Source organism: Ruegeria sp. R14_0 (genome assembly GCF_017743975.1).
GTDB lineage: Bacteria > Pseudomonadota > Alphaproteobacteria > Rhodobacterales > Rhodobacteraceae > Ruegeria.
The window spans coordinates 172,728-273,961 of record NZ_JAGHRC010000006.1; the positions used below are offsets into that span (position 1 = coordinate 172,728).

The following is a 101,234-nucleotide window of genomic DNA, read 5'->3' on the forward strand; positions in this document are numbered from 1 at the left end:
CGTTCAACGCCTCGGTCCCATCCGCATCCAGTGCCGAGTTTGGTTCATCCAGGATCAACAGGACCGGGCTTCCATACAAGGCGCGCGCCAGGGCGATCCGTTGTTTCTGCCCACCAGATAGTTGACTGTCATTGCCTTCAAGAATGGTGTCATACCCTTTTTCCAGCGTCAGGATCAGATCATGTGCGTTGGCTTTCTTAGCAGCTGCAACAACCGCGTTGGGATCGGGGTCTTCGGACATACGCGCGATGTTTTCCGTGACAGTTCCGTTGAACAGGGTGACCTCTTGCGGCAGGTATCCTATATGCTGACCCAGATCGGTCGCGTCATATTGATCCAGAGTTGCGCCGCCTAGGCGGATCTCACCCGCGGCTGGCTTCCAAATGCCCAACAGCGCCTTTGCCAGCGTGGATTTTCCCGACCCGCTTTTGCCGATAACACCAAGCGCGCGTCCTGGCGTAAGCTCGAGCGAGACATTGCGCAAAGTCGGAGCCTCAGCGCCGGGTGGGATCACCGTCACACCCTTGGCGGTCAGTTGGGCCGCGGGCGCAGGTAGTTTGGTTCGGGGCATCTCGGGCGGGGTGGCATCAAGGAACCGGTTCAGTGACGTCCACGCGGTTCGCGCGCGTTCAACGACGCCCCATTGTCCTACGACCTGCTCAACCGGTGCCAACGCCCGCCCCAGCAGGATCGAGCCTGCAATCATCGCGCCGGGGGTCAGCTCGTTGCGCAAGACAAGCAAGGCACCAAGCGCCAACATCGCAGATTGCAGGAACAGTCGAAGTGACTTGGTCACAGACGTGAAGCTGCCAGTCCAGTCACTCGCGGCGATTGTTTGTTGCAAAGCGTTTGTGCGCTGCCTTTGCCACCGCCGGGTAATATCTTCTTGCATCCCTTGTGCCCGGACGACCTCGGCAGCTTGTCTTGCATGTTCCGAGAAGTTGTTGGCCTTGGCGGACGCGGATTGTGCCAAAGCGACTTTACGGCGTGTCAGCACCTGGTTGAGCAGGGCTATGACCACCAAAAGCGAACCACCCGCGACGGCCAGCCAACCCAGAAGAGGATGAAAGAGAAAGATGGCGGCAACAAAAACCGGCGTCCAGGGGATATCCATGACTGCCAGCAGCACCGGAGACGAACATAGGTTCTGAATCGACTCGAGATCTCGCAGCGCCGTTGCGGGGGCGGCACGAGCGCGCGGGTGCAGCGACCGACGCAAGGTTGCGTCGAATACGCGTTCGTCCAGCTGTGTTTGAAACCGCGCGCCAAACCGCGCGACAATCCGGCCGCGCGCAAAATCGAGCATTGCCATCAGGCCGTACAGCAGCGCCACCAACAGGAACAGCGCCGCCAGAGTTTCTACAGCCCGTGACCCCAGAACGCGATCATAGACCTGCAGCATGAACAGCGGACCGGTCAGCATGAGCAAATTGACAAAGATACTGAACAGAAATGCCAGCGCCAGGAATGTGATCCCCTGATTGCGCGCGGATTGCATTTCACGTCGAGGCTGCGCGGCCATGCGGTTCTCAGTGTTCACGAACAAGGGCTTTCGTATTTGTTGTTCCGGCATTGAATGCGTGCATTCGGCGGCATCCTAAACGGATGCTCCAGTGGTGGAAATGCACCTTTTTCCGGATTGTCCATATGTCGCCGACGCGGTTTCACGTTTGGCACCCAACTTGCGCGAACAGGACAAAAGTTATTTTGTTGACCCGGACTATCTTCGGACAAGGCCCATGCCAAATGGAACGTGACGCAGACCCCGTTACCCGAGTGCTTGTGGTCGTCGCGCCCAGCTTCAACATGGCGGCGACGATGGGGTTCATCGATCCTTTTCGCGCGGCCAACTATTTGGACGGAAAGCCGTATTTCAAATGGGATTTCGCATCAGAAACGGGTGGCCCCTGTGTCGCCAGCAACGGGGCCGAGATTGCCACCGTTGCTCTGAGTGACGTTCCTTCGGCGGATATCGTGATCGTATCCACAAGCTGGACACCGGAAAAGCACGTGACCCAAAAAACCGAAAACGCTTTGCGGCACTGGGCCCGAAGCGGTGCGACTTTGGGGGCTCTGGATACCGGAGCGTTTATTCTGGCTCAGGCCGGATTGTTGAAGGGGCACAGAGCGACGGTTCATTACGAGCATATCGATGCTTTTCAGGAACTATATCCGGATGTCGAAGTGGTCGAGAATCTGTTCGTGCTGGACGGCAATCGCATCTCGTGTTGTGGCGGAAGTGCTGCGGTGGACTTCGGCTTGCAGATTGTTCAGGGCATCTATGGAAGTGCTTTGGCGAATGCGGCAGCCAGATATGTCTTTCATGACCGCCTCAGAGGACCATCCGAGATGCAGCAACCACAAGGCAGCGAGCCTTTGGGCACGACGGTTCCCGCCAAGTTGAGGGCCGCTATCCAGGCGATGGAGGCCAATCTGGAAGAGCCTGTGCCCGTCCCGGAGATTTGCAGGAAGGTCGGCATATCGCATCGGCAGTTGGATCGTTTGTTTTCAACATTCATCAAGAAAACGCCTGCGCTCTATTATCGCGATATCCGGTTGGACAGGGCGCGGGGGTTGGTGACGCAGACCGAGTTACCAATAGCTGAGGTCGCAATGGCATCTGGATTCGCCAGCCAGGTGCATTTCAGCCGCGCTTACAAACAACGGTTTGGCCTTCCGCCAAGTCGTGACCGGATTGAAGGTCGCGTTCCGTTTGAATTCCGGGCATGGCCGATGCACCGCAAGCCTGCGAGTTGAAGTCCTGACTTCGCTAATTGGCGAAAAAAATCAAATCCGAGGCGAAAATAGTTCTGAAATCCCGCCCGATTGCTAGGATTATTTCGTCCACTAGCCAGCAATGGGTCATTGCCTGACCCCGAGTTGTGGAGTTTCCAATGAGCGAGCTGCCGTCCAAAGAACAATTCAAGCGGATATCCGATGGTTTCAGCCCGGATCCTTTCAACACGAGCTCACTAAAGGCCGAAGCCTATGTCGATCCAGCTTGGCATCAGGTGGATTTGAATGAAATCATTGCAAAAACGTGGCAATGGGTCTGCCACGTTGAAAAGCTGCGCACGCCTGGTTCCTATTTCACGGTTGAGATTGCGGGCCGCCCTATCGCCGTAGTGCGCGATCGTGAAGGCGAGTTGCGCGCCTTTTACAACGTCTGCAAACACCGTGCGCATCACTTGCTGACCGGTGAGGGCGAGACAACGCGCATCATGTGCCCCTACCACGCTTGGGTATACAAGCTGGACGGCCAGTTGGTTCGTGCGCCGGAAACTGAGAACTTATCAGACTTTGACACCAGGGATATCTGCCTGGATCAGGTTCAGGTGGAAGAGTTTGCAGGCTTTGTCTTCGTCAACCTCGACCCATCGGCGCGCCCATTGCGAGAGATGTCTGGTGATCTCGAAACCGAGATTCGCCACTGGGCCCCGGACATCGAAAATCTGACCTTCGGCCATCGACTGGCCTATGACATCAAGTCCAACTGGAAGAACGTCGTCGACAATTTTCTGGAATGCTATCACTGCCCAACCGCGCATAAGGATTTCTGTGATCTGGTCGATATGGACACCTATAAGGTGACCACATACGGCATTTACTCCAGCCATATGGCCGAGGCGGGCAAGGGTGCGAACACCGCCTATGATGTGTCAAATGCGACCGTGCGCACCCATGCGGTCTGGTGGCTGTGGCCCACGACCTGCCTTATGCGTTATCCGGGCCGGTCCTCGATGATCGTTCTGAACATCATCCCCGTTGGCCCCGACCGGACGCTTGAGACCTACGATTTCTTCCTCGAGACCCCCGAGCCGGACGAAGCCGAGCTTGAGGCCATCCGGTATCTGGATGAGGTTCTGCAGCGCGAAGACATCGACATCGTCGAAAGCGTTCAGCGCGGGATGAGCACGCCAGCCTTCACCCAGGGCCGGATTGTGCATGATCCGAACGGCTCGGGCAAATCCGAACATGCGGTGCATCACTTCCACGGGCTGGTTCTGGATGCTTACGCAAAGGCTGCTCCGTGACACGGCCTAACATTGTTGTGGTCATGGCTGACCAACTGGCGCCGCATTTCTGCGGAGCTTATGGGCACCCAACGGCGAGAACGCCCCACATAGATGCACTGGCGGCTCGCGGAATGCGATTTGACGCGGCCTATTGTAACTCGCCGCTCTGCGCCCCGTCGCGTTTTGCCTTCATGTCCGGGCAACTGATCAGCCGGATTGCGGCCTATGACAACGCCAGTGAGTTCCGGGCCTCGGTCCCGACTTTCGCACATTACCTCAAAGCGTTGGGGTATCGCACATGCTTGTCCGGCAAAATGCACTTTATCGGTCCTGATCAGAAGCATGGGTTCCAGGATCGCGTCACCACCGATATCTACCCGGCCGATTTCGCCTGGACCCCGGATTGGGAGGCGTCGGACGAACGCATCGACAAGTGGTATCACAACATGCAGACGGTCAAGGAAAGCGGCGAGGCCGTCGCGACCTATCAGACCGATTATGATGACGAGGTCGAGTTTGCGGCACGTCGCTGGCTGATCGACCGGGGTAGGGATCGGGCAGCAGGGGATGCCGCGCCGTTCTGTCTGGTGGCCAGTTTCATCCATCCGCATGATCCATACGTGGCCAAGCCCGATTGGTGGAACCTTTATTCGGACGCGGATGTGCCGATGCCCGAATTTACCCTGACGCCCGATGAACAAGACCCGTTCTCGCGTCGGGTGATGGATGGGATCGAGGCGAGTTATGTGCCTTTAACAGACGAAGAGGTTCTGCGCGCCCGCCGCGCCTATCTGGCCAATGTTAGCTATTTCGACAGCAAGGTCGGTGCGATGGTCAAGGCGCTGGAAGAGATTGATGAGCTTGAAAACACCATCGTCATCGTCACAGCTGATCATGGGGACATGCTGGGTGAACGTGGCCTCTGGTACAAGATGAACTTCTTCGAACACTCGGCTCGGGTACCACTTATCATGGCCGGTCCGGGCGTGGTGCCGGGAAATGCGTCAAATGCCTGCTCCTTGCTGGATCTTTTGCCGACTTTTGTGGACATCGCGGGAGGCTCGGACGACCTTTACGGTGAACCAGTCGATGGGCGGTCTCTGATGCCGTTGGCACGCGGAGAGGCTGATCCGGTCGACGAAGCCATCGGTGAATACTGCGCCGAGATGACACCCTATCCGGTCTTTATGATCCGGCGCGGGACGCTGAAATACATCCATTGCGATCCCGATCCCCCACAGCTTTATGATCTGACCGCTGATCCGCTGGAAAAGGTGAACGTCGCAGACGATCCGGCATACGCAGATCAGACTGCTGCGTTCGCTGCTGAGGTTGCCCGACGATGGGACAGCGAAAAACTGCGCGCCGACGTGATGGCCACCCAGAAATCCCGCCGGGCACTGCATGCGGCGATGGAAGCCGGCGCGGGTGAGGTCTGGGATTACAACCCGCCGCGCAACGCCACACAGGAATATGTACGCAATCATATGGATTGGACGGTGGCCGCAGCGCGCTACCGATACCCGCCGTTGAAGGAGAACCACGAATGATGCTGGAGGGCAAAACCGCCTTGGTGACCGGAGGGCGTGGCGGGATCGGGCGCGCCATCGTCTCGCGATTTCTGCGCGAAGGCGCGCGGGTTTATGCAGCCGACCTTACCCCTCAGGGGTCGTTGGCCGCGCATGACGACGACGGCAGCGTTTTTGTAAAACTGGATGTCACGCAAGAAGCAGATGCAATAGCCGCGATGGAGCAGGTTGGGGCCGCAGAGGGCAAGCTGGACATTCTGGTCAACGCTGCAGGGATCGAGATCGAGAAGACGATCGAAGAGACCACTCTGGACGAATGGAACCTGTCCTTTGCGGTCAATGTAACGGGGACTTTCCTGACCTCGAAACACGCCCTGCCGCTGATGCGGAAGGTGACCAAGGGCAGCACCGCCTCGATCATCAATTTCGGCAGCTATGACGGGTTCATCGCCGACCCGGGTCTTGCCGCCTATTGCGCGACAAAAGGCGCTGTGCATGCGCTGACCAAGGCCATGGCCTGCGATCACGGCCCCGAAGGTATTCGCGTCAATGCGATTTGCCCGGGATACGTCGACACGCCGATGTTGCAGAGCTTTTTCACAGGCGATGGCTCGGGCGGCGGTGGCAAGACCATCGACCAGTTGCAACAGGCTGTGCGCGACGTGCACCCGATGCGTACCTACGGCACGCCCGAGGACATTGCCAATCTGGTCAATTGGCTGGCCTCGGACGAGGCGCGCTATGCCAGCGGGCAACTCTGGGTTCTGGACGGAGGGCTGAGTGCGCAGGTTCAGCAGATGAAGCTATGAGCAAACCTGTCATCATCACATGCGCTCCGACTGGCGGTATCCACACGCCAACCATGTCGGAACACCTGCCGATCACACCGAACGAAATCACCGAAGCCAGCATAGGCGCGGTTGAGGCCGGGGCGTCGATCATCCACCTGCATGCAAGAAACCCGGAAGACGGCCGCCCGGATGCGGACCCTGATTTGTTCATGCAATTCCTGCCGCGCATCAAACAGGCGACCGGTGCGGTGATGAACGTCTCGACCGGCGGCGGGCTGGGTATGACGCGCGAGGAACGCCTGCGCGCCGCCCTGCGGGCCAGTCCGGAAATGGCCAGCATGAATATGGGGTCAATGAACTTCGGCATCTTCCCGATGATGCAGAAATATTCGGAGTGGAAACACGAGTGGGAGCCCGAGTTTCTGGGCATGACCCGCGATTTCATATTTCGCAACACCTTCGCCGATATCGAATACGCGATGAAGGAGCTGGGCGATGGCCACGGAACCAAGTTCGAGTTCGAATGCTACGACCTTGGCCACCTCTATAACTTGGCATGGGTGGTCGATCAGGGCTGGGTCAAGCCGCCGTTCTTTGTCCAGATGGTGTTTGGCATTTTGGGTGGGGTCGGGGCGGATCTGGACAACCTGATGCACATGCACACGATTGCCGAAAAGCTGTTCGGCGGCAGTTATGAGTGGTCGGTTTTGGCCGCGGGCCGTCACCAGATGGCCTTTACCACACAAGCAGCGCTGTTGGGTGGCAACGTGCGGGTGGGGTTGGAGGACAGCCTGTATATCGGCGCCGGAGAAAAGGCGAAATCCAACGCTGATCAGGTGCATAAAATCCGTTCAATAATCGAAAACCTTGGCCTGTCGGTCGCCACTCCGGACGAGGCGCGCCAGCGGCTCGGCCTGAAGGGCAATGACCAGACGGCATTCTGATGGGGGAACGCATGCAGACAAAGATGTTGATCAATGGCGAGATGGTCGAGGGGGGCGGGGACGCTCTGCCTGTGTTGGACCCGGCGACCGGAGAGGCCGTTGCCCAAGTGCCAGAGGCTTCAGCCGATCAGATCGAAGCGGCAACCCGCGCGGCCGAGGAAGCCTTTGATACCTATCGCCTCACACCGCCTGCTGAACGGTCAGCGCTGCTTTTGGCCGTTGCGGATGTCATTGAAGAGAACATCGAGGAACTGGCCGAGCTGGAGACGCTCGACGTCGGAAAGCCCTGGCCGATGGCGTGTGATGAAGAGATGCCGCTGACAATCGACACCTTTCGGTTCATGGCAGGGGCGGCGCGCACCATGACAGGATCGGTCGCGGGGGAGTATGCGGCAGGCCATACCTCGATGATCCGCAAGGATCCTATCGGGCCCGTAGCCTCGATCGCGCCGTGGAATTATCCCCTGATGATGGCGGCTTGGAAAATTGCTGCGCCACTAGCAGCAGGCTGCACCATCGTGATGAAGCCGTCCGAGATTACGCCGCTGGCCACGCTGCGGCTGGCCGAGATGCTGGCGGATGTGTTGCCCAAAGGCGTTCTGAACGTTGTCCACGGTCGAGGAGGGTCGGTTGGCGATACACTGATCAATGACCCAAGAATCGAAGGGATTTCGGTTACCGGCTCGCCCGCGACCGGAATGGCGGCTATGCGGGCGGCGTCGAACCAGATCCGCCACGTCCATCTGGAACTTGGTGGCAAGGCTCCGGTCATTGTCTTTGATGACGCGGATATCGACGCGGTGACCGAAACGATCCGTTACGGTTCGTTTTTCAACGCCGGGCAGGATTGCGCACAGCCGTGCCGTGTCATGGTTCAAGACGGGGTTTACGACCGGTTGGTTGCCGCAGTGGCTGAACAGGTGAGCCAAATTCAGATCGGCGCACCCAAGGCTGATGGCACCGAAATGGGGCCCATCGTGTCCGCAGTTCAACGCGACCGCGTTGCCGGTTTCGTCGACCGCGCCCGCAGCAGCGCCGAGATCGCCGTCGGCGGTAAAGCGGGCGACGGAGCAGGGTTCTTCTATCATCCGACAGTAGTGGCGAACGTGGACAATGATGCTGAGATTGCCTGCAACGAGGTGTTTGGCCCCGTCGTTACACTGTCACGATTTACGGATGCTGAGGACGCTCTGCGCGTCGCCAATGCCGGGCGTTACGGCTTGGCTTCGTCGGTCTGGACCAAGGATGTGTCGACCGCGATGCAGATGACCTCGCGTCTGCGCTATGGCATGACCTGGGTAAACACGCATGGGATGCCCGCCGCCGAAATGCCATGGGCGGCGATGAAGGGATCAGGGACCGGCTGCGATATGTCAGTCTATGCGCTGGATGCATACACCTCGGTGCGTCATGTGATGGTGGCGCACTGATGCGGCTGGTCGGGAAAAAAGCGCTGGTCACCGGTGGCCGCCAGGGGATCGGGCGTGGAATCGTCGAGGCCTTCGTTCGCGAAGGCGCGGTTGTCACCACCTGCGGCCGAGGGCCGAGGCCCGAGGGGCTGTCAGACAACATTATCTGGTATCCGCTGGACGTTACGGACGCTATCGCCGTCGGTGAACTCGCTGAAACGACCGGTGCCACCGATATCCTGGTCAACAATGCGGGGGTTCAGGTCGAAAAGACTGTGGCCGACAGCACGGATGCGGATTGGGAGGCGGTGATCGGGACCAATTGCCGGGGCGTATTCAACCTCTGCCGTGCCTACATCCCACGGATGCCTGAGGGCGGGTCGATCATCAATATCGGTTCGATCTCGGGCAAAGTCGCGGACCCGTCGATGGCGCTGTACAATGCATCCAAGGCATTTGTGCATGGCCTGACCCGGTCGATTGCTGTTGACCACGGTCCCGGAATTCGTTGCAACGCCATCTGTCCCGGTTGGATTGAAACCGGCATGTTGGATGCAGGCTTTGATCTGGCATCAGACCCGGACGCGGCGCGGAAGGATGCGCTGGCGCGGCACGCCGTGCGGAGGTTTGGCAAGCCCGAGGATATTGCAAGCATGGCGGTTTGGCTCGCCTCGGACGAGGCGGGCTTTGCAACCGGTCAGTTGTTCACGGTGGATGGCGGTATGACGGCTGCTTCGCCCCTTAATCCGGGATTGTTTTGATGGACACACAACATACAGCTTGTCTGGGTGGCGGTGTGATCGGTGCCAGCTGGGCCGCGCTGTTTCTGGCGTCGGGCCGTTCGGTTGCGATGTACGACCCGGACCCTGACGTTGAAAAAAAGGTGCGTGCCTATATCGAAGCGGCATGGCCTGCGCTTGTCGATTTGGGGCTGGCGGAGCGTGGCACGCCCGAGGCGCTCTCATTTAGCCCGAGCGCGGCCCGCGCTGTCGAAGGTGCCGCATTCGTCCAGGAAAACGTGCCCGAGCGGCTAGAAATCAAGCACGCCATTTTCGCTCAGATAGAATCCAGCCTGGACCCCGATGCAATCGTCGCCAGTTCTGCTTCGGGACTCACTCTTGGACAGATGCAGCCGGGGTGGAGAGATCCTGCGCGTTTTGTTCTGGGCCACCCGTTTAACCCTCCGCATCTGATCCCGCTGGTCGAGGTGCTGGGCAATGACAAAACCGCCGATGGCGTGGTCGAGGCAGCACAACGTTTCTACGAAAGCCTCGGCAAGACTACGATCCGCGTCAACAAAGAGGTGCCCGGTCACGTGGCCAACCGTCTCCAGGCTGCGATCTGGCGCGAAGCTATTCATCTGGTGACGTCTGGTGTCGCCTCGGTCGAAGATGTCGACAAAGCTGTTTGGGCAGGCCCCGGGCTGCGGTGGGCGGCAATGGGGCCAACGATGCTGTTCAACCTGGGTGCCGGTGAGGGCGGCCTGCGGGCCTTTTGCGATCACTTCACCCAAACGTTCAATGGTTGGTGGGATGACATGGGTGAGGTTTATCTGTCGGAAGGTGTGACCCGGCAACTGGTCGACGGCGTTCAGGCCGAGGCGCAAGGGAAAACGCCTGCTGAACTTTCGCAGCAACGCGATGCCCTGATCGTGGCCCTGCAAAAGTCGATATCGGGAATGCGATGACAAAGGCATTGGCGGCCGTCTTCTGGCGAATGTCAAAGCCCAGACCGGTGCGGGTACTGGTAAAGCGCAAATGCCGGAATCGGTCGGAATGACGCGGTCGGCAGATTCCAGTTGTGAATCCCTCCTTTATCTATAAAAGATCGGGTAGCCATGAGAGTTTGCGAAAAGTATCGATAAAATGAAAAACACCACACCGCTATGGTCCCGTGAAGATGCGCAAGCACTGTACGACCTTCCGCTGATGGATCTGTTGTTTCGCGCCCAGTCGGTGCATCGCGAAAACTTTGATCCCAACAAGGTTCAGACGTCCAAGCTGTTGTCGATCAAAACCGGCGGATGCGCCGAAGACTGTGCCTATTGCTCGCAATCGGCGCGCAATGGATCGAAACTGTCGGCCTCCAAGCTGATCGAGGTTCAGCGCGTTTTGACCGAAGCGCGCAAGGCGCGTGATGGCGGCGCAACCCGGTTCTGCATGGGCGCTGCCTGGCGTGAGCCGAAAGACCGGGACATGGATGCGCTGGTTGCCATGGTCGAAGGTGTGCGCGAGCTGGGCATGGAAACCTGCATGACCCTAGGCATGCTGGACGACAACCAGGTGATCCGCCTGCGCGACGCTGGTCTGGATTACTACAATCACAACATCGATACGTCCGAACGGTACTACTCCGAGGTCATCACAACGCGTACTTTTGCAGACCGGATCGACACGATGAACCGGGTGCAGGAAGCCGGAATCAAGGTCTGCTCTGGCGGTATCCTTGGTATGGGCGAAGAGGTTCAGGACCGCGTGGATATGCTGGTGACACTAGCCAATATGAATCCGGCACCGGACTCGGTTCCGATCAATATGCTGATGCCGCAGGAAGACACTCCGTTGGCCGATGCAAAGCCTATTGACCCGATCGATTTTGTCCGAGTTATCGCTGTTGCGCGCATCATGATGCCGAAATCCTATGTGCGCTTGTCGGCAGGTCGCAGCGACATGAGCGATGAGTTGCAAGCTATGTGCTTCTTCGCAGGTGCGAACTCGATGTTTGTTGGCGAAACGCTTTTGACGGCAGAGAACCCCGAAGAAGATACTGATGCCATCCTGTTTGCCAAGCTGGGACTGCAGGCTGAAACCGCATCGGATCAAACGTGTCTGGACGCTGCTGAATGAAAGCATTGAGTCGTCTGCGCTCGATGCTTGAACTGCTGGACACCCGGCACCGCCGTCGGGTGCTTGCCCCACGACGCGGTTTGGATTTTGCGTCCAACGACTACCTTGGGTTGGCGCAGTCTCCTGTTTTGCAGGACGCTGCGCAACAAGCCCTGGCACATGGCGTTCCGCTCGGATCGGGCGGATCGCGGTTGTTGCGCGGCAATCACCCGGAACATGAAGCGCTGGAGCGCGAGGCGGCCGCGTTCTTTGAGGCCGAAGCCGCCCTGTTCATGGGCGGCGGGTTTCAGGCGAACCAGGCGATTTTCTCGACCCTTCCGGCGGCCGAAGACCTGATCCTCTACGATGATTTGGTTCACGCAAGCGCGCATGAAGGTATGCGGATGGGGCGCGGCCAAACGCGGGCCTTTGCACATAATGACGTAGGTGCCGCGCGCCTGGCGATCGAGGATTGGCTGGCCGAGGGGGGGACGGGTCAAATCTGGATTGCCGTTGAAAGCGTTTATTCGATGGAAGGTGATCTGGCGCCTCTGGAGGCTCTATCTGATCTTGCCTGCGAATACGGTGCTATTCTGGTTGTGGACGAGGCCCATGCCACAGGTGTGTTCGGCCCGAACGGTCAGGGCCTTGCTCATGGTCTTAAGGCGGAACTGTTGACCTTGCACACATGCGGCAAAGGTCTTGGCGTTGCAGGAGGATTGATCTGTGGCCCTCGGGTCATGATTGATGCCCTTATCAACCGCGCCCGACCGTTTATCTTTGCGACGGCTCCTTCACCATTTAACGCAGCACTCGTCAGGGCCGTATTGCAGCACTTGCAGCAGGACACCACCCTGATCCGGGCTGCAATGTCCCGCATCCGGCATGCGCATGCCGTTGCGCAAAAGACCGGGATCGGCCGGGAGGCTCTGAACAGCCAGATCATTCCGGTTGTTCTGGGCGATGATGCCAAAACCATGGAAATGGCCGCAACGTTACAGGCCAAAGGCTTTGACGTTCGTGGTATCCGGCCGCCGACCGTTCCGCGCGGCACGTCGCGCCTGCGGGTTTCGATCACCGGGAATGTGGACGAGCAAGACATCAACGCTCTGTTCGAAACACTGGCACAACAACAGACGGAGGCGGCATGAGCGCTGTAATCGTCACAGGCACCGACACGGGTGTCGGCAAAACCGTATTTGCTGCGGGCCTGACCGCCGCGCTGGGTGCAACCTATTGGAAACCGGTTCAATCCGGGCTCGAAGATGCGACAGATACGGAAACGGTCGCATCTTTGTCCGGAGCCACGGTTCTCCCAGAGTCTTATCGGTTGAACATGCCAGCCTCACCGCACTTGTCGGCCGAGGATATGGGGCTCGAGATCGAGTCAGACCGCCTCGCTCTGCCGCAGGTCGATGGACCATTGGTGGTCGAAGGGGCTGGTGGCCTCATGGTGCCGCTGAATCGGAAGGTCTTTTTCCTCGATGTGATTTCGCAGTGGCAGGCCCCGGTGGTTCTGGTGGCGCGCACTGCGCTGGGGACGATCAACCACACCAGCCTGTCTCTGATGGCCCTGCGTCGCGCGGGCTGCAACGTCGCCGGCGTGGCTTTTGTCGGCGAGGCTGAACCCGATGTGGAGGAAACCATCGCTCAGATGTGTCAGGTCACCCATCTGGGACGCTTGCCACATATTGACCCACTGTCGCGAGCAACTCTGTCAGACGCCTTCGACACCATCGACGTGAATACGATTCGGGGGATGTTGTGACCGCGCTGGAATTTGACGCCCAAAATCTGTGGCACCCTTACACAAACGTTCTGAACCCCGGCCCGATGCACCTGATCACCGAGGCGGACGGGGTCTGGCTGACCCGTGAGGATGGCACCCGGATGATCGACGCCATGTCGTCATGGTGGTGCGCGGTGCACGGGCATCGTCATCCTGCGATCACAGCGGCGATGCAGGCGCAGTTGCAACAGATGCCACATGTGATGTTCGGGGGCCTGACTCATAACCCGGCGATTGAGCTCGGGCGCACCTTGGTGGATCTGCTGCCCGATGGCCTTGACCGGATTTTCTATAGCGACAGCGGATCGGTCGCGATCGAGGTCGCGTTGAAAATGGCCGTTCAGTATCAGATGGCGCTGGGGAACACCGGACGCACGCAATTCGCCACGATCCGGGGCGGCTATCATGGCGATACGTGGAAGGCGATGAGTGTCTGTGACCCCGTAAACGGCATGCACGGGCTGTTTAGCGGGGCGCTCTCGATCCAGCATTTCCTGCCGCGTCCGCCCATCTCGTTCGATGAGGACTGGACGGATGATTCCAGTTTGAACGGGCTGGACGCATTGGAGGAACTGCTGGAGGACAAGGCGGATCAGATCGCGGCGCTGATCCTCGAACCCGTGGTACAAGGCGCGGGTGGTATGTACTTCTATCACCCCAAGTGGCTGATGCGCGCGCAAGAGCTGTGCAAGGCTCATGATGTGCTCGTGATTTTTGATGAAATCGCCACTGGTTTCGGTCGTACAGGCGAGTTGTTTGCGATGCAGCACGCGGGCGTTGTTCCTGACATCGTCTGCCTCGGCAAGGCGCTGACCGGCGGGCACATCACTTTGTCCGCGACCGTTGCCACCGAGATGGTCGCCCGCAGGATCGGTGAAAGCGAGGCCGGTGTTCTGATGCATGGTCCGACCTATATGGCGAACCCGCTGGCTTGCGCGGCCGCTCTGGCAAGCCTGAACCAGTTGTCCGTTCGGGATTGGCGCGCCGAGGTTGATGGCATTGCCGAACAAATGAAGCAAGAGCTTGCCCCTGCGCGCGACTTGCCCGGTGTCGCTGATGTGCGTGTTCTTGGCGCTATCGGGGTCATTGAGATGGAGCAATGGGTTGACCCGTCGGTTGCCCATTCTTTGGCACCGGAAACAGGCGTTTGGCTACGGCCATTTGCACGCAACATCTACTGCATGCCACCCTTCATTATCTCAGCTGATGAACTCAGCCGTGTGACCGCGGCAATGGTTTCGCTGGTTCGGGGCATGTCATGAATCAGAGATGGTTGTCGCGCAATGGTACGAATGATCTGATCCTGATCTTTGGCGGGTGGGCGCTGGGAGCCGCGCCATTTGCAGGCCTTATCGGGGGTGCAGATGTGCTGTTCGTTGATGACTATGCCCAGTTGGACGATCCGCTGCCGGATCTTGAACAATATGACCAGGTTGATCTGATCGCCTTTTCCTTTGGCGTTGCCTCAGCGGGCCATTGGTTGGCACAAACTGGATTCCGCCCTAATCGCATGGTTGCGGTCAGCGGCACCTTGCGTCCAGCAGACCCTGAGCACGGTATTGCCCCGGATATGATCCGCGCCACGGCAGACAATCTGACCGAAAGCAGCTTTGCCAAGTTCTGTCGTCGCGCGGGTTTGGATGGGCCCGCACCTGAGATTGACATAGCCGCTGCGCAGGCCGAACTTCTCGCCGTGATTGACCGTGGCGATGCCCCACACGCGGCGTTCGACCGGATCTGGATTCCTGAACGGGACCGGGTCATTCCGACGCTCGCTCAAGAGGCCGCTTGGGCCGATCAACTTGACGCCGTGCGCAGAATTGCTGCCCCGCATGTTCCATTTCGTGGTGGCCAAAGCTGGCAGGAGTGGTTGTCATGAACGCTCAGATCAGTGACCGGGTACAACGCAGCTTCAGCCGCAGTTTTCGCAGCTACCATGCCTCGGCGAGCCAACAGGCCGAAATCGCGGATCGCTTGGTGCATGAAATGCGCATTGGCGATGCACCCGTGCACTTTGCGACCGCTTTGGAATTTGGGTGTGGTACAGGGCATCTGACACATAGACTGTGTACCGCATTCGATTTTGAAAACCTGACGGTCAATGACTTGTCACCCGAAGCGGCGGAGACAGCTGCAGCTGTCGGCGCGGCGTTCATGTGCGGGGATGCCGAAACGGTTGAATGGCCCCATCGGCCCGATCTGATCACTTCGGCGTCGATGATCCAATGGCTGCACGACCCCCTACGCTTTTTGCAACGCGCGGCGCAATCTCTTGCCCCGGGGGGATGGTTGGCTGTGTCCGGCTTTGGGCCCGAGCAATACCGGGAACTTGTACGTGTCGGGTCAAATGCCAAAGCACCGGGCCTATGCGGCTCGAACGATCTGGTTGCGGCAGTCGAAGGGCAGTTGGACATCGTATCCAGTGGCGAGAGCCTCTCATCACTGTATTTCCCATCCCCGAGAAAGGTACTCGAGCACTTGCGCAAAACCGGGGTCAACGGGCGGGCGCAGAAGGTTTGGACAAAAACCAGCCTTGCGCAATTCACGGATCACTACGTCCGGGATTTTGGCACCGATGCCGGTGTTTCGCTGACCTATCATCCAACCTGGATCATTGCGCGCAAACCTTGGTAAACCCGTAAGGGCGTCGCTGGGTCATGCAATGCCTACCAGTCGATACGCTCATAGGCTTCGGTCTGGATGCACGAGATTTCGGGGCCTGATTGGGTCAAGACGGCTTCGGCCATGACATCTGCATCCTGATCCCCATCTTGGCCAGTCTGTTCCATATGCCAAGGGGCGGGGGTGCCGGTGTTGGAGGATGCTGCGAATGTGTCGGCCAGTTCCGCTTCCTCACCTTTGGCACCGATGTGGGCAAGACCTACATCCAACTCGAACGGGGTTTCAGATGTCACTTTGGCTCCGTTGAATCTTGTGTCGGTAACGATGATTTCACCTTCGATGGTGCCTTCGAAACCGGGCGGTGGAGAAATTTCAAGATAGCCTAGGTCCCAACCCGACAGATCAGCTGGGCTTCCATCGGCGATCACTGAATCCTCGCCACTTATCAACAAGGTGCCGGGCGGTAGCCCGTCCAGAGATACAACGGCCTGATCGGTTTCCTGGTCCAGTTCTACCGCAACCTCAAATGTGCCGGTATCGCTGAGTGACGGTTGAGGGTCTGCCTGCAAAATCTCGCGGCCGTCGGTCCCCGGACCTTCCCATTCCAATTTCAGACCCGCGCGGCCATAATTTTCGAAATACCGGACTTCGATGTCATATGTCCCCGGTTCAAGGTCAATTTCGCAGGAACGCGTTCGAAACCCGTGCAAGCCGTCATTGGTGATGACCCGTTCTCCGTTGATGAATACGGCGACACCGTCGTCTGCTCCGGCGAAGAAACTGTAGGATCCGCCTTCTTCAACGGTGACCTGCCCCTCGAGTTTGGCGCCGAACGTATCTTTCGACCCACCGTCCCAGAACGAATCCCTGCTGTTTTCATAGTTGATTTCCGGGACAAATTCCTGGTGTGTTGGCTCAGCGGTCCAGTCAATATCGTCCAACTTGGTCAACCGGGTATCCGTGTCAAAGTAGCTGGCATGGAATCCACCGACCATTTTCGCCGTGGGCGGGGTCACGGTCGCCGCGTTCACTTCGAAAGTTAGGGTCTGAACACCATTATGGCTGCTGTTCTCTCCGGTCGGTGTTGAATGGCGCAAAGAGGCTTCAACCGTGCCACAAAACTCGGGCGGGGGCGTCAATGCCAGCATACCACCCTGCCATCCTTCGAGTTCCACGGTTCCGTGCGCGTCAGCGACGAATGTGGTGTCACCGGCCTCGACAAGCGTTCCCGCCGGCAGGTCCCCGAGTTCGAATTTGCTTGCGTCCGTCAGATTCAGCGTTCCCGCGTCGACTTCTATCGCCAGAGGCATCCCGGACACGGTCTGCGCCTCGGACAGCGCTGGCGCGGTCACCAGTTCCCGGCCATCAAGGCCAGGTCCTTCCCACTCGAGTTTCAATCCAGCACGGCCGTGGTTTTCAAAGTAGCGGATTTCAATCGCGTGCGTGCCGGGTTCCAATTCTATCTCGCCGGTTCGTGTTCGAAACCCGTGCTCCCCGTCATTTTCCACGACCGGCTGGCCGTTGATAACAAGTATTGCGCCGTCATCAGCTCCTAGAAAGAAGGTGAATGTCCCTCCTTCTTCGACTTCGATATTGCCTTTGACTTCAACGCCAAACGTATCCTTCGATCCGCCGTTCCAAAAGCTATCGTGGCTATTGGAGTAGTTAACCTCGGACATGACTTCCTGGTGGGTTGGGTCTGCGGACCAATCCAGATCGTCCAGTTTGGACAGGCGTTGGTCGACGTCGAAGTACTTGGCGCTGAAACCCGTCGAGAACGTCATTTCTGCTGTATCGGCAACGTTCACGGTGAAGCTTTCGGTCAGACTTAATCCGCCCTCGTCAATCACCTTGACCTCCACTTTGACTGAGGCCGCCTCTTCAAAGTCCAAAGCCACGCCGGGCTTTAGGCGCAGCTGATTGTCAACGACCTCAAACCTGTCGTCAGACACTTCGAACCGATGTGTATCTCCCAGATCCGGGTCGTCAAAGCTAAGTTGGCCAACGACCGCGCCGCTGATGTTTTCCGCAACTGTCTGCTCGGCCGCAGTCAATGTTATGTTGTCGATCAGCGCGCCATAACTGTCATTTTCGCCTTGGGGTTCGCGCAGCTCCAGCGTGTCTTTCCCGGTCCCTACGACCTGCAGCTTGAACGTCTCCCAATCAGCTGACTGCGGGTCCAGCTTGGCAACCAGGTTTCCATTCCAGTATACCTCGACGGTATCGGTGCCTCCGGCAAGGCGCTCGCGCAGGTCAAGGCCCAAGTCATAAAGCTGACCCCCTTCGGTTTGAATGACCTGAGAGATACTGTCGACGCCATGGGCGTGGTCCATCTCAAGCAGTTGGTTACCCTCGGACGCTTCGACCCGCCCAAGTTGGTTCCAAATCTCCATTCCGTTTGCGTTCTGCCATGATCCAGTGTCATCCGTTTCGAACCCCTTCCAGCGTCCCCGGGCGACATCGAATTCTTCAAAACTGCCATGCTTGATGAGGTTATCGGGGTCGTTGTTCAACGCGAGACTGTACGGCCCCTCGTTGACGTCAAGGACATCGACGGTGAAGCGTTCTGTCAGGCTGAGGCCGCCTGCGTCAGTAACGGTGACGTCGACGTCGATCTGCGCTTCCTCTTCATGGTTCAGCGTGACACCGGGCTTCAACTGCAGCTGGCCGTTCACGACCTCGAACCGGTCATCAGAGACGTCATAGCGATGGGTATCCGCCGCGTCGGGGTCCACCACCGAGAGGGGTCCGATCACGGCCCCTTGCGCATTTTCCGCCACAGTTGCGTTGTCCAAGGACAGCGCCTCCGGCCCCTCGTTGACGTCAAGGACATCGACGGTGAAGCGTTCTGTCAGGCTGAGGCCGCCTGCGTCAGTAACGGTGACGTCGACATCAATCTGTGCTGCCTCTTCATGGTTCAGCGTGACACCGGGCTTCAACTGCAGCTGGCCGTTCACGACCTCGAACCGGTCATCAGAGACGTCATAGCGATGGGTATCCGCCGCGTCGGGGTCCACCACCGAGAGAGTTCCGATCACGGCTCCTTGCGCATTTTCCGCCACAGTTGCGTTGTCAAGCGACAGCGTCTCCGGCCTCTCGTTGACCTCAAGAACATCGACGGTGAAGCGTTCTGTCAGGCTGAGGCCGCCTGCGTCAGTAACGGTGACGTCGACGTCGATCTGCGCTGCTTCTTCATGGTTCAGCGTGACACCGGGCTTCAACTGCAGCAGGCCGTCCACGATCTCGAACCGGTCATCAGAGACGTCATAGCGATGGGTATCCGCCGCGTCGGGGTCCACCACCGAAAGGGTTCCGATCACGGCTCCTTGCGCATTTTCCGCCACAGTTGCGTTGTCCAGTGAAAGGACTTCAGGAGCCGAGTTTTGGTCCTCCGCAATAGGAGGCTGCATGGTGCTTGCTTCGGTTGAATTGGCGGCTGCGGGCACACGGTCCGGCGAAACGTCAACTTTCGGCGCTTGGCCCGGACTTGAGACCGTCTTTTGCGTTTGCTCGGCAACGCTAATACTGACTGCAGGCGCTGATGCCGTCAGCGGAATGTCCGTTTCTGTGTCGCTAACTGAGCTGGCTTCTGCGTTTCTGTTATGGGTTGCCACAGGGGCGACCACAGCGGCCTGACTATCCAAGCTGCCAGCCGACCGCTGCGCAATATCTATTTCGACGCGTTGTTCTGCCGGCGCGCCTTCGCCTTTGCCCTGTTGTTCCAGTTTCCCGCAAGCCTGCTCGCCCGTGTGGAGCGTGCTGCGGGTCGGGTCGTCATTTGCACTCGGCGTGCTGTGCGAGAGGTGCGAAATGATGTCTTCTTTGTCGTCCGAATCCGATTTAGCGGACTGCACGTGAAAACTCAGGTTATTATCCAAATTTCCCATCGCCAACATCCCCAAGCTACCTGCTGATTCATCTTCTTCGATAGCACGGCAGGTGCCGGGGCTGGTGAATTAAGCATTTAAATTTAAAGGAAAGTCTTACAGAAACCTTGGCCCCAAGTTTACGGGTTTTAAACGCGTGCCGCTCATTTCATTGGCAAGACCAAAGGGGCGAAGGCATCATGGAACCGCGTGGATTTGTTGGCCGAATTGCGGCGCTTGAATTTGACATTCCGCTTTGGGTCGCATCGCTATCGATGAACGTTCTCTCGCTTTTGATGCCGATTTCTATCTTGCTGATTTTTGACCGGGTGATCCCGTTTCAGTCTTCGGAAACATTGCGGGTGCTGACAGTCGTTCTGGTAGTCGGCGCTGTTTTGGAGCTGCTGCTGAGGCATTGTCGAGCTGTTCTTTTGACGACCTCAGCCGAAAACGCGGCGGTCACGAACTACCGCCGGTTCATGACCAAGGTTTTGAACGCAAACACGCGGGCGTTTTCCCGGGAACCCGCCAGCAGTTATGCAGAACGCTACAGCGCCATCGGGCAGCTCAGGGACTATCACTCCGGTCAGAACCAAACCCTGTCTATTGACTTGCCCTTCACGGTCTTGTTCATCGCGACGATCGGGTTGATCGGTGGTTGGTTGATTTTGGTGCCGCTGGGGGCGCTGTGCGTGGTCATCGGTTTTGCCGGGCTGATGCGGCGCGGGCAATGGCATCTGTTTAAACAGCGCAAGTCGCTGGATACGCGCCGGTACGCTTTTTTGTCCGAGCTTTTGTCCAACATGCCCACAGTCAAGGCAAACCGGATGGAGCCGCAGATGGCGCGCCGCTTTGAAATGCTTGAGGACCAGACGGTTGGGATTAGTCGAAAACTGATCCAATTCTCTGGGTTTGCTCAGAGTTTTGGTGCCGTTTTTTCGCAGGTGGCCGTGGCTGCAATGGGTTTGTTGGGGGCCTATCTTGTCATTGTCGACCTGATCGGCATCGCGGAATTGGCCGCTTGTATGCTGCTGAATGGCAGGATCATTCAACCGCTGACGAAACTCATGGCGCTTTGGGTGCAATCCGAAAACGCGGCCCTGTCAAAAACGCGTTTGGCAGAGATCGACGCAATCGAAACACATCAGGATCTTGAGGTGAAGGATGGTGATCTGGAAGGTCGGATTGACGCAATAGGGCTGTCGTTGCGCGGTCCCCACAAAGACAGTCCGAGCTTTGTACCTGTCACTTTCCACACAGCATCGGGAAATGGAATTCTGATCGAAGCTGCCGAAAGCTGGATGGTTAGTGCCTTGTATGACGCCATAACAGGGCAGCGAGCACCCGACGTCGGCGACATATTGATAGATGGCGCACCTGCTGTCAGCAAAACTGGTCGACGCGGCCGCAATGCGGTGGTCGTGTTGGAGGAAGAACCAGCCATTTTTTCGGGGACTCTTCTGGAGAACCTCAGCGCCTTCGGCGATGCGGATACGGTCGCGCGCGCGAGGCGGATTGCTGCTGCCCTCGGGTTGGAAAACCGAGTTTACCGTCTTCCTATGGGATATGCGACGCCGTTGAACACCGGCTCCGTGTTTGAGGCTGACCCGGTAAACCGGCAATTGATCGCACTTACTCGCGCACTGGCTTTGCAGCCGCGGGTGATCTTGATGAATGAACCGACAGCCGTTCTGGATACGCCAGAGCGCCAGGCGTTGGCAGAATACATGCGTACACTCTCACCTAGGGTCACGCTGATCATGGCAAGTCCCGACCCGCGGATGAAACAACTGACAAACACAACTGTCCGCCTGAGCGCTTCAAAGGCCCTCGATCTGGCGGCCTGGGCAGTGGACGCAGACCTGGAACGCACTGCGTTGGAAACGTGGAAAAGAGGTGCGGCGTGACAGCGATGAATACAGCGACGGCACGTGGGATGTTGTACCAGCTCCTTTTGGCAGGCGGTTGGCGCAGCAATGAGGATCGGCTGGTTGAAGCCTTTCCACACATGCTGGAACAGCTGCATCCTGAAGATATTTTTGAAACTTTGGGCAACCTGGAAATCCCTTACACTCAAATCAAATGTCGTGAGTGTGACATTGGCCAACAGGAATGCCCTGCGCTGGTCATCCCTGAAAACGGGGCCTGCTATCTGGCTCTAAGCCGCGCTGATGGTGTGTTGCAGGTCAGTGACGATCAGAACCCTGACTTCAGGAACATAAAGCCCGGGCGGCACTGGTGTACGGTCATCCGAATAGACTGCTTTGCCTACCAAAAGACGGACCGTCATTTCACGTCTGTACGCGCGGCGTTTCAAGACCTTGGGCCGATGATGCCTTGGTTGCTGATCGCGTCGTTGCTGTCGAACCTTCTTGGCCTGATGGTCCCGCTGCTGATCATGGGCATCTACGAGCGGGTGATCCCGTCAGGTTCCGTCAATCTACTGATTTCTTTGGTGATTGGTGTCGGGATCATAGCGGTTTCGGACCTGTGCTTTCGCCAGGCGCGAACCCGGGCTTTGGCCTATGTTGGTTGGCGAGGCGAACGCCAGTTGATGATCGCGCTATTTCGCAAGTTAATGTCGCTACCGCTCAGCCAGCTTCAGAAATCCGATATTGCTCAACAGCTGTCGCGTTTTCGTCAGTTCGAATCCCTGCGCGACGTATTCACGGGGCAGGTCATGACGACGTTGCTGGATCTTCCCTTTGTGTTGATCTTCCTTGCGCTTCTTACGTACCTCGCCCCGCAGGTCGGGGTGCTGACGCTTGGGTTGGCGGCGTTTTTGGTTGTACTTGGAGTAGTTACTATCCCGCGTCAAAAACAGCTGGACAACGATGCGACCCTGGCTGCAGCGGCAAGTCAGGCTGCGATGCAGGACGCGATACTACATCAGCGCACCATTGCCAATCTCGGGATGCAGGCCCAATGGCTTGCGCGCGGTGTGCCATTGGCGGAACAGGCCGAGGCCGCCACACGTCGCGCGCGCCAGTTTCAAGCGCTCTGTCAGTCTTTGGCGCAATCTGTGACGGCGCTTGCAACCATGGGGGCGATCATTTTGTGCGCGCATGGCGCGCTGAGCGGAGAGATCAGTTTTGGCGCTTTGATCGCATCGATTGCCCTCGTATCCAAAGCCCTGTCTCCGGTTCAGGCGCTGTACTCCAGTTTTCCGCAGCTTCTTTCTTTTCACAACAGCCGTCGTCAGGCGGACCGCGTTCTGGGGTTGGATGAAGAAATGCAAGTTGGCTTTGAGCCGAGTCATCAGAAAACCCTGAGCGGTGCGATAAGTTTTTCCGCCGTTACCTATCGGCCCGACCCTGTAAATGCGCCGCTTTTGTCCCAGGCAAGCTTCAACGTCGAACCAGGTGAGGTGGTTCTGGTTATGGGCAGCGATGCAGCCAGTCGCACTGCGGTGCTGGACCTGATTGACGGTATTTACAGCCCAATGGCCGGCACGATTGAGCATGACGGGATCGACATTCGCCAAATCGCTCGGGACGAGCTTCGCAGTTCGATCACTTACGCGACCTACGATACCGCCTTGTTCTACGGTACGGTTGCCCAGAACTTTCGATTGGCTGCGCCGTCCGTGTCCGACGAAGATATTCGGGTGGCTTTGGATCAATTGGATTTGCTTGATGATCGCGACCTGTTGCCTGCCGGAATTGATACGCGTCTGGCGGATGGTGGTCTGGCGCAATTGCCCGCCGCAGCCCTGAAGTCTCTGACCCTGGCGCGCAGCATGGTACGGAAATGCCCGGTCTATCTGTTCTCAGAGCCGACCAATGGCCTTTCGGATCTTCGACGCGCGTGTTTCCGAAACTGGGTCCGGTCGCAACAGGGGCGCAAGACGGTTGTGATCGCAACTGCGGATAGGTCCTTTATGCAGTTCGCCGATCGCTTTGTGTTTTTGAACGGCGACAGGGTGGTGGTGAACGCGACCGGCGAGGCCGGTCGCAAAAAGCTCGGGGCTGTTTTGAAATCGCTTGGGAGGGTGTGATGAACGTGGATTCCAAGAAAACCAGAGTGTCCGGTCCGATGGAACGGGCAAATCGCAAACGCCAACTGCGGCGGCCACGGTTCGCGGCGTTTTTGTCGTTGGCGGTTTCCGCAATGATTGGCAGTCTCGTCGTGCTGGCAGGGCAAACAGGGGTACCGCAAATCACCCGCGCGCCAGGAACGATCCTGCCGATTGGCGCGTATCCGCAAATCGAGACCATGCCCGGCGGAATTGTGCGGGCTGTTCATGTTCGTGATGGCCAGTTGGTTGAGGCAGGCGATTTATTGGTGGAGCTGGACCACCCGGATTTGAGCCGAGAACGGTCCGTTCTGTCTGGCCAACTTGCGGGGGTCAGGCGCGACACGGATACGGCAACCGCAATACTGGCGATACTGGATCGCGAGTCGTTGCCAAGCAGACCAGAAATAGCAGCCTTGAGTGGTAAGGGTCTTGTGGCTGCGGCCGCCAGGTTAGAGTTGTACGCCGAAAGCCAGCGCATCCAGGGCGCCTCGATTGTCCAACAGGAAGAAACTTTGAATATACTGACGCAAGCCGCTCAGTTCGCGCAGGATCGTGTGCAAAAGAAGGAAGAAATTCTTGAACGCTACGCTCAATTGCGCGCCCGCGGCCTGAAGTCTTTGAGCGATTTTCTTGAAGAAGAAGATGAGGTGGACGCAGTACGTGCCGCGGCTTCTGATGCCCGGGTCCGGGTCGCGGAGGCCCAAAGTGCGCTGATGTTGGCCCGTGCGTCAAAGGCCGAAGAGACCCTGGCTCTGCGTGACGAACTACTGACCCGAATGTCCGAACTTGAACAAAAGCAATCAGAACTAAGCGTGTCTTTGGATACCGTCACATCGAAACTCGCGGCTTTGCGCATCACGGCCCCAGCGCGCGGCGTTGTTCAGGCGGTGACCTTCCCCAATCCGGGAGAGGTCATCGCTCCGGGCGAGGTAATCTTTGAAATTCTACCGACGCATCAAACCCTCGTCGTCGAGGCTCGTATCGCGAATTCCGAGGTTGGGCATGTGGACGCGGATCAACCGGTTTCGGTCAGCGTCGATACATTTGATGCGCGCCGTTTTGGCAAGGTCGAGGGGCGTTTGCAGTCAATCTATCCAGTCCCCATGACAGATGAACAAACCGGTGAGACCTATTTCCGCGCGGCCTTCGAATTGTCCGAAGACAGAATTGGGGCGGGCACGTGGGAGCGCCCCTTGCAGGCTGGGATGACGGTCGTTGCAGAGATGACGACCGGTGAGCAAACCTTGTTGGCGTACCTTTTAAAGCCGGTGCAAATGACTATGGAGCGCGCTTTCAACGAACGCTGACGCCTATGATCAATACAACATATTCAGCATCAGCATGGAGACGATCAGAAACAAGACGGTCATCACTCCGCCGGAACGTACGAAGTCCATGACCTTGTATCCTGCGGGGCCCATGATCAGCGCGTTTACCTGATGCGTTGGAATGATAAAGCTGTTCGATGTCGATATCGCGACCGTCAGAGCAAAAAGGGCGGGATTTCCACCAGCCGCAACAGCAATGGATACGGCCAGCGGAACCAGCAGAACCGTGGCTCCAACATTCGACATCACGAGCGAAAACGCCGTTGCCAGAATGGCAACACCAGCTTGCAGCGCCCAGATTGGCCAGCCGTCCAGAATGACCATGATCTGCTGGGCAATCCACGCCGCAGTCCCAGTGTTCTGCACCGCCTGTCCCAAGGGGATCAGACACGCTAGCAGAAAGACTGTGTTCCACCCGACCGCACGGTAGGCTTCATCGACGCTCAGGACACGGGTCAGCATCATGCCAGCCGCTCCGGTCAAAAGACATAGGGATAGCCGCACGTCGGTGAACAAAATCAACGACAGGGAAATCGCGAAAAAGGCCAACGCCCAGCCAACTTTCTGTGGGCGCAACTCGTCTTGTGGGAAGTCCGTCGTAACAACAACAAAATCCGGGTCGCGCTTGATGCGCATCAGGTTGTCCCATCGCGTATGGGCGACAAGCATGTCCCCGGCCTGAAACTTCTCAAGCCCGATCTGGGTGGAGTGGTGCGTTTCCGTTTCAACGTGGCTGAGTGTCTCTTCCCCGCGATGGATGGCCAACAAGGACATGCCATAGGTCTTGCGAAACAGCAGCTCGCGCGGGCATTTGCCAATCAGTTTGCTGTCGGGCGTGATGACAACCTCGGCAATGCCTGCATTTGTCGGCGCGAACTCTTCGACGAAGATGTCCAGCTCGGGAAGTACCTTCAACCCGTATTTTTGCGCGAATTCCTCGACAACCCATCGACGACCGATGATCGCCAGCCGACACGGCGCGGCGATTTCTGCCGTCAGAACCTGAACCATCGAGGTCTTGCCCCGGTAAAACGTCGAGATGATGTAGAGGTGGTTTTCGTGGTTGATGTCCGCCAGTATTTGCCCGACCAGGGGGCTCTCCGCAGGCACGATCACCTCGAAGACATCTGCCTTTAGGCCATAAACCCGCTGCAGATATTCCTGCGTGCCCTGGCCCGTTCCGGTATTGTCCGACCCGTCATCTCCTGGCAGGACCCAGCGGCCCAGCAGAAGGAAATAGGCGATACCGGTCAGGATCAGGGCTACACCAATGGGTGTCACGGAAAACAGGCCGAACGGCTCGATTTGTTGATCCGCCGGCAGGCCGTTGTTGGCCGTCTGGATCAGATCGTTCAGCAGGATAAGCGGCGATGATCCGACCATGGTCATTGTGCCACCCAGAATTGCGCAAAAGCCCATTGGCATAAGCAGGCGCGACAGCGGAATACCGGATCGTGAGGATATTCGGCTAACCACCGGCAGGAACAGGGCGGCTGCGCCCACATTCTGCATGAAAGACGAGATCACACCGACCGTGCCCGATACGATCGGCAGAACACGGTTTTCGGACTTGCCGCCGTATTTCAGGATAACGGCGGCTACTTTGTTCATGATGCCGGTCTTGTCCAGGCCGGCGCCCACGATCATGACCGCGATGATGGAAATCACGGCGTTCGAAGCGAACCCGTCAAACAGGCGCGGGACGTCTGCCAGGTTTTCAAGACCGGGCGCATAGCTGAGCAGGCCGATCAGGACCAGAACCAGAATGGCAGAAAGGTCAATTCTGACAATTTCAGAGACAAAGAGAAAAACGGTGAAGGCCAGAAGGGCGCACACAACGCCCATCTCATAACTAAAGGCCACCTGTTCCACTTACTTCACCGGGAATTCGTTCTTCGTAACATGAACGTCTAACTCATTTGACCGATCTTGTCATGATGTTTCAAACTGGAGCGGCAAAGCGAAACATAGTTGCGCAAATTTGTTCGGCGTGGATCACCCACGTCCGCGATATGGTGGTACGCCTTGATCTGGGATCCAGACGCTTTCGGGCATCGGGCCGGTCTGCCAGAACACATCGATCGGGATGCCTCCGCGCGGGTACCAGTAGCCGCCAATTCGCAACCATCGAGGCTTTAGAAACTCTTGCAGACGACGCGCAATAGAAATGGTGCAATCCTCGTGAAACGCGCCGTGGTTGCGGAACGATCCCAAGAAAAGCTTAAGCGCTTTGCTTTCGACCAACCACTGGTCGGGTACGTAGTCGATCACCAGATGGGCAAAGTCTGGCTGTCCCGTCATCGGGCAGAGCGAGGTGAATTCAGGCGCTGTGAATCGCACGTTGTAATCCACGTCTGCCTGCGGGTTCTGGACCCGTTCCAGAACGGCCTCTTCCGGGCTGTTGGGCATTTTGGTTTCTCCACCCAGTTGGGTGAGGTTGCTGTAGATGCTGTCGGTCATGTTGTTTCTCCTACGGTCAAACGCCGCGTTTGTTGCCCCAGATCAGAACATGCAGCTGGGGCAGAATGCGTGGTGCGAACCATCCGGTGGTCAGAGTCTTTTCGATCAGCCATTCCAGGCGGTTGGTGGCTTTGGTCAGGTCAACCGGGCTGGTCGGTTCGGTGTCCGGGTTGCCCGGTTGCAGATAGAGCGGCAGCTCCGGGTACCGATCTGCAACGTCACGCGCCCATGCGAAATCTGCATCGTCAAAGATCACGATCTTGAGCGCCGTCTGAGCGGGGCGCACTGCCAGACAGGCCTCGAATGCCGCCCAATCCATGTGCTCGCCACTGCTTGGCGGTTTGGGGCTGAGAACCAGCATCGCTAGATCGGCAAACCATGGTTTGGCAATCGACCCCTGCGTTTCGCAGGCAAAGGCATAACCTTCGGCCACGCCACGCTGGATCAGCGGCCCAAAATCCTGAATGGCGGGGTTGCCGCCGGAGAGGGACACGGTCAAGGGATGCCCTCCAGACAAACGGAGGATTTCGCGCCAAACCGCCTCGGTCTCCATCTTTGCCCAATCATGACGATGTGCGCTGTCGACCGCGTGCAGGCTGTCGCACCAGCTGCAGCGGAAATCGCACCCGCCCGCGCGGACAAAGACAGTCGGTTGGCCGATCAGGGCACCTTCGCCCTGCACGGTGGGGCCAAAAATCTCGGATATGCGCAGCGTCATGGGCGGTACTCGGCCCAGGTCTTGGGCGTTTCGGACACTTTAACCGCCGCGGTTTCCGGCCAGCGAGCCGCACACCAGTCAAAGAAATGACGCGCGAGGTTCTCGGCGGTCGACACGACGTTCAGCACATCGTTCAGATGCCGGTGGTCGAACTCGTCGTCGATATAGGTCTTGAGCGGCTTCAGCTCATGATAGTCCCGCACAAATCCGTCGGCATTCAGGTCACGGCCCGCCAGTTCGACGACTACAATGTAATTGTGACCGTGCAGGCGGGCGCACTGGTGATCCTCGGGCAGGTGGGTCAACTGGTGCGAGGCGGAAAAGTGAAACTCCTTGGTAATTCTGTACATCAGACCTGCGCCTCGGCGATGGCTGCTTTCCAGAACTCAGCGTCTTGGTATTGGGTGGGGTCGGTTACACCGGCCAGAGCGAACGCCTCGCGCCGTTCAACACATGTACCGCAACGTCCGCAATGAACCTCGCCCCCTTTGTAGCAAGACCACGTCTGGTCGAACGGAGTGCCCACCCGCGCGCCCTCGCGGACGATATCGGCTTTGCTACGGTGTACAAATGGAACATACAGCGCCACGTCTGCATAGCCGTCCAGGGCGGCGCGCTGCATTTTGTCGAACGCGTCGGTGAAGGTGGGACGGCAATCGGGATATATGAAGTGATCACCGCCATGCACGGCGGTTGCCACGGCGTCATCGCCCTGGGCCGCTGCTACGCCATAGGCGATCGTCAGCATGATGGCATTGCGGTTTGGGACAACGGTGACCTTCATCGTCTCTTCCGCGTAGTGCCCATCCGGAACGTCCAAGTCGTCGGTTAACGCTGAGCCGGTCAGAGACGCCCCGACCGAGCGCAGATCAATCACGTGATGTGGCACGTTCAGCCGATTTGCACAGGCGGCTGCAAATGTCAGTTCCTTGGTGTGGCGTTGGCCATAGTCGAAAGACACAAGCCGTGACAGGTTCCCTTCCGCAGCCAGCACATGCGCAAGCGATACGGAATCCAGTCCGCCGGAGCAGACCAATGTCGTTTTCATGTTTTCAGTCCTTGTTTTGATAGCCGGGTAGGCTGCGACCGGCGGGGCGGACGCTTACGGACTTTTGCAGGTGAACGCAATGCACGACTTGGTGCGTTTTGGAGAACTGGTCTTTGCGTCGTCAGGGGTTGGGAAAAACAGGCGGTACAAGACCTGCCTGAAACCAACTGACCAGAGTGACGATGGAAAAAACAGGTAAACCCGTCGCGCGCTGAATATCAGCTGCGTAGGGGCACATATTCGTGCATTCCAGCACAATCGCGCCGAGGTCCGGATTGTCAGCTTGCAGGGCCACAGCGGCCTCGACGTTGTCGGCCCGTGCTTTTTCGACGTCCAGCCGAAGTTCGTTTCCAAGAATTGCCCGGGTGAATTCGCGACCACCTTCGGTGGTGCCAATCGGGGTTCCATCGGGAACCTGTGCAGCGATCAGATGATCCTGGGTCAGTGTTGACGCTGAAATGGTCAGTACTCCTGCACGTTTTCCGGCAGGCAGGATGGTGTTCACCATCTGCACTTGCATCAGCGAGGATGTTACGACCGGGACTGAAACCGCCTCAGACAGTTCTTGCTGGAACAGCGAAAGAAACCCGCAATTGGTGGTGATGCCATCGGCACCATCCTTCACCAAATCGCGTGCCGCATCGACAAAGGCGTCAAGCATGCCTTCGGCCCGGTTCCGGACCACCCGATCCGGTGAGGCATCGCGCACGATGCGGTAAAGCACCGGAAACGGCCACGTCACAGCGTTACCCATATCGCCTGGGATGCGTGGGAACCGGGCGTCCAGCATGAGAATGCCGACAGACGCGCCGTATATAGATTTTCCCCCTTGGGCGATCATCCCTGAGCCTCCTCGATTATCCGGGCCGCGATGTTCTGGGACCCTTCCATATAGATGCTGGATATCCCGTGCCGCACGGCGTCCTGCACCTGATCCATCCGTTTTGCGATATGCGCGCCCAAAACACGCACGGCTTCATCTGCATTGCGTTCCAACAATGCTTGCATGACCTGTTTGTGTTCCTCTTTCGAGCGTTGAAGCCGATCCAGGCTCATCGAAATCCATCGGATGTATCGTATGCGTTCGTTGATCCGGGTCAGCGTCTGAACCAGTTCGGCATTGCCGGAAAGGGTGGCAATACCAAGGTGAAACGCCTCATCTCGACTGACGGCCTCTTCTACAGTCAAACCGGTGATATCGATTCCGGTTGCATAAAGTTCATCCCGAAGCGCTTGCAGTTCGGCGTCTGAGGCCTTTGCACAGGCGGCACGCACGGCGGCAATTTCGATGATCTGGCGCAGCTCGAACAGGTCGAACACGCTTTGCGCATCCAATGGGCGGCAGAAAAACCCCTGACCGGGTCGAAAGTCGAACATCCGTTCTGCAACCAGCCGGTTCAAGGCTTCGCGCAAAGGCGTGCGGCTGACGCCCAATTCCTTGGACAGCGCCACTTCGTTCAGCCGGTCTCCTGGACGCACGCGAAACGAGACGGCCATTGCCTTTACCTGATCGTAAATGTCGTCGACGCGTGGACCTGCCATGACCTAAGCCTTTTTCTTTTGCAAAGGGGTGCCATAAGCCAGCATTGAAATCAATATACAAAACTGTATACAGTTCTGTGTGCAGATGTGAATCAAAGGAAGCCAAGCCATGACAGGGACCAATTATCTAACCGGCGCCGAAGCCATGGTGCGCATGTTAGAGGCGCATGGGGTGAAGCACATGTTTGGCCTGTGCGGCGACACGACGTTGCCGTTTTATGACGCTCTGGCGCGCATGGATCATGACATACAGCACATACTGACGCGCGATGAGCGGCACGCTGCGTATATGGCGGATGGTTATGCTCGCGTGACCGGAAGGCCCGGTGTCTGCGAAGGGCCGTCTGGTGGTGGAGCGACCTACATCCTTCCCGGAGTGGTCGAGGCCAATGAAAGCTCGGTTCCAATTCTGGCGATCACTTCGGATGTCGCCACGACAAGCCGAGGGAAGTACCCGCTGACCGAGTTGGATCAGGCGGCGCTGTTCAAGCCCTTGGCCAAGTGGAACGCCTCGTTGGACGACGCCACCCGGTTGCCAGCGATGGTCCGTGCAGCCTTTCGGGCGATGACAACCGGCACACCGGGTGCAACACATCTGGCGCTGCCGTTCGACACGCAGAAAGCGCAGGTGGACGAGGCCGAGATCTGGGCTGATGCGCGTCATCGCAGCTATCCCGCCGAGCGGGCAGGGCCCGATCTGGACGCGGTTGAGGCAGCCGCAGACATTCTGGCACAGGCCAAATCCGCCGTCATCGTATGCGGCGGTGGGCCGGTGTTGTCCGGGGCGGAAGACGCATTGCGCCGCGTCGCACAGTTGTTGGACATCCCAGTTGCAACAACCGTTTCCGGACAGGGTTCGATTGCCGAAACCGATCCGCTGGCCCTTGGTGTTGTCGGCTCAAATGGAGGCGTTCCAGCGACGCGTGCCGTGGTCGATCAGGCGGACGTTGTCATATTCGTCGGCTGCCGCGCCGGGTCCGTCACGACCGAGCGCTGGCGCAGTCCCGGTCGGGACACAACCATCATTCATATCGATAGTGACCCAATGGTGATTGGCGCGAACTATCAGACTGACGTGGCGATCTGCGCCGACGCCCGCCTCGCGCTTGAAGCTTTGGCGCAGTCGCTTGAGGCGAGGGGAGATCTTCCGGATTTCGATGGCGCGGCCAAGGCCCAAGCCGCGTGGGAGACCAAACTGGCCGCTTTTGCACCTCTCGCAGCCAGCCGAGATACCCCGATCCGGCCCGAAGCTGTAATGGCTGCTTTGATGGACATTCTGGATGACGACGCGATTGTCGTGGCCGACCCCGGCACACCGTGTCCGTATTTCAGCGCACACTACCGTTGGCGCAGGCCGGGCCGGCACTTCATCACGAACCGGGCGCATGGTGCGCTGGGGTACTCGCTGGGGGCCGCTATGGGCGCGCATGTGGGTCGGCCATCGGTCAAAACGCTGGCTGTCATGGGCGACGGGTCATTCGGGTTCGCCTGCGGTGAGTTCGAAACGATAGTGCGGCACAACATGCCAATCACGTCGATCGTGTTCTCAAACGCGGTATTTGGCTGGATCAAAGCGGGTCAGGATGCGGGCTTTGGACAGCGCTATTACAATGTCGATTTCAACCGCACAGACCACGCCGCCGTTGCGGCGGCTTTTGGGGTTAAGTCCTGGACAGTCAAGGATCCAGACGATCTGCAAAAAGTGCTGAAAGAGGCAGTTGAACATGACGGGCCGACATTGGTCGACATCCACTCGCAACCGCTTCACAAAGCGGCGGCACCAGTCTCGGAATGGGTGGCGTAAGAGGCAATTGCCGGAGTCAACTGGGCCAGAAATTCCTGTGCAATGGTCGACAGCGGACGTCCTTTGGCGGTGATGATCGCCAGATCAAGCGTCACGGCAGGTCGGAACGGGCGGGTTTGATACCCGCTCTCGCCATCGAAAGTCACCGTGAACGGGTCGATCATTGCGACGCCCATCCCTTGTTTGACAAAGCTCAGCAGGTTTTCCGACAAATGCGTGTGAATGCGCGTGTTCCAATTGCATGCCGCAGCTTGAAAGATGTCGCGGGTCCGTCGGTGGGTTTGATGTTCGGGGCCCATGACGATGAAGGGTTCATTCTTCAGAAGGTCTGGCGTCAGAATGTCATGGGCTGCCAGAGGGCTGTCTTCGGGGAAGGTCGCCATCGTCTCGAAATGAAAAACCTGATAGTTCAGCGTGTCGTGCAGAATTGGCAGCTCAACGATACCGATTTCGAACAGGCCCGAGATGACCCACTCCTGTATTTTTGACGAGTATTGCGACTGAAAGCTGACCGACAGATTGGGACGGGACTTTGCAAATCGCGCAATCTCTCGCGGCATGAACCCGAATGACAGAAGGTGTGGCGCTGCCACCTGCAACTGCCCGGGATGCTTGTTCTGCAAGTCCGTCACGGCTTGAGCTACGTGATCCAACCCGCGGACCACTGTGTCCACCTCACGATACAACAGTTCTGCTTCTGGGGTTGGCAGCAGCCGCCCCTTGGTGCGTTCGAACAGCGGCAGGCGGGCTTCACGCTCTAGTTGGGCCAGAAGGTTGCTAATACCCGGTTGAGAAATTCCCAGTACCGAAGCCGCTCCTGTGACCGTGCCGGTCTCCATGATGGCGTGAAACGCCTGCAATTGTCGAAAACGCAGCGACATAAGCCACCCTATCATTTCTTATGATGGAGTTACGAAAATATAGTATTTGAAATGATATAATGGTCAAGGCAGGCTGCCCCTTATCGCTTAGGAGGCTGCATGGGCGATCTGTCACAAAAGATCACAGGATTTGACCTTTGGCACCTTGAACTGCCGGTCACATCCCGGCGTGATCACGGCATTGGGTCTGTCGAAGGGGTATGTGAGGTCGTCATCTTACGTCTGACGTCAGAAGATGGCAGTCACGGCTTTGGCGAGGCCTCGCCCTGGTCGGTCTTTACTGGAACGCCCGAAGCAACCTTTGCCGCATTGAACAGGTATCTGCGCCCTCTGGTCGTTGGCGCACGTGTTTCCGACCGGTCCGCTGTAATGGCGCGTGCAGCCTATGCCGTGGCGCACTGCACCGAAGCGAAAGCGGCCTTGGAGGCCGCTTTGCTGGATTTGGCAGGTCAGATCTGTGCTGTGCCAGTGTGGGCTTTGCTGGGCGGAAAATGTCGGGACTCGATCCCGTTAAGCTGCTCAATCGCCAATCCCGATTTCGCACAGGACATCGACCTTCTGGCGCGTTTGAAGGACGATGGCGTTGGGATCGTGAAATTGAAGACAGGGTTCAAGGATCACGCGTTCGACATCCTGCGCCTAGAATACCTGGCGCAGAACTACCCGCAGTTCTCCGTTCGGGTCGACTATAATCAGGGTCTGACGATCGAGGATGCCCCGGCGCAGGTCCGCGATGTGGCGCAGTTCAATCCTGATTTTGTCGAGCAACCTGTGCGCTCGCATCACTATGGGATGATGGCCAAACTTCGGGCCATGACAGACGTGCCTCTGCTGGCCGACGAAAGCGTCTTTGGTCCCGAAGACATGGAGCGCGCTGCGCGCGAAGGAATTTGTGACGGGGTGTCGGTCAAAATCATGAAGTCCGGAGGACTGACGCGTGGCCAGACTGTTGCCCGAATGGCGGCCGCCCATGGTCTTAGTGCCTATGGCGGCGATATGTTCGAGGCCGGTTTGGCGCATCTGGCAGGGACACACATGATCGCCGCATCGCCCGAGATCACCTTGGGATGTGAGTTCTATCAGGCGTGCTATTTTCTGGCCGAGGACATTCTGGAGGAGCCCTTCGAGATCAAAAAGGGACAGGTGATTGTACCCGATGGGCCCGGATTGGGCGGAACACCAGATCTCGCCAAATTGAATCATTATGCTGTTTCCAAAGCGGTGGCCGCATGAATGAGGCAAAGACCATAGCGATCATCGGCGCCGGCATTGTTGGCGTTTCGACGGCGATCTGGCTGCAACGCGACGGGCATGACGTGATACTGATCGACAAGGCAGGCCCCGGAGAAGGCACCTCGCACGGGAATGGCGGAGTGTTGGCGTCTTGCTCGATTATTCCGGTGACCGTGCCCGGATTGCTGAAGAAAGCGCCACGGATGCTGTTTGATCCGTCTCAGCCGTTGTTCATGAAATGGGGTTATGCGCCCAAGCTGCTGCCATGGTTGATGCAGTATCTCAAACACGCAAACGCCGGAGATGTTCAACGGATCGCAGCGGCCTTGACCCCCATCGTCGGAGACAGCCTCAATGACCATCAGGCTCTGGCGCAGGGCACGGGGGCCGAAAAGTGGATTGTCCCATCGGACTATCTGTTCCTCTACGAGAACCGTCAGCATTTCGACGGTGATGCCTTTGGCTGGGGCATTCGCCGCGAGCATGGTTTTCAATGGGAAGAACTGGAAGGCGAGGCTTTTCATGCGTACGACCCGATTTTCAGCAAAGACATCGGGTTTGCCGCAAAGCTGTCAGATCACGGGCATATCACCGATCCCGGTCGCTATGTGAAAGACCTTGCTGCGCATGTTCAAGCGAAAGGCGGTCGGATCGTCCGCGCGACCGTCGATGACGTTGTGCGCGAGAGCGGAACAGTCACGGGCATACGGGCGGGTGGAGAGACCATCGCATGTGATGCCGCCATTGTTACCGCGGGGGTTTGGTCAGGGCCGTTGGCCAACAAATTGGGTGTCTCGGTTCCGCTGGAATCCGAGCGCGGGTATCATCTTGAATTGGTGGAACCTTCCGCAATGCCGAAAAACCCGGTTATGGTAGCGTCAGGCAAGTTCGTCGCGACCCCGATGGATGGTCGTATCCGGCTTGCCGGGATTGTCGAATTCGGCGGGCTGGACGCGCCGCCCTCGCGGGCACCGTTCGAGTTAATGCGAAAAAATGCCCGGGCGGCCTTCCCGGGCGTGACATGGAAGGATGAGGTGGAGTGGATGGGCCATCGGCCCGCGCCAGCGGATTCGATCCCCATCATCGGCAAGGTTCCCGGCGTTGATGGCGCGTTCATGGGCTTTGGCCACCACCACATCGGCCTGACAGGCGGGCCGAAAACAGGGCGTCTGCTGGCGCAAATGATCACGGGCAGAGCACCGAACACGGACATGAGCGTTTATGCTCCGTCCCGATACACGACTTCATAACTTACCGGCAAAAAAAGCCGGAGACACGACATTAAACAGGGAGAGAAAGATGAAGAAATTGACCAGCCTATTGGCAGCAACCGCCTTGACCGCTGCAGCGACCGTACCGGCTATGGCCGAGAAATGGGATATGCCTATGGCGTATTCGGCGTCGAACTTCCATTCAGCCACGGGTGCGGAGTTTGCCAAATGCGTGACAACCGGCACCGGTGGTGAGATCGAGATCGTCACACACCCGTCCGGTTCTTTGTTCAAAGGCGCGGACATCAAGCGGGCCATTCAGACCGGACAAGCCCCCATTGGCGAGCGCCTGCTGTCTGGCCACCAGAATGAAAACGCGCTGTTCGGTTTCGACTCGATCCCTTTCCTTGCCACGTCCTTTGATGACAGCGCCAAGCTTTGGGAAGCCGCAAAACCGTCGATCGAAAAGCTACTGGAAGAACAGAATCTGACGCTTCTATACGCCGTGCCTTGGCCTCCACAGGGTCTGTACTTCAAAGACGAAGTGAATTCGGTCGCTGATATGGAAGGCATCAAATTCCGGTCTTACAACAACGCCACCTCGCGACTTGCTGAGCTGACCGGCATGCTGCCGGTGACGATCGAGGCCGCTGAAATCAGCCAGGCTTTTGCCACCGGTGTCGCGGACTCGATGGTGTCATCCGGTTCGACCGGCTATGACCGTAAGGTCTGGGAAAGCCTGAACTATTTCTACGAAGTGGATGCTTGGCTGCCGCGCAACTACGTGATGGTCAATTCTGACATTTGGGCGGGTGTGTCCGATGCCAATAAGAATGTGATCAAGGCGTGCGCCGAGCTTGCCGAATATGCGGGCAACTGGCGGGCCAAGGAATACACTGGGTTCACCCTGCAAGGTCTGCGCGATGGTGGCATGACCGTTGGTCCGGCGTCTGAGCAGATGACCAACGAATTGAAAGAAATTGGTGTGACGATGACCAATGAATGGCTTGAGGCCGCTGGTGACGAAGGCAAAGCTATCGTCGATGCATTCAATTCGTCTCAGTAATCGCCCAGAGCAGGGCGGCAGAGCATTCTGTCGCCCGCTTTCAATAAAACAACACAGCGGGGACAGCATGGCGGCATTGCGAGGGCTCAGGTCCGTACTGGATTTCATTTACCTGGCATCGGGGGTTTTGGCTGCGCTCAGTCTGATCGCAATTCTGCTATTGATCGTGGTGCAAATGCTGGCCCGCTGGACCGGTGAGGTCTTTCCCGGTGCGCCTGACTATGCAGGTTACGCCATGGCCGCGGCTTCTTTCCTGGCGTTTGCCAATGCGCTGAACCGGGGTAGCCACATTCGTGTTTCAATCCTGCTGAACGCGGTGCCCGATAAGGTGCGCCGCATCCTTGAAATCTGGTGTTTTGCCATCGGTGCTGCCGTCATGTGGTATTTCTGTTGGTACGCCTACCGCTTTGTCTACTGGAGCTGGAAGTTCAATGATGTCAGCCAGGGTCAGGACAAAACGGCATTGTGGATTCCGCAATCGACCATGCTGATTGGTGCGGTGATTTTTGCCATCGCCCTAACGGATCATCTGATCCACGTGCTGTTCCGCGGCGATCACCGTATCGTCCGCGACCTGGCCGATCAGAGCCACGGAGAGTGAGAGCATGGAAAACCTGTCTGTCATTATCCTTTTCCTCTTTGTTCTGTTCACCTTGCTGGGCACCGGCGTTTGGGTTGGACTGGCGCTTATGGGCGTCGCCTGGGTCGGGATGGAACTCTTCACGACGCGACCCGTCGGTGACGTGATGATCACCACGATCTGGTCGGCATCGTCGTCTTGGACCTTGACCGCGCTGCCGATGTTTATCTGGATGGGCGAAATCCTGTACCGAACGCGATTATCCGAGGACATGTTCAAGGGCCTGTCCCCTTGGATGGCGCCTTTGCCCGGCGGGTTGGTGCATACGAACATCGTTGGGTGCACGGTTTTTGCAGCCGTTTCCGGATCGTCGGCGGCAACGCTGACAACCGTGGGAAAGATGTCGATCCCGGAATTGCGCAAACGCAATTACCCTGAACGGATGATCATCGGCACGCTCACGGGCGCGGCCACGTTGGGTTTGATGATCCCGCCCTCGCTGACGTTGATCGTCTATGGCGTCACTATTAATGAATCGATCACCAAGCTGTTCTTTGCCGGCATCCTGCCCGGTTTGGTGCTGGCTACAATGTTCATGGGATATGTGGCGATCTACTCAAAACTCGGGAAAGACTGGAAACCGAACACCGAAAACAAGCTGAGCTTCTCTGAAAAGATCAAGAATTCGCGGTTTCTGCTGCCCGTCATCCTGTTGATCATGGTGGTGATCGGGTCGATGTATCTGGGTTATGCCACGGCGACTGAAGCGGCCGCTTTCGGCGTGATCGGAGGTTTGCTGCTGGCCGCAGGGCAGGGGTCATTGACTTGGAAGACCTTTACCGAAAGCCTGATGGGGGCCACGCGCACCAGCGCCATGATCGCGCTGATCCTTGCCGGGGCCGCGTTCCTGTCACTGTCGATGGGGTTCACCGGCCTGCCGCGTGGTCTGGCCGATCTGATCGCCGGGTGGGAGCTGACGAGGTTCGAGCTGCTTATGGTTCTGTTGGTCTTTTACGTCATCCTCGGCTGTTTTCTGGACGGTATCTCGTCGGTTGTGCTGACGATGGCGGTGGTGGAACCGATGATCCGCGATGCGGGTATCGATCTGATCTGGTTTGGGATCTTTATTGTAGTCGTCGTCGAAATGGCGCAGATCACACCGCCGATCGGGTTCAATTTGTTTGTGATGCAGGGCATGACCAACCATGAGATGAGCTATATCGCCCGTGCGGCGATCCCGATGTTCCTGATCATGGTGCTGATGGTCTTTGTCCTGATCTGGTTCCCTGAACTCGCCACTTGGCTGCCAGAAAACCTGCGACAAAGCCCCGGCGGGTAACGAAAGTTGAACCCGCTTCACCTGGCGGCCCGCCATGGTCCTTATGTTCTGGTCATGGGACTGGTCGCCGGGTTGTTGTTGCCCGGCTTGGCAGAGCCTATGCGCGCCTTGCTGCCTCCGCTGGTCGCGCTGTTGCTGTTTCTGACGGTCCTGCGCATTGATCCAGCGTTGTTTGTCGGTTCTTTGATGGACCTGCGACAAGTGACAAAGACCGCGGCAGTCTTTCAACTTGCTATTCCGTTGACGCTCGTCGCGATTGGAGTGGTCGGCGGTTGGACGGGCTCACCGGTTTTTCTGTCTTTGCTCATCATGGCGTCGGCCCCGTCGATTGCAGGCAGCGCAAATATGTGTCTGATGATGGGGCAACCGGCGGAGTTTGCATTGCGCTTGATGGTGATCGGAACCGCCGTTTTACCTTTGACCGTTTTTCCCGTTTTCCTGCTGATGCCCGAACTGGGGGATATTCGATCCGTGTTAATGGCGGTGCTTCGATTGTTCCTAACCATCGCCGTATCGACCATAGCGGCAGTTCTGGTGCGACGGACCTTTCTCCGGTCTCCGTCAGAAACGGCTCTGAAGAACCTGGAAGGCCTGGCGACGATTACTTTTGCGGTTTTTGTGATCGGCCTCATGCCCACATTGGCGGCAACGGCGTTGGCCAATCCGGCCATCGCACTGTTTTGGGTGATTTTTGCCTGTCTGATAAATTTCGGAGCGCAATTGGCTGCCTTCTTTCTGGCACGCAAACGAATGGCGGCAGACAGAGTCACGGCCGTTTCGGTGATCGCAGGAAATCGAAATGTTGCGATCTTTTTACTGGCATTGCCACCCGAGATCACAGCGCCTGTTTTGGTATTCATCAGTGCATATCAGATACCGATGTACCTGACGCCATTGGTCATGCGCCGTTTGCACCAGGGGCGGCTGTAGGACGCCAAGGACGTTCAGACGGGTAGCCATTTGCATATCATGAAAATCTGCACAACTTGGGCAGGGGAAGTGCGCAATCACCCGCGATCCTGCGGGTATGAAGAAACCTGCTACAGAAACTCTGGCCTGGATGGCGATGGCTTTGGCATCAGTGATCCTTGCCGCCCAACCTTTGCAGTGGCTTGTCCAAAGCTGGGTTAGTCCAGCTTACGGGTCATACGGATACCTCTATGTTCTGTTGATCCTCGGTCTGGCCTGCGTCAGCTTGCTCAGCGGTCCCGCAACCGGAAAAGGCGCTAACGCCCCGGTACTGGCTCTACTCTTCAGCGCAGCCCTGATCCGGTTGTTGGGGCAGGTGCTGGCGATCAATATCCTTAGCGCACTGGCCATTGCCGTGGACGTCTTTGCGTTGGTGCGGCTCCTGCGCCTGAATCAACGACCGTTTGCCCTGTCGCCGTTTTGGATGGCCGTCCTGTTTCTGTTTGCGCTGCCGACCGAAGTAATCTTGCAGCGGACTTTAGGATTTCCGTTGCAGATGGTGTCGGCAGACATCTCGTGCCAGATGCTAAGTCTTCTGTTTCCAAACGTGGCCTGTGAAGGCGTGCGAATTACTTTGGAAAGTCAGGATATCCTGGTGGATCTGCCGTGTTCCGGGGCGTCGGGCCTGTTGCTGTCGATGGCTTTTGTCGTGACCCAGAACGCGATCATGCGCCCTCGTGTGGTGACCGCTGTTCTGGGCATAGCGGTTATGGCTGGTTGCGCTGTCATTGGAAACAGCCTGCGCATTTCATTTCTGGCGATTGGTTTGGTCAATCAGTTGGATGTTATGGCAGAGCCTTGGCATTCGCTGATTGGCCTGATGTCTCTGGGTTTTACCGTACTGCCGTCTGCGTTGTTTTACCGCCCGGAGAGCGCCAGTGTACGCGGTTCACAGCGCTCTGCGCCTGTCCGCCTGTCATTGCCTGTCGCTGCGATCTGTCTGCTGGCCAGTTTCACAATCGTTTCGCTGAAACCCGAACCTGTAGATGTCTCCGGTATGGTTCAAGTTCCGGCAATGCCAAGGCAGATTCATGGATTCAAAGCGCAGAGCGTACCGCTGACGCCGTTGGAGGCCACGTATTTCGAAACCTATGGTGGGCAGGCGCAAAAGGTCCAATTCGGTCCGCTTGGATTGAATGTGGTCAGCACGCGGGCGCCACTGAGGCATCTGCACGCGCCAGAAATCTGCCTGCGCGGATTGGGCTTCAAAGTTCGCTTTCTTGGCACCCGCTACGACCGCGCCCCCACCGCCTATTATCAAGCTGTCGGCCCAGACGGCGATCGTTGGCGCGTCGCGGTCAGCTACGTGTCAGAGGGCGGGCAAATCACCCCCAGCGTAGGCGAGGCGATCTGGCACTGGATGGCCGGTTCAGGCGGCACCTGGAGCAGCGTTCAAAGGATCACTCCCTGGCATCTGGACCCACAGATGGATGCTGCGCTGGGCGCTGCAGCTTTGGCTTCTCTTGACATTCAACTCATAGAAGGAACGGACAAATGATACGATTTTTTGCTTGCGTGACGGTTTTTGCGCTGTCCGGGATTTGGACTCATGGCGCATCTGCCCAAACAGATGATGATATAGCGGGACGCGTTGTCGGCTTGACTGCCGCAGGGCCGGTGGACATGCCGCTGCTGAAATCGGACCTCAAGGTCGATATTCAAGGGGATATGGCGACGGTTCAGGTGCGGCAGGTGTTTGCCAACCCCTCGGACTTGCCCATGTCGGCAGAGTACCTGTTTCCGCTCAATCAAAACGCGGCGGTCTATGCGATGGAGATGCAGGTTGGTGATGAGGTGGTCGCAGCCCAGATCCAGCGCAAAGCCGAGGCTGAGCAGACTTTTGAGGACGCCGAGCAGGAGGGCAAAGCAGCAGCCCTGCTGACACAACACCGTCCGAACATGTTCACTCAGAACATTGCCAACCTGATGCCAGGGCAGCCGATTTCGGTCACGCTCAGCTATGTGCAGGCCGTTCCCAAAGTTGACGGCGCGTATGAGCTGGTTTTGCCCCTTGTCGTGGGTCCGCGCTATCAAGGAGTTGTACCTCAGCCCGATGACCCCGGCGATCCTTTTCTGGTTGAGTTTTCCACTGATGACACGCGGCCCAAGACGACGCAGTCAGGCGGCTGGCTGGTATCTGACCTTCCCACGTATCCGCCTGTTTCCGGCCTGGCGATTCCGGACATGATCGATCCTGAACGGGTTTCGCTTGATCTGTCACTCGCGGCCGCAGTTCCGATTTCCAGTTTCACGAGTGCAACGCACGAACTGAACGTTACTGAAAGCGATGATGGGGTTTCGGCCGACTTTTTGGATGGCCGCGAGATCGACAACCGGGACGTCATTCTGCGCTATGAGCTTGGGGCAGAAGACACAACCGCCGGTATCCTTTCGCACTATGACGAACGGGGCGGGTTTGTGTCCTTGATGATCGAACCGCCGGAACTGCCCGAAGCGGATCAGATTGCAGCCCGTGAGCTTGTCTTTGTCCTCGATACGTCCGGGTCCATGAGCGGTGCTCCTTTGAATGCAAGCAAACGGTTCATGAAGGCCGCGCTGCAAGGCCTCCGCCCCGAGGACTACTTTCGCGTTATTCGGTTCTCTTCCTCAGCGTCCGAGTTTGCGACCGAAGCAGTGCTTGCAACGCGTCAAAACATTGCCGCCGGTCAACGTTTTGTGCGCAGCCTCAGCGCCAGTGGTGGGACCGAGATTGACAATGCCATGCGCTACGCCTTTGAGACCCGTCAACCTGCCGACACGCTGCGGATCGTTGTGTTCCTGAGCGATGGCTATATCGGCAACGAGGCAGGTGTCCTGCACAGAATCCGCCGACAAATCGGCGACGCGCGTATTTATGCCTTTGGGGTCGGCACGTCCGTCAACCGCTATCTTCTTGATGCTATGGCGGACGAGGGACGCGGGTTTGCACGCTATGTCGATCCCACCGAAGATGCTTCGGACGTGGCAGAAACGCTGGCGCGGGATCTGAAGTCGCCGGTCCTGACGGACATCGCAATCGACTGGGGCGGTTTAAAGGTCACCGATGTTGTGCCTCAGCGTATACCCGATCTTTTTGATGGCGGCTCGGTTCGGGTTCTGGCCCGCTATGAAGGCGGGGGTTCAGCAGATGTTCAGGTCAATGGGATGGTTCAGGGGCGCAATGCCAGCATGCCCTTGAAGGTGGACCTGCCAACAGAACCCACCGAGGCGAGCGCCGCGTCGCGTGGTGCTGCGATCCCGCTGACATGGGCGCGCAACAAGATCGCGGATCTGGACCGGGCCATCGCGGTTCAGGATGGTGATGAACAGCATTTGGAAGAACGCATCGCGGAATTGGGTCTGCTGTTCAATCTGCAGACGCGCTACACCTCATTCGTGGCGGTTTCCAAAGCGGTTGTGAACGATAGCGGTATTCCGGCATCGAAGACCGCAGTGCCATTGCCGCAGGTGGCCGGTGTCAGCGCGCACGCTTATCCAAACACCGGGTTTAGCGGATCATCTGCGCCTGAGCCTCAGACCATTTTCGGGATCATCACCCTGATGGCCTTGGGTGCCTTGCGCCTTTCCCGCACACGGAGGAAAGCAGTATGACTTTTGTCCCATACAAACTGCGCACAGACGCCTGGTGGCTGGATGGCGATATCACATGGCGGGTACCGCAATACCACGGTAGGGCGAACCCTCCACTTGACCGTTCCAGCGGCAGTGTGATCTGTGATCGAAACACGCATACAAAATCGACGACTGAACACGATGGTAAACCAAATCCTGATTGCAGATGACGATGCCCGCATTCGCGATGTCGTTCGCTTTGCGCTTGAGGATTCCGGTTTTACGACAGTCGAAGCGGCAACTGGTCTTGAAGCGCTCGCCCGGCATGGCGAAGCTCCGGCCGACCTGATTGTTCTGGACATCGGAATGCCAGACATGGACGGGTTAGAGACCTGCCGGGAAATCCGCCGGACCTCGGACGTCCCAATCTTGTTTCTGACCGCGCGGGATGAAGAGATTGATCGCATTCTGGGTTTTCAGCTTGGGGGTGACGACTACGTCACCAAGCCGTTTAGTCCGCGCGAACTGGTGCTGCGCATTCGAGCGATCCTTGCCCGCTCGGCCGCTTCTGCACAGACTGAAAGGGCCATTGTGGTCCATGATCTGCGGCTGGATGAAACCGCCCACCGCTGCAGCCTGGCCGACGTTGAGCTTCAGTTGACCGGGATCGAGTTTTCGGTCCTTGCGACACTTGCAAAATCACCAGACCGCGTGTTTTCGAGGTCTCAGCTGATCGAACAGGTCTACGGGCAGAACACCTATCTTTCGGGCCGAACGGTAGACAGTCACATCCGGAACATCCGCCAAAAGGCGCGGGTGGCCGGATACCCGGATCTGATCCAGACGGTGCATGGTGTTGGGGTCAAGCTGGGTGAATGCCGGTGTTGAAGGTCACCCAGAAATGGCGGCCGTCGCTGGCGCTTGTGATCTCTTTGGTATGCTGCGCTCTGGTCGCTCTGCCGGTCCTTGGTGTTCTGGGTGCAAGATTGTCCAGCAACCAGTTCGTCCGCGAAACAGAACGAAGTTTGCTGGCGCAGGCCGCGATCTTTGCGGAACTCTATGCGGCGGCTTTTGCCCAACAGCAGTCGTCACCGGAAATTGGGTACCAACTGACCCCTGATCAAATTGAGCGACTTGCGCAGGATTTTCATCCCGTTCCACCCAGTCTGGACTTGTTCAGAGGTTGGGTTGCACCCCCGCGTCCCGATCCCGTCGAAACGGGCTCAGACCTTGGTTTGCCCTATGACGCTATTGCAGGCGATCTGTCCCGCTTGGCAGCGTCGGCCAGAAAAACGACGCTGTCGGGATACTTGTTTCTGGACCACTCCGGCCAGATCGTTGCCAGCAGCGGAGAGGTCACAGGATCGCTGGGCGATGTCCCCGAAGTGACAAAGGCGTTGCAGGGTGAGACTGTCACACTGCTGCGTTATCGCGATGATCAGACCAACCGGCATCTTTTGAACTCGATCAGTCGGGACACGTCTTATCGTGTGTTCGTTGCGCACCCCGTCATCGTCGACGACCGCGTTATCGGAGCGGTATACCTTTCGCGCACACCCATGGACCTGCGGAAATTCTTGTTTCAAGAGCGTTATACGCTGGGCTTAGTGGCCGCGTTCATGGCGCTATCTGCGGCATTGGTCGGCTATTTGATGTGGCGATTGATTTCCAAGCCCATCCGCGATCTCAGCGCGCAAAGCCGGGATGTGGCAACCGGGCTGAAACCGGTGCCCGATCCGGTTCGTCACTATGGCGTGCGCGAGCTTGCCGATCTGGGGAACAACGTTGTGTCAATGGCATCGACCCTGTCGGACCGATCCGCGGCGATTGAAACTTACACGAACCACGTCACGCATGAATTAAAGTCTCCGGTCACGGCTATTCTGGGCGCGGCGGAATTGCTGGCCGACGCAGGCGGCGACACGTCGGGGGATCGGCACAAGAAGCTGGTCAGTAATATTCAGGAAGAAAGCCTGCGCATGAACGCGCTGCTGGAACGGTTGCGTGAACTGGCGCGCGCGTCGGCGCAGACCGGCCCGGCGCAATCAACGCTTGCAGACAGTGTAACGGTTGCAGCCGGTGCGTTTAGTGATTTGACTGTCAATTTGCATTCAGCGGCGCAGGTAACGATGCCGCTGTCGCCCGATCAAAGCCAGATCGTGCTGCACCATCTGTTGCAGAACGCGCAGCAGCACTCTGCCACGCAAATCGACATCAGCTACGATCCCGCATCTGACAGTCTGACCGTTCAGGACAATGGCACCGGGATTTCTGCTCGGAACCATGACAGGATTATCCAGCCGTTCTTTACCACGCGACGCGATGCGGGGGGCACCGGCATGGGGCTGGCCATAGTTGCGGCAGTGCTGGATCAGGTGGGCGCCACCATACGCGCGGAACCGGTTGAAAGCGGGGCTTTTTTCCGGTTGTCTTTTGGTTCGTCGGGCAGCTCGTCCTGACGAAAAAGGCCGGGCGCGGCGAAGTATGCCGCGCCCGAAATGATCTTAGAAATGGACCGAGCGCGAGGTCGCAGGAACCTGCACCGGCGGCGCAAACTTGGTCAGGTCGATGCCGTCGACCGCAACCTTGTATTCCTCAAGCGTGGGTGTCCGGCCCAAGACCGCCGACAGAACGACAACCGGGGTCGAGCCCAGCAGGGATTCACCCTTTTTCGTCTCGCTGTCTGCCACAACCCGGCCCTGGAACAGGCGGGTCGACGTGGCCAGAACCGTGTCGCCCTTGGCGGCCTTTTCCTGGTTGCCCATACACAGGTTACAACCCGGACGCTCGAGGTAGAGGATGTTCTCATACTCTGTCCGCGCGGTCTGTTTCGGGAACAGATCGTCGAACTCGAAACCCGAGTATTTCTGCAGGATGGCCCAGTCGCCTTCTTCTTTCAGCTCATCGATGATGTTGTAGGTGGGCGCGGTCACAACAAGCGGTGCCTTGAATTCGACTTTGCCGTTTTCCTCTTCGAGGTTTCGCAACATCTGAGCGACGATCTTGATGTCGCCCTTGTGCACCATGCACGAGCCGACAAAGCCCAAGTCTACCTTCTTTTCCGCCGCGTAGAAAGAAATCGGGCGGATGGTGTCATGGGTATAGCGTTTCGACACATCGGCGTTGTTGACATCCGGGTCTGCAATCATCGGCTCGACGATCTGGTCCAGATCAACCACGACCTCGGCATAGTACTTGGCATTGTCGTCCGGGCGCAGGGCAGGTTTCTCACCCGAGCGGATCTGCGCAATGCGCTGGTTGGCAATGTCGATCAGGCCTTGCAGCATCTGAACGTCATTATCCATGCCTTTTTCGATCATGATCTGGATACGCGACTTGGCGATTTCCAATGATTCAATCAACGTTTCGTCGTTCGAGATGCAGATCGACGCCTTAGCCTTCATCTCGGCCGTCCAGTCGGTGAAGGTAAAGGCCTGGTCCGCCAGCAGCGTGCCGATATGAACCTCGATGATCCGCCCCTGGAACACGTTGTCGCCGTGTTGGGCCAACATCTGCGCCTGCGTCGCGTGAACCACATCACGGAAATCCATGTGCGGGGCCATTTCACCTTTGAAGGTCACCTTGACGGATTCAGGGATCGGCATTGTCGCCTCCCCTGTGGCCAGGGCCAGTGCGACGGTGCCCGAGTCAGCGCCGAATGCTACGCCCTTGGACATACGCGTGTGGCTGTCCCCACCAATAATGATGGCCCAGTCGTCGACCGTGATGTCATTCAGCACTTTGTGAATAACGTCTGTCATCGAGTGGTATACGCCCTTGGGGTCGCGCGCTGTGATCAGACCGAACTTGTGCATGAATGCCATCAGGCGCGGGGTGTTGGCCTGAGCTTTCTTGTCCCAGACCGAAGCCGTGTGACAACCCGATTGATAGGCACCGTCAACGCTGGGCGACAGAACGGTCGCTGCCATAGCCTCAAGCTCTTGGCTGGTCATCAGGCCGGTGGTGTCTTGCGAGCCGACGATGTTGACCTTGACCCGCACGTCCGAACCGGAATGCAGGACTTTGCCCGGCGTTGCGCCACGAGCGTTGGCGTTGAAGATTTTCTCAACCGCGGTCAGGCCCTGACCCTCGTGGCTGATCTCTTTGGATGGCGCAAAGGCGGACTTGAGCTCGACACCCAGTGTCTCACATGCGAATGTCTGCAGTTTCTTACCGAAGACGATGGCATAAGAACCGCCTGCCTTCATGAACTCCATCTTTTGCGGCGTGAATGACCCGGCCATATCGACCAGTTCTTCGCTGCCATCAGCACTGTAGAGTTTTTTCTCTTTTGTGTTGATGGTCAGAACGGTGCCGGTTTCGACCGAATAGCGTTGTTCAAGGATCGGGTTGCCATCGTTGTTGAGGATCGGCTTACCGTCCTCATCCGTTTTCTTGACCCAGTTTTTCAGGTCGACACCAATCCCGCCTGTCACGCCAACGGTGGTCAGGAAGATAGGTGAAATGCCGTTGGTACCGGCGACAACAGGCGCGATGTTGACGAAAGGCACATAGGGGCTGGCCTGAGTGCCGGTCCAAAGCGCCACGTTGTTTACGCCCGACATTCGCGACGAGCCAACGCCCATGGTGCCTTTTTCGGCGACCAGCATCACGCGCTTGTCCGGGTGTTGAAGCTTGAGGGCTTCAATCTCTTTCTGCGCCGCTTCAGAGATCATGCATTTGCCGTGCAGTTCACGGTCAGAACGCGAATGCGCCTGGTTGCCGGGCGACAGAAGATCGGTCGAGATGTCGCCTTCTGCAGCAATATAGGTGACGACTTTGATCTCTTCGTCGACCTCGGGCAGCTTGGTGAAGAATTCGGCGTTGGAATAGCTTTCCAGAACATCTGCGGCAACGGCGTTACCAGCGTCATAGGCTGCTTTCAGGCGGTCCGTGTCGGCTTCGTACAAGAATACTTGCGTTTTCAGAACCTCGCCTGCCTGAACGGCAATGTCTTGCTGATCACCCAGAGCGATATCAAGCAGGACCTCGACCGAAGGGCCGCCTTTCATGTGCGACAACAGCTCAAACGCAAAGTCCGGCGTGATTTCTTTGATGACTTCGTCGCCAAGAATGATCGATTTCAGGAACTGCGCCTTCTCACTTGCCGCGCTGGTTGTACCGGGCAGCGTGTTATAGATCAGGTAGTGCAGCGAATCCGCGCGGTGCGGATGATCGGCGTCTTTGATTTGCTCGATGATTTCCTTGAGCAGCGCAGCATCATCAATGGGTTTTGGGCTAAGCCCTTGTTCTTTCCGTGCTTCGATTTCATCCAAGTAGTCTGAATACTGGCTCATGGCTGTTTCCGCTTTGTATGTGTCATCGGGTGTGGTGAGGCGAGGCCAGCCACCACGATCAAGATTTGTATACACCGGTATACATTTCCTGCTGCGGTTTCAAGACACCGGTTCTTTAAAAATGCGGAAATCGCGGATTTTGGTCGGTCTGTCGTGGGGTCTAGGACCCGAAGGTTTCAAAGTGAATTTGACTTTTTGGCACACCTGCTGCTTCGAGCCCTGTCTGTAGCCCAGTTACGAAACCGGCAGGCCCGCACAACAAATACTGAGCGTCATCGCCTGCACACAGCGCCAACAGCTCGTTTGCAGTGATCCGGCCTTGGACATCGAAATCCCGGCCCAATTGATCGGTACTGACCGGGGCGCTGTAATAGACACGCTTTCCCGTGTTGCGGTTCGCTGCAATCAACTGGTCTACTTCGTCGCGCAGGGCGTGATGGTGGCCGTTGCGCGCGCCGTGAACAAACCACACCGGGCGGTCGCCGTTTTGCTGAACGCTCTGGTAAAGCATGGCCACCATCGGGGTCAGGCCGACACCTGCACTGACCAGAACCAAAGGGTTATTGCCTTCAGGGATCACGAAATCACCAGCAGGGGGCCGAGCCTCGATAACGTCACCTACCTCGATCTTGTCATGCAGGAATGTCGAAGCTGCGCCTTGGGGCTCTCGCTTGACGGTGATCCGAAAGTGCTCATTGCCCGGATTGCCCGAAAGTGAATATGTCCGCCGCACTTTTGTTTTTAGATGCGGAATGTCGAGCGCAATGGGTAGATGCTGGCCCGCTTGAAAAGAGGCCAGCGCGTGCCCGTTTGCAGGTACAAAGTGGAAAGAGGTTATATTCTCGGCTTCCTTGACCTTGTCCGCCACCATCAGTTTTGTCGATGACGCCGGTTGCGCTGACCACCGCAGCGACAGCGCCTCTGGCCGTTCGACTACTGCGTCGACCTGTACGTCGATCATGCGCAGGATGTTTGGATCTTGTGCCTCTGCCGGCGTCCAGTCGATCTCGGCACGGCCCGTCAAGTGCAGCAACCCACCGCTCGCGAAGTCGACAAACAGCAACCCGATGCGCGGATCCTCCAGAAGGTTTCCAATCGTGTTGAAAAAGTTGTTGCCGGAATAGTCCGGGATCCGCAGTTGGTTGGGACCAATCACGCGGACAAATCCAGGCTCTCCCCCACGATGCGAGGCATCAAACCCATCGGATGCGAGCCCTTGCGGACCATGTCGCCCAGAGCCGATGAACAAGGTATCTGCCCGGGTTATGTGCGCGATCTGCGCTGGGCTGAGGTGGTCCGAAACAACGGGTTTTGCATCCTTGTTTCGCGCGACACGCCACCAATCTCGCTCATTGATGTATTGCGGGCAGTTTCCGAAGGTTTGTCGGATATCGATGGCAAGCCCGTTTTCGATTGGCCGAGTCCGACCGCTCAGCCTGTTGCGGCGGCGTGTGGCCAATTCAATTCCGACCACGCCAATATCGGCGCCGTTGCCTAAGGCCTGCGCCAGCGGGTCCGATGGATCAAGGTGAGTGTTCAGCTCCAGCGTTCGGGGATCGGATGCCTCAACAAAGCCGTCTGGGCCTTCGATGATCGTGGCCCAAACGCGCCCCTCTGCGTCACCAGAGGCGGCGACCAGAAAGGGCTGAGCCTGATAGAAATCTCGGTGCTGGTCAGGCATGAAATCCCGAATAAACGGCGCGGCCTGCTCGGCGATATGGCCTGCGCCTGCGCGATGTTGCGCCGCCAATTCGCCTGCGTGAAACGGAATATCTGAGCGGGACATGATGTTTCCTTTCCTGGCAGGCTGCGCTTTGGCCGTTCAGGCGACGAGGCCAGCGGCGGTGGTGGGCATTGGTTCAAACCCGTCCAACGCCTCGAACCGCGCGATCCATGCGCGAACGTTGGGGTATGGGTCGAGCGAGACGTTCCCTTCGGGCGCATGAGCGGTATAGGAATAGGCGGCAACGTCCGCGATGGTCGGCCGATCACCGACCAGCCAATCCCGGCCGTTCAGTCCCCGTTCCAGTTTCTGTAAGGCCTTGGCCGCTGTTGCGGCTGCGAAGTCTGGGTTAAGCGGAGCGCCAAAGACGGTGATCAGCCTTGCCGCGCAGGAACCAAAAGCAATTTCACCGGCTGCAAGGGTTAACCAGCGCTGCATCGCGGCCTCATCCACTGCGTCGGTTGGTATCCAATCCGGGGCGTATGATCGCGCAAGATAGACAAGTATGGCATTGGAATCAGACACCACAACTTTGCCGTCTTCAAGGACCGGCACTTGCCCATCGGGGTTCATGGCCAGAAACTCGGGCGATTTATGCGCGCCTGCGGCCAGATCGACGAAAACGGCCTCGTGTGCGATCCCGGCCAGTTTAGCGAACACCAACGCGCGGTGTGCATGGCCGGACAGCGGAAAGTGGTGGATGCGAACTGTGTTGGCCATCTGAAGGCTCCTGTCATGATCAAATTGATGTCTTGGGGGGATAAGTAGCGCTTGCCAATTCAGATGATAATCGCCACTTTTGGCGAAAGATTAAGACCTGAAAGGGCGCAATAGACATGGACAAAATTGATCGAATGCGCGCCTTTGCGCTGGTGGCAAAGAATGCCTCGTTCACCCGGGCGGCCCAACGGCTGGGGCGGTCGGCACGGCTGGTCAGCAAATATGTGGCGGATTTGGAAGACTCGCTGGGCGTCCAGCTTTTGAACCGAACCACGCGGAGCGTGTCGTTGACCGAAGCCGGGGCCACCTATCTGGCAATGTGTGAGCCGTTGCTGGATGGTTTCGACGAACTGGAAGAGACGGTCAGAAATGCCCAGCAATCCTTGCGCGGTGTGATACGCATTTCAGCGCCCACGGGATTTGGGTCGATACGACTGGCCCCGTCGCTTGCTGCCTTTGCCAAGCAGCACCCCGAAGTCGAGATTGATCTGAACCTGTCGGACCGTCGGGTGTCGATCATCGAAGAAGGTCTGGACCTTGCCATTCGGATCGGTCCGTTGCGCGACAGTTCATTGCGTGTTCGCCAGTTGGGGCCAATGCCTTTGATCGTGTGTGCTTCGCCCGACTATCTGCGGCAGGCGGGTACGCCTTCACAGCCTGGGGCGCTTACCCAGCATGAATGCGTTTTGGACGGCACCATGAGCGACACGGCGATATGGCGGTTCGACATCAACGGAGAGGACGTGGCCATCCCGGTCAAAGGGCGGTTTCAGGCAAATGCTCCGGCTGCTGCGGCCCGGCTGGCAGCAGCGGGTGTGGCCGTCGCCAGATGTCCGGCCTACACGGTGGCCAGCGCGCTGAATTCCGGCGAACTGGTTGAACTTTTTCCCGAACACCGCGTGACGCCTTTCGTGGTTGCTGCATTGTTTCCGCAAAACCGCCGCCTCACGACCCGTGTGCGCGCCTTGATCGACCACCTGGCCGCCGATGATCTGATTTGTAACGCGGGTGCGTGATCCAAGTCTGTTTTTTGGATTTTCGTTGTGGGCAATGACCTAGACCCGCTCGCGTTGCCTTGTGTTCCTGTTCGCCTTTTCGGAATGCTCATTGATCAGATCGGAAAGCTCTGGCCGACAGGAACCGCAATTTGTTCCCGCCTGAAGGGCATTGCCAAGTGTTTCCACATCCAGGGCCAGCCCATCTTCAATTGCATGGATAATGGATTTCATCCCGACACCGAAGCACGAGCAGACGATTGGCCCACGATCTTCTTCGTCAGAAACAGAACGACCGGACAGTATCTGTTGGAGCCCGACCTCTGGCAAAGTCGCAAGGTAGTCTCGCATCAGCGTCACTGGTTTGCGGGAAACAAACAGTGCTGCCAAAACGTGCTGCCCGTCTGAGAAGGCAATGCGAAAGGACCCTCGTTGTTGGTCTTCCACCAAGATACATGAAGCACCCGGCAAACCGAACCACTCTCGGGCGGTGCTTTCCCAATCTGCGACGGGTTGACACCCGGCCAATTCGGTCCTGAAGCCTTGGCCAGTTTTTACGGTTGCCCAATAATCAGCTGTGAAAACTGCCGCGCTGGACGACACCGCAAACCCGTACCAAGCTGCCTTCATCGGCCGAATAGACACGGCCGCTGCCTTGCTTTCCGGCTGACCAGAAATAGGGTCTGTTGCGCTGGGCACCAGCACATCCACTCGTGCGGATGGTGCGGTTTCGCCCGTCCAATGGATCGGTGCAAAAACCTGACCGGGTGCGACAGAGTCTGTGATACGCAGCCGGAAGATGCCTTGTCCGATGGCGCTTTGAACTTCGACCAAATCGGCGGGTTTTAGGTTCAGGCGACTGGCATCGTCGGGGTTCACGTCGACAAAGGGCTCAGCCAAATGCGTTGACAGGCGGGGCGACAGGCCTGTGCGGGTCATTGTATGCCACTGATCCCGGTTGCGACCGGTATTCAATAGAAACGGATAGTGCGCAGACGGTTCCGCTTTGGGTGGCCGATGGGTTACGGGTACGAAACGGGCTTTTCCGTCTGGATGGAAAAACTGCCCGTCGCCAAAGTAGCGCCCGCCAGTTTTTCCGACTGTCACCGGCCAGCGTGTCGGTTCCAATTCGGCGTAGTCTTCGTCGTCAATCTCTGCAAAAACAGAAATGTCGAAGTCTTTGCCCAGTGATCCTGCGATGGATGATAGGGCGGCATGTTCGCGAAAAATTTGGGCTGGTGAGGAATAGTCAAATGCGTCATTCCATCCCATGCGGCGGCCGACTTCGGCTAGGATATCCCAATCCGCCCGCGCTTGCCCCGGAGGTTCCAAAGCAGCGCGTTGTCTGCTGATTGTGCGATCTGAATTGGTGACAGTGCCGCTTTTTTCGGCCCAGCCCGCGGCCGGTAGCAGTACGTCAGCAAGTCGGGCGGTATCTGTCTGCGCCGTAAGGTCGCTAACAACCGTGAATGGGCAGTTTTCGATTGCTGCCTTCACGCGATCAGCCTCGGGCATCGTGACCGCGGGGTTGGTGTGAATGACCCAAAGTGCTCTGATCTGACCTGTTTCAACAGCGCGAAACAAGTCCACGGCTTTCAGCCCCTGTTTCACTGGCATGGATGGCGCCTTCCAGAAGTCTTGGACGGCGCTGCGGTGATCTGCGTTTTCAATATCAAGGTGGCACGCCAGCATGTTGGCCAAGCCGCCGACTTCCCGACCACCCATCGCGTTGGGCTGTCCGGTGACCGAAAACGGGCCCATACCGGGCCGTCCAATGCGACCCGTAGCAAGATGGCAATTCAGGATCGCATTAACCTTGTCCGTACCGCTTGAGGACTGGTTTACGCCCTGGCTGAAGACGGTTACGACACGCTGTGTTTTGACCCAGAGATCGCAGAAAGCTTTGATTTTTGAAGGAGGCAGCCCCGTGACCGCTGGATCGTCCTGCTCAGCCGTGCTGATGGCCTTTGCGAAATCAACGGTGCGTTCCAGAAAACTCGGGTCAGCATGCCCTCCTTCGTGGATTTTGCGTAGCAGTTGATTGAACAAGGATACGTCGCTGCCCGGATTCAGCACCAGATGCAGATCGGCCTGATCGCAACTGGCCGTCCGACGCGGGTCTATCACGACAATCTTTGTTCCGCGGTCCTGCCGCGCGGCCAAGACCCGCTGGTAAAGCACCGGATGGCACCATGCGAGGTTGGATCCCACCAGCACGACCAGATCGGCCTGATCGAGATCCTCATAAGTCCCCGGAACCGTATCTGCGCCAAAAGCGCGTTTATGCCCTGCTACGGTTGAGGCCATGCAAAGCCTCGAATTGGTGTCGATATTTGCCGAACCAATGAACCCCTTCATCAGTTTGTTGGCGACGTAATAATCCTCGGTCAGCAACTGGCCGGAGACATAGAATGCCACGCTGTCCGGCCCGTGTTCCTTGATGGTGGCCGTGAATCGATCGGCCACCAGTTGCAGTGCGTTGTCCCAGCTTGTGTCTTGACCGAACGCACGCGGGGCCAGCAATCGGTGGTCAAGCCCGACGGTTTCACCCAAGGCCAGTCCTTTCGAACACAAACGCCCGTAGTTCGCTGGGTGATCCGGGTCTCCCCGCACCGCCAGTCCTCCGGTGCCATCGGGCCGCAAAAGAACACCGCAACCAACGCCGCAATAGGCGCAGGTCGAGCGAACTTCAGGCAGGCTGGTGCCATCCATCAGGCTGCGCTCCGCCGGGCAACTGCGCTGTCATCCAGCAGGATGCGCCCGTCTTCAAGACGCACGGGATAGGTGGTTATGCGGCCATCGTCAGCGCCTTGCGCTTCGCCGGAGTTCAGGTCGAATACCCAGTTGTGCAGGGGGCATGTCACCGACTGTCCATGCACGATGCCTTCGGACAGCGGCCCGCCCTTATGGGGGCAGCTGTTGGTGGCTGCGAACACCTCGGCCTCGGCGGTGCGGAAGACGGCGATGCAGCCGATATGGGTTTTAACCAGACGCGCCCCGCGCAAGGGGACCTCGTCGATATGTCCGATGTCGATCCAGCTCATTCCGCGGCCTCCAGTGTGAAATCTGCAATTGGCGCGTAGGTCTGCGCTTTTTCTTTGACGTGTTCGGCCCACGGGTCCTTGCGGTAGATGCTTTGCGACAGCTCGAACCGTTCGACCAAGGCAGCGCGGTTTTCAAGGTCGTCCACGACCTGCGCCTTGACCCAATCCATGCCCACCTTGCCCAGCCATTTGTACAGACGGTCCAAGTATTTACCGCCTTCGCGGTAGGCCTGGGTGGCAGCCATCACAACCTCTATGGCCTCGTCTTCGCTGGGCACCTGACACAGCAGCTCGGTCTCTTTCACATCCATACCAGCAGCCCCGCCGATGCTGATCTGATAGCCCGAGTCCACGCAGACCACGCCAATATCCTTGCAAGTCGCCTCGGCACAGTTACGGGGGCAACCGGACACAGCCAGCTTCAGTTTGTGAGGTGTCCACGACCCCCACAGGATTTTCTCCAGCTTGATGCCAAGCCCGGTGCTGTCCTGCGTGCCAAACCGGCAATGATCGGTCCCGACGCAGGTTTTCACCGTGCGCAGGCCTTTGGAATAGGCATGCCCCGAGACCAGACCGGCCTGATTTAGGTCCGACCAAATCGCAGGCAGATCCTCACCCTTCACGCCTAGCAGGTCGATGCGCTGACCACCCGTGACCTTGACGGTCGGTACGTCATACTTGTCGGCAGCATCTGCAATGGCGCGCAGTTCTTCGGGAGTGGTGATCCCGCCCCACATGCGCGGCACAACGCTGAATGTACCGTCCTTCTGGATATTGGCGTGCTTGCGTTCGTTGACGAAGCGGCTTTGCGGGTCGTCCTGATACTCCAGCGGCCAATCTGCCAGTAGGTAGTAGTTGATTGCCGGACGGCAGACATGGCAGCCATTGGGCGTTTTCCAGCCGAGCTCCTGCCAGACGGCGGCCTGGCTTTTCAGTTCCTGCCCTTTTATCAATCGGCGCACATCCTCATGCGTCAGGTCGGTGCAGCCGCAGATCGGTTGCGCCGTTGGCATTTGGAACTCGTCGCCCAGAGTGACTTGCAAAACCTGCTCAACCAGCCCCGTGCATGTCCCGCACGAGGCGCTGGCCTTGGTGCTTGCACGCACAGCGCCCAGATCGCTGGCACCTGCGTTGATCGCCTCGACGATGTTGCCTTTGCATACGCCGTTGCAGCCGCAAATCTCCGCCTCAGGCGGCAATGCTGCAACGGCTGAGAGAGGGTCCGCGGTATCGCCCCCCTGATACGCTGGCCCGAAGATCAGCGTTTCTCGCATTTCTTCGATGCTGGTGCCGTCCTTGATCAGGCCAAAGAACCAGCTGCCATCGGCGGTGTCGCCATACATGACCGCGCCAACCAGACGATCCTCTTCGATGACCAGCCGCTTGTAGACACCGCGCGACGGGTCGCGAAACACTATGTCCTCACGCCCCGGGCCGTCAGCGAAATCGCCAGCACTGAACAGATCACAGCCGGTGACTTTTAGCTTGGTCGACAGGGTTTTCTGCGCAAACGTGGCCTCTTCGTCCAACAAGACCTGCGCCACCACCTTCGCCTGATCGTAAAGCGGGGCGACAAGGCCAAAGACTTCCCCATCATGTTCGACGCATTCGCCCACGGCGTAGACGTCCGGGTCCGAGGTCAGCATCTGGTCATCCACATGGATACCACGCCCTATGGCCAGCCCGGTCTCTTGGGCCAGCGCCGTATTCGGTCGAATGCCCACGGCCATGACCAACAGATCACAGGGCAGCTCCGTCCCGTCATCCAGCAGCAACGCGCGAACCTTGCCGTCTTGCCCGATGATCTCCTTTGAATTCGCCTGCAAGCAGATTTTGATGCCTTTTTCTTCCAGCGATTTCTTCAGCAGATAGCCAGCGGCTTCGTCCAGCTGACGCTCCATCAGGTGGCCCATGATATGGACCACGGTCACATCGACCCCATGCGCAGCCATGCCCGCGGCTGCTTCAAGCCCCAGCAGGCCGCCCCCAATCACGACAACCTTGTTGTCCGGGCCCATGCCCATCATCTGCTGGGTGTCTTCCAGATCGCGATAGGCGATCACACCTTCCAGATCATGACCGGGCAGAGGGATAATGAACGGATTTGAACCCGTCGCGATCACCAGCTTGTCGTAGGGAACATGTCCGTTGGCCCCCTCGACCACCTTCATTTCGCGGTCGATCTTGGCCACCTTTTCACCGAAACGGCAGGCGATACCACGCTCGGCGTACCAGGCGTCGTCATGGGTGACGATCTCTTCATAGGTCTTCTCGCCCGACAGAACCGGGCTGAGCATGATGCGGTTGTAGTTTCCGCGTGGCTCGGCGTTGAACAGGGTGATGTCGAACGCATCGGGCGCAGCGTCGGTCAGGTGCTCCAACACCCGGCCCGAGGCCATCCCTGCGCCAATGACAACAAGTCTTTGTTTCATGGGTTCACTCCGCTGCGATCGCCTTGGGGGCGGGTGTTTTGGGCTTGGCGCCGTGTTCGTATTCTTCGAGGAAATCGAGGACTTCCTGGCGGTAGGCATAGTAGTCCGGATGCTCCAACAGGGCTTTGCGGGTGCGCGGACGGGGCAGGTCGACCTTGGTGATCTTGCCAATTGTCGCCTTCGGTCCATTGGTCATCATCACCACACGGTCGGCCAACAGGATCGCCTCGTCCACGTCATGGGTCACGCAGATCGCGGTGACCTTGGTGCGGGACCAGACCTCCATAAGGACTTCCTGCAATTCCCAGCGGGTCAGGCTGTCGAGCATTCCGAAGGGTTCGTCCAGTAACAGTAATTTGGGCGACAGAGCGAAGGCGCGCGCGATACCGACGCGTTGCTTCATGCCGTTGGATAGATCGCTTGCGGATTTGTCCATCGCATCGGCCAGACCGACGCGTTCCAGGTAGTATTCCACCACATCCTGCCGCTCGGCCATACTGGCCTTGGGATAGACCTTGTCGACCCCAATCGCGACGTTTTCCTTGGCGCTGAGCCATGGGAACAGGTTCGGCGACTGGAACACAACGGCGCGTTCAGGGTCAGCGCCTTCGACATGACGCCCATCCAGCTTGATTGCGCCCTTCGAGATGTCATTAAGACCTGCCGCCATGGTCAAAACCGTGGATTTACCGCAGCCCGAATGGCCGATCAGAGAGATAAACTCACCCTTGTCGATCTTCAGGTCAAAATCCTCGACCACGGTTAGCGGGCCTTTTGGCGTCGGGTAGACCTTGTGCAATTGCGAGAAGTCGAGGAACCGATCTTGGATCATTCCCTTTTGCGCCTCTGCCACCGCTGTTGGCACGCCATGGATCGGCGTAACGTCGGGCAAGATGCGCGAGCCTTCGACCTTGGCCTCGATCCCAACATCCATCAGGTACTTGGTGACGTCAGCGCGCAGGCGTTTGAAGGTCTCATCGTTGTTCATGGCCCCGCGTTCCCGAGGGCGCGGGATCGAGACGCGGAACTCCTGCCCCAGCGTGCCATCAGGGTTCAGGGCAATTATGCGGTCGGCCAGAATGATCGCCTCGTCCACGTCATTGGTGATCAGCACGCAGGTTTTCTTATCGGCTTCCCAGATGTGTTCGATCTCATCGGCCAGATTGGCGCGAGTCAGTGCGTCAAGCGCGGACAAAGGTTCATCTAGCAACAAAACTTCTGGGTTCATTGACAAGGCGCGCGCGACGTTGACCCGTTGGCGCATACCGCCAGACAGCTCCGCCGGACGACGCGTTGCGGCATGGCTAAGGCCCACCATCTGCACGTAGTGCGCGACCTTCTCAGCTTTCTCTGCCTTGTTGAGGCCGGGGAAAACTGTATCCACGGCCAGTCCCACGTTGCCGCTGACAGTCAGCCAGGGCATCAGCGAGTAGTTCTGAAAGATCACACCTCGTTCCGGACCCGGACCCTTGATCGGGGCACCTTTGAACGTGACCTCTCCACTGGTAGGCGTGTCCAGACCGGCCATCAGGTTGATCAAGGTCGTCTTGCCTGTGCCTGAGAAGCCGAGGATCACCAGAAACTCACCCTCTTGCACGTCCAGATCGATACCTTTCAGCACATCGGTTCGCGCGGTGCCTTCGCCGAATGACTTTGAGGCGTTTTTGAAGCTTAGGATGCTCATCGCGCTCACCGGTTATTCGTGAAGGTGAAAAGGGATTGCAGCGCGTACATCACCCGGTCCAGCAGGAAGCCGATAATGCCGATGGTGAAGACCGCGACCATGATCTTGGCGAGTGAGCTGGACGAGCCGTTCTGGAATTCGTCCCAGACAAACTTGCCCAGACCGGGGTTCTGCGCCAGCATCTCAGCCGCGATCAGGACCATCCAACCCACGCCAAGCGACAGGCGAAGGCCGGTGAAGATCAGCGGCAGCGCCGAGGGCAGGACCAGCTTGGTGATCTTGGTATAAGTGTTCATTTTCAGAACTTTGGAGACGTTCACCAGATCTTTGTCGATCGATGCCACACCCAACGATGTGTTGATCAACGTGGGCCACAGCGAACACAGGGTCACGGTAATCGCTGAGATCAAAAAGGATTTCGCGAACCAGCCGTCATTCGTGACATAAACGGCCGAGACGATCATGGTCACGATCGGTAGCCAGGCCAAGGGCGAGACCGGTTTGAAGATTTGGATCAGCGGGTTTAACGCGGCATTTGCGGTGGGCGACAGACCGGCTGCGATCCCAAGCGGAACCGCGATGACAGTGGCGATCAGAAACCCAAAGAATACGGTTTTGATCGAGGTCCAGATTTGTTGGTAGTAGGTCGGAGCCCCAGTGAAGGCGACGTCTTTCACTTTTTCGGGCTGGCCTGCATCAATGAACTTCTGGTTGCGTTTCTCGACCATGGCCTCGAACTTCGCACGTTTGGTGGCTTTTGCCTTGGCGTCCTCGTTCAGACTAACCATCTCCTCCCAAACCTGAGCGGGGCCCGGCACCGCACCCAAAGAGGTTTGCACTTTCGGCGCCAGTGATGCCCACAGCAGCAGGAAGGCGCAGATCGACAGAATGGGTACGATCAGCAGACGCCAGATCTCGGTCATCTGGGCGCGGGGGTTGTCCCCGGCGGCGGCTTTCAGGACCGGGGTGGCCCAGCTGAGGCCCAGAACCTGAAACCATTTGTCGGCAGCGTTGATGCGGGTGAAAAGGCGGGCGCGACGTGCCTCTCGGGCGGCGTCTGCGTTGAATTCTGGATCGACGGTTGTCATTTGATGTGTCCTTGCGATGGCGGGGCACTTTGGGGTCCGCGCCCGACCGATGCCGGGCGCGGCGTTTCGGGATTAGCCTTGCACGTCCGAACCGACGATCTTCTGACCGTCTTTCAGACCGATGGAGAGGCTTTCGAGGTAGGCGTTGGGCGTGCGGCCGTCATAGGCGATACCGTCGATGATATCCTCGGCCGGGGTCGGCGCTTTGTAGCCATCGCTGTCCCAAGGGAAGTCGGCCTCATTCGCCAGCCCTTCGTCGACCAGCAGTCTGGCTGCTTCCAGATAAATCTCGGGCTTGTAGACCGACTTAGCCACCTCGTCATACCAGCTATCGGGCTTGGTCTCGGCGATCTGACCCCAGCGACGCATCTGTGTCAGGTACCAGACAGCGTCCGAGTAGAACGGGTATGTTGCGTTGTAGCGGAAGAACACGTTGAAATCGGGGACTTCGCGCTTATCGCCTTTCTCGTATTCAAACGTGCCGGTCATCGAGTTGGCAATGACGTCATAATCCGCGCCCACATACTCCGCACGGCTGAGGATTTCGACGGCCTCGGGGCGGTTGGCGTTGTCATTTTCATCCAGCCACTGCGCCGCACGGATCAAAGCCTTGGTCACCGCCAGGGTGGTGTTCGGATACTCCTCGGCGAACTCAGCTGTGATACCGAATACCTTTTCGGGGTTGTTCTTCCAAAGCTCATAATCCGTGATGACCGGAACACCGATCCCTTTGAATACGGCCTGCTGGTTCCAGGGCTCGCCTACGCAATAGCCATAGATCGTGCCGGCCTCGAGCGTGGCGGGCATCTGTGGTGGAGGGGTCACGGACAGGAACACATCCGCGCCGATCTGACCGGTCACGTTTTCGGGGCTATAATATCCCGGATGCAGGCCGCCTGCGGCCAGCCAATAACGCAGCTCGTAATTGTGGGTCGAAACCGGGAAAACCATGCCCATGTTGAACGGCTTGCCTTCGGATTTGTACTTCTCAACGACCGGAGCCAACGCTTCGGCGCTGATGGGATGCTGCGGGCGGCCGTCGTCCATCACCGGGATATTCGGCTTCATCTCTTCCCAAATCTCGTTGGAAACGGTGATGCCGTTGCCATTCAGGTCCATCGAAAAAGGGGTGATGATATGCGCCTCGGTCCCGTAGCCGATTGTTGCGGCCAAAGGCTGCCCGGCCAACATATGTGCGCCGTCCAATTGACCGTCGATCACGCCATCCAGCAGCACTTTCCAGTTTGCCTGCGCCTCAAGCGTGACGAACAGGCCTTCGTCCAGGAAATATCCATTCTCGTAAGCAACTGCCAACGGTGCCATGTCGGTCAGTTTGATAAAGCCAAAAGTCAGTTCGTCTTTTTCAAGCTCCAGCTCGGCCAATGCCGGAGACACAAGCGCTGTCGTCGCAGCGAGGCTCAGAAGTAGCTTTTTCATCTCGGTCCCTTTCGGTTCAGCCCATTTCCGTTGGGCAAACAAAAAAGCCGCCGACACAGACCGCCGGGAGGAGATGGCGGTTGGTCGAGCGGCTTTGCTCTTGTTAGTTGCCCCTGGCTTTGGGCGAATTCTGTCGGTGGGCTTCGTTGCCTTCCGATGAGATGATTAAGGCAGCCGCATGTCGGGTCGTCACCAAAATTCGCCATTTTGACGTGGAATTTTCTGCAATGCAGCGCGGTGGAATGCTGCGGTGCAAAAAAAATGTGCAACCTTATCCTGTCGGCTCGAAAATGCGTCGGTCGAAAAACATGTTTTGCGGCAGAATCAGGCTGCCCGTCGCCGAAGCCACAGCCGTCGACTCGGTCAATGCCCCTTCCACCTTTTCGGATGCGCCGGGTGTTTCAACACCCAGACCTTGCAATTCGCGACGATAGAGATCGCTGCGAAAGACCTTGGCCGCCTGTCGTTCAGCCGTCGCAGGGTCCAACCCGTTTCGCTTTGCGAGTTGATGCGCAACCCATTTCGCCTGACTACGCCAGGGGAAGGTTGCCGCGCCATCAAAGAACTCGACAAATCCCTCCACTTGGCGCTGCTCTCCGCGCGCAGAGATCGTGAACTCACTCATCAGGGCGCGGTCGATCAGTTCGGGCGAGACATTGAGGTAGGTTTTGCGCGATAGCATCTCTGATGCGGTGGTTCGGCTGTCCGGGTTGGACAGCCACCGACCCGCGCGCCAAACCGCCCGCATGAGGCTGCCCAAAAGGTGGGGCTCGGTTTCCGCCCAATCGTTCCTGACGGCTAGGACCTTTTCTGGTGCGCAGGTCCAGATCGCTCGGCCAGGCAACAGCAAGGCGCCGACGTTATCGTCTACCGAGAACGAACCCCAAGGCTCGCCCACACAGAACGCGTCAATCTCACCGCTGGCCAGGGCTTGCGCCATCAGTGGTGGCGGGACGGTGCGGATTTCGACCTTTTTTGACGCAAGCCCGGTTCCGGCGACCCAATAGCGCAACAATTCGACATGCATCGAAAACGGAAATGGAACGCCAAAGACAAGAACATCACTAGCGGCCTGGGCCAATGCGGCCCCGGCGGCTTGGGCATCTGAAAAATCGAACTCATACCCCATATCCGCCAGTCGCTTGGCCAGTTTGGTGCCGACACCGATGACATTGCCATTCAGGGACAGGACCGAAACTGCGGAAAGCGGAGTTGCGATACCGCCCAAACCCAAAGCCATCGCAACAGGCACCGGAGACAACAGATGTGCTGCGTCGACATGGCCGAATGCCAGCATATCACGCAGCGATGACCACGATGGTGCAGGGCGCAGATCCAGCGAGATCCCTTCTGCATGGTCGAACCCCATTTCGCGCGCGACAATCAGCGGGGCCGCGTCCACCAAAGGCATGTAAGCGACAGGCAGCGTTACCGTTCTCATGAGAGCAACCCCGACGCTGTCACCAAGGCCTCGGCCACGTCTGCAACGCGCCGGTTCTGGTTCATCGCAGTTTTGCGCAGCAAGGCGTAGGCCTCGTCTTCTTGAATGCCTTTGGCCTTCATCAGCAGGCCCTTGGCGCGGTCAATCAGCTTGCGCTCTTCCAATGCGCGTCGGGTTTCTTCCAATTCCACGCGCATCTGCCGCAGCATCTGAAATCGGGCGATGGCGGTATCCATGACGGGCTTTATGCGATCGGCCTTAAGGCCATCGACGACATAAGCTGACATACCGGCCTCAACCGCTGCCTTGGCCAAACCCCCGGCTGCGCCGGACACGAACATCGCGACGGGGCGTTCCATAGGGCCCGAGGCAACGGTCAGCTCTTCCAGCATGTCGCGGGACGGGTTGTCGACGTCGATCAACACGATATCGGGGCTGTGCGTGGCAATCTTGCGCGCAAGTCCTGACACGCTGCCGATCACAAAGACGTCCACGTCCCCGGACTCTTTCAGGGCATCGACAATTGCAAAGGCGCGCTCTTGGTTTTGCTCGACAACAACGACAGTGAGGTTTTGGCTCATGGCGATTCAGCTGGAGCCAGATATCGGTAGCCTCAATCCGAAAGCCTTCGAATGTCCCAATTTTGTGCGGGCTTGCCTAATAAATCAGCGCTTTCGGGCCTGATGCAGTAAGACTGCGCAGTTGATCTTCAGCTTTGGAAGGGCGCAGCGCGATACGCGCTGGTCCGTCGATGATTATGATGCTGTCACTCTGTGGCACGATCAAAAGTGAAGGTAATGACGCACAACAGGGCCTGACTCACGAATGTCGAACTTCTTTATCTCTGCCTGTTCAAAGCTATCCGACACCGTAAGCCTTTCATGCTGAGCAAGGTGTTCGTTCCAACTGGCAACCTCAAAGCTTTCAATCCAGACTTCCGGATCTTCGACACTTTGTATCAGGGACCACTTGAAGGCGCCGTCGCGGTATCGCTGCGCAGACCAAGCATTCAGGGCCCGAATAAACTCTGTGCGGTCTTCCGGGCGAATGCGATATTCAATTTGAACTCGCGCGGCACGATCAGCGGACTGGTCAGTCTCCAAGTCCAGATCGGGTGCGGCGGGCCACAGCATTGCGGGGCTCAGGTCCAGGTTTTCGCCCTGGCCAAGCTTGGCCTTTCGGGTGATTGCCGAACCGAACACCAGACCGGCGGCTGCAATGATCAGGGCCACGGACAGGCCGTAGGCTTGCGCCACCTGTCCCCAAAGTGTCGCTCCGAGCGCCATGGACCCGAAAAAGACCATCAGGAAAATGGCCATGCCGCGCGCTCGGACCCAATTCGGCAAGGCCAATTGCGCGGACACATGGAATGTGGTCAGCACCGCGATCCAAGCAAACCCACCGACGAAAGCGGCCAGCATCGCGACCCCTGAATTGTTCGCAACGGCAAGCAGAACCAATGCGACAGCTGTTCCGCCTGTTCCCGCAATGACGACCTGATCAGCCGAGGCGTCGCCTCGCAGTCTGGGCAAAGCAATGGCTCCGGTCACTGCGCCTGCGCCGACAAGAGTTAACAAAAGGCCATAAAGCTCGGCGCCGCCTTCGGGTATGCTGCGCGCGATCAGGGGCAACATGGCCCAATAGGCGGAAGCAAACAGAAAGAACGCAGCTGCCCGGATCAATGTCGCCAGCAGCGCATGGTTATAGCGGGCATGACGCAGTCCCGTTGCCATTTCGGACACTATCGGTTGGTGCCCGCTTTTTCTGGGCGCTGCTTCGGGTTTCCAGGCCAGCAAGGCCGCGATGATCACAAGGTGGCTGATCGCATTGACGACGAAAGGCGTAGACAGCCCGACGCTTACGATCAGGACACCGGCCAATGCCGGGCCGATCGCCCGACTGATATTGATGCCCATCGAATTGAGCGCAATCGCTGACTGCAGGTTGTCACGCGGAATCAGTGAGGGCACGACGGCCTGCCAGGCCGGAGCCATGAAAGCCGCCCCGGTTCCAACGGCGAGTGTGAATAGGATCAGGATCACAGGCGTAATCGCCTGCAACTGCACAAGAACAGCAAGCGCGGCCACGACAAACATCATTATGACGTTGATCACGATCAGCATGCGACGTTTGTCCAACCGGTCCGCCAGTGTCCCGGCGAACAAAGCAAACAGGAAAACCGGCAAGGTCGTTGCGGCCTGCACCAGGGATACCACAGCCGGCGACGGGCTGAGTTCGGTCATCAACCAGCCTGCGCCAACCTCGTGCATCCATGTCCCGACATTCGAGATCAGAGTGGCGCACCACAGCAGCGCAAATGCGCGATATCGAAATGGTGACCACGCGGAAACAGGTGCGGCGACCTCAGAACTGGATGACATCGGCCCACTCCTCTTTGTGGCGCATGGCCTGCGCCCGTACGAATGGGCACAGGGGAACCACACGCTGGCCCGCTGAGCGAGCGTCCGCGATCAATCGCTCGACCAGTTGCTGTCCAACACCCATGCCGCGGAGGCTGTCGGGTACAATTGTTCCGTCTGCAATCACCAGCGTGTCGCTGGTCTTTGACAACGTCAGTTCTGCGGCACCGTCCAAGCCGGGCAGGGTGCCCAAATACACGGCTTTTGCATCAGAGTCTTTGCGGGTAATCGTCGCTTGGAGGGTCAATTTTGAACTCCCGAATGTGATAGAGTCGAGGTTACACGCACCGAAAGACCAGGGCGCAAAAGCTGATCTGGATTTGGGACGCGCAGCCAAACGGTCAGGTCGCCTGCGTCGCTCAGCTCAAGGCTGGCGCGTTCCGGGGACAGCCCGTCCTGAACGATGGTTCCGTTTGTGAGCGAGACCGAAACACTGAGGCGTTCGAAAAGAGCCTCAAGCGACGAAACACCGGCTTTGGCCATGGTGTCCAAGCGAGTTTCGTAGTCAACCTCGTAAGCAACCAAAACGGGATCGATCACGATGACCTCTCCTAACCCCTGATCGGCTTCGGCCTCGATATACATTCCTTTTGCTGGCGAAGCTTTTGAGACGACGCCTGCGATTGGCGCTCGGATCACTGTTCGGTTCAGCGCAACTTCTGCAGCGGTGACTTCGGTGCGCGCCAGTTCCAGGTCTGCTTCAGCGACCTTCTGGGCTGTAATGGCCGGGTTTGCCGCGGCTTCTGCAGCTATTCCGCGGCTCAGAAGTTCGCGCTGACGGTTTGCACGGGCCTTGGATGCGGCCAATGTGGCTTGGGCCTGCTGTAGTCGAGCGTTCGCCATCTCCAAAACCAAACCCGCGTCGGTTTTGTCCAATTGAATAAGAGGCTCCCCCTGCGGCACGCGCGTACCGCTTTCGTGGAAAACGGTCTCGACGACACCGTCGATCTGGCTGGTGATGATACCGCGCTCAGAGGGAAGGACAGTGCCCTCGAACTCGAGCACATCGGCGGATGCAGCAGATCCTAGCAGCAGGATTGCGGTGAATGCGACGATCTTGTTCATGCCACGTCCCCTTTCGCGGGTTGGGCAGCCTCTGGTTGTTCCTGGGCAAAGCTTTTGGTGTGCAGGCACTCGGCTGCGGCTTCTTCTATGGTCAGTTGTTTTTTTGCCCAGCCTGCCAGACTTTCGCCGATAAGCATGCCGAGCAAACCCAATAGCGCTATGATCGGCGGCGCGGGCGAGCGTGTGTTCAGCAGTGCGTAGATCACTCCGACCAGCACGCCAACCGACAGAGAAAAAACGTATGCTTTCCAGTCCATGTCGCTCTCCGTCAGGCTACAAGCACGCCAGGCGCGCCGAATGAATTGATCGGGGACCAGTCGGGCAGCTCGGCAAGCGGTTCGGGGCTAAAGCTTGCAAATGCGCCCTTGGCGTGGACGATTTTACCGCCTGTCAGTGTCAGGTCGGCAGAGATATCCGCGATCTCATCTTCGGCAACGGTAAAGTAGTCGCGGTCCAAAACAGCGAGGTCGGCAAACTGGCCAGATTTCAATTGCCCTTTTTTGCCCTGTTCCCGACTGAACCAGGCCCCGGCCGCGGTCCAATGGCGCAAGGCGTCCTCGCGGCTCAGCCGGTTTTCGGCAGACCAGATCATGTCGCCACCGCGCCCTTTGCCCGAGACAGCCCAATGGATCGCGAGCCATGGGTTGTACGAGGACACGCGTGTTGCGTCGGTTCCAGCTGCCAGCGGCACGCCCGACGCCATCATCTTCTTCACCGGCATCACGTCGCGCAGAGCGGATTCACCATAGCGATCCCGATACGCGGTCGTTTGGAAGGCAATACGGTTCTGGTAGGAAATGCCGCCTCCGAGCCGGGCCACCCATTCCATAGTCTTCTCAGAGACGGTCTCGCCGTGGTCGAAGATCCAGTTGAGTTCTTCAAGCCCCTTGTCGCGACCGACTTCCTCGACAACCGACAGCAGACGGTGGGCGCTTTCCTCATAGGTGCAATGGAAGCGGATCGGCCAGCGGTTTTCGAACAGATATTCCAGAACGGGCTTCAAGTCGCCTTCCATGCGCTTGGGCAGTTCCGGGCGGGGAAAAGAGAAGTCTTCGAAATCATAAGCCGAGGCGACAAGCATCTCACCCGCGCCGACGCATTTCAGAAAATCGTCGCCCTGATCCGGCTTTACGATGTCATTCCAGCGTTTGAAGTCGTCCAGCTCCAACGTTGGTCGCTGCGCAAACAACTGATATCCGATCCGAACCGTCTGCTCGCCCCGGCGGTTGAGTTCGCTGATTACGCCATAGTCGTCCGGGTAATTCAGAAAACCGCCCGCACAGTCTAGCGCCGATGTCAGGCCCAGTCCGTTCAGTGCGCGGAAATAGTGTTTGGTCGACAGAACTTGCTGTTCAAAGTCCAGCTTCGGGGCCATGTCGAGTAATGCGTAGAGAGGCTGCGCATTCGGGCGCGCCAGTGCGAGGCCCGTTGGATTGCCATTGTCATCTCGCTCCAAACGGCCCGAGATAAACGGCTCGTAGTAATGACTGTCGATCCCAAGCGCGCGCAAGGCCGCTTTGTTCAGCCATGCCCGATCATAGAGATGCAAGACATACACAGGCACATCGGGTGCCACGGCGTTGATCTCGTCAATCGTTGGCAGTCTCTTTTCGGCGAACTGATCCGCTGACCATCCGCCCACGACGCGGATCCATTGACCGGCAGGTGTGCGTTGCGCCTGTGCCTTCAGCATCGCCAGACCGTCCGCCAAAGAGGGCACATGATCCCAGCGCAGCTCCATCGCAAAGTTGTTGCCCTGTCGGATGATATGCGTGTGGCTATCGATCAAGCCGGGGATCACCCGGCGGCCTTGCAGGTCGATGGTCTCAGCGTCCTTTGCATCGGCCATCAGCTCGCCATCGGTTCCGGTGGCTTGGATTTTTCCGCCGGAAATCGCTATGGCGGTGGCCTCTGGCCGATCAGGATCGAACGTTGTGATACGCCCGTTATAGAGTATTAGGTCCGCCATTCTGCGTCTCCGTGAAAGGTAGTTAGGGGCACTAGGGTCCGGTTTTTTTCAGAAAACCGTCAACGGTTGGGTCTGCTGCAGGATCACCGGGGACCAGTCCGGGCTGATCGGCGGGATGTGTCGCAGATCCTGATGGGCAAAGGGGCCAGAACCAAAGACAACCTCACCCCCCATCACGGTCAGCTCGGATTTCAGTTTGGCAATTTCGGCATCTGTGACGGTAAAGTAATCCCGGTCGAGGACAGCGAAATCGGCCAACTGACCCGGAGTGATCGCGCCCTTGCGGCCGGCATCCCCGGTGAACCAGGCGGAGCCCGTAGTCCAAACGCGCAAGGCTTCTTCGCGGCTCAGCAGGTTTGCGTCGTCATACATCGGCATACCCCCGCGTGAGAGGCCGGTGGTCATCCACTGGATCGAGAACCACGGATTGAACGAGGTCACACGCGTCGCATCCGTACCGCCGCCGACGGGCACGCCAAGATCGAGGATCGCGCGGAAATTGGGCGTTGTTTTCAGCTTTTCCATGCCGTAGTTCGCGACAAAGTCCTCGGCCTGGAATTGAATGCGGTTCTGCAAGGCGATGCCACCGCCAAGTGCGGCGATGCGTTCGAGGTTGCGTTGGCTGAAGGTCTCGACATGGTCGATGAACCACCCCGGCGTCAAACCCGCACCCTTGGCGACGTCTTCGTAAACGGGCAGCAAGCGATCACCTGTCTCGTCATAGGTGATGTGCTGGCGGAACGGCCAGCCACCTTCGCCCAAAACGGTCATGATCTGGCGCTGATAGTCTTCGGCATCCGCGTCGATGTCGGGCCGCGCGTCTGCGAAAATCTCGTAATCATAGGACGCCCAAGCGAGGTTTTCGCCTGCACCGACGAACTTCAGCAAATCATCTCCAGTACCGGCACGCGTGCTGGCGGTCCATTTCTGATAGTCGGACAGTTCCTGCCCTTTGTGCTGCGGGAAGGAATGATAGCCGATGCGGACACTCTGCAGCCCCTCATCATGCATCCAGCCGATGACGCGATATGGGTCGGCGTCCGGGAACTCCATCCCTCCGCCACCTGCGTCTGAAACAGACGTGATACCTAGGCCGTTCAATGTGTCGAAATACTGTTGAGAACTATTGATCTGGTCGCGGATCGACAGCTTCGGCGCGGACGCCAGCGTGCGATACATCACCAGCCCCGAGGGTGCGGCAAGCAACCGGCCTGTTGCAGTCCCGTCCACATCTTTTTCGATGATCCCACCGGGGTATTCCGGATGACCGGGCTCATTATATCCGTACCATTCAACCGCCTTCGTGTTCAGCAGTGTAAGCTTGTAGAGATGGTGGATCAGAACAGGATGGTTGGGCGCAACCGCATCCAACTCGGCCACGGTCGGCAGGCGCTTTTCTTTGAACTGGAACTCACTAAACCCCCCGGCGACGCGGATGAACTGGCCCTCTGGCGTGCGCTCGGCTTGCATGCGCAGCAGGTGCAGAGCTTCTTCCAGACTGTCGACACCGTCCCAGCGAACCTCAAGATTGTAGTTCACCGCGCCCCGGATGGCGTGTGTGTGACTGTCGTTCAGACCGGGGATCACCCGTTGACCGCGCGCGTCGATAACTTGCGTGAACGGCCCAACCATTGGACGTATCTCAGCATCGCTACCGACCGCGATAAACTGTCCGTCTTTGACAGCCAGAGCAGAAGCGTCGGGCTTTGCCGGGTCCATCGTCGTAACCTTCCCGTTCACCAACACCAGGTCTGCCGTTTGCGTTTGAGCAGCGGCTGACAAAGGGGCAGCAATCAGGGTGGCAGTTCCTGCCAATAGCTGGCGGCGGTCAATCTGGGTCGGCATGGTCGGTCACCTTGTTTCTGGGCAAAGGGGATCGTCCCGGCCCGACGGGCCGGTCTGGGATGTGTGCTGAGGAATTCTGTCCGGGGCAGGGGAGGTGGCCCCGGACAGGATGCGCCGGCTTACTCGGCGGCGATGGGCGCGGGCACCGGATCGACGGTCGGTCCGTGCTCAACCCGTTCGGGCGCCTTGTGCACCATGGTGTAGGCGTAATCGACGCCCATACCGTAAGCGCCCGAGTGCTCTTTCACGAGGTCCATAACGGCGTCGTACGAGTCGCGGTGCGCCCAATCGCGTTGCCATTCCAGCAACACTTGCTGCCAGGTCATCGGGACAACGCCGGCCTGTACCATGCGGTCCATCGCATAGTTGTGCGCATCGACCGACGTGCCGCCCGAGGCGTCTGCAACCATGTAGATCTCATAGCCGCCTTCCAGCATCGCACTGAGCGCAAATGTCGTGTTGCAGACCTCGGTCCAAAGGCCCGAAACGATCACTTTCTTGCGCCCGTTCTGAGCCAACGCATCGCGGACCTTCTGGTCGTCCCACGAATTCATCGAGGTGCGCTCCAGCAGCGGATGCTCGGGGAAGACGCTCAGCAGTTCGGGATATGTGTGCCCCGAAAAGCTTTCGGTTTCGACCGTAGTGATCGTGGTCGGGATGTCAAAGATCTTGGCTGCTTTGGCCAGGCCCACAGTGTTGTTCTTCAACGTCTGCCGGTCGATCGATTGCACACCAAACGCCATCTGCGGCTGGTGGTCGATAAAGATCAGCTGGCTGTTCTGAGGGGTGAGAACTTGCAGTTTTTCAGTGCTCATGTCTGGGCTCCTTGAAAGGTGTGGCGATTGGAACGCCGGGGTGTCTTGCCAATGCAAGTGGGGTGAAAAAGTGTGGGCGACAAACGATAGATTCTTGCCCGATAGTTTAGTTCTGCTAACCTATCGCCATGCCGTTTCGCCGCCTTCCTGCTTTGTCCTCTTTGCGCGCCTTCGAGGCGGCCGCCCGCCTGTCGTCGTTCAAAGACGCTGCGGCAGAGCTTGCGGTGACGCCAGGGGCGGTCAGTCAGCAAATTCGGGCCCTGGAGGATGATCTTGGCGTCAAGCTTTTTACCCGCGCCGTGCGGGCCGTGGCGCTCACCGAAGCGGGGCAATCCTTGCAGCCCGCGGTCTCGTCCGCGTTCCTGCAGTTGCGCGACGCGGTGGACCAGGTGCGGCCAAAGGCGACCCAACCATTGCGCGTGGAATCCAGTGGCCCGATCATCCGCAAATGGCTTTTGCCGCGCCTGCATCGGTTCGCCGAGCGCTATCCGGAATTGCCAGTGAGCTTTGAAACCGTCAGCCAGATCACCACCTTCGGAAAAGATGGGCCGGACGTGGTGATCCGGTTTACACGTGCGCCGGGCGAGGGGCTGTTCGCGGTAAAACTCTGCGAGGATTATCTGGTCCCGTTGGCAAGCCCCGACTTGATTGCCCAGCTGGATCTGAAGTGTTCGACCGATATTGTCCGCGCGCCCCTTGTGCATGACAGTAGTGCCGAAGTTTTCGGGCAGAACCTGAACTGGTCCGGTTGGTTTTCCAGGGCTGGCCTCGATACCGCTGGGGCTCAGCGCGGGATGCGGTTTGAACGGCAGGCTGCTGACCATGCCATTGACGCAGCCGTCAATGGGGCTGGCGTGGTTCTGGCAAGGCGGTTTCTGGCCCGCAACGAGATGCTGGACGGTCGCCTTGTGATGCCATTTGGTCCGGTGCTTCCGATGCATGTTAGCTACTTCGTGATTTGCCAAAAAGGGGATGAGACTCGACCAGAAATCGCCAGTTTCATCAACTGGTCGCGGGAAGAGGCCGCAGTGTTGGAGGATGGCGCCGGGTTTGGCGGCGCCATCACCTGACTCAGCTCAGGTTCATATCGAACAACAGGATTTCGGTGTCATCGCTTGCCTTGAGGGTCACCAGCGGTTTGTTGGCCACGGCAAAACCGTCCCCGGTTGCAAGGTTTGACCCGTTTGCTGTCAAAGCACCCCGGATCACCTGAACCCAAATGCCCCGTCCGGCAGCAATTTCATGCTGCAGTTCTTTGCCAGCACTTAAGGTTGCGCCGTATAAATCGACGTCCTGATGGATGGTTATCGATCCACCTCGGCCGTCGCGCGACCCCAACAGGCGCAGCGTGTCCTGACGCTCGATCTCGGGGAAGGCTTTCTGCTCGTAACTCGGACGCAGCCCTTCACGCTCGGGCACGATCCAGATCTGCAGAAAGTGCACAGGATCCGTCTTCGAGGCATTGTATTCCGAATGCCGGACGCCTGTTCCGGCGCTCATCCGCTGAACCTCGCCAGGCCGGATGACTGCATTTTGGCCCATGGAGTCCTTATGCTCCAGCGCACCATCCAGAACGACCGAGATAATCTCCATATCGGCATGGCCATGGGTGCCAAACCCTGCTCCGGGCGCAACGCGGTCTTCGTTGATTACCCTGAGCGGCCCAAAGCCCATGTGGTTCGGGTCGAGGTATTGCCCGAACGAGAACGAGTGTTTCGAGTCCAGCCAGCCAAAATTGGCTGCGCCGCGCTCTTCCGAGGGTCTGATCATCTGCATTTGTAACTCCGTGGTATGAGTTTTGCTGTTGACCCTCAATTTGGTCTAATTGCTTTTTGCGACAATTGCATCAATTATGGACACACTGTCCCGCAATTCGAGCAGGTGAAAGATGGACCGTTTCTCTGAACTTCGTGCCTTTGTGGATGTGGTTGAAGCAGGCAGTTTTTCCGGTGCAGCCCGTGAAACCGGGCAATCCCGGTCCTCGGTCAACCGACTGGTTATCGCGCTGGAAGAACGTCTGGGGGTACAACTGCTGCACCGAACCACGCGCTCGGTGTCGACTAACAGCAATGGGCGCGCACTATACGAGCGCGCCAAACAGATATTGAATGATCTTGAAGAGGTAGAGCTTTCGGTTACGGCCTCTCAGCGCGTGCCGGTCGGAAAGCTTCGGATCAGTGCACCTCATTCGTTCGGAGATCTGGACTTTTCTGAAATTGTCACCGGTTTTCTCAAGCAGCATCCGCAGGTGGAAATCGAAATTTCCTTCGAGAACCGTCTGATTGATCCGGTCACCGAAGGATATGACCTTGTGATCCGGGTGGCCGAGCCGGATGAAGAAACCGTGTTGGTGGACCACCGCATCATGACGTTGGATTATCTCCTGTGCGCATCCCCATCTTATCTGCGTGAATATGGAACTCCACAAACGGCTGAGTGTTTGAAGGATCACCATGGTCTGAGTTTGCTGCAGTCCGAACAGTCGGGGTTTTGGGTCCTGTCGGGTCCGGATGGCCCTGCAAAGGTCAAGGTTCGCCCGGTTTTGCGCGCAAACACTATGGATGCTCTTTTGAAGGCTGCGTCAGAAGGGTTGGGCATAGCGGTACTTCCGGAATATGCAATTCGGTCCGAGCTAGAGGCGGGGCGGCTGCGGCAGCTTTTGAGTGACTATCAGTTTCCCTCTCGTATGTTGCAAGTGATCTACCCTCCGGCGCGGCACCTTTCGGCCAACGTGCAGGCATTTACGGATTTTGTCTCGGACTGGTGCAAACGCTAAGGGCGTCCTCATCGGATCTGACCAAACGTACATGCACAGACCAATCGGCAGAAACCGGCCAAGTGGTTCAAATTCCAGCCAAAGGCAACTTTCATTGCGCAAACGAGAATTGAGTGCGCCAGTTGGACGGCCGGTTGGCCGCCTATGACGCGGGCAAATGGGGTCGCGTTTTACGAAAGTGACAAGTCGCCGACTTAGTATTAAGTTGAGGCATAAATATTCAAATATTTGACTGCTAAGTTTCTCAGCTTCATCCAGCGCGAGTCTCAAATGTCCAAGTTCAAATTTCCTACCGCCTTTACCATTCTGTTCATTCTGATTGCCGTTGTCGCTGCCCTTACCTGGGTTATTCCGGCCGGTGAGTATGACCGTCAGATGAACGAAGCCCTGGGCAGCGAAGCGCCTGTTCCGGGCACCTACCACGAAGTGGAGCCGAACCCTCAGGGGCTTACGGCGGTCATCCTTGCTCCGATTGCCGGTATGTATGATCCTGGGCTTCTGGGAAGTTCATCAAGCGCCGCAATTGATGTCGCTCTGTTTGTTCTGGTCATTGGTGGTTTCCTGATGGTTGTCACCAAAACTGGGGCCATCGACGCTGGAATCGGGTGGTTGCTGCACAGGCTGGCTGGACGTGAAATCCTTATGATCCCGATCCTGATGATCGCCTTTGCCTTTGGAGGGACAAGCTATGGCATGGCGGAAGAATCCCTCGCGTTCTACGCTCTGATTATTCCGGTCTTTATTCGGGCAGGGTACGACTCGTTGACCGGGGTCGCGGTGATCATGCTTGGCGCAGGCATTGGAACCCTGGGCTCTACCTTCAATGCATTTGCGACGGTTGTTGCCTCGCAAGGTGCGGGTATTCCGTTCACCAACGGGATCGTTCTTAGGTTCATTATTCTGATCCTTTGTTTGGCTGCAGGTATCGCATTCGTCATGCGATACGCATCACGCGTAAAAGCCGACCCTTCATTGTCGGTGGTTGCGGATCAGGCCGAGGAAAATCGGGCGCATTTCCTAAAGGGTTCGGAAGGCGATGACACGTTTCCCGAGATGACCAAAACGCGTTCGATCATTTTGGTCCTGTTCGGAGTCACATTCGCCATCATGATCTATGGCGTTGTTGCGCTGGGGTGGTGGATGGCCGAGATGTCAGGCCTCTTCCTGGTAATGTCCATCATTGTCTGGTGGGTCGGGAAAACGGATGAAGGGTCCAGAATGGACGAAGGGACCTTTGTGGAAACCTTCGTCGATGGCGCGCGCGATTTGCTGGGTGTTGCCCTGATCATTGGCGTCGCGCGCGGTGTGGTCGTGATTATGGACGCGGGCAAGATCACCGACACGATCCTTGCCGGGGCCGAGGGGTTTGTTTCAGGGCTGAGCGAGTTTGCATTTATCAACGCGATGTTTGGCATTCAGATCTTGATGTCATTCCTGGTGCCGTCCTCGTCAGGGCTGGCTACGCTTTCGATGCCGATCATGGCGCCACTTGCAGACTTTGCAGGCGTCGGGCGCGATCTCGTGGTCACGGCGTACCAGTCGGCAAACGGATGGGTGAACCTATTCAACCCGACATTTGCTGTCGTCATGGGGGGGCTGGCCATCGGCCGCGTGTCGTATGACCGGTGGTTACGCTTTGTGTTCCCACTACTGGTTATCCTGGCCGTGATCATCTGCGCCGCGCTTACCGTTGGGGCCATCACGGATCCGGGGATCGACGGGCCCGTAACCGAGACCTCAGACACAACAGCGAACTGAGCCGTCGCAATGACCGATCGCTCCGCTCCAGAGACGACGTCGACATCGGGTGCCCTTGGGCTGACGGCCTGTATCGCTTTGGTCGTTGGAAACATGATCGGTTCAGGAGTGTTTTTGCTGCCGGCATCACTTGCGCCGTTTGGACCAATTGCAATTGGCGGGTGGATTCTGACTTCGGCCGGGGCGCTTGTTCTCGCGATCATATTCGGAAGGCTGTCGCGAGTCGTCTCAAAACCTGGCGGTCCCTATGCCTACTCGCAAGAAGCATTCGGAGACTTTGCAGGCTTCATTATTGCCTGGGGGTATTGGATCGCGCTTTGGACTGGAAACGCCGCCGTTGCTGTCGCGTTGGTGGGGTATTTGGGGTTCCTGTTCCCGATCATTGTTGAAGTGCCGATGTACGGTCTCTCGACCGCGTTGGTTGCAATCTGGACGCTCACCTTGGTCAACATCCGAGGAGTCGAAGGCGCCGGATTTGTTCAGATCGTGACCACGGTGCTTAAACTTGCTCCGCTGATCGTCATTGGCACGCTGGGTATCTTCTGGATCAACACCGAGAACTACGTTCCGGTCAACCAAAGTGGCACCACGGCGTTTACGGCGATTTCTGCCGCGGCTGCTCTGACGCTTTGGGCCTATTTGGGCCTTGAATCTGCAACAGTTCCCTCCGGCGATGTCATCGAACCAGAAAAGACCATTCCACGCGCAACCGTGATCGGGGTGATTATCGCGGCGAGCGTCTACATCTCGGTAACCGCCGTTTCGATGGGCGTCATTCCGGCAGAATTGCTCGCTGTTTCCGCTGCCCCGCTTGCCGCTGTTGGCGACGTCATGTTTGGCCCGATTGGCGGTGTCCTTGTGGCCGTAGGTGCGGTGATTTCGACGTTCGGAACCCTGAACGGTTTCACCTTGCTCAGCGGTCAGGTCCCTTATGGCGCCGCATTGGATCGCGTTTTCCCCGCGGCGCTGGGCCGTAAATCCAAGTTTGGAACACCGGCAAATGCGTTGATCCTGTCGAACGCTCTGGCCTCGGTTCTGATCATCATGAACTATGCTCAGGGTCTAGTCGCCGCGTTCAACTTTGTCATTCTGCTAGCCGTTGTAGCCAGCCTGTTGCCCTATGCCATCTGCTCAGTAGCCGAAATCATGATCCGGTTGAAAGGCGGGCAAGTCCTGCATGGCCCGGAACTGGCCAAGGTTGTCGTGCTGGGCGCACTTGGATTCATCTACTCCGTCTGGGCCTTCATCGGTTCGGGCGCTGAAACCGTTTTGGTCGGCTCGGTCCTGCTGCTGGCGGGCGTGCCCATCCATGTCTGGGTCCGCTGGAGCCAGGCCAATGACATTGAAGACATTCAGAAAACGGATAGTTCGAAAGGAGAGTTGCAATGAAGCTCGGCGTTCATTCCGAGATCGGAAAGCTCAACAAGGTGATCGTCTCGCGCCCGTCACTGGCGCATGATCGATTGACACCGCGAAATTGCGAAGAGCTTCTGTTCGATGATGTCATCTGGGTTGAACAGGCCCGCAAGGACCACGCTGAATTCTGTTCCCTGATGCGTGAGCGCGGGGTCGAGGTCTATGACATTCAGGATCTGCTGGCGCAGGCCATCGCGGACGACCCGGCGGCGCGGGCCTTCATGCTGGACCGTTTGATTACGCCGAATATGGTTGGCCTTGGCTTTTCGGTGGAAATGCGGGCCTGGCTGGATGAGATGGACGCCAAGACCTTGGCGCGCCACATGCTGGGTGGGATCATCTTTGCCGATCTGCCCAAAGGTATGATTGACGAACAATTTGGCGACTTGGTTTCGCTGGGTGATTTCATTCTGCCCGCCGTTCCGAATGCGCAGTTCCAGCGGGACCCGTCCTGTTGGATGTTCAATGGGGTCACGACCAACCCGATGTTCTGGCCCGCTCGCAAGCCGGAAACACTGATCATGCGCACGGTGTATCGCTACCATAAGATGTTCAAGAACGCCGAGTTCGAGTTCTGGTGGGGCGACAGCGACGACGATTTCGGCCTCGCCTCGGTCGAGGGTGGCGATGTGCAGCCGGTGGGCAATGGAACAGTGTTTATCGGCATGGGCGAGCGCACCACCCGACAGGCCGTGGCACAGGTTTCAGAAGCGCTGTTCCGCAAGGGCGGCGCCGAACGTGTTGTCGCCTGCGCCATGCCCAAAAGCCGCGCGGCCATGCATCTGGATACGGTCTTCACTTGCCTCGACCATGACAAGGTCACCGCATTCTCGGAAGTTGCGGACCAGATCACCTGCATCTCGATCCGTCCGGGTGACCGTGGAGATTTGGATATCCACGTTGAAAAAGGACACCTGTTCGACGTCTACAAAGAGGCCCTTGGGCTAAACTCGCTGGAAGTCATCTCGACCGGTGGCAACGAATTCCAGGCCGAGCGCGAACAATGGGATGACGGGAATAACGTCGTGGCCCTATCGCCCGGCGTTGTAGTTGGCTACGCGCGCAACACGTTTACGAACGGCAAGATGCGCGCAGCTGGCGTCGAAGTGATCGAAATCTCAGGCCAGGAACTGGGTCGCGGCCGCGGCGGTGGCCACTGCATGACCTGCCCAATCGACCGCGACCCCGCCTATTGAATTTACCAAGGGTGCAGCCCTCTTGCGCCCGCTGATTTTTGTTAGGGAGAGACAAAATGGCATTCAATCTCAAAGGCCGTAGCTATCTGAAAATTGCCGATTTCAGTCAGCGTGAAATGCTGTACCTGCTGGATCTGGCCCGTGATCTGAAACGCGCGAAATATGCCCGCGCTGAACAGCCCTCGCTGACCGGCAAGAACATTTGCCTGATCTTCGAGAAAACCTCGACCCGCACCCGCTGTGCGTTTGAAGTGGCTGCCTACGATCAGGGTGCGAATATCACCTATCTCGATCCGTCGGGATCGCAGATTGGGCACAAGGAGTCGATGAAAGACACAGCGCGCGTTTTGGGCCGCATGTTCGACGGGATCGAGTTTCGCGGTGCGGGTCAGGACATGGTTGAAACGCTGTCAGACTATGCCGGTGTTCCGGTCTATAACGGCCTGACCGACGACTGGCATCCGACCCAGATGCTCGCAGACATGCAGACCATGATCGAGCACGCAGACAAGCCTCGGAAAGACATCGTTTATGCCTACTCGGGCGATTGTCGGTCAAACATGGGCAACTCACTGCTGATGCTGGGCGCGATCATGGGCTGCGACGTCCGGATGATTTCGCCGAAAGAAACCCAGCCCCATGACGATGTACGCGAATTGGCAATGGAACGGGCCGAAAAGACGGGCGCACGTGTGACGATCACGGACGATACGTCTGCTGTCGAAGGTGCCGACTTCATCCATACCGATGTCTGGGTCTCGATGGGTGAACCAAAAGAGGTCTGGGCCGAGCGCATCAAGCTGCTGAGCCCTTATCAGGTCAACATGGATCTGATGAAGAAAACCGGCAATCCAGCGGTCAAGTTCATGCACTGCCTGCCTGCGTTCCATGATCTGGAAACCAAGGTTGGTCAGGACATTCACGAACAATTCGGTATCACCGAAATGGAGGTGACCGACGAAGTCTTTGAAAGCGATATGAACATCGCCTTCGAGCAAGCCGAAAACCGGATGCACACCATCAAGGCGATCCTCGTCGCGACATTGGGAGCCTGATCCATGGGACGCGTTGTTGTAGCACTTGGCGGCAACGCGCTTCTCAAACGGGGTGAGGCGATGACGGCGGACAATCAACGCAAGAACGCGAAGATTGCCGCCAAAGCCCTCGCCCCGCTTTGCGAAGCGCATGAAACCGTCATCACCCACGGCAATGGTCCGCAGGTTGGAATGCTGGCCTTGCAAGAGATCATGTACACGGATGTCGAGGAATACCCGCTGGACGTTTTGGTTGGCGAAACGATGGGTATGATCGGGTACATGATCGAACAGGAGCTTGGGAACATCCTGCCCTTCGAGCATCACATCGCGACCCTGTTGACCATGATCGAGGTCGACCCCAACGACCCGGCCTTCGAAAACCCGACCAAGTTCATCGGTCAGGTCTATTCCGAAGCGGACGCCAAGAAAGAGGCGGCCGACAAGGGCTGGACGGTGAAACCGGATGGTGAGTATTGGCGCCGGGTCGTTCCATCGCCCCGCCCGAAACGTATCTTTCAGGTCGAACCAATCCGTTGGATCCTGGAAAAGGGCGCGACTGTGATTGCTGCCGGAGGCGGCGGCATCCCGACGATGTATGCTGCAGGTGCCGAACGGAAACTGGTCGGGGTCGAAGCCGTCATCGACAAGGATTTTGCGTCCTGTCTTCTGGCGCAGAACCTGGGCGCAGATGTCTTTGTCATCGCTACGGATGCTGAGGCGGTGTTTCTGAATTGGGGAACGCCTGACCAGAAAGGTATTAGGTCGATCACTCCGGATGCTTTGGACAAGTATGACTTTCCTGCGGGATCCATGGGTCCAAAGGTGCAAGCCGCGCAAGACTTCGTGCGTTCATCAGGCGGTCGCGCGATCATTTGCGCCTTAGCCGACGTTCCTGCCGCCGTTCGGGGTGAAAAAGGAACAACAGTATCCTTGGAGGCTGTGGAAACACAGTTTCACTAGATTGCTACAACCCGCGGCACCTGCGGAATGCTGCCAAGGCGTTGGAGCTTGACTCAAGTTCAGGTTCAACGACCTTGGATCAGCGTCCCGAAACCAACAAAAGCGCCCTGTCTTTCAGGCGTCATCGTAAATCAAACCAACCAAGTTCGTGTTTGAATCGGGCATTGGAGGCCGGTTTCCGTACGGGCCAAAACTCAACCACCCCGGATATTGTGTCAGCCACTTTGACCGTTGACCGCGCTTTGTCTCAATAAGGAGTGTGCCGGAGATTTATGGGCCTCCCTTTTTGTTTAACGTAATGCGTCCGAGAAGTGCCTTTCGACCAAACACGAACATCAAAACCAAGGCAATTGGAACCAGTATTGCGACTATTACCGAGATGTGATGCAGACCCTTGGCCTGCAGGGAAACGTGCTGCCCGAACTGGTATGCAAGTATTGTCCAGAACAGAACCCAAAGCACCGAGCCCACAACGTTCGCAACAAAGAACTTCATCCAGGGCATGTTTGCCGATCCGGCGACCAAGCCATTTAGCTGCCTTAACAGCACGAAAAATCGCGCGCAGACCACGACATATGCACCGTACGTGTTGGTTGCGCGTTCTGCAGCCTCATACTTTTCTTCTGTGATGCCAAAACGTGTGCCGTAGGCCAGAATAATGGCACGGCCATACCTTCGCCCAATCAGATAGGCGACGTTGTCACCTGCTATTGCAGCCAGGCTGGCGGTTATGGCGACCGCGACAATGTTCAGTGACCCTTTTGCCGCAAGCGCCGACGTTGCAACCAATGCGCTCTCTCCCGGCAGAGGCAGCCCGAACGTCTCAAAGAAAATCGTAGGGAACAGTATGACGAGTCCGTAAGTCTCAAGAAGATTTTCGAAGTGGTCTGCCAAGTGATGCATCTTGAGATCCGGCGCTACGGAAACAATCCTGAATTGGTTTGTTTGATGTTCTTTTCTTAATGCTTCGCACAAAAACTACCAACAAATGGACACCAGCTAAAAGCCATGGATTCACTGTAAATTACAGGAGGAGCTAAAGTGGCTTTTAAGTTCAACGAAGTTTGCAAAAACGTTAGGAGCGCCCTCTTGTCCGCGCCAGAGGAAAAGTTTGAGCGACGTAAAAAAAGAGAATTGGCGCGAAAGAAGCAAAGAGAGACCGATGCTCAGGTTGCAAAAGACCTTCGAGAGACCGGCCAATGCACTGACTACATCCCAGATCCTTTTTTCTACCGTCACTACTACTTTTGACACAGTGTTTTGTGCGCTTGCTGCCAGACTCGTCAATTGCAGCCGGATTTCCGGTGGGCAGGCGCCTTTCATATAGAACAGCGAAAAGCCAACCGGGGGTGACAGGAAATGGGTTTGTAGTGTCACCGCGACAAGAATGACAAATCAGATCAGTTCCGCGTTATCCAGACTATATCCGGGCACCGTCATTTGCATCGCGCGACTTCACGCCCGCCTAAATTGATCGAACCTTAACGAAAGCCGGGTTGAACACAGAGTGCGAGCGAACATGACCACTCTTAAACCGGACCACGGACGATATCGTGGAAATTGTCCCGAATGGCTGTCATGGGCACTGTGGTTGTTCGGGCGGCTGGCAACTCCTCCAAAGCGTTGACAACAGTCACGGTTGCGCCGTCATAGCCAATGACGGCGAAGGTGTGATTGCCAACGACATCCGGCGCGTCGTCAGGACTGCCCAGGATGATCGGGCGCGAAGCGTGTTTGGACAGCCACCGTCGCAAGCGCCGTGTCGTGATAGGCGGCAGGGTTCCGCCGTCGGTCGTTTCGGCCTCGATCAGGCTTTCCTCTTCGGCGAAACCGGTCATGTCACGCATCGCTTCGGCCAGCCCGACAGTGGCTTCCAAGCCCTGGTATGTGTTCACGCCGCGGCCAACGGCATAGGCCTTTTCGATCAATGCGGGCCATAGCGCCCCACTGGCGCCACGGGCATAGTGAACCGCGTCGAAGCGTAAATCGACGAACAGCACCGCCGTCACGGGCACCGCGCCAGGCGCGTCGAGTCGCTGGCGAAGACGCCCAGCCTCAAAGACATCAGTGCTGAGAGGCTGATAGGGAAAGGGCCGCTGAAAGCGTACGGCGATAAGGCGGTCGGACGTAAAGGGCCCGCCCGGCGATGCCATGGGCAGGGGCGATGGCCGATCAGCCGGGAAGTACTCATACCCCTTGCGATAACGGTTCGATTCGACCGGCATTGCAACCTCTTTCAGGATGTCATTGCGCAAGCGCCGGTTCTGTCGCGGAACATGGGCCATCGCGCAAAGAACAGCCACCAGCGGGCAATTGCCGAGGAAGCCCTGAATAGGCTCGTGCACCTCGATCGCTGTGCCGAACAGCGGACCCGAGAAAACCTTCATCCCAAGGTCCTTGCCCAAACCAAGCTGACCTTCGCCAGTGTCTCGATCGGGGTCGGGTTCGATGATTTCTGCCACATCAGCTGTCGCTGGCGTCCCGCCGCCTAAGGCCGGGCCAGCGGTTCCTGGGGCGGGGCTTTGTGTGGCTTCGTCTGCTGTCGCGTCGGTGTCCAACGTCTGCAAGCCTGCCAGTGTCACAAGGTTGCGGAACGGATCGAAGGGCATGACCTAGCTCTCGTCTTCGTCCGCCCCGGCCACTGCGCGCAACAGCGTGGAATCCGGCCCGCCGAACAGCGATCGGAACGCCTCCAGCCGATCGGCGTCGCCGGCATCAATCAGGGCTAGTGCCAGTTCTGTTTTGTTGTTCTCCAGCTGCTTCTCACGCAGTGTCTCCTGTTGTAGGCCAAGTGCATAGTTGTCCAGGGCGACACCGTGCCCCAGAAGTGAATCGATAATGACTGCCGGGGTGCGCACCGTGTGCTTGGTCACGTCCATGACGATGCCGTCTACCGGGTAGCGGCCGGGCTCGTAGAAGGGATTGACGCGTTCCGGGCCCCGCGGGCGGCGCACCCGTAGATAACGGGTTCCCCCGGCGGGGACGGTACCGACAGGCCCGACCACTTCGACGCCGTCTTCAACGCTTACCTCTTCAAGAAAGTCGTGCCGAGTGCCTTCTACATCATAGACAACATTCAGCTGTTCCAGCAGCCGTTCGCGGACGAAGGTCCGGGCCGTTTGCGCCCCGAATGGCGAGTTCGGGTCAACGACCCCACCGGTTGATTGCGCGGCGACGTACTTCTCAATCATGTCATCGATCTGATGGACCTGGAACACCTCGAAAATCCCGGTATCGTTCACGAATGCAATCGTAATGTCGTAAAGCGCGAAGTAGGTGGCGAATTCCTGATTCAGTTCCCGCGTCACGATATTGAGTGTGCGGCTCAGATTCGTGTTTTTGATCTTGCGCTCGAAGATATTCTCGATCTCGTTCTCGGCACTTTGTTCGAGTTCCTGTGTCACCTCGACATCGCGCTTGGACGACGCCTTGGATGCGTGCTTCGACGTGGTCTTGGCCACATTTTTGGCGACGCTTTCCCGGGCCGACGCGGTTTCCCGCGTCACGTTCCGTTCTCCGCTATGGCTGGTCTTGGCGATACCGATATTGATCTCGCCCGAGCCCTTGTACTTCGATTCCATCTGCCGCGCGGCGCTTTCGCTTTCGGTGTTCGTCGTCTCCGCCATCAAGTCGGACTCGAATTCGTTCGCCGCTTCGGTAGTGAAGCTGTCGAAGATGCTTGACGCTTCCTTGCTCGTCGTCTCGGTCCGCCGGAACGTGCGCAGATAGATCGACGTTTCTTCGCCGGGCATGAGCGAGAAGTTGGCCAAAGTGCGCCCCGCACCGTAATCACCAAAGAAACTGGACAGCCGATAGTGCTCGATCACCACGAAGCGCGGGTTTGCGTCGGCGGGGTCTTCAGGTTCGGGCACGTAAGTCAGGCCAAAGTCACCACCGAACCGCTGATACAGGACGGGCGCATTCCCCAATCGCTCTTGCGCGGCGATTTGCCCGATATCGACCTCACGGTCGCCAAGGACAAGGCCCAAAGATGGTTCCTTCGTTAGGGCAAGATCGGGCGCATCGTCATCGGTCATGGCGCGAGAGATCAGGCCCCCGATCCCAAGAACGCCGCTGTTTGCTGGCGGATCGTCTTCGTCACGGTCCGCAAGATTGCGTGCCACGATTGCGGGCGCAAGGATCGGCGCGATCGTCACCGACTGGGCTGCCAGCCGAACCTCGGGAACTGTCGGAAAAACGACTAGGCTTTCGACCGGCGGCAGCGCCGTCACTTCGCCCGCCGCCAGGGTCGCAACGAAATCCCGGATCGCAGGTCGCTTCAGCTTGGCCGCCCGGGCCGCCGCAGTCCAAGGCAACTGGTCGTTCAGGAAATCCGTTTCGACATAGAGCTTACCTTGGAAGGCACCAGGTAGCGGGATCGCATAATTCAGGCGGGGGGCATTGGCATCCGTCTCGTCCTCGAACCGTACAAGCGTGGAGTCGGATTCCTGGCGTGTGACTAGAAATGAAAGGTCGAGTTCCATGGCATGGGTCCTGTCATCACTGAGCTACTTAGCAATGGCGGAGAAAGCGTCGTGCTACAGACTACCATTTTTTGGCGGTTTGGACCACCGCCTCTAAACCACAGGGCGAGTGCCGTTTTCTCAGATTGCGGACTCTGGACTTATTTGACGTGGACACCTGGAATAGGCGCAGTTAGCGCCGTGGGGTGTCGAATGACGAGGCCGAAGCGATACACGCGGTACAGCGCGGAGGTCAAATGAGATGCTCTGCGCCGGGCTCCGGAAGAAGGGATGACGGAAAAGCCTCGCAGCTGGTCGTATACTTATCCAGCACGTTTTCTTGTGCCGCGTTACTCGGGCACCAGACTAAACGAGCGTTTTTGCGTAGAACTAGAACCTTCTGGTCACGCTTTTCCGCAAGCGCTGCATCCGACCCCCCAAAAAAATAGCGTCTGATCAACTTGCACCTAGAAGCCTATGATGCCTTCAAAAGGTACAGGCATCATGACTTCTCAAGCTTTAGGTGAGCTTGAGCAGCCTCATCCGACTGGTCCAAGTTGATTGTTTGTGCATCATTGGCCTTTGATCCCTTGAGATGATGGTACCGGGCGGTAGCCCAGAGCACTGTGAGGACCATTGGTGTTGTAGTGTCGTCGCCCCATTGTTCGATCACTATTTGGGCTTTGCAAACGCGCATTTCTTCCCACCGGGCAATATTGCCAACAGGATCAATGTGATCGAAGAAATGTCCTGTATTGAAGACGTCGACCCGGTGCTGTGCGGTCACGGCCTCCGTGCCCATCCTGGCGCGTTCGACGACAGCGCTGCTTGTCTGGGCGTCTTTGCGCGTGGTTGGGTCCCTCTGTTCAGCAGAAATCGATTTTGGTGAAAGAAATTCTGCCAGACCCTCTTGCACCCGGACGCAGGCTTGGCTACATGCACCGTCACGGGTGATTAGCTCAGTTGGTAGAGCGCTTCGTTTACACCGAAGATGTCGGGAGTTCGAGTCTCTCATCACCCACCATCCTAACCTTTTGGTATTGAAGAATTGCCTTGCAAATAGAGGCGTTTGTCCGTTTCAAGGTTACAACGTTGGTTGCAAATGGCGTTCCCAGGGCAGGTAGAGTTCGTCACCTCGTAATCTGTTCCGGGCGTCACCATCCGCGTGTTGTGGTGCCGAAAGACCTGCGCAATGCTAATCTGGTCATATCAATGACGCAGAGCTTGGCGATTGGGTCGACGCACAGACAGGGCGATTCCGGGTTGCTGGTAGTCTGGAAGCGGCATCGGGCAGCGCCGAATGGTGAGGGATCGCCCGAGCCCTTTGCCATGCCGAGCTAGAGGCTAGAGCGCGCGCCGCTGAGCGCGACGAAGGCGATTTTATAGGCACACCCACTGCACCAATCTGTGTGAGCGCACAGCCCATTGAAAACACACCTACTCCAGTCAGTATCAAACAACTCTGTAAAGGCGCTTGCGTGTTGCCTGCTGCCTCAGATATCCCGAAAGGAACTGCAACTTTCCAGACGGGAGAAACAGGATCCTGTCCCACGCGCGTCGAGTTTTGATCGCAGCCCTGGTTCTGGGCGCAATGGTGCTGGCTCCGCTTCGTGCGGGGGCAGAGGGGATTTTGGTATTCGCCGCTGCAAGCCTCAAGACAGCTTTGGACGAGGTTGCGACCGGGTATCAGCAGGAAACCGGTCAGGATGTCACCGTTTCATATGCAGCCTCATCGGTGCTTGCACGGCAGATTCAGCTTGGGGCACCGGCGGACCTGTTTATCTCGGCCAATGTGGATTGGATGAACGTGCTGCAGGACCAGGGATTGGTCGATCCAGCGTCGCGGGTCGATCTTTTGGGTAACGGGCTGGTTCTGATCGGGGGCGCGGGCCAATCTGACCTGGGCGCAATGCAGCCGGATGTTGATCTGTCATCGGCGCTGAACGGTGGCTATCTTGCGATGGCGCTGGTGGATGCGGTGCCGGCAGGGATTTATGGCAAAGCCGCATTGCAAAGCCTTGGGTTATGGCAGGGCATTCAGGGTCAGATTGCGCAGACAGACAATGTGCGTGCGGCGCTTGCGCTTGTAGCGACGGGTGCTGCGCCTTTGGGGATCGTCTATCGCTCGGATGCGCAAGTCGAAGACAGGGTTCGCGTCGTTGCTGAGTTTTCACCCCAATTGCACCCTCCAATCATCTATCCGGCGGCTGTAACAGCAGGCGCCTCTGAAAACGCGCGTGCGTTTCTGGCACATCTACAGTCCGAAGCCGCCGGGGCCGTTTTCGCAGAGCAGGGCTTCGCCCTGCCGAACGGATAATCGCATGGGGTGGCTTGGACCGGCAGAGCTGGAGGCGTTGAGGCTGTCACTGCTCGTATCCTTCTGGGCGACGCTGGTGACTTTGCCCTTGGGTATTTTCGTTGCCTACGCATTGGCCCGATGGCGGTTTCCGGGTCGACAGGTGTTGAACGGGCTGGTGCATCTGCCTCTGATCCTGCCGCCGGTGGTGACCGGGTATCTGCTGCTGTTGACCTTTGGCATTCAGGGGCCGCTGGGCAAGTTGCTGGCGGAATTCGGGATCGTTGTGGCCTTTCGCTGGACCGGGGCTGCGCTGGCCGCGGGTATCATGGCCTTTCCGCTGATGGTGCGTGCCATCCGACTGTCGATTGAGGCCGTTGACCCAAAGCTTGAACAAGCTGGCGCGACGCTGGGGGCCTCGCGCCTTTTCGTGTTTGCCACAGTGACCTTGCCGATGATCCTGCCCGGCGTAATCGCGGGCGCGATCCTGGCCTTTGCCAAAGCGATGGGAGAGTTCGGGGCAACGATCACATTTGTCTCGAACATCCCGGGTCAGACGCAAACCTTGCCGTCGGCGGTCTACGCCTTTCTTCAGGTTCCGGGGGGTGAGGCCGCCGCGACGCGGCTGGTTGTGATCTCGATCGTGATCGCTATGGGGGCGCTGCTGCTGTCCGAGTTTGTTGGCCGACGCGTTGCCGCAAGGGTGGCCGGGTCATGAGCCTTTCCGTCCGCCTTCAACATGATTTGAATGACCTCAGACTGGACCTGAGCTTTGATGCGCCGCCGGGCGTTACAGTTCTGTTCGGGCGGTCGGGCTCTGGGAAGACAACGATCGTCAATGCTGTGGCCGGGTTGCTGAAACCCATGGCCGGGCGCGTCAGCATTGATGGTTGGAATCTTTTCGATACCGAACGTGGCCTGTGGTTGCCGCCGCACAAAAGGCGGTTGGGTTACATTTTTCAGGAAGGTCGCCTGTTCCCGCACCTGACTGTGCGCCAGAACCTGTTTTACGGGACGTGGTTTGCGCCCAAAGGGGCTCGTCGCGAAGACCCGGACAAAGTGATCGAGATGTTGGGGATTGGGCAGCTGCTCAGCCGTAGGCCAGCAGGTCTGTCCGGTGGGGAAAAGCAACGTGTCGCCATTGGTCGAGCCTTACTTGCCAGTCCTCGTTTGATCCTGGCGGATGAACCGCTGGCGGCCCTGGACGACGCGCGCAAGGCTGAGATTCTGCCTTATTTTGAACGTCTGCGGGACGAAGTCTCGGTCCCAATTCTCTACGTCACCCACTCGGCGGCCGAGGTCGCGCGGCTGGCCACATCCGTGGTGGCGCTGCAGGATGGGCGGGTTTTGCGGCACGGACCTGCGTCAGAGGTCCTGGCCGATCCTTCGGTTGCCCCTGCAGGCGTACGGGCCGTGGGCGCGGTTTTGCAGGTGCGAGTCGTCCGACATCATTCAGATGGGCTGACCGAATTGGACGCGGGCGGTACGCCCCTGTTCTTGCCCCGCATACCGCATCAGGTTGCGGAGGAACTGCGAATTCGCATCCCTGCGCAAGAAGTCATTCTGTCCAGCAAACCTCCCGAAGGCTTGTCAGCCTTGAACGTGCTGCAAGGCGCGGTCGACACCATCCGCGCGGGCGAGGGGCCGGGGGCAATCGTGTCTGTAAAGACACCTGCGGGCACAGTCTTGGCACGTGTCACGCGCCGCTCGGTTGAGGCGCTTGAGTTGCAACCGGGCAAGCCCTGTTTTGCGGTGATCAAAACGGTTGCACTTGCGCCGCAGGATGTCGGTGGCCATCTGGGCGGGCACTAGGCCAAAGCGCGTGCCTCGAACTCTCGCAGGATGCGGCGGGCCGCCCGACCAAAACCCATTCCGTTCGGGGTAGGGGTGTCTGGGAAGATTGCCGCCAATTCCTGTAGGGCGTCGGAGGACAGGGTGTAGAGAGACTCCTCACCCAAAAACAGGCTCTCGGCCAGTGCGCCCTCGGCGGTCAGGATTTCGTGGCTGTCCAGCAGGATATGATAGTACTCGACCGGGTCATTTGACGCCTCAATTTCGATCCCCGGCCACGAACACAGATGCTTGGCCGCAATCAGAACCTCAGGTGCCCCAAACAGCAGTTCGACTTTTGGTCCGCTGACAAGAATGCGGTGCTGTTGCGAGACCAACAGGTCGCGCTCGGGCTGCCGTTGACCCAAACTGCACGCCTTAATCCGAACCGGGCGCATAGCTGGGTTCTTGCGCAATCGTTCAGGTGGCAGCGCACTGCTTTCGATCCAACGGATCGGCTGCAGACCATGATCAGCGGTCATCACCTTGTCGCCAACGTCCAGCGTTTCGATTCTGCGATTGCCCCCTTCGGTCAAAATCAGAGTACCCTCTGTAAAGCAAACGCCTTCAATGGAAATCGTGATCTCTTGGGTCAGATCATAGGGGGCTATTTCCAGTTCATCGTTGATTTCGAGCCCGGTGACCCGGACAGTGAATGTGTCCGTAACGGTCGTCCCGAATGGGATGTCATCGTATTCGCTTGGATCGACCGTATAGGTCCATTCCCCGGTATTCGGATCGATCGAGGCCACGCCCAGAGAGGGTTGTTCAGAGATCGACCAGTTCTGCGACAAGGGGAAGCCGCTTAGCTCAAGATCGCCGGTGGCCTCATTCGGCGGATCTCCGGTGACGGTGCCGGTTGTCGTGCCTACGATGGAAACCAACTCAGGACCCTCCTTTCTCAAGGATCTCGCGAAACTCTTTTTTGCGATAGAGTTTCATGTGAACCTCACCGGCCTCATTGCGGGTCCATTCGACGATGCGGTTGCGCGTCAGGTCGCTGTCCATTCGATTGGTGCGCACCCGTGGATGGGGGATTTCCTTCTTCAGAATGTCCACAATCTGATTGGTCTGCCCGAACGGGGCCACCAGATCGATAATCCAAAAAGAAGTCCCGCTGGCAAAATCGGTGTCCTTCAGCGGCTTTTCCTGAATAGCATAGCGACGCTCGGCATCGGGGCTGAGGCCCGCAAAGGTTACGAACCCTCTGGGAAATCCGTTTTGGCGAAAGATGTGATATTGGTTCAGCCGGAACGGTGTCTCAAACGCGTAAAGAACCTGTCCAAGATCGCGGGACCGATGTGTCTTGGTCAGCGACGCAAGATAAACCATGGCGCCAAAGTCCGCATATTTCTCGGGCGGAATATCAAACCAACCTTTTGGAAACGCCTTGCTCAAAACAAACCTCGGTCCAAAACTGACCTGATACTAATTGGTTATGGCTCGAATTTATACAGTTTTGCCGGGGACGTCAGGCTCGGAGTATTCCTGCCACAGCTTTACTCGGTTCATGGGTTCACTATGATCCTGGGGAAGTTCTGTTTCGAAATGGGAATTGCAGTTATGCGCGCATCAAAGATAACAGCAGTGACCGCTATTGCACTGTTACCGGCATTTGCTGAGGCCGTAGGGTTTAGGTTCGGAGTGTACCAAGGGTTTCAAACCGATGTGACGCCTTTGGAAAACGGCACATACCGCGTTGCCGTTAGTGGGTCATCCGCTCCGGTCACGTATTGGTGCGGGATCGGTGATTATGCAATCACCAAGCTCAGAACCAAAGCGACGCAGCGGATTTACATCTCTCGCGCTTACGAAAAGGGAAACCGAACGGTCGAGTTTTCGCTGACTCCACCTGAAGGGGTGGATACGACCCCGGGCTATTCGATCACTGTGAAACGAGTGGGCGAAAACATGTCGGCTGGATCCGCACAGGGCTACTGTTGGGACAACGTGCTGGACCTTGGGTTTCGGTAAAGCGTCAGACCCATTTCGCCAGCGGCGGCAGGCTCATTAACACTGCGTCCGGGTCGTGGCCGGTTTCCAACCCGAATTTCGTACCCCGGTCGTAGACAAGGTTGTATTCGGCATAGAGGCCGCGGTGCACCAGTTGTGTGTCTTTGTCGGCATCGTCAAAGCCCTGAACACGGCGCTTTTCCACCAAGGGCAGGAATGCTGGCAGAAAGGCGCGGCCAATGTCCTGCGTCAGCGCGAAGTCTGCGGCCCAATCGCCTGTGCAGTAATCATCCATGAAAATCCCACCCACGCCGCGGGCGCGTTTTCGGTGGGGGATATAGAAATACTCGTCCGCCCACTCTTTGAGGCGGGGATAGTGGCCGGGACCATGCGGGTCCAGATGCTGTTTTTGGGTGGTGTGGAAATGCGCCGTATCTTCATCATATTCGATACAGGGGTTCAGATCCGATCCACCGCCAAACCACCATGCGTGGGGCGTCCAGAACATACGGGTGTTCATGTGAACGGCAGGCACATGCGGATTCTGCATATGGGCCACTAGTGAGATGCCCGAAGCCCAGAAACGCGGGTCATCAGCCATCCCCGGAATGCCCTTGCGCGCGGCCATCGCGTGCTGCGCACGCTCGCCCAGTGTCCCGTAGACGGTCGAGACATTGACGCCGACCTTTTCAAAGACGCGCCCGCCGCGCATCACCGACATCAATCCACCGCCTGCGTCCGACCCGTCGGCAGATTGGCGTTTGGTTTCCTTGACCTCGAACCGCCCGGGCTGGGCGTCGGACAGGGGGCCAGTGTCGTGGCTGTCTTCCAATGCCTCGAACGCGGCGACGATCTGATCGCGCAGTTCACGGAACCAGGCGGCGGCGGTTGCTTTTTCTGTATCAAACATGTCGCTTAGTGGGCTGGGGCTGCGACGGGGTCCAGCAATGTGCGGCCGCCGTCAATTGTCAGGATTTGTCCGGTGATGAACCCGGCAGCGTCCGAGGCCAGAAACTGCGCGGTTTCCGTCAACTCGTTTGGGGCTGCAATCCGGGCCAGCGGAGTGTGTTTTTCGATGTCGTTTCGGAAATCCCGGTTCTCTTTCAATGTAGACTGCAGCGATGCGCTCATAACCGAACCAAGAGCAATCGAGTTAACCCGAATGCGATTCGGGGCCAAAGCGACCGCCAGCGAGCGGGTCATCTGGTCCAGCGCAGCGGTGGACACCGAGTATGCCATCAAGTCGGGATGGGTACGTCGTGCCGCGATCGAAGACAGGTTGATGATCGATCCCGCAGGGCCTTCTTCATCGTCACCTGCCTGCTTGATCATGCGTTTGGCCACCGCCTGGCTGAGGCGCAGCGCAGGCATCAGATTCTGATTGAGCAGGATGCGCACTGAATCATCGTCTGTGTCCAGCGGGTCTGAGGTGATTACCTGACGCGCACCGTTGATTAGGATGTCCACCTGATCAAAGGCATCCAACGTTGCAGACAGCAGGTTTGCTATGGTCAGCTTTTCCCTCAGGTCACCCGCAAAAAAACGGATGTTGCTGTCATCTGCCTGCTCGCCCAATTCTTCGGCCAGTCGTTTTTCGTCCATATCGGCGAACATGACGTTGGCTCCGGCATCGGCAAAGTGACGCCCGATGGCCAAACCGACGCCATTGGCGCCGCCTGTAACGATGGCTGTCTTGCCGGCTATGGAAAAGGACATGCGTTGACTCCTGATTTGCGGCGCAGGTTAACCGGGATTAGACCCTGGGGCGAGAGGCGTGAAACACCTTGAACCGATTGTCGCCCGACACTTCTTGAACCTGGGCAAAACTGTCGGCCAGCGTCACCTCGTAGGGCAAGTTGCGATTGGCAACCATCCAAAGGCTGCCGTTGCGTGTCAGGTTCCGCGCTGCGGATTTGATAAAGCCTTGCCCCAGTTCAGGGTCTGCTGCGCGGGACGTGTGGAACGGCGGGTTCATAATCACCGTATCCAGCGGGTCGGGTGCCTTCCATGTGACGGCATCCGCCCAGTGGAACTGCGCGTTGCTGTCAGCCAGATTGGCCCGCGCGCATGTCAGGGCGATATGGTCAGCCTCGACCAGATGAAGGGCGCGGGGATTGTGCAGCTTAAGGACTTCGGCAGACAGGTACCCCCAGCCCGCGCCCAAATCCGCGATCCGTGCGCCCAGCTTTTTTGGCAGTGATTTCAGCAACAGCGCTGAGGCCGGGTCGATCCCATCAGCGGAAAACACACCGGGTGCCGTACGGAATCCGTCGACCATCTGCGCCATCGGCGCGGCCCAGTCGGCAAATGCTTCGGGTTTAGACTGAAACCAGAAGATCTTGCCATGCGCCTTGGCAATCGGTCCTTCGACATCGACGCGCTTGCGGATGTCCTTCAGCAAACTGTCCACGCCATTGGTCTTGGCCCCGTCAATGACGATCTGCCCGCTCGCGCGTTGACAGGCCTGATGCACCATGCTGCGCGCCAGTGCCTTGGCGCGGGGCAGAATGACGATGGCATCCTGACAGGGGGCGTCGGCCTCGGGCGTTGTGTCGAAGCCCTGCGCTGCAAAATGGTCGTGAGAAGGTTTGAATGGCTGCACAACTTGCGTTTCGCGTGGCAAATTCGACAGATCGTTGTCCGGCATAGGACCAAGCACGCTGAGTGGCTGCGACAGCTCAAGGCCGCTTTGCAGGGCGAAGTCTAGGCGAGGGGACATCGGCAATTTCGCAAGAGTGGGCCAGGACAGGCTTACTCTTCACGTTCCATAGTGCATTGCAGGGGATGTTGGTGTCTGCGGGCGAAATCCATGACCTGGCCCACTTTGGTCTCGGCAATTTCGTGGCTGAAGACGCCAACAACCGCGACGCCCTTTTTGTGGACCGTCAGCATGATCTCGAACGCCTCTGCGTGGGTCATGCCAAAGAACCGCTCGAGCACGTGGACCACGAATTCCATCGGGGTATAGTCGTCGTTCAGCAGCAGCACTTTGTACAAAGGCGGGCGCTTGGTCTTGGGGCGCGTCTGTACCAACAGCGACGGATCGCCGTCGTCGTCCGGTTTGTCAGACATCATCCATATGTGTTCAGTCATCGCGCGCCTTCTGTCCGATTCAGGCTTCGGTTTGTCTGCAGGGTTATATAACGTTCAAGGGGTCAGAGAAAAGAGCCAGCAGGACGTAATCGAAATGGAAAAAGCGCTGACTACGATCGGGTTCGACGCCGACGACACCCTTTGGCACAACGAACGGTTTTTCCAACTGACCCAAGCCCATTTCGCAGAATTGCTGGCGGATCATGCGGATCGAGATCACCTGCTGGACCGCTTGCTTGCCGCCGAGAAACGCAACATCCGCCATTATGGGTACGGAATCAAAGGGTTCATCTTGTCGATGATCGAAACCGCGATCGAAGTGACCGAGGACCGTGTGCCAGCCTCGGTCATCCGACAACTGGTCGAGGCAGGACAAGAGATGCTGGCGCACCCGATTGAGCTGTTGCCGCATGCACGCGAGGCCATCGAAGCGGCGGCCGAGTCCCATCGAGTGATTCTGATCACCAAGGGCGACCTGATCGATCAGGAACGTAAGCTTGCGCAATCCGGGTTGGGCGAGCTGTTTGACGAGGTCGAAATCGTGTCCGAAAAAGCGCCGCAGACCTATCGCGAGATCTTTGCTCGTCATGGTGAGGGAACGGATACTGCGATGATGGTCGGCAATTCGATGCGATCGGACGTGGTGGCCCCAATCAAGGCCGGGTGCTGGGGTGTTTATGTGCCGCATGGGCTGGTGTGGGAGATCGAGAAGGCGGAAACTCCGGCGGACAACCCGCGTTACAAAGAACTGCAGGATCTGGGTGGATTGGCTGATCTTGTTGAGCAATTGAGTTGATGTTGCCAATTGGCCGCAGTTTCCGAAAAACGGCGAGCTCGGCGTATTCCGAGACGTAACGTTCGCCGATTTAGTGTGTTCGGTCGCCTGTTTGCCCATATATAGCGTCTAATCACCAGGAAAACGAAACGGCGAATTTGCACGCTTTCGGTTTATTTCATGGGGTCTCTGTGTTAGCCTTGTCCTAATAAAACAAAATTCGCGCTGACTAGGAAAACCTGGCGGCCAGAGGTAGACAGAGGCAAAGATCGTGCAGGTTCGGCGGACAGTTCCGGCCCGAATGGGCTTACTTCTTATAGCATTCTTGTGGCTGCTTTCCTTCGCGCCGTTGCAAGGTTGGGCGGCACCTTATGCCGCAATGGTCATTGATGCGCGAACCGGAGAGGTCTTGCATTCGCGCAATGCTGATACCCGTTTGCATCCTGCATCTTTGACAAAAATGATGACCCTCTACATCGCGTTTGAGGCGGTGCGGAATGGCGAGATCACGCTGGATACACCGGTTCGGATTACAAAAAAGGCATCGGCTGAACCCCCCTCGAAGCTGGGCCTGCGGACCGGGCAGACCATTGCGTTCCGGTATCTGATCCGGGCCGCTGCAGTGAAATCCGCCAACGACGCGGCAACCGCAATTGGCATCGCGATCAGCGGGTCCGAGGCTGCCTTTGCGCGCCGTATGACCCGGACGGCCAAGGCCATGGGCATGAGCCGGACGACATTCAAAAACGCACATGGCCTGACAGAGTCGGGTCATTTGTCCACTGCGCGCGATATGACCACGTTGGGCCGTCACCTGCTTTATGATTATCCGCAGTATTACAACCTGTTCTCGCGGCAATCGACTCATGCAGGGATCAAGACGGTTCCAAACACGAACCGTCGTCTCCTGGCGGCATACAGAGGCGCGGACGGAATCAAAACCGGATACACGCGGGCTGCGGGTTTCAACCTGGTCGCTTCGGCGAAACGCAAGGACGAGCGCATCATCGCAACCGTGTTCGGCGGTAAATCCGGCGCGTCCCGAAATGCAAGAGTGGCTGAGCTGTTGGACATGGGGTTCCGTCGCGCGCCTTCTCGCGCGCCGATCCGGAAACCGGCTCGCCCTGCCTACGCCGGGAATGCGGGTCTGGGAGCAACCGTTGCGGCCCTGACCGGCGCGCCAAAATCCAGCCTGCGTCCAGTTCTGCGGCCGGGGCCGGGTGCAGCCGTACAGGTTGCAGGCACCGTGGTTGAGACAGCTGCGAAAAACCGCGCGCGGATACAGGACGGAATCGCGGCTGCCATCGCAGCCGCAGATATCGCCCCCTCGGCTGATGGCAATACAACGCGGCCCGCCGCACGACCCGAAGATCTGGTTTTGGCTTCGACCGATCCGGCCGCACAGCCAGAGCCTGAGCAAGAGATCGTCACCCGACTGTCAACATCGGGCGGACGTCTTTGGGGTGTAAATGTAGGCCGCTATACCACCCGATATGAGGCGGAGAAGATACTTCTGAAGACCGCGCTATCGGAAATGACCACTCTGGAAGGCACGCTGCGCAAGGTGAACCAAAGCTCGCGCGGCTTTGACGCGACATTCCAGGGCATGACCCGCGAACAGGCTGATCTGGCCTGCCGCAGGCTACAGGCCCGCAATGTCACATGTTTCATGATCGGGCCGTCATAAGACCCGACATATTCTCTCCTGAATGGGTATCGGCTGCGAGGAAACTCGCAGCCATTTTTTTGGTCAGTCGAAGACGTGACCGTGTTCGTATTGTTCGTCCTGACCAGCGGCTGCGGTCAGAGCCGCCACATTGTCCTTGGTAAAGAACCCGTCATAGTGGTGGCAGCGCTCGATATACTCGGTGATCAGCAGCGTATGTTTTGAGTGTTTCGAGAAGATCTGTTTCAGGTTCGGATCGTCCTTACATTCACCGACCACATGAGCCAGGAACGGCACACCCTTGTCCTTGAGCGTGTTGACCACGAAGTCGACGTTCTTTTCACCGGCTCCATGATCACCGTCTTGAATCTCGACGGCCATGTGATGCAGGCGGCGACCAAAGTTGCGCACGAAATCCTCCGTCGGCATCGGAAGCTGTTCGAACGAGTTGACGAATGAGGGCGTGTTGTTCGCAGTGAAAACCTTGGCGGGCGACTTCTTGTCGTCATCCACATTTGCGTTCCGGTTCACATTGGTCGACGAGTTCATGTCGAAGATATTGTACGCCCCCCAAAAGTAGTAGGGGACCATGGTCAGAAACTCGAGGATCGCGTCCTCACGCTCGCCTGCCAGGATGCGCGTGGCCAGATGGTCGATTCCCAGCATCAAGGGCGCGATCTTGCTGTCCGCCCCAAACGCTGCCGCTTGATCCAATCGCGCCTGTTCGTCATCACTCAGCAACACGCGGTCGCCCAAACCCAGGCTATCGGTGTCATTGAAGTCCAGCGTCGAATAGCCAACCCTGTTGCAGGTGAAATCCGACGGCGTGGTAAAGCGGAACCCGTCCAACGTGTAGAACGGATTTTCTGTGTCGCCCGTGTACTCGAACCGGATGTTCTGATCCTCAAGCGTTTTGGTCAGGGTCTTGAGGTCCGACGCGCCGAACACCTCTCCGACGTAACGGGTCTGCGGCGTGTTGCGGGCCAGTGGGTACATGCGGTTGATACGAGGAATAAAGTCCTCGAATGTCGGGCTGAGCGGGGCCATGACGATCATCGCGGGATAGTCGGCATGCGAATGTAGCACTGCAAACTTGTGTGACTGTCCCAGATAGCTGGCCGTGTGCCGGTAGGGGGTCATGACATAAAGTTCCAGCAACGTGTCGAACAACGCGTCCGGCTCGACCTGAATGACGATCGCCCGCATCGCCCCGACCTGATCCGCCACGCCCGAGCTTTGGCGGCGTTCGTAAATCATCGGCAGATATTGGTGAAAGAATTCAGAGTTCTTTTTGTCACCGCGCGGTTCGTAAGACATAAGATCAAAAGACATTGGCCAACCTCCTTGCTCATGCTGGTCCGGCATGGCGTTGCGTGGAATTGTGGTATTCAGAACATGCACTTGCAGGCATGCTAGGGTTTGAATCCCGTACGAGCAACAGTCAGAGTATAGATCGCCTTTCTAACGACCAGATTTCTATCGCATGAATTTTGTCACCTCGACGCCGCCATCGATCAGGCTCTGGCGGACAGAGCGGGCTATCTGTACGGCCGTCGGACCATCGCCATGCAGGCAGATCGTATCGATTGAAGTTTCGAGCCGCTGACCGCTTTCGGTGATGATTGCACCTTCGCGGACCATATTGAGAATGCGGGGGCCTGCGACATCCGGATCATGAATAATAGCGCCGGGCAGGCTGCGGTCTACAAGAGTGCCGTCGTCGTTGTAGGCGCGGTCCGCAAAAATCTCACCAACCCATTTGCACCCGAGTTCCCGTACCGCCTCTTCCTGCTTGGTGACGGCCAGCACCATAACGATGATATCCGGGTCCACATCCAGCGCGCCTTGATAGCATGCGCGCGCCATGTCCAGATCTACGGAACACATATTGGCCAGCGCGCCATGCAGCTTCAGATGTCGGACTTCGGTGCCGACGGCCTTGGCCATCCCCATCGCCGCGCCCAATTGATACCGCACCATATTGCGCAGGCTGTCATGAGGCACTTTCATATTGCGGCGGCCAAAGCCTTGCAGGTCAGGAAAGCCGGGATGTGCGCCGATGCCGACACTGTTTTCAGCGGCCAGTTTCATTGTCCTGGCCATCACGTCAGGATCACCGGCGTGAAAGCCGCAGGCGATATTGGCCGACGTTATCACCTTAAGTAGTGTCTCGTCGTCGCCCATCTTCCAGGGGCCAAAGCTTTCGCCCATGTCGGCATTCAGATCGACGCTTGGCATCCATTATCCTCTCTAGTCAGTGGCTGAGATCATTCCGCTGATCAATTGGTAGGACAACAGGTCCGGTATGTCATGCGGATCGCGCACAAGGGGCTCGATTTGAGCAGGCAGTCTGGCCAACCCGGCGCGATAGGCGGCTTGCAGGGGCGTGGCTTCGTCCAGTGAGACAAACTGAAAACGGATCGCCCCGCCCGGCGGGGTTTGCGCCGCGCGGGGCAGGTCGCACGGCAAAACCGTAGCGATACGGGGATACCCTCCGGTCGTTTGGCATTCGGGCAGCAGGATGAACGGGTTTCCGGTGCCTGTCATCTGTATGTCACCAGGTGTGATGACTTCCGACAGGATATTCAGCTGCCCCTTGGCGGCGAAGCCTTCCCCCGTGCTGTCCAGCTGCATTCCCATTCGGTTGGCCCGGCTTCCCCGGCGAAACTCGGTCTCGGCAAAGCGGTCCAGCGTCGTCTGATCGAACAGCGGGGTTTGAAAGCTGGCGATCACTCGCAGCACCCCACCCGAGAAGCGGTCATCATGCGCCAGCTTCATGCCCGTCACCCCGGGTCCGCTGCCGACGGGCAGCTTGTCTCCAACCTGGATCGTGTGCCCGATTTTGGCCGTCAGATGCGCCGCGCGTGATCCCAGAAACGATTGGGTCCCAATGCCACCGCTGACGTGCAGGTAACCATATGTGCCCCGCGCCGCCGCACCGATGATAAGCCGTTGTCCGGCCTCAAGGTAGTGGGATGCATTCCAGGCAATCGTGACACCATCGATGCTGGCCTGCATCGGGGCTCCGGTCAGTGCGATGCCGATAGGCTCTTCGGCCTCAAACTCACCCCCAATGCCCGCCATTTCCAACGCGGCAAGGTCTGGGCTTTGGTTCAACAAGGCCGCACCCTCATGTAATGCCAGCAGATCGGCTGCACCGGATCGGGATAAGCCTTGATCCAGATATCCGACGCGGCCTTGATCCTGAACAGTGCATGCGGGACCGATGTGTCGGACAATCAAGCTCATCCCTCGATCTCCTGGCGTGTGGCACCGCCGGTTCCGTCTGTGTTGTTGGCGCGGAAGGCTTCGAGCTCGTCACGCGTGACCGAAACGAACTGCATTTCGTCCCCGGGCTTCAAGGCAAAACTCTGAGGCGCTTCTGGACGGAAGCAGCGAAATGCCGTCTGACCCACGTGCCGCCACCCGGTGGGCGTCGGCCCCGAAAACAAAACGAATTGTGAGATCGCCAGCACCAACGCACCTTCAGGGACCATGGGGGTCAGTTCCTTGAGGCGCGGAATGTCGAATTCCGGCCCAAGCGGACCCAGATAGGGCTGACCTGGCGCAAAACCGATGGTCAGAACACGTACCCGGCTGTTGCTAAGCCGCCGGATCGCCTCAGCCGGATCTAGCCCGGCTGCCGCCGCGGCTTCATCCAATTGTGGGGCCAGCTCTCCACCATACACAGTGGGAACACGCCAAAGGCGTCGGCCGGCTGGCAAGGGGGCCTCATACCAGTTGCGGAGTTCTAGAAGATGCCGAACCCTTTCCTGAATATCTGCATGGTGCAATCTTTCAGGGTCGAACCGTATATAGGTCGACGCGAGGGACGCGGATGTTTCGATGATACCATCCCAGGCCTCACGTACCACCTCGCTGCGAAACGCCAGAGCTGCGCGGTTCGAGGGTTCGGCCATTACATCGGAGAAGGAAACCAGAAGGCCGTCGAAACCAACCGTGCTGATGCGGGGAAAGGTCTTGTCTTCAGTGGTCGTCATTTCACAGCAAACCCGAGCGTATTTTATAGGCGACCACACAGCATCCGGTTCAAATACGCAAGCCCGGCGTTGCGAGGGCTCATATACGGGCATCCGAGCCGCTTGAATTGCCAAATTTCGACTCGGTGACTCGCTGCCGAGTCGCTTGAGTCTTGTGCTCGGCGCCAGCCGCTGGACTATATGTAGGGGTAATGGTGCCCTGAAAGGCTCTTGGTCTTTTGGGGTTTTGTAGACAAGGTGGATGGGTTGGTGCTTATGGTGGCAAGGGAAGGCACTTAACATATTGTTTTTATATAACTTTATGCCTCAGTGGAAAAAAATTGCCAAAAGCTGCATTTTTCGGTTGCGGAGGATGTTTGTTATACTTAGAACCCCCTTCACCGGCGCTGCTGAGGCGGTGCTGACGGGTCGGAGAGACGGCCTGACGGACTGGAAAGACGGTTGAGACGCTCGGGAGAGACCGGGGGCATCTTGGGAATGGGTTAGGCGGGCGCGCTGA

85 protein-coding genes and 1 tRNA gene (1 of these 86 only partly in view) are annotated in these 101,234 nt (G+C 57.9%); 43 read left to right on the plus strand and 43 right to left on the minus strand.

Features of this window, described 5'->3' with window-relative positions:
- Positions 1-1,498 carry the 5' portion of a type I secretion system permease/ATPase gene (locus J7416_RS16965; RefSeq protein WP_209226602.1) on the minus strand. Its footprint begins 200 nt before the window's first position, so 1,498 of the gene's 1,698 nt are visible here — the first part of the coding sequence; it begins with the start codon at positions 1,496-1,498; its stop codon lies off the left edge, out of view.
- A gap of 248 nt (positions 1,499-1,746) precedes the next feature.
- Here J7416_RS16965 and J7416_RS16970 point away from each other — a divergent pair, with 248 nt between their 5' ends.
- The 14 genes from J7416_RS16970 (at position 1,747) to J7416_RS17035 (ending at position 15,937) form a co-directional block, all read left to right on the plus strand.
- Positions 1,747-2,757 (plus strand): GlxA family transcriptional regulator, encoded by a 1,011-nt coding sequence (locus J7416_RS16970; RefSeq protein ID WP_209226466.1) that lies wholly within the window; start codon positions 1,747-1,749, stop codon positions 2,755-2,757.
- A gap of 137 nt (positions 2,758-2,894) precedes the next feature.
- On the plus strand, positions 2,895-4,034 hold the full coding sequence (locus tag J7416_RS16975; protein ID WP_209226467.1) for a ring-hydroxylating oxygenase subunit alpha: 1,140 nt from the start codon (positions 2,895-2,897) through the stop codon (positions 4,032-4,034).
- Positions 4,031-5,566, plus strand: coding sequence for a choline-sulfatase (gene betC / locus J7416_RS16980; protein ID WP_209226469.1), 1,536 nt, complete (start codon positions 4,031-4,033; stop codon positions 5,564-5,566). The genes J7416_RS16975 and betC overlap by 4 nt, the downstream gene beginning before the upstream one ends.
- Complete coding sequence (locus J7416_RS16985; RefSeq protein WP_209226470.1) at positions 5,563-6,354, plus strand: SDR family oxidoreductase; 792 nt, start codon at positions 5,563-5,565, stop codon at positions 6,352-6,354. Before betC ends, J7416_RS16985 begins: the two co-directional genes overlap by 4 nt.
- Entirely contained in the window at positions 6,351-7,280 is a 930-nt protein-coding gene (locus J7416_RS16990; protein WP_209226471.1) for a 3-keto-5-aminohexanoate cleavage protein, read from the plus strand. Before J7416_RS16985 ends, J7416_RS16990 begins: the two co-directional genes overlap by 4 nt.
- Positions 7,281-7,291: 11 nt before the next feature.
- A complete protein-coding gene (locus J7416_RS16995) occupies positions 7,292-8,710 on the plus strand; it encodes an aminobutyraldehyde dehydrogenase (RefSeq protein ID WP_209226473.1) in 1,419 nt (472 codons plus the stop codon).
- Positions 8,710-9,450: an SDR family oxidoreductase gene (locus tag J7416_RS17000; RefSeq protein ID WP_209226475.1), complete on the plus strand. Its 741-nt coding sequence runs from the start codon at positions 8,710-8,712 to the stop codon at positions 9,448-9,450. Before J7416_RS16995 ends, J7416_RS17000 begins: the two co-directional genes overlap by 1 nt.
- Positions 9,450-10,376 carry a 3-hydroxyacyl-CoA dehydrogenase NAD-binding domain-containing protein gene (locus J7416_RS17005; protein WP_209226477.1) on the plus strand — a complete coding sequence of 309 codons (927 nt, stop codon included), beginning with the start codon at positions 9,450-9,452 and terminating at the stop codon, positions 10,374-10,376. The genes J7416_RS17000 and J7416_RS17005 overlap by 1 nt, the downstream gene beginning before the upstream one ends.
- Before the next feature lie 178 nt (positions 10,377-10,554).
- Complete coding sequence (gene bioB / locus J7416_RS17010) at positions 10,555-11,535, plus strand: biotin synthase BioB (RefSeq protein ID WP_209226478.1); 981 nt, start codon at positions 10,555-10,557, stop codon at positions 11,533-11,535.
- Entirely contained in the window at positions 11,532-12,665 is a 1,134-nt protein-coding gene (locus J7416_RS17015; protein ID WP_209226480.1) for an 8-amino-7-oxononanoate synthase, read from the plus strand. The genes bioB and J7416_RS17015 overlap by 4 nt, the downstream gene beginning before the upstream one ends.
- Positions 12,662-13,282, plus strand: coding sequence for a dethiobiotin synthase (gene bioD, locus J7416_RS17020; RefSeq protein ID WP_209226481.1), 621 nt, complete (start codon positions 12,662-12,664; stop codon positions 13,280-13,282). The genes J7416_RS17015 and bioD overlap by 4 nt, the downstream gene beginning before the upstream one ends.
- Complete coding sequence (gene bioA, locus J7416_RS17025) at positions 13,279-14,565, plus strand: adenosylmethionine--8-amino-7-oxononanoate transaminase (RefSeq protein WP_209226483.1); 1,287 nt, start codon at positions 13,279-13,281, stop codon at positions 14,563-14,565. The genes bioD and bioA overlap by 4 nt, the downstream gene beginning before the upstream one ends.
- On the plus strand, positions 14,562-15,182 hold the full coding sequence (locus tag J7416_RS17030) for a pimeloyl-ACP methyl esterase BioG family protein (RefSeq protein WP_209226484.1): 621 nt from the start codon (positions 14,562-14,564) through the stop codon (positions 15,180-15,182). Before bioA ends, J7416_RS17030 begins: the two co-directional genes overlap by 4 nt.
- A complete protein-coding gene (locus J7416_RS17035) occupies positions 15,179-15,937 on the plus strand; it encodes a methyltransferase (RefSeq protein WP_209226485.1) in 759 nt (252 codons plus the stop codon). Before J7416_RS17030 ends, J7416_RS17035 begins: the two co-directional genes overlap by 4 nt.
- A gap of 32 nt (positions 15,938-15,969) precedes the next feature.
- On the opposite strand, the gene J7416_RS17040 is transcribed toward J7416_RS17035, so the two are convergent.
- Complete coding sequence (locus tag J7416_RS17040) at positions 15,970-19,812, minus strand: PA14 domain-containing protein (RefSeq protein WP_209226486.1); 3,843 nt, start codon at positions 19,810-19,812, stop codon at positions 15,970-15,972.
- A 179-nt stretch (positions 19,813-19,991) separates the two neighbouring features.
- On the opposite strand from J7416_RS17040, the gene J7416_RS17045 reads away from it, so the two are divergent.
- The 3 genes from J7416_RS17045 to J7416_RS17055 are packed head-to-tail and all read left to right on the plus strand — an operon-like array spanning position 19,992 to position 25,116.
- A complete protein-coding gene (locus J7416_RS17045) occupies positions 19,992-21,698 on the plus strand; it encodes an ABC transporter transmembrane domain-containing protein (RefSeq protein ID WP_209226488.1) in 1,707 nt (568 codons plus the stop codon).
- 5 nt (positions 21,699-21,703) lie between these two features.
- Positions 21,704-23,788, plus strand: a complete 2,085-nt coding sequence (locus J7416_RS17050; RefSeq protein WP_247744361.1) for an ABC transporter transmembrane domain-containing protein — start codon at positions 21,704-21,706, stop codon at positions 23,786-23,788.
- On the plus strand, positions 23,788-25,116 hold the full coding sequence (locus tag J7416_RS17055; protein WP_209226491.1) for an HlyD family type I secretion periplasmic adaptor subunit: 1,329 nt from the start codon (positions 23,788-23,790) through the stop codon (positions 25,114-25,116). The genes J7416_RS17050 and J7416_RS17055 overlap by 1 nt, the downstream gene beginning before the upstream one ends.
- A 9-nt stretch (positions 25,117-25,125) precedes the next feature.
- On the opposite strand, the gene J7416_RS17060 is transcribed toward J7416_RS17055, so the two are convergent.
- The 7 genes from J7416_RS17060 to J7416_RS17090 all read right to left on the minus strand — a co-directional run bounded on the left by J7416_RS17060 (position 25,126) and on the right by J7416_RS17090 (position 30,905).
- Positions 25,126-26,982 carry an SLC13 family permease gene (locus J7416_RS17060; protein ID WP_209226604.1) on the minus strand — a complete coding sequence of 619 codons (1,857 nt, stop codon included), beginning with the start codon at positions 26,980-26,982 and terminating at the stop codon, positions 25,126-25,128.
- A 150-nt stretch (positions 26,983-27,132) separates the two neighbouring features.
- Entirely contained in the window at positions 27,133-27,597 is a 465-nt protein-coding gene (gene queF / locus J7416_RS17065; RefSeq protein WP_209226493.1) for a preQ(1) synthase, read from the minus strand.
- 16 nt (positions 27,598-27,613) lie between these two features.
- The gene (gene queE, locus J7416_RS17070; protein WP_209226495.1) at positions 27,614-28,315 is read right to left on the minus strand and encodes a 7-carboxy-7-deazaguanine synthase QueE; all 702 of its coding nucleotides are present in this window, start codon (positions 28,313-28,315) and stop codon (positions 27,614-27,616) included.
- Positions 28,312-28,665 carry a 6-carboxytetrahydropterin synthase QueD gene (queD, locus tag J7416_RS17075; protein WP_209226496.1) on the minus strand — a complete coding sequence of 118 codons (354 nt, stop codon included), beginning with the start codon at positions 28,663-28,665 and terminating at the stop codon, positions 28,312-28,314. The genes queE and queD overlap by 4 nt, the downstream gene beginning before the upstream one ends.
- Positions 28,665-29,363, minus strand: a complete 699-nt coding sequence (queC, locus tag J7416_RS17080) for a 7-cyano-7-deazaguanine synthase QueC (RefSeq protein WP_209226498.1) — start codon at positions 29,361-29,363, stop codon at positions 28,665-28,667. Before queC ends, queD begins: the two co-directional genes overlap by 1 nt.
- Positions 29,364-29,484: 121 nt before the next feature.
- A complete protein-coding gene (locus J7416_RS17085) occupies positions 29,485-30,204 on the minus strand; it encodes an aspartate/glutamate racemase family protein (protein ID WP_209226499.1) in 720 nt (239 codons plus the stop codon).
- On the minus strand, positions 30,201-30,905 hold the full coding sequence (locus J7416_RS17090) for a GntR family transcriptional regulator (RefSeq protein WP_209226501.1): 705 nt from the start codon (positions 30,903-30,905) through the stop codon (positions 30,201-30,203). Before J7416_RS17090 ends, J7416_RS17085 begins: the two co-directional genes overlap by 4 nt.
- Before the next feature lie 109 nt (positions 30,906-31,014).
- On the opposite strand from J7416_RS17090, the gene J7416_RS17095 reads away from it, so the two are divergent.
- Positions 31,015-32,709, plus strand: a complete 1,695-nt coding sequence (locus J7416_RS17095) for a thiamine pyrophosphate-binding protein (protein ID WP_209226502.1) — start codon at positions 31,015-31,017, stop codon at positions 32,707-32,709.
- Here the strand turns inward: J7416_RS17095 and J7416_RS17100 are convergent.
- Positions 32,670-33,590 (minus strand): LysR family transcriptional regulator, encoded by a 921-nt coding sequence (locus tag J7416_RS17100; RefSeq protein WP_209226503.1) that lies wholly within the window; start codon positions 33,588-33,590, stop codon positions 32,670-32,672. The genes J7416_RS17095 and J7416_RS17100 overlap by 40 nt on opposite strands.
- A gap of 99 nt (positions 33,591-33,689) precedes the next feature.
- On the opposite strand from J7416_RS17100, the gene J7416_RS17105 reads away from it, so the two are divergent.
- The 10 genes from J7416_RS17105 (at position 33,690) to J7416_RS17150 (ending at position 45,999) form a co-directional block, all read left to right on the plus strand.
- Positions 33,690-34,823 carry an enolase C-terminal domain-like protein gene (locus J7416_RS17105; RefSeq protein ID WP_209226505.1) on the plus strand — a complete coding sequence of 378 codons (1,134 nt, stop codon included), beginning with the start codon at positions 33,690-33,692 and terminating at the stop codon, positions 34,821-34,823.
- Positions 34,820-36,073 (plus strand): FAD-binding oxidoreductase, encoded by a 1,254-nt coding sequence (locus J7416_RS17110; RefSeq protein ID WP_209226506.1) that lies wholly within the window; start codon positions 34,820-34,822, stop codon positions 36,071-36,073. The genes J7416_RS17105 and J7416_RS17110 overlap by 4 nt, the downstream gene beginning before the upstream one ends.
- 49 nt (positions 36,074-36,122) lie before the next feature.
- A complete protein-coding gene (locus J7416_RS17115; RefSeq protein WP_209226508.1) occupies positions 36,123-37,100 on the plus strand; it encodes a TRAP transporter substrate-binding protein in 978 nt (325 codons plus the stop codon).
- A gap of 67 nt (positions 37,101-37,167) precedes the next feature.
- Positions 37,168-37,701, plus strand: a complete 534-nt coding sequence (locus J7416_RS17120) for a TRAP transporter small permease (RefSeq protein ID WP_170464674.1) — start codon at positions 37,168-37,170, stop codon at positions 37,699-37,701.
- A 4-nt stretch (positions 37,702-37,705) separates the two neighbouring features.
- The gene (locus J7416_RS17125) at positions 37,706-39,019 is read left to right on the plus strand and encodes a TRAP transporter large permease subunit (protein ID WP_209226509.1); all 1,314 of its coding nucleotides are present in this window, start codon (positions 37,706-37,708) and stop codon (positions 39,017-39,019) included.
- A gap of 6 nt (positions 39,020-39,025) precedes the next feature.
- Positions 39,026-39,949 (plus strand): hypothetical protein, encoded by a 924-nt coding sequence (locus J7416_RS17130; protein ID WP_209226510.1) that lies wholly within the window; start codon positions 39,026-39,028, stop codon positions 39,947-39,949.
- A gap of 97 nt (positions 39,950-40,046) precedes the next feature.
- On the plus strand, positions 40,047-41,486 hold the full coding sequence (gene xrtT / locus J7416_RS17135; RefSeq protein WP_209226512.1) for an exosortase T: 1,440 nt from the start codon (positions 40,047-40,049) through the stop codon (positions 41,484-41,486).
- On the plus strand, positions 41,483-43,579 hold the full coding sequence (locus J7416_RS17140; protein ID WP_209226513.1) for a VIT and VWA domain-containing protein: 2,097 nt from the start codon (positions 41,483-41,485) through the stop codon (positions 43,577-43,579). Before xrtT ends, J7416_RS17140 begins: the two co-directional genes overlap by 4 nt.
- Before the next feature lie 162 nt (positions 43,580-43,741).
- Positions 43,742-44,428, plus strand: a complete 687-nt coding sequence (locus tag J7416_RS17145; protein ID WP_209226514.1) for a response regulator transcription factor — start codon at positions 43,742-43,744, stop codon at positions 44,426-44,428.
- Positions 44,416-45,999 carry an ATP-binding protein gene (locus J7416_RS17150; protein ID WP_209226516.1) on the plus strand — a complete coding sequence of 528 codons (1,584 nt, stop codon included), beginning with the start codon at positions 44,416-44,418 and terminating at the stop codon, positions 45,997-45,999. Before J7416_RS17145 ends, J7416_RS17150 begins: the two co-directional genes overlap by 13 nt.
- 45 nt (positions 46,000-46,044) lie before the next feature.
- Here the strand turns inward: J7416_RS17150 and J7416_RS17155 are convergent, their stop codons facing one another.
- From J7416_RS17155 to J7416_RS17165, 3 genes are all read right to left on the minus strand, one after another.
- Positions 46,045-48,837: a bifunctional aconitate hydratase 2/2-methylisocitrate dehydratase gene (locus J7416_RS17155; RefSeq protein WP_209226518.1), complete on the minus strand. Its 2,793-nt coding sequence runs from the start codon at positions 48,835-48,837 to the stop codon at positions 46,045-46,047.
- A 160-nt stretch (positions 48,838-48,997) separates the two neighbouring features.
- Positions 48,998-50,623 (minus strand): pyridoxamine 5'-phosphate oxidase family protein, encoded by a 1,626-nt coding sequence (locus tag J7416_RS17160; RefSeq protein ID WP_209226519.1) that lies wholly within the window; start codon positions 50,621-50,623, stop codon positions 48,998-49,000.
- A 36-nt stretch (positions 50,624-50,659) separates the two neighbouring features.
- Positions 50,660-51,280, minus strand: a complete 621-nt coding sequence (locus J7416_RS17165) for a glutathione S-transferase (RefSeq protein ID WP_209226520.1) — start codon at positions 51,278-51,280, stop codon at positions 50,660-50,662.
- Between the two features lie 116 nt (positions 51,281-51,396).
- Between J7416_RS17165 and J7416_RS17170 the strand changes: the two genes are divergently transcribed.
- Positions 51,397-52,296, plus strand: a complete 900-nt coding sequence (locus J7416_RS17170) for a LysR family transcriptional regulator (RefSeq protein WP_209226522.1) — start codon at positions 51,397-51,399, stop codon at positions 52,294-52,296.
- Between the two features lie 39 nt (positions 52,297-52,335).
- Here J7416_RS17170 and J7416_RS17175 read toward each other — a convergent pair whose 3' ends face one another.
- The 15 genes from J7416_RS17175 to J7416_RS17245 form a co-directional block, all read right to left on the minus strand.
- Positions 52,336-54,987, minus strand: coding sequence for a nitrate reductase (locus J7416_RS17175; RefSeq protein WP_209226524.1), 2,652 nt, complete (start codon positions 54,985-54,987; stop codon positions 52,336-52,338).
- Positions 54,987-55,319: a nitrite reductase small subunit NirD gene (nirD, locus tag J7416_RS17180; protein ID WP_209226526.1), complete on the minus strand. Its 333-nt coding sequence runs from the start codon at positions 55,317-55,319 to the stop codon at positions 54,987-54,989. Before nirD ends, J7416_RS17175 begins: the two co-directional genes overlap by 1 nt.
- On the minus strand, positions 55,316-57,751 hold the full coding sequence (gene nirB, locus J7416_RS17185) for a nitrite reductase large subunit NirB (protein ID WP_209226527.1): 2,436 nt from the start codon (positions 57,749-57,751) through the stop codon (positions 55,316-55,318). The genes nirD and nirB overlap by 4 nt, the downstream gene beginning before the upstream one ends.
- 4 nt (positions 57,752-57,755) lie before the next feature.
- Positions 57,756-59,435: an ABC transporter ATP-binding protein gene (locus J7416_RS17190; RefSeq protein ID WP_209226529.1), complete on the minus strand. Its 1,680-nt coding sequence runs from the start codon at positions 59,433-59,435 to the stop codon at positions 57,756-57,758.
- 5 nt (positions 59,436-59,440) lie between these two features.
- Complete coding sequence (locus J7416_RS17195; RefSeq protein WP_209226531.1) at positions 59,441-60,523, minus strand: ABC transporter permease; 1,083 nt, start codon at positions 60,521-60,523, stop codon at positions 59,441-59,443.
- A 72-nt stretch (positions 60,524-60,595) separates the two neighbouring features.
- A complete protein-coding gene (locus tag J7416_RS17200) occupies positions 60,596-61,960 on the minus strand; it encodes a CmpA/NrtA family ABC transporter substrate-binding protein (protein WP_209226532.1) in 1,365 nt (454 codons plus the stop codon).
- 271 nt (positions 61,961-62,231) lie between these two features.
- Positions 62,232-63,401, minus strand: a complete 1,170-nt coding sequence (locus J7416_RS17205; RefSeq protein WP_209226534.1) for an ABC transporter substrate-binding protein — start codon at positions 63,399-63,401, stop codon at positions 62,232-62,234.
- A complete protein-coding gene (locus J7416_RS17210) occupies positions 63,398-63,982 on the minus strand; it encodes an ANTAR domain-containing protein (RefSeq protein WP_209226535.1) in 585 nt (194 codons plus the stop codon). The genes J7416_RS17205 and J7416_RS17210 overlap by 4 nt, the downstream gene beginning before the upstream one ends.
- A 201-nt stretch (positions 63,983-64,183) precedes the next feature.
- Entirely contained in the window at positions 64,184-65,782 is a 1,599-nt protein-coding gene (locus J7416_RS17215; RefSeq protein WP_209226537.1) for an MFS transporter, read from the minus strand.
- Entirely contained in the window at positions 65,766-66,020 is a 255-nt protein-coding gene (locus tag J7416_RS17220) for a GNAT family N-acetyltransferase (RefSeq protein WP_348540290.1), read from the minus strand. Before J7416_RS17220 ends, J7416_RS17215 begins: the two co-directional genes overlap by 17 nt.
- A gap of 44 nt (positions 66,021-66,064) precedes the next feature.
- Positions 66,065-66,886, minus strand: a complete 822-nt coding sequence (locus J7416_RS17225; protein WP_209226541.1) for an efflux RND transporter periplasmic adaptor subunit — start codon at positions 66,884-66,886, stop codon at positions 66,065-66,067.
- Complete coding sequence (locus J7416_RS17230) at positions 66,883-67,143, minus strand: DUF1427 family protein (protein WP_209226543.1); 261 nt, start codon at positions 67,141-67,143, stop codon at positions 66,883-66,885. Before J7416_RS17230 ends, J7416_RS17225 begins: the two co-directional genes overlap by 4 nt.
- An 11-nt stretch (positions 67,144-67,154) precedes the next feature.
- Positions 67,155-68,855: an amidohydrolase gene (locus tag J7416_RS17235; protein WP_209226545.1), complete on the minus strand. Its 1,701-nt coding sequence runs from the start codon at positions 68,853-68,855 to the stop codon at positions 67,155-67,157.
- Between the two features lie 48 nt (positions 68,856-68,903).
- Positions 68,904-70,700 (minus strand): amidohydrolase, encoded by a 1,797-nt coding sequence (locus J7416_RS17240; protein WP_209226546.1) that lies wholly within the window; start codon positions 70,698-70,700, stop codon positions 68,904-68,906.
- A 119-nt stretch (positions 70,701-70,819) separates the two neighbouring features.
- Positions 70,820-71,515, minus strand: coding sequence for a hydrolase (locus J7416_RS17245; RefSeq protein WP_209226548.1), 696 nt, complete (start codon positions 71,513-71,515; stop codon positions 70,820-70,822).
- A gap of 128 nt (positions 71,516-71,643) precedes the next feature.
- Between J7416_RS17245 and J7416_RS17250 the strand changes: the two genes are divergently transcribed.
- Positions 71,644-72,585, plus strand: a complete 942-nt coding sequence (locus J7416_RS17250) for a LysR substrate-binding domain-containing protein (protein ID WP_209226549.1) — start codon at positions 71,644-71,646, stop codon at positions 72,583-72,585.
- A gap of 1 nt (position 72,586) precedes the next feature.
- Here J7416_RS17250 and J7416_RS17255 read toward each other — a convergent pair whose 3' ends face one another.
- On the minus strand, positions 72,587-73,291 hold the full coding sequence (locus tag J7416_RS17255; RefSeq protein WP_209226550.1) for a pirin family protein: 705 nt from the start codon (positions 73,289-73,291) through the stop codon (positions 72,587-72,589).
- Positions 73,292-73,403: 112 nt separating this feature from the next.
- Here J7416_RS17255 and J7416_RS17260 point away from each other — a divergent pair, with 112 nt between their 5' ends.
- From J7416_RS17260 to arcC, 6 genes are all read left to right on the plus strand, one after another.
- On the plus strand, positions 73,404-74,291 hold the full coding sequence (locus J7416_RS17260; protein ID WP_209226552.1) for a LysR family transcriptional regulator: 888 nt from the start codon (positions 73,404-73,406) through the stop codon (positions 74,289-74,291).
- 270 nt (positions 74,292-74,561) lie between these two features.
- Entirely contained in the window at positions 74,562-76,049 is a 1,488-nt protein-coding gene (locus tag J7416_RS17265; protein WP_209226554.1) for a YfcC family protein, read from the plus strand.
- 9 nt (positions 76,050-76,058) lie between these two features.
- Complete coding sequence (locus tag J7416_RS17270) at positions 76,059-77,438, plus strand: amino acid permease (protein ID WP_209226555.1); 1,380 nt, start codon at positions 76,059-76,061, stop codon at positions 77,436-77,438.
- On the plus strand, positions 77,435-78,661 hold the full coding sequence (locus J7416_RS17275; RefSeq protein ID WP_209226557.1) for an arginine deiminase: 1,227 nt from the start codon (positions 77,435-77,437) through the stop codon (positions 78,659-78,661). Before J7416_RS17270 ends, J7416_RS17275 begins: the two co-directional genes overlap by 4 nt.
- A 56-nt stretch (positions 78,662-78,717) precedes the next feature.
- Positions 78,718-79,716 (plus strand): ornithine carbamoyltransferase, encoded by a 999-nt coding sequence (gene argF, locus J7416_RS17280; RefSeq protein ID WP_209226558.1) that lies wholly within the window; start codon positions 78,718-78,720, stop codon positions 79,714-79,716.
- Between the two features lie 3 nt (positions 79,717-79,719).
- Positions 79,720-80,658, plus strand: coding sequence for a carbamate kinase (gene arcC / locus J7416_RS17285; RefSeq protein ID WP_209226562.1), 939 nt, complete (start codon positions 79,720-79,722; stop codon positions 80,656-80,658).
- 270 nt (positions 80,659-80,928) lie between these two features.
- Here arcC and J7416_RS17290 read toward each other — a convergent pair whose 3' ends face one another.
- From J7416_RS17290 to J7416_RS17305, 4 genes are all read right to left on the minus strand, one after another.
- Positions 80,929-81,552, minus strand: coding sequence for a DedA family protein (locus J7416_RS17290; RefSeq protein WP_209226563.1), 624 nt, complete (start codon positions 81,550-81,552; stop codon positions 80,929-80,931).
- Between the two features lie 635 nt (positions 81,553-82,187).
- Positions 82,188-83,267 carry a hypothetical protein gene (locus J7416_RS17295; RefSeq protein WP_209226564.1) on the minus strand — a complete coding sequence of 360 codons (1,080 nt, stop codon included), beginning with the start codon at positions 83,265-83,267 and terminating at the stop codon, positions 82,188-82,190.
- A gap of 3 nt (positions 83,268-83,270) precedes the next feature.
- Positions 83,271-85,142 (minus strand): hypothetical protein, encoded by a 1,872-nt coding sequence (locus J7416_RS17300; RefSeq protein ID WP_209226565.1) that lies wholly within the window; start codon positions 85,140-85,142, stop codon positions 83,271-83,273.
- Positions 85,143-85,623: 481 nt separating this feature from the next.
- Positions 85,624-86,037, minus strand: coding sequence for a hypothetical protein (locus tag J7416_RS17305; protein WP_209226567.1), 414 nt, complete (start codon positions 86,035-86,037; stop codon positions 85,624-85,626).
- Positions 86,038-86,069: 32 nt separating this feature from the next.
- Here J7416_RS17305 and J7416_RS17310 point away from each other — a divergent pair.
- The 4 genes from J7416_RS17310 to modC all read left to right on the plus strand — a co-directional run bounded on the left by J7416_RS17310 (position 86,070) and on the right by modC (position 89,229).
- A tRNA-Val gene (locus J7416_RS17310) sits at positions 86,070-86,145 on the plus strand.
- Between the two features lie 540 nt (positions 86,146-86,685).
- Positions 86,686-87,438 carry a molybdate ABC transporter substrate-binding protein gene (gene modA / locus J7416_RS17315; RefSeq protein ID WP_348540287.1) on the plus strand — a complete coding sequence of 251 codons (753 nt, stop codon included), beginning with the start codon at positions 86,686-86,688 and terminating at the stop codon, positions 87,436-87,438.
- A gap of 4 nt (positions 87,439-87,442) precedes the next feature.
- The gene (gene modB, locus J7416_RS17320) at positions 87,443-88,135 is read left to right on the plus strand and encodes a molybdate ABC transporter permease subunit (RefSeq protein ID WP_209226568.1); all 693 of its coding nucleotides are present in this window, start codon (positions 87,443-87,445) and stop codon (positions 88,133-88,135) included.
- Positions 88,132-89,229 carry a molybdenum ABC transporter ATP-binding protein gene (modC, locus tag J7416_RS17325; RefSeq protein ID WP_209226569.1) on the plus strand — a complete coding sequence of 366 codons (1,098 nt, stop codon included), beginning with the start codon at positions 88,132-88,134 and terminating at the stop codon, positions 89,227-89,229. Before modB ends, modC begins: the two co-directional genes overlap by 4 nt.
- Here the strand turns inward: modC and J7416_RS17330 are convergent.
- Positions 89,226-90,131, minus strand: a complete 906-nt coding sequence (locus J7416_RS17330; protein WP_209226571.1) for a Hint domain-containing protein — start codon at positions 90,129-90,131, stop codon at positions 89,226-89,228. The genes modC and J7416_RS17330 overlap by 4 nt on opposite strands.
- A 1-nt stretch (position 90,132) precedes the next feature.
- The gene (locus J7416_RS17335; protein WP_247744348.1) at positions 90,133-90,579 is read right to left on the minus strand and encodes a toxin-activating lysine-acyltransferase; all 447 of its coding nucleotides are present in this window, start codon (positions 90,577-90,579) and stop codon (positions 90,133-90,135) included.
- A gap of 255 nt (positions 90,580-90,834) precedes the next feature.
- Between J7416_RS17335 and J7416_RS17340 the strand changes: the two genes are divergently transcribed.
- On the plus strand, positions 90,835-91,221 hold the full coding sequence (locus J7416_RS17340; protein WP_348540288.1) for a hypothetical protein: 387 nt from the start codon (positions 90,835-90,837) through the stop codon (positions 91,219-91,221).
- A gap of 4 nt (positions 91,222-91,225) precedes the next feature.
- On the opposite strand, the gene hemF is transcribed toward J7416_RS17340, so the two are convergent.
- Genes hemF through clpS form a run of 4 tightly spaced genes read right to left on the minus strand, consistent with a single transcriptional unit; the run spans position 91,226 to position 94,293 of the window.
- Positions 91,226-92,110: an oxygen-dependent coproporphyrinogen oxidase gene (gene hemF / locus J7416_RS17345; protein WP_209226575.1), complete on the minus strand. Its 885-nt coding sequence runs from the start codon at positions 92,108-92,110 to the stop codon at positions 91,226-91,228.
- A gap of 5 nt (positions 92,111-92,115) precedes the next feature.
- Positions 92,116-92,916 carry an SDR family oxidoreductase gene (locus tag J7416_RS17350; protein ID WP_209226577.1) on the minus strand — a complete coding sequence of 267 codons (801 nt, stop codon included), beginning with the start codon at positions 92,914-92,916 and terminating at the stop codon, positions 92,116-92,118.
- Positions 92,917-92,953: 37 nt separating this feature from the next.
- Positions 92,954-93,919: a methyltransferase gene (locus J7416_RS17355; protein ID WP_209226578.1), complete on the minus strand. Its 966-nt coding sequence runs from the start codon at positions 93,917-93,919 to the stop codon at positions 92,954-92,956.
- Between the two features lie 32 nt (positions 93,920-93,951).
- Positions 93,952-94,293, minus strand: a complete 342-nt coding sequence (clpS, locus tag J7416_RS17360) for an ATP-dependent Clp protease adapter ClpS (RefSeq protein WP_209226579.1) — start codon at positions 94,291-94,293, stop codon at positions 93,952-93,954.
- Positions 94,294-94,387: 94 nt separating this feature from the next.
- Between clpS and J7416_RS17365 the strand changes: the two genes are divergently transcribed.
- Complete coding sequence (locus tag J7416_RS17365; RefSeq protein WP_209226580.1) at positions 94,388-95,089, plus strand: HAD family hydrolase; 702 nt, start codon at positions 94,388-94,390, stop codon at positions 95,087-95,089.
- A 280-nt stretch (positions 95,090-95,369) separates the two neighbouring features.
- A complete protein-coding gene (locus J7416_RS17370; protein ID WP_209226582.1) occupies positions 95,370-96,755 on the plus strand; it encodes a D-alanyl-D-alanine carboxypeptidase family protein in 1,386 nt (461 codons plus the stop codon).
- A gap of 63 nt (positions 96,756-96,818) precedes the next feature.
- Here J7416_RS17370 and J7416_RS17375 read toward each other — a convergent pair whose 3' ends face one another.
- The 4 genes from J7416_RS17375 to J7416_RS17390 all read right to left on the minus strand — a co-directional run bounded on the left by J7416_RS17375 (position 96,819) and on the right by J7416_RS17390 (position 100,735).
- Entirely contained in the window at positions 96,819-98,066 is a 1,248-nt protein-coding gene (locus tag J7416_RS17375; protein ID WP_209226583.1) for a hypothetical protein, read from the minus strand.
- 144 nt (positions 98,067-98,210) lie between these two features.
- Positions 98,211-98,972, minus strand: a complete 762-nt coding sequence (locus J7416_RS17380; RefSeq protein ID WP_209226584.1) for a 5-oxoprolinase subunit PxpA — start codon at positions 98,970-98,972, stop codon at positions 98,211-98,213.
- Between the two features lie 12 nt (positions 98,973-98,984).
- On the minus strand, positions 98,985-99,983 hold the full coding sequence (locus J7416_RS17385; RefSeq protein ID WP_209226586.1) for a biotin-dependent carboxyltransferase family protein: 999 nt from the start codon (positions 99,981-99,983) through the stop codon (positions 98,985-98,987).
- Positions 99,980-100,735: an allophanate hydrolase subunit 1 gene (locus tag J7416_RS17390; RefSeq protein WP_209226587.1), complete on the minus strand. Its 756-nt coding sequence runs from the start codon at positions 100,733-100,735 to the stop codon at positions 99,980-99,982. The genes J7416_RS17385 and J7416_RS17390 overlap by 4 nt, the downstream gene beginning before the upstream one ends.
- Positions 100,736-101,234: the final 499 nt, after the last annotated feature.

Excerpts from the sequence above, each read along its gene's own strand:
- J7416_RS16970 (WP_209226466.1), top strand. The coding sequence starts at position 1,747 with ATGGAACGTGACGCAGACCCCGTTACCCGAGTGCTTGTGGTCGTCGCG.
- J7416_RS16975 (WP_209226467.1), top strand. The coding sequence starts at position 2,895 with ATGAGCGAGCTGCCGTCCAAAGAACAATTCAAGCGGATATCCGATGGT.
- J7416_RS16985 (WP_209226470.1), top strand. The coding sequence starts at position 5,563 with ATGATGCTGGAGGGCAAAACCGCCTTGGTGACCGGAGGGCGTGGCGGG.
- J7416_RS16990 (WP_209226471.1), top strand. The coding sequence starts at position 6,351 with ATGAGCAAACCTGTCATCATCACATGCGCTCCGACTGGCGGTATCCAC.
- J7416_RS16995 (WP_209226473.1), top strand. The coding sequence starts at position 7,292 with ATGCAGACAAAGATGTTGATCAATGGCGAGATGGTCGAGGGGGGCGGG.
- J7416_RS17000 (WP_209226475.1), top strand. The coding sequence starts at position 8,710 with ATGCGGCTGGTCGGGAAAAAAGCGCTGGTCACCGGTGGCCGCCAGGGG.
- J7416_RS17005 (WP_209226477.1), top strand. The coding sequence starts at position 9,450 with ATGGACACACAACATACAGCTTGTCTGGGTGGCGGTGTGATCGGTGCC.
- bioB (WP_209226478.1), top strand. The coding sequence starts at position 10,555 with ATGAAAAACACCACACCGCTATGGTCCCGTGAAGATGCGCAAGCACTG.
- J7416_RS17015 (WP_209226480.1), top strand. The coding sequence starts at position 11,532 with ATGAAAGCATTGAGTCGTCTGCGCTCGATGCTTGAACTGCTGGACACC.
- bioD (WP_209226481.1), top strand. The coding sequence starts at position 12,662 with ATGAGCGCTGTAATCGTCACAGGCACCGACACGGGTGTCGGCAAAACC.
- J7416_RS17030 (WP_209226484.1), top strand. The coding sequence starts at position 14,562 with ATGAATCAGAGATGGTTGTCGCGCAATGGTACGAATGATCTGATCCTG.
- J7416_RS17035 (WP_209226485.1), top strand. The coding sequence starts at position 15,179 with ATGAACGCTCAGATCAGTGACCGGGTACAACGCAGCTTCAGCCGCAGT.
- J7416_RS17040 (WP_209226486.1), bottom strand. The coding sequence starts at position 19,812 with ATGGGAAATTTGGATAATAACCTGAGTTTTCACGTGCAGTCCGCTAAA.
- J7416_RS17045 (WP_209226488.1), top strand. The coding sequence starts at position 19,992 with ATGGAACCGCGTGGATTTGTTGGCCGAATTGCGGCGCTTGAATTTGAC.
- J7416_RS17050 (WP_247744361.1), top strand. The coding sequence starts at position 21,704 with ATGAATACAGCGACGGCACGTGGGATGTTGTACCAGCTCCTTTTGGCA.
- J7416_RS17055 (WP_209226491.1), top strand. The coding sequence starts at position 23,788 with ATGAACGTGGATTCCAAGAAAACCAGAGTGTCCGGTCCGATGGAACGG.
- J7416_RS17060 (WP_209226604.1), bottom strand. The coding sequence starts at position 26,982 with ATGGGCGTTGTGTGCGCCCTTCTGGCCTTCACCGTTTTTCTCTTTGTC.
- queF (WP_209226493.1), bottom strand. The coding sequence starts at position 27,597 with ATGACCGACAGCATCTACAGCAACCTCACCCAACTGGGTGGAGAAACC.
- queE (WP_209226495.1), bottom strand. The coding sequence starts at position 28,315 with ATGACGCTGCGCATATCCGAGATTTTTGGCCCCACCGTGCAGGGCGAA.
- queD (WP_209226496.1), bottom strand. The coding sequence starts at position 28,665 with ATGTACAGAATTACCAAGGAGTTTCACTTTTCCGCCTCGCACCAGTTG.
- queC (WP_209226498.1), bottom strand. The coding sequence starts at position 29,363 with ATGAAAACGACATTGGTCTGCTCCGGCGGACTGGATTCCGTATCGCTT.
- J7416_RS17085 (WP_209226499.1), bottom strand. The coding sequence starts at position 30,204 with ATGATCGCCCAAGGGGGAAAATCTATATACGGCGCGTCTGTCGGCATT.
- J7416_RS17090 (WP_209226501.1), bottom strand. The coding sequence starts at position 30,905 with ATGGCAGGTCCACGCGTCGACGACATTTACGATCAGGTAAAGGCAATG.
- J7416_RS17095 (WP_209226502.1), top strand. The coding sequence starts at position 31,015 with ATGACAGGGACCAATTATCTAACCGGCGCCGAAGCCATGGTGCGCATG.
- J7416_RS17100 (WP_209226503.1), bottom strand. The coding sequence starts at position 33,590 with ATGTCGCTGCGTTTTCGACAATTGCAGGCGTTTCACGCCATCATGGAG.
- J7416_RS17105 (WP_209226505.1), top strand. The coding sequence starts at position 33,690 with ATGGGCGATCTGTCACAAAAGATCACAGGATTTGACCTTTGGCACCTT.
- J7416_RS17110 (WP_209226506.1), top strand. The coding sequence starts at position 34,820 with ATGAATGAGGCAAAGACCATAGCGATCATCGGCGCCGGCATTGTTGGC.
- J7416_RS17115 (WP_209226508.1), top strand. The coding sequence starts at position 36,123 with ATGAAGAAATTGACCAGCCTATTGGCAGCAACCGCCTTGACCGCTGCA.
- J7416_RS17120 (WP_170464674.1), top strand. The coding sequence starts at position 37,168 with ATGGCGGCATTGCGAGGGCTCAGGTCCGTACTGGATTTCATTTACCTG.
- J7416_RS17125 (WP_209226509.1), top strand. The coding sequence starts at position 37,706 with ATGGAAAACCTGTCTGTCATTATCCTTTTCCTCTTTGTTCTGTTCACC.
- xrtT (WP_209226512.1), top strand. The coding sequence starts at position 40,047 with ATGAAGAAACCTGCTACAGAAACTCTGGCCTGGATGGCGATGGCTTTG.
- J7416_RS17140 (WP_209226513.1), top strand. The coding sequence starts at position 41,483 with ATGATACGATTTTTTGCTTGCGTGACGGTTTTTGCGCTGTCCGGGATT.
- J7416_RS17145 (WP_209226514.1), top strand. The coding sequence starts at position 43,742 with ATGGTAAACCAAATCCTGATTGCAGATGACGATGCCCGCATTCGCGAT.
- J7416_RS17150 (WP_209226516.1), top strand. The coding sequence starts at position 44,416 with ATGCCGGTGTTGAAGGTCACCCAGAAATGGCGGCCGTCGCTGGCGCTT.
- J7416_RS17155 (WP_209226518.1), bottom strand. The coding sequence starts at position 48,837 with ATGAGCCAGTATTCAGACTACTTGGATGAAATCGAAGCACGGAAAGAA.
- J7416_RS17160 (WP_209226519.1), bottom strand. The coding sequence starts at position 50,623 with ATGTCCCGCTCAGATATTCCGTTTCACGCAGGCGAATTGGCGGCGCAA.
- J7416_RS17165 (WP_209226520.1), bottom strand. The coding sequence starts at position 51,280 with ATGGCCAACACAGTTCGCATCCACCACTTTCCGCTGTCCGGCCATGCA.
- J7416_RS17170 (WP_209226522.1), top strand. The coding sequence starts at position 51,397 with ATGGACAAAATTGATCGAATGCGCGCCTTTGCGCTGGTGGCAAAGAAT.
- J7416_RS17175 (WP_209226524.1), bottom strand. The coding sequence starts at position 54,987 with ATGGATGGCACCAGCCTGCCTGAAGTTCGCTCGACCTGCGCCTATTGC.
- nirD (WP_209226526.1), bottom strand. The coding sequence starts at position 55,319 with ATGAGCTGGATCGACATCGGACATATCGACGAGGTCCCCTTGCGCGGG.
- nirB (WP_209226527.1), bottom strand. The coding sequence starts at position 57,751 with ATGAAACAAAGACTTGTTGTCATTGGCGCAGGGATGGCCTCGGGCCGG.
- J7416_RS17190 (WP_209226529.1), bottom strand. The coding sequence starts at position 59,435 with ATGAGCATCCTAAGCTTCAAAAACGCCTCAAAGTCATTCGGCGAAGGC.
- J7416_RS17195 (WP_209226531.1), bottom strand. The coding sequence starts at position 60,523 with ATGACAACCGTCGATCCAGAATTCAACGCAGACGCCGCCCGAGAGGCA.
- J7416_RS17200 (WP_209226532.1), bottom strand. The coding sequence starts at position 61,960 with ATGAAAAAGCTACTTCTGAGCCTCGCTGCGACGACAGCGCTTGTGTCT.
- J7416_RS17205 (WP_209226534.1), bottom strand. The coding sequence starts at position 63,401 with ATGAGAACGGTAACGCTGCCTGTCGCTTACATGCCTTTGGTGGACGCG.
- J7416_RS17210 (WP_209226535.1), bottom strand. The coding sequence starts at position 63,982 with ATGAGCCAAAACCTCACTGTCGTTGTTGTCGAGCAAAACCAAGAGCGC.
- J7416_RS17215 (WP_209226537.1), bottom strand. The coding sequence starts at position 65,782 with ATGTCATCCAGTTCTGAGGTCGCCGCACCTGTTTCCGCGTGGTCACCA.
- J7416_RS17225 (WP_209226541.1), bottom strand. The coding sequence starts at position 66,886 with ATGAACAAGATCGTCGCATTCACCGCAATCCTGCTGCTAGGATCTGCT.
- J7416_RS17230 (WP_209226543.1), bottom strand. The coding sequence starts at position 67,143 with ATGGACTGGAAAGCATACGTTTTTTCTCTGTCGGTTGGCGTGCTGGTC.
- J7416_RS17235 (WP_209226545.1), bottom strand. The coding sequence starts at position 68,855 with ATGGCGGACCTAATACTCTATAACGGGCGTATCACAACGTTCGATCCT.
- J7416_RS17240 (WP_209226546.1), bottom strand. The coding sequence starts at position 70,700 with ATGCCGACCCAGATTGACCGCCGCCAGCTATTGGCAGGAACTGCCACC.
- J7416_RS17245 (WP_209226548.1), bottom strand. The coding sequence starts at position 71,515 with ATGAGCACTGAAAAACTGCAAGTTCTCACCCCTCAGAACAGCCAGCTG.
- J7416_RS17250 (WP_209226549.1), top strand. The coding sequence starts at position 71,644 with ATGCCGTTTCGCCGCCTTCCTGCTTTGTCCTCTTTGCGCGCCTTCGAG.
- J7416_RS17255 (WP_209226550.1), bottom strand. The coding sequence starts at position 73,291 with ATGCAGATGATCAGACCCTCGGAAGAGCGCGGCGCAGCCAATTTTGGC.
- J7416_RS17260 (WP_209226552.1), top strand. The coding sequence starts at position 73,404 with ATGGACCGTTTCTCTGAACTTCGTGCCTTTGTGGATGTGGTTGAAGCA.
- J7416_RS17265 (WP_209226554.1), top strand. The coding sequence starts at position 74,562 with ATGTCCAAGTTCAAATTTCCTACCGCCTTTACCATTCTGTTCATTCTG.
- J7416_RS17270 (WP_209226555.1), top strand. The coding sequence starts at position 76,059 with ATGACCGATCGCTCCGCTCCAGAGACGACGTCGACATCGGGTGCCCTT.
- J7416_RS17275 (WP_209226557.1), top strand. The coding sequence starts at position 77,435 with ATGAAGCTCGGCGTTCATTCCGAGATCGGAAAGCTCAACAAGGTGATC.
- argF (WP_209226558.1), top strand. The coding sequence starts at position 78,718 with ATGGCATTCAATCTCAAAGGCCGTAGCTATCTGAAAATTGCCGATTTC.
- arcC (WP_209226562.1), top strand. The coding sequence starts at position 79,720 with ATGGGACGCGTTGTTGTAGCACTTGGCGGCAACGCGCTTCTCAAACGG.
- J7416_RS17295 (WP_209226564.1), bottom strand. The coding sequence starts at position 83,267 with ATGCCCTTCGATCCGTTCCGCAACCTTGTGACACTGGCAGGCTTGCAG.
- J7416_RS17300 (WP_209226565.1), bottom strand. The coding sequence starts at position 85,142 with ATGGAACTCGACCTTTCATTTCTAGTCACACGCCAGGAATCCGACTCC.
- modB (WP_209226568.1), top strand. The coding sequence starts at position 87,443 with ATGGGGTGGCTTGGACCGGCAGAGCTGGAGGCGTTGAGGCTGTCACTG.
- modC (WP_209226569.1), top strand. The coding sequence starts at position 88,132 with ATGAGCCTTTCCGTCCGCCTTCAACATGATTTGAATGACCTCAGACTG.
- J7416_RS17335 (WP_247744348.1), bottom strand. The coding sequence starts at position 90,579 with ATGGTTTATCTTGCGTCGCTGACCAAGACACATCGGTCCCGCGATCTT.
- hemF (WP_209226575.1), bottom strand. The coding sequence starts at position 92,110 with ATGTTTGATACAGAAAAAGCAACCGCCGCCGCCTGGTTCCGTGAACTG.
- J7416_RS17350 (WP_209226577.1), bottom strand. The coding sequence starts at position 92,916 with ATGTCCTTTTCCATAGCCGGCAAGACAGCCATCGTTACAGGCGGCGCC.
- J7416_RS17355 (WP_209226578.1), bottom strand. The coding sequence starts at position 93,919 with ATGTCCCCTCGCCTAGACTTCGCCCTGCAAAGCGGCCTTGAGCTGTCG.
- clpS (WP_209226579.1), bottom strand. The coding sequence starts at position 94,293 with ATGACTGAACACATATGGATGATGTCTGACAAACCGGACGACGACGGC.
- J7416_RS17365 (WP_209226580.1), top strand. The coding sequence starts at position 94,388 with ATGGAAAAAGCGCTGACTACGATCGGGTTCGACGCCGACGACACCCTT.
- J7416_RS17370 (WP_209226582.1), top strand. The coding sequence starts at position 95,370 with ATGGGCTTACTTCTTATAGCATTCTTGTGGCTGCTTTCCTTCGCGCCG.
- J7416_RS17375 (WP_209226583.1), bottom strand. The coding sequence starts at position 98,066 with ATGTCTTTTGATCTTATGTCTTACGAACCGCGCGGTGACAAAAAGAAC.
- J7416_RS17380 (WP_209226584.1), bottom strand. The coding sequence starts at position 98,972 with ATGCCAAGCGTCGATCTGAATGCCGACATGGGCGAAAGCTTTGGCCCC.
- J7416_RS17385 (WP_209226586.1), bottom strand. The coding sequence starts at position 99,983 with ATGAGCTTGATTGTCCGACACATCGGTCCCGCATGCACTGTTCAGGAT.
- J7416_RS17390 (WP_209226587.1), bottom strand. The coding sequence starts at position 100,735 with ATGACGACCACTGAAGACAAGACCTTTCCCCGCATCAGCACGGTTGGT.